Origin of the sequence: Pseudomonas sp. N40(2020) (assembly GCF_014472415.1) — a bacterium.
In the GTDB taxonomy this organism is placed as follows: Bacteria; Pseudomonadota; Gammaproteobacteria; order Pseudomonadales; family Pseudomonadaceae; genus Aquipseudomonas.
Genome location: NZ_JACSZV010000028.1, coordinates 1 through 84,853, shown reverse-complemented (window position 1 = coordinate 84,853; position 84,853 = coordinate 1). Strand labels below are relative to the sequence as shown.

The following is an 84,853-nucleotide window of genomic DNA, read 5'->3' as shown; positions in this document are numbered from 1 at the left end:
CACTCCTACAGTTGACCGCGTTTTGTCAGTAGACATGCGGTCAACTGTAGGAGTGAGCCTGCTCGCGATAGCGTCATATCTGGCGCTATTGATCTGAAGGCTTCGCCGCCGGCTGCCACAAAATCTCCGCAACCCCCTGCCGCCGCGCAATCACTCGCGCCGCCACAAACAACAGATCCGACAACCGATTGATGTACGCCAAACCAACCCCGGCCAACGGCTCGATCGCATTCAAATGCTGACAGCACCGCTCGGCAGTCCTCGCCAGACTCCGGCACACATGGGCCTGAGCAATCAGCATCGAGCCCCCCGGCAGAATGAAATTCTCCAGCGGCCCCAGCTCCTCATTCCACACATCGATCGCCGCTTCCAGGCGTTCGATTTCCGCCTCGTTCAGTGCCTGATATTCCGGCATTGCCAACTCGCCACCCAGATCGAACAGCCGATGCTGACACGGTGCCAACACCTCAATCAGCTCATTCAAGCCAGGCGTAGCTTCACGTTCGGCAAGCAGTCCGGCCAGCAACACGCCGACCTGACTGTTTAGCGTATCGACTTCACCAATCGCCTCGATACGCGGGTGATCCTTGGGCACACGGCGGCCATCGCCCAGGCCGGTTTCGCCTTTGTCGCCGGTGCGTGTGTAGATTTTCGACAGGCGAAAGCCCATGGGTTACCTCGATAATTGATTGGTTTCTGGAGCGATGGCAGTGGGTTGGGCCAGCGGCAGGCGCAAGGTGAAACATGTGCCTTGCCCGGGCGCTGATTGCACTTCCATCTGCCCTTTGTGGTTGTTGGTGATAATGAAGTACGACACTGACAAGCCAAGTCCTGTGCCCTGACCTATTTCCTTGGTGGTGAAGAACGGCTCGAAAGTGCGTTTGCGCACGTTCTCGCTCATGCCGATGCCGTTGTCCTCGACCTGAATCTCGGCCCACGGCGGATTGAGTCGGGTACGCAGGATGATCCGCCCCGGTTCGCTGTCGTCTTCGCGCTGATGAATGGCCTGTGCGGCGTTTTTCAATAGATTGAGCAGCACTTGTTCCAGCTCGTTGGCGGTGCCCGGCACCGGACCCAGCGCCGGGTCGAATTGGCGGATGATCGCCTGACCCTTGAAGTCGAAGCCGATGGCCAGATCGAAGTCGTTGCCGGCGATTTCAACCGCTTGATCAATCAGTGCCGGCAAATCGCACGGGGCCATTTGCCGGGTGCTGCGGCGGCTGAAACTGAGCATGTGAGTGACGATTTTTGCTGCCCGCGCTCCGGCCTGTTGAATGCCATCGAGCAATTTCGGGACTTCCCGGCCTTGCAGATAACGGTTGACCGTGTCCAGTTCGATGCCCAGTTGCTCGGCGGTTTCGAGGTTCTTCGGCAGATCCGCTGACAGGCGCCGGCGGATGTTCTGCACGTTATGCAGGATCGCGCCCAGCGGGTTGTTGATTTCGTGGGCCATGCCCGCCGCGAGGCCGCCGACCGAGAGCATTTTTTCCGACTGCACCATCATCTCTTCCAGCGACAGACGCTGGGTGATGTCGTCGATGCGGATCACCACACCACGCCCGGCGCCGCCCATCAGCGGGTAGAACGTCAGGGCGTAATGCTTGGGCTCGTCGTCCTTGAACCAGGTCACGCGTTCGATTTTCGCCACGGTGTGTTGCTCGACGGTCTGCTTGAGTTGCGGCAGAAACGGCTTGAGCGGCTCGAAGGCGAGAAATATCGGCTGGTTCAGCGCTTCGTCGAGCCGGGTGCCGGAGAGGGCGCTGGCTTCCTGGTTCCATTGGGTGACGTAGAGCTGTTCATCAAGGGCGATCAGCGCCGACGGCATCGAGTCGATGATGCTGTTGAGGTAGTTCTGGAAACCGGTGAGTTTCTTCTCGATCTTGCTGCGTACCTGGACTTCCAGCTCCAGCTTGCGGTTGGTGTGGCGGGTTTCCTCGGCCAGGCCCTGGGCCTGATCGTAAGCCGCTTGTGAGTCGTCGCGGGCACGTTTGAGTTGCTGTTCGCGGGCTTCGATGCGCGACAGCATGGTGTTGAACGCCTCGGCGAGGCTGCCGATTTCGTCGTGGTTGCCGCGTGAAGCGCGCAGTGCGTAGTTCTCTTCACGGGTTACCTGACGCGACAACTCTTCAAGTTGATGAATCGGTCGGGTGATCAGCCGCTTGATCTGCCGGGCAATCACCAGCCACAGCAGCACGCTGAAAATAAGGATGCCAAGACTGGCCGTCAGCGTGCCGGTGTAGAACGCCATCGGCAATTCGCTACTGGCGACCAGTAATAGATGGCCCGGCGCGGTGCCGGGGCGGGGCAGGGTGATCAACTGGTTGCTGCGAAACTCGGTGAGTTGCCAAGCCTCAATGTGCCGGTAACGTTCCGGCAGGTCGAGTTTGTCACCGTGCTGCACTTGCGCGAGCCTTTCGCCCTTGCCGTCATACAGGGCGGCAGCGCGCAGTGGAGAATAGCTGTCGAGCTCCTTGAGCAGACGTTCGGCACTCTGCGGTGATTGCAGGGCTTCGCTGACAAGACTTGGGTTGGAGATCAGTCGGCCAATGGTCTGCAAGGCCTGAGGGGCCATGCTTTCCTGGGAGATGTAATAGGCGGCGCTGATAAAGGTCAGGTTGGCGACCAGCAAGACAGTGGTCAACAGCACCAGCAGGGCGGCCAGCAGTTTCTGGCCGACCGGCAGGTTTTCGAGGCGCTGGCGCAATGGCATCAGGTTTATCGCAGCAAAGGAACAAGTGGCCAGCGTAGCCGCTGCTCAGTCGCTGGGCAATCCGAGGCTGTGCAGATGAGCGACCAGTCGTTGCTGCAATTGACTGAGGTGCGGCAGGTTCAACTGGTGGCGCGCAGCGACTTTGCAGGCGTGGCCCAATAAATAGCTGATCTCGGTGCGGCGCTGGTTGGCCACGTCCTGATACATCGATGAGAAATTGGCAGCGGTGGCCTGGATCACTCGCTCGACTTCCTGTTGCAGATTGTCGGCGGCTGACGGTTGGCCGCAGCGCTGCAGCAATTCGGTCAGTTCGACGCACAGCGTGGCGACTTCGCAATGATGCTCCTGCAATCCGCCGTTGCGGCAGTTATGCAGCACGGTCAGCGGATTGATCGCGCAGTTGAGCGCCAGTTTGCGCCACAGCCGGGTGAGGATGTCGGTGCTCCATTCGTGGGGGATTTTTGCGGCTTGCAGATCATCCAGCCAGATTGGCGCGACCGGATGCGCGACATCGCCGAGCCAGGTGTAACCGTGACCGGCAAACACCACGCGCCAGTCACCGTCGCGGAAGGCGCCTTCGGTACTGGAGGCGCTGATGCAGCGCGCCTGGGGCAGTTGCGCGGCGACAGCGTCCTGACTGCCGAGGCCGTTTTGCAGCAGGATCAGTTCGGCATCGGACGCCAAGCGTGGGGCGAGGCGGGCGACCGCGCTTTCGGCGTCGTAGGCTTTGCAGGCCACCAGCAGGCGTCGGATCGGTTCGGGGTTGTCCGGGGTTTCGCCGGGAACTGCATAGGTGCGGGCTTGTCCCTGTTCCACAAGGGTCAGTCCACCTGCCGCTTCATAGCTATGCAAGCGCTCGGTATCGCGCACGATCAGCCTGACCGGTAATCCGGCCCGGGCCAGCCGCGTAGCCCAGAGTGTGCCGAGACTGCCGGCGCCGAGAACATGCCAAAGGGTGGACATCAGTTTTTTGCTCGAATGGGTGCAGGCATGTGCGGCTCGCCGTGTCGTCAGGAAAAGACCCGTTATAATGAGCCCGATTTTAACCGCAAGCCAAGCGCGCTCCATCCTCATCGAGCGCGCCTTTTTTATTGGAGAGATTACATGCCGTCGTTCGACGTGGTATCCGAACTGGACAAACACGAACTCACCAACGCGGTCGAGAACGCCGTGAAGGAACTCGATCGTCGTTATGACCTGAAAGGTAAAGGCAGCTTCGAGTTCAAGGAAAAAGACCTGACCGTCAACCTGACCGCTGAAGCCGATTTCCAGCTGGAAGCGATGATCGAGATCCTCAAGCTCGCCCTGGTCAAGCGCAAGATCGACGTGCAGTGCCTTGAAGTCAAAGACGCTTATGCATCGGGCAAGCTGATGAAGCAGGACGCCGTGCTCAAGGAAGGGATCGACAAGGAGCTGGCGAAGAAGATCGTCGGCCATATCAAGGATGCCAAGCTCAAGGTGCAGGCCGCCATTCAGGGCGAGCAGGTACGTGTCACCGGCAAGAAGCGAGACGACCTGCAAGAAGCCATCGCGGCCCTGCGTGCCAAGGAATTCGGCATGCCACTGCAGTTCAACAACTTCCGCGACTAAGCTTTCTCATGCGGAACCTGTGGGAGCGGGCTTGCTCGCGAAAGCGGTGTGTCAGTCAACTTCATTATTGAATGGCACACCATTTTCGCGAGCAAGCTCGCTCCCACTTTTTATTTGTTTATAGCCCGGGTAGCCGGAAATCAGGAGATAGAACATGGATTTGAATGCTGAGGTGGACCACCTGGTCAAGGCATCCCAGGCGTGGATACCGATGATCATGGAATACGGCAGCCGTGTGCTGCTGGCAGTGATTACCCTGGCCATCGGCTGGTGGCTGATCAACAAGGTCACGCAAAAACTCGGCGGTCTGCTGGCCCTGCGTAACGCTGACCTGGCGCTGCAAGGCTTCATCAGCAGTCTCGCCAACATCATTCTCAAGGTGCTGCTGATTGTCAGCGTCGCTTCGATGATCGGTGTTGAAACCACTTCGTTCGTTGCGGCGATCGGTGCTGCCGGCCTGGCCATCGGTCTGGCCTTGCAGGGTAGCCTGGCGAACTTCGCCGGCGGCGTGCTTATTCTGCTGTTCCGTCCGTTCCGTATCGGTGACTGGATCGAGGCCCAGGGTGTGTCGGGTACCGTCGATAGCATCCAGATTTTCCACACCGTGCTGCGTACCGGCGATAACAAGACCATCATCGTGCCGAACGGTAATCTGTCGAACGGCATCATCACCAACACCAACCGTCAGCCAACCCGTAAGGTTGTCTTCGATGTGGGCGTGGATTACGAAGCGGATCTGCAAAAGGCCCGTCAGGTGCTGCTGGATCTGGCCAAGGATGAGCGTGTTTTACAGGACCCGGCACCGCAAGCCGTAATCTCGACACTGGGCGACAGTTCGATCACTGTTTCCCTGCGTGTGTGGGTTAAAACTGCAGACTATTGGGATGTGATGTTCATGTTTAACGAACAGTCCCGCGATCGTTTAAAGACTGCAGGCATTGATATCCCGTTTCCGCAGCGAGTTATTCGTGTGGTTCAAGAATCAGCAGCACAATGATAGGTTGCTAATTAATTGTCTGACTTGTCGGTCAGGCAATTACGACAAGTGACAGGCAATAAAAAAGGCCCATCGGAAGATGGGCCTTTTTTTATGCTTCCAAACTAACCACTGACGATTACAAGATGTTCAGTGGGTATTCGGTGATCAGGCGGAACTCTTTGATATCGCCTTCGCCTTGGTCGGCGTTGGCAGAGTGCCAAGCTTGACGAATGCGGAAGGACAGATCTTTCGCCGGGCCAGACTGAACAACATACTTGGCTTCGAAGTTGGTTTCGTGGTGTTTGCCATCTTCACCGTACAGACCAGCGTAAGCGCTGCCAGTTGGGGTGTTGGTACCGTCGATGTCCCAACCTTTAACGTAACGAACCATGAAGCTCAGGCCAGGAACGCCATACTCGGCCATTTTCAGGTCGTAACGGGCTTGAACCGATTTCTCGCCAGGACCGTTGAAGTCAGAGTACTGGATGGAGTTGGCGAGGAAGATCGAGTCGCCACCACGGTTGTTCTTGCCCACACCGATGTAGTCGAACGGGGTATCGCCGTTGACCTTCTGGAAGCCCAGGGTGAAGGTGTGCGCTTTCAGGAACGACAGCGCGGTTGCCAGGGAGAAGGCAGTGTTGCTGATGTCGCCCGCTTCGGCGCTGCCGGAGTCAGTGGTGCGGTAGATGTTGAAGTCAGTGTTCAGCGAAGTGTCACCACTGAATGGAGTGGTGAGGTTCACGTTCGCGTAGTACTGGTTCCAGATATCTTCCAGCTTGGCGCCGTAGAGCGATGCGCTCAGGTTTTCGGTGATGCTGTATTTGCCGCCGAAGTAGTCGATCGTGTTGGCTTCTACACCAGCGTAGTTGGCGTACAGACCGCCGTTACGGGCGTTTTTGTCCTGGCTGCTCGCCGAGTAGAAGTGACCGGCTTCGAGGTCAAGGTCTTTGACTTCGCTGCTCTGCAACTGGAAGCCAGTGGCCGTTTGCGGAATGATACGGGAACCGCCAACAGCGAACACTGGAGCAGTGCTTGGCTGCATGTCGCCGAACTTCAGCTCGGTTTTCGAAACGCGGAATTTGACCGACGCGCCGGCTTTGCCCTGGCTGTCGTTAACGTCGCGAGCACCGTTGTTCGGGTTGACTGTGTCGCTGCGGCTCATGTTGCCCGAACCTGAAGTACCGTCACCGCCATCCAGTTTCAAGGCCAGGTAGCCGTATGCATCAATACCTACACCAACAGTACCTTGGGTATAACCGGAGGTGAAGTTGCCGAGGAAACCCTGGGTCCAGTCTTTCTGGTCGCGGCTGCCGTTCTTGTTGTCGCGGTTGAAGTAGTAGTTCTTCAACGTCTCGGTGAGTTTCGCGTCTTCAACAAAACCTTTGGCTTCTGCCTGGTCACTAACAAACGGGGCGGCCGTAGCCAACTGAGAACTGGCTGCTGTAACGGCCAGTGCGATCATGCTCCACTTCATCACGCGCATCGTGATTTGCTCCTTTGGTTTTAGAAGAGTACTGCCGTCCCACCTGTTTTATTATCTGGGCGGCTCTTTCTTTTTGTGTCGGCGCAAACTTATATCACGCCGACAATGTTGGCGATACTTGCGAATTCAACCTTTCAGCTTCTTTACGACGTTGTCGCAAATGGCGTGGTGGATGTCGCAAATTCACAGTACCGACGCAGCCGGACTGACAACTATCTCGCTGTTTACGGGCCTTTTCGCATCGGTAAAAAAGAGTCCCTGGCAAAACACTTGAATCTCCATCGGGCAACCCTGCCACTGTTCTTATCGGCCTGTAGACCCCACTTTCCCGTGGGGCGCTTATAGACCATGGATGTCTGAATGCAACAAGCGTGCACAAATCGAAATATCGGTGCGGTTATTTTTCTGAACACCCGCCTGTGTCTGTAAAAGCCTCGTAAATACTGGACTCCAAGCCCTTTTTTATCAGGGGCTTGACGCAACTCCTTGCATGGTGTTGTCACTTGCGTACAGGCGCGAGACAACCGAAAACGTTACCGGTTCACCCCATCAGTGAGTATTCGGCGGATGCCCGACGCACTGAGCGTAGACCCACTGTGCGGTTTTGGTGCAAAAAAATTTACGGGCTGTACTGAATTCATACAGTTCGGGCTTGGCCTGATGTTGAGCGCAGCCGGTTTTTTCAGTCACTTTTCCGTATTCGATGGCAGCTCTCGTTCCGTTATGGTGCGTTGCGTCGATATATGTCACATGTCGGGGCGCAAGGGCGAAGAGGGTATTGTCATCGTGAGGCTCGGCGCATTCGCAGGTATGCTGCCTGCCTGTTGCTTGGTGCGCTGCCCGTCTGGATGGCCGCTAAGCTTGATTGTGTAGATCAGCCGGGAGTGCGCGTAGTGTTTGCTTTAGATTCACGACTTCAACAGGACACGCTGCCCATTGGTGACTTCCCGCTCTGCCGTCTGCTGCTGTCCAACGACGCCAACTACCCGTGGTTCATCCTGGTGCCACGTCGGGACGATATCAGCGAGTTGTTTCAGTTGGATGTCGCTGATCAGCAGCAACTGTGGCTGGAAACCACCGCGCTGGCGGAGTTGCTCAAGGACTTGTTCGATGCTGACAAGATGAACGTTGCGACCTTGGGTAATGTTGTCAGCCAGATGCACATGCATGTGATTGTGCGTAAACGCGATGATGCAGCGTGGCCGGCGCCGGTATGGGGCAAGCACGCGGCCAAACCTTATAGCGACGAACAGGTGGCCGCCATTCGCGAGCAATTGCGCGTGGTGCTGACCGAAGATTTCACATTTGTGGAGCTCTGAATCATGAGCCTTGAAGATCGCGTTACCGATCTGGAAAGCCGTCTGGCGTTTCAGGATGACACCATTCAGGCGTTGAACGACGTGCTGGTGGCGCAGCAGCGAGTGGTTGAGCGCCTGCAATTGCAGATGGCCGCACTGCTCAAGCGCCAGGAAGAAATGGTCGGGCAGTTCGAGTCCTTTGAAGAAGAAGCACCGCCACCGCACTATTGAGGCGAGCGCTTTTCTTCGGGCATAAAAAAAACCGCGAACAGCACGCTGCTCGCGGTTTTTTTTGGCCTTGGATCAGCGACGCGGCAGAGCGGCGATCACGTCCTCGGCTTGCAAACCCTTGTCCCGGTTCATCACCGAGAACTCGACGCGCTGGCCTTCGACCAGAACACGGTGGCCTTCGCCACGGATCGCACGAAAGTGCACGAAAATATCATCGCCGGAATCCCGGGAGATAAAGCCGAAGCCTTTGGAAGTGTTGAACCACTTGACGGTGCCGGTATCGCGGTTGGTCATGTCGTAGTTGGTCGGTGCGGCAGCCGGTGAAGATCGATAGAAGCTGACGGCCAGGTGCAGGATCACCGCAACCAGGGCAATCACCAGACTGAACAACACGGCGGGCTGGCCGGCGATGACAGGCATCGGTGCGACCAGGGTCAAGGTTTGCAGGACGACAGTCAGCACCAGAAGAGCGCTGACAAGGTTTTGCAGATGCTGGCGCGGGCCTTTGTTCCAGTAAGGAATCACTGGAGCGATCACCAGGTTCAGCAGGCCGAAAAAGGCCAGGTAAAGTGCATCGGGTTGTTGCAGGTAGGGAACGGCTTCGGATTTCAAACTAGGTATGAACGACAGCAGCAAGGCCGCTGCGCCCATTAGCAGGTGGACGATTTTCAACATTTTGATTGGCTCACGTTATGACGGCTCACAAGGAAGAGCTGGAGGTGCACGGTTCGCTTCGGAACAAAATAAGAGGCGGTGGACACGTACACGGCATCAGCCTATGCGCAACACCCCGGAAAATGGGGCATGGCGACACACTGCCTATTTAACAGCAAAGCCTGCAGCTACTCAAATCAGCCCGGCCAGTGGCAGCGGTACGGGCGATTTGTCGCAGCCTGTTCAGGTTTTCGGGGCTGCGGGGTGCCGGCAGCCTTGCTAGAGTGGGATTGCACCTGTTGGATGAATTCAATCGCCGCTAGGAGGTAAACATGGCAATCGATATCGGTATCAGTGAAGAAGATCGCAAGTCCATCGTCGAAGGGTTGTCGCGGCTGCTGTCGGACACCTACGTGCTGTATCTGAAAACCCATAACTTCCACTGGAACGTCACAGGCCCGATGTTTCGTACGTTGCACTTGATGTTCGAAGAGCAATACAACGAACTGGCGCTGGCCGTGGACTCGATTGCCGAGCGCATTCGCGCGCTGGGCTTTCCGGCGCCGGGCGCTTATGCGACTTACGCACGTCTGTCTTCTATTAAAGAGGAGGTGGGCGTACCGAGCGCCGAGGACATGATCAAGCAATTGGTCGCCGGTCAGGAAGCGGTGACCCGCACCGCACGCGGTATTTTCCCGCTGCTCGACAAGGTCAGTGATGAGCCGACGGCCGACCTGCTGACCCAGCGTATGCAGGTTCATGAGAAAACCGCGTGGATGTTGCGCGCTTTGCTGGAAGCGTAACCCGTAAGCGCGGGCTTGCCTGAGGCCGGCTCGCGCGCTGTCCGCAATCTTACCGCTATCGTTGGCTTATCCTACGGTGATGGTCAAAAAGTCATCTGGATATAACTTTGCGTCTGCGCTTTTATGAAGTCACAGCTTGTGGCTTCCAAAACAGGCAGAGATGACAAAGGAGTGTCACCGATATGGTAGAGGGAGACAGGCGAGGCGACAGGATTGTCGGCTTGCAGCATGAATTGAAATTCGATCCGTTCGTCAACGATTTCGACATGTCATTGGTCCAGCCGCTGTCGCGATCCGTGCGTTTGAACGGATTCGCGACCTGCCTGCGACTGGAACAGGTTTATTGGAACATCCTTGGCAACATGGCAGCAGACAATTGTTGTTCGGTCAGTTCGTTATTGTCCCACGTCGACCGTGAAGTGCATCTGCGTCACGGCGGGGTGAAGAATTTCAGCGCGCTGGTGCGGGTAGTGTGCGTCATGAACAGCACCAAGGAAGCACTCCCATTGAAACAGCGGTTGTAAACGAGGTCGCGGCCTGTGCAGTCTTACGGCTGCACAGGCCGCATTTAATGGATATAATCCCGCTCTTTCGCCGCAAAGCCCTGCGCGCGGTGGCAATCTGATCGCCGAGACACCCCAATGCCGATGTACGATTACCAATGTGCTTCCTGTGGTCATCAGTTGGAAGCCATTCAAAAGATCAGCGAAGCACCGTTGGTCGACTGCCCTGCCTGCCAGGCGCCAGAGCTCAAGAAACAGCTGTCCATGCCGGGCTTTCGCCTCAGCGGCAGCGGTTGGTACGAAACCGATTTCAAGACCGGAACCAAGAAGAATCTGGCCGGTGGCGACAAATCTGACTAGGGTTCAAACCCAGGTCTAACGACACGCGTGAGTTTTCCGCACTGCTTCAGTGCGCCGGGATCTCCACCGAATTTCGAATTACGAGAAGCGAACCACTACCATGATGCGCAGCCACTATTGCGGCCAACTGAACGAAAGCCTGGAAGGCCAGGAAATTACCCTTTGCGGATGGGTTCACCGTCGCCGCGACCACGGCGGGGTGATTTTCCTCGATATCCGTGATCGTGATGGTCTGGCTCAGGTAGTGTTCGATCCGGATCGCGCCGAGAGCTTCGCCGCCGCGGATCGCGTGCGCAGCGAATACGTCGTGAAGATCACCGGCAAGGTTCGCCTGCGTCCGGCCGGTGCCACCAACGCCAACATGGCGTCGGGCATGATCGAAGTGCTGGGCTACGAACTGGAAGTGCTGAACGAGTCGGAAACCCCGCCGTTCCCGCTGAACGAGTTCTCCGACGTCGGCGAAGAAACCCGCCTGCGCTATCGCTTCCTCGACCTGCGTCGTCCGGAAATGGCCGAGAAGCTGCGTCTGCGTTCGCGCATGACCACCAGCATCCGTCGCTTCCTCGACGAGAACGGCTTCCTCGACGTCGAAACGCCGATCCTGACCCGCGCGACCCCGGAAGGTGCCCGTGACTACCTGGTGCCAAGCCGTACCCACGCCGGTTCGTTCTTTGCCTTGCCGCAATCGCCGCAGCTGTTCAAGCAACTGCTGATGGTCGCTGGCTTCGACCGTTACTACCAGATCGCCAAGTGCTTCCGTGACGAAGACCTGCGTGCCGACCGTCAGCCGGAATTTACCCAGATCGACATCGAGACCAGCTTCCTCGATGAAAAAGAGATCATGGGTTTGACCGAGCAAATGATCCGCAACCTGTTCAAGGAAGTGCTGGGTCTGGAATTCGGCGACTTCCCGCACATGACTTTCGAAGAAGCCATGCGCCGCTACGGTTCCGACAAGCCAGACCTGCGTAACCCGCTGGAACTGGTAGACGTTGCCGATCAACTGAAAGAAGTCGACTTCAAGGTGTTCAGCGGCCCGGCCAACGACCCGAAATGCCGCATCGCCGCACTGCGCGTTCCAGGCGGGGCGAGCATGCCGCGCAAGCAGATCGACGACTACACCAAGTTCGTCGGCATCTACGGTGCCAAGGGCCTGGCGTACATCAAGGTCAACGAGCGTGCTGCCGGTGTTGAAGGTCTGCAATCGCCGATCGTGAAAAACATCCCGGAAGCCAACCTGAACGTGATCCTTGATCGCGTCGGCGCGGTTGATGGCGACATCGTGTTCTTCGGCGCCGACAAGGCCAAGATCGTCAGCGAAGCTTTGGGCGCACTGCGCATCAAGCTCGGTCATGACCTGAGCCTGCTGACTTGCGAATGGGCACCGATGTGGGTTGTCGACTTCCCGATGTTCGAAGAGAACGATGACGGCAGCTTCTCTGCGCTGCACCACCCGTTCACCGCGCCGAAGTGCACGCCGCAAGAGCTCGAAGCCAACCCGGCTGGCGCCCTGTCTCGCGCGTACGACATGGTGCTGAACGGCACCGAGCTGGGTGGCGGTTCGATCCGTATCCATCGCAAGGAAATGCAACAGTCGGTGTTCCGTCTGCTGGGTATCAACGAAGCGGAACAGGAAGAGAAATTCGGCTTCCTGCTCGACGCGCTGAAGTACGGTGCTCCGCCGCACGGTGGTCTGGCCTTCGGTCTGGATCGTCTGGTGATGCTGATGACCGGCGCCCAGTCGATCCGTGAAGTGATCGCCTTCCCGAAAACCCAGAGTGCTGCCGACGTGATGACGCAAGCACCGGGTGTGGTGGACGCCAAGGCACTGCGCGAGCTGCACATTCGTTTGCGCGAAACGCCAAAGGCTGAGTAAGACGGGCCTGAAGGCGCATCTTCGGATGCGCCTTTTTTCTTTCTATAGAGAAGAGAGCAGGTCGAGATTTTTTGGTTGCTGGCCGATGCATGAGCAGGCGGGCAACGTTTCAAAGAGAATTCGGAGCGAGTTATGGCAGGTCATTCCAAGTGGGCGAACATCAAGCACCGCAAAGAACGTCAGGATGCCAAGAGAGGCAAGATCTTCACCAAGTGGATCCGTGAACTGACCGTTGCGGCCCGTCAGGGCGGCGGTGATCCGGGCTCCAATCCGCGTCTGCGTCTGGCCCTGGACAAGGCGCTGAGCGCGAACATGAGTCGCGACATCATCGACCGTGCAGTGGCGCGCGGCGCCGGTGCGACAGAAGCGGACAACGTCGAAGAACTGACCTACGAAGGTTACGGCCCGGGCGGCGTGGCGGTAATGGTCGAGTGCATGACCGACAACCGCAACCGTACCGCAGCCGCTGTGCGCCATGCGTTCAGCAAGTGTGGCGGCAACCTTGGCACCGACGGTTCGGTCGCGTACCTGTTCGAGCGCAAGGGCCAGATCAGCTTCGCACCGGGCATCGACGAGGACGCTCTGACCGAGGCGGCGCTGGAAGCCGATGCCGATGACGTGGTTACCCACGAAGACGGTTCGATCGATGTGTTCACCTCGTTCACCAGTTTCTACGCCGTGCGTAACGCCCTCGAAGCTGCTGGTTTCAAGGGTGATGATGCTGAGATCGTGATGCAGCCGACCACCAGCGCCGAGCTGGACCTGGAAGGCGCGGAGAAAGTCCTGAAGCTGATCGACATGCTTGAAGACCTGGATGACGTGCAGAACGTCTATTCCAACGCAGACATTCCGGAAGACGTGGCCGCTCAGCTCGGTTAAGAGCGACTACGATTCAATGTGGGAGCTGGCTTGCCAGCGATGGCGTCGGCACATCTGTTGAAGATGTTGCCTGACACACCGTCATCGCTGGCAAGCCAGCTCCCACATTTGTTATTCGTTGTATTGAATTTCGTGCTTTTTCCGAATCCGCAGGCGTTATGACTTTAATTCTTGGTATCGACCCCGGTTCGCGTATCACCGGTTACGGCATTGTTCGCGATACCGGCCGCGGTGGCTGTATCTACGTGGCCTCCGGTTGTATTCGCACTGGCGCGGGCGAGCTTCATGAGCGTCTGCAAATCGTCTATCGCGGCGTACGCGAAATCATTCAGACCTACGGCCCGGTCACCATGGGCATCGAAAAGGTGTTCATGGCGAAAAACGCCGATTCTGCGCTGAAACTGGGGCAGGCCCGCGGAGCCGCCATCGTCGCTGGCGCCGAAGAGAGTCTTGAAATCGCCGAATACACCGCGACCCAGGTCAAGCAGGCCGTGGTCGGTACCGGCGCAGCGAATAAGGAGCAAGTGCAGATGATGGTCATGCACATGCTCAAGCTGACCAGCAAACCGCAAATCGATGCTTCGGACGCTCTGGCGATTGCCATTTGTCACGCGCACACCCGTTCCAGCCTGCTGCCGCATGGCTTGGGAACGGCACGCAGTCGTGGCGGGCGCCTGCGTCTCTGATAGCATCAGCAATCAAATTTCCCGGAAGGTGGGTTTTGCGCCTGTGTCGTCGGCCTGAAGCTCGCCTTCCGTCAGTCGCCAGCCCACGGCTGGCCAACGCTCAAGGATCTGAAACGTGATTGGACGCTTGCGCGGCACCCTGGCTGAGAAACAGCCGCCGCACCTGATTCTGGATGTAAACGGCCTCGGATATGAGCTGGAAGTGCCCATGACCACTCTCTATCGGTTGCCGTCGGTCGGTGAGCCGCTGACCCTGCACACCCATTTGGTCGTACGCGAAGACGCGCAATTGCTCTATGGTTTTGCCGGCAAGCGTGAGCGAGACTTTTTTCGCGAGTTGATCCGTCTCAATGGTGTGGGGCCGAAACTGGCTCTGGCATTGATGTCGAGTCTGGAAGTCGACGAGTTGATCCGCTGCGTGCAATCCCAGGACACCTCGGCCCTGACCAAGGTGCCGGGCGTTGGCAAGAAAACTGCCGAGCGTTTACTGGTCGAACTGAAAGATCGCTTCAAGGCCTGGGAAACCTCGCCGGCCATGTTTGCCCTGGTGCCGAACCAGCCGGACGGTCCGGCGCCGGTCAACACCGCCGAGAACGATGCGGTCAGCGCGCTGATTTCCCTGGGTTACAAGCCGCAGGAAGCGAGCAAGGCGATTTCCGCGATCAAGGACAAGAATTTGAGCAGTGAAGACATGATCCGCCGCGCCCTGAAGGGAATGATTTAAGTGATTGAAGCTGATCGTCTGATCGCCGCTGCGCACAGCCCGCGCGAGCGCGAAGAAGTCCAGGACCGGGCCATTCGCCCGGTCAGTCTGGCCGACTATATCGGCCAGCCGACCGTGCGCGAGCAGATGGAACTGTTCATCCAGGCCGCTCGTGGCCGTAGTGAATCCCTCGACCACACGCTGATCTTCGGCCCGCCCGGGCTGGGTAAAACCACGTTGGCCAACATCATCGCTCAGGAAATGGGTGTATCGATCAAGAGCACCTCGGGGCCGGTCCTCGAACGTCCGGGTGATCTGGCGGCGTTGCTGACCAATCTTGAGCCGCACGATGTGTTGTTCATCGACGAAATCCATCGTCTGTCGCCGATCGTTGAAGAAGTGCTGTACCCGGCGATGGAAGATTTCCAACTCGACATCATGATCGGCGAAGGGCCGGCAGCGCGTTCGATCAAGCTCGATCTGCCGCCGTTCACGCTGGTCGGCGCGACCACTCGCGCCGGCATGCTGACCAATCCGTTGCGTGACCGCTTCGGTATCGTCCAGCGTCTTGAGTTCTACAGCACCGCTGACCTGTCGACGATTGTCAGTCGTTCGGCGAATATCCTCGGTCTGCCGCTGGATCCGGAAGGCGCCTTCGAAATCGCTCGCCGCGCCCGTGGTACGCCGCGGATCGCCAACCGTCTGCTGCGCCGGGTGCGCGATTTCGCCGAAGTTCGCGCCAAGGGGCACATCACCAAGTCGGTTGCCGATCTGGCGTTGAACCTGCTGGACGTCGACGAACACGGCTTCGATCATCAAGATCGGCGTTTGCTGCTGACCATGATCGAGAAGTTCGATGGCGGCCCGGTGGGGATCGACAGCCTCGCCGCTGCGATCAGCGAAGAGCGTCACACCATTGAAGATGTGCTTGAGCCATACCTGATTCAACAGGGCTACATCATGCGCACACCACGGGGCAGGGTGGTGACGCGGCATGCGTATCTGCATTTCGGTTTAAACATTCCGTCACGAATGGGTGAAATGCCCGTGGCAGACGAGTTTCTCGATGCTGTGGACGATTAATACACATTTGTTGTCGATTTATTCAGGGTTTGTACTGTCTGAGGACGGTACTTTTGCGGTAAAGCCTTTGAACAATGAAAAACAGTTGCCTGGCCGGATTGGCAACCTGAGGAGTAAGCACTAGAGTATGCGCGCGCAAAACGGGCTTGAGCCGTTCGCACATCGTTGTCGCGTTTATTACGAGGACACCGATGCGGGCGGCATCGTGTATTACGTTAATTACCTCAAGTTTATGGAACGGGCTCGAACCGAGCGGCTCCGCGAGCTGGGCTTTGCCCAATCGCAGCTGGCAGGGGAGGATCTGTTGTTTGTCGTGCATTCCAGCGAAGCGCGCTATCACGCGCCGGCGCGACTGGACGACGAGCTGCTGGTAAGCGCTGAAGTAATCGAATTGAACCGTGCCAGCCTGCGCTTTAAACAGCAGGTCAGGCGGGCTACGGATAATGTGCTGCTCTGCGAAGGGCAGTTTTTGGTGGCCTGTGTGCGCACTAACAGTTTGAAACCCCGGGCCCTTCCCGAAGACCTGCGTGCGGCCTTCGCCGACGCGGGCGGCCCGGGTACACACTCAAAGCAGGAGATAAAGCGTGGAAGCTAACGTCGTCGACCATTCCTCCATGTGGAGCCTGGTCAGCAATGCCAGCATCGTGGTGCAGTTGGTAATGTTGACTCTGGTGGCCGCATCGGTGACCTCATGGATCATGATCTTTCAGCGCAGCAACCTGCTGCGTGCCGGTCGACGCGCCCTGGAGAGCTTCGAGGAGCGCTTCTGGTCGGGTATCGATCTGTCCAAGCTGTACCGTCAGGCGGGTAGCAACCCGGATCCGGATTCGGGCGTCGAGCAAATCTTCCGCGCCGGTTTCAAAGAGTTCTCCCGTCTGCGTCAGCAGCCAGGCGTCGATCCTGAGGCGGTGATGGAAGGCGTGGCCCGTGCCATGCGTGTGGCCATCTCCCGCGAAGAAGAGAAGCTGGAGCAGAGCCTGCCGTTCCTCGCCACCGTTGGTTCGGTCAGCCCGTACATCGGCCTGTTCGGTACCGTGTGGGGCATCATGAACTCCTTCCGCGGTCTGGCCAGCGCCCAGCAAGCCACCCTGGCCACCGTGGCCCCGGGTATTGCCGAAGCACTTATCGCCACGGCGATCGGCCTGTTCGCGGCAATTCCTGCAGTAATCGCTTACAACCGTTTTGCAGCCCGCAGCGAAACCCTGCTGGGCCGTTACTACACCTTCGCCGATGAATTCCAGGCGATCCTGCACCGCAAAGTGCACACCAGCGAAGAATAAGCAGGTAATTTCCAATGGCTTTAATCGCTCGAGCTCGCAAAAAGCGCAAGCCGGTCGCCGAGATGAACGTGGTGCCTTACATCGACGTGATGTTGGTGCTGCTGGTCATCTTCATGGTAACCGCGCCGATGCTCAATCAGGGCGTGAAAGTTGATCTGCCCAAGGTTTCCAGCGAAGCCTTGCCGCAGGACAACAACACCCAGGTCCTGACCATTTCGATCAAGGCTGACAAGACCTATTACTGGAACCTTGGCAGCGAAGTCGACACCGAAAAGCAACAGGACAGGGCCATGACCCTTCCGCAGATGACCGATGCGGTGACCAAAATCATCGCGGCCGGCAACGGTAACGGCAAGCGTACCCAGGTCTTCATTCGTGGCGACAAGACTGTCGATTACGGTTCCGTCATGGGCGCCATGGGCGGGTTGCAGAAAGCCGGGGTCGGGAATGTTGGCTTGATTACCGAGGCCCCCTGATGCAGCCACTGCGAGAGCCGTCTGCCTCGGAAAGCTTCTTCTGGCCTAGTGTCTGGGCGATTGTCTTGCACGTGCTGGTGTTCGGCATGCTGTTCGTCAGTTTCGCTTTTACACCTGAGCTGCCGCCGGCCAAGCCGATTGTCCAGGCGACCTTGTATCAACTGAAATCGAAAAGTCAGGCGACCACCCAGACCAATCAGAAGATTGCGGGTGAGGCGAAGAAATCCGCCGCGCGTCAGACCGAAGTCGAGCAGATGGAACAGAAAAAGGTCGAGCAGGAAGAGATCAAGGCCGCTGCGGAACAAAAGAAAGAAGAAGCGGCTCAAAAAGCCGAGGAAGCCAAGAAGGCCGACGAGTCTAAAAAAGCGGACGAGGCGAAAAAGGCTGATGAAGCCAAAAAAGCCGATGAAGCGAAGAAGACCGCCGAAGCCAAGAAGGCAGAAGAGAAACAATTGGCTGATATAGCCAAGAAGAAATCTGAAGAAGAAGCCAAAAAGGCTGCTGAAGAAGAGGCCAAGAAAGCGGCCGCTGAAGAAGCCAAGAAGAAGATTGTCGAAGACGCGAAGAAGAAAGCCGCCGAAGACGCCAAGAAGAAAGCTGAAGCTGAAGAGGCGAAGAAGAAAATCGCCGACGAAGCGAAGAAGAAAGCTGCTGCCGATGCTGCGAAGAAGAAAGCGCAGGATGCGGCACGTAAATCTACCGAAGACAAAAAGGCCCAGGCCCTGGCAGATTTGCTTTCCGACACGCCACAGCGTCAGCAGGCCTTGGCCGATGAGCAGGGTGACGAAGTCGCGGGCAGTTTCGATGACCTGATTCGTGCGCGAGCAGCAGAAGGCTGGGCTCGCCCACCTTCAGCACGCAAAGGCATGACGGTGGTGCTGCAAATCGGCATGTTGCCGGACGGTACGGTGACTTCGGTCAGCGTGGCCAAATCCAGTGGCGACGGTCCGTTCGATGCTTCGGCAGTCGCAGCGGTCAAGAATATTGGACGTTTGACAGAAATGCAGGGAATGAAGCCGAGCGATTTCGCTCCGTATCGTTCATTCAAGATGACATTCACACCTGAGGATCTAGCCTTGTGAGAAACCTTCTTCGAGGAATGCTGGTCGTGATCTGCTGCATGGCAGGGATCGCGATGGCTGATGAAAAGAACATTCTGGTCACCAGCGGCAGCGATCGGGCTACTCCGATCGCCGTTGTACCGTTCGGCATGCAGGGCGGTGCCGTGCTGCCGGACGACATGGCTGAAATCATTGGTAACGATTTGCGCAACTCGGGCTATTACTCGCCGATTCCAAAGCAAAACATGATCAGCCAGCCAAGCCAGCCGAGCGAAATCATCTTCCGTGACTGGAAGGCGGTGGGTGCTCAATACATGATGGTCGGCAGCATCGTTCCAGCGGGCGGTCGCCTGCAGGTGCAGTGGGCGCTGTTCAACGTTGCCACCGAACAGAAAGTGGCTGACGGCAGTGTTTCCGGCACTACCGAGCAATTGCGCGATATGGCGCACTTCATCTCGGACCAGTCGTTCGAAAAACTCACCGGTATTCAAGGTGCGTTTTCGACTCGTCTGTTGTACGTAACGGCTGAACGCTTCTCCGAGAAGAACACCCGTTACACCCTGCAGCGTTCGGACTATGACGGTGCGCGCGCCGTGACTCTGTTGCAATCGCGTGAGCCGATCCTGTCGCCGCGTTTCGCGCCGGATGGCAAGCGCATCGCCTACGTGTCGTTTGAACAGAAGCGTCCGCGGATCTTCATGCAGAACATCGACACCGGTCGCCGTGAGCAAATCACCAACTTCGAAGGCCTGAATGGCGCACCCGCCTGGTCCCCGAATGGCGATCGTCTGGCGTTCGTGCTGTCGAAAGACGGTAACCCGGACATCTACGTGATGAACCTGGCTTCGCGTCAGATCAATCGTGTCACTGCGGGCCCGGGCATCAACACCGAACCGTACTGGGGCAAGGATGGTTCGACCATCTACTTCACCTCGGACCGTGGCGGCAAACCACAGATCTACAAAACCAGCGCCAGTGGCGGCGGTGCGGAGCGAGTGACCTTCATCGGTAACTACAACGCCAACCCGAAACTGTCGGCTGATGAAAAGACTTTGGTGATGATCCATCGTCAGGATGGTTTCACCAATTTCAAGGTGGCGGCCCAGGATTTGCAGCGAGGTAGTGTAAAGATCCTCACTGATAGCACTCTGGACGAGTCACCCACTGTTGCGCCCAACGGCACCATGGTAATCTACGCCACCCGCCAACAGGGCCGGGGAGTCTTGATGCTCGTGTCCATTAATGGACGCGTTAGGCTCCCGCTTCCTACCGCTCAAGGCGAAGTCAGAGAACCGTCCTGGTCCCCTTACCTGAAGTGAGCGGGCGCTACACGTTTTACTTAACACACTGGGGTTCATTAGGAGTTTCACGATGGAAATGCTGAAGTTTGGTAAATTTGCTGCGCTGGCTCTGGCCATGGCTGTAGCTGTAGGTTGCTCGTCCAAAGGCGGCGACAACGCCGGTGAAGGCGCTGTTGATCCAAACGCTGGTTACGGCGCAAACACTGGTGCCGTTGACGGTTCCCTGAGCGAAGAAGCTGCTCTGCGCGCAATCACCACCTTCTACTTCGAATACGACAGCTCGGACCTGAAGCCAGAAGCCATGCGCGCTCTGGACGTTCACGCCAAAGACCTGAAAGCAAACGGCGCTCGCGTTGTTCTGGAAGGCAACACCGACGAACGTGGTACTCGTGAGTACAACATGGCACTGGGCGAGCGTCGTGCGAAAGCCGTTCAACGCTACCTGGTACTGCAAGGTGTTTCCCCAGCTCAGCTGGAACTGGTTTCCTACGGCGAAGAGCGTCCAGTTGCTACCGGCAACGACGAGCAGTCCTGGGCTCAAAACCGTCGCGTCGAACTGCGTAAGTAATTCGATATGCGAACGTGCCGTCGTGCTGTAACTGTTCTGGCTCTCAGCCTCGCGCCGCTTGCGGCGTGGGCTGCGGTTCCTGTGGTCGATGACAACTCCGGTTATAACAATAGCGGGAGTAGTTATCCGCCTGCGGGTTACGGTACGAACGGCGCCTATGCCGGGGGAGCGGCTTCGGCCCCTGCCTCGGCACAAGGCATGCTGTTCAACCAACTGCAACAAATGCAGGATCAGATTTCGCGCCAGCAAGGTGTGATTGAAGAACTGCAGAATCAGGTTGCGCGCATGAAGCAAGAATCCCTGGAGCGATACCAGGATCTTGATCGGCGCATAGGATCCGGTGTTGCACCTGCCGCGACTCCTGAGAATTCTTCTACCGGTGGCGATGCAAGTGCTGCTGCCGGTGCTGCCGCTGGCGCCGGGGCTGCTGCCCAGGCACCTGCTGCGAGTAGCGAACCGGGTGATCCGGCCAAGGAAAAGCTGTATTACGATGCCGCTTTCGACCTGATCAAAGCCAAGGATTTCGACAAGGCCAGCCAGGCTTTCGCCGCTTTCCTGCGCAAATACCCGAACAGCCAATATGCGGGCAACGCCCAGTATTGGTTGGGTGAAGTGAACCTGGCCAAAGGCGATCTGCAAGGTGCAGGTCAAGCATTTGCCAAGGTTTCGCAGCTGTATCCCAAGCACGCCAAAGTGCCGGACTCGCTGTACAAGCTGGCTGATGTAGAGCGCCGCCTCGGTCATAACGACAAGGTAAAAGGCATTCTGCAGCAGGTTGTTGCCCAATATCCGGGCACTTCTGCCGCTCAGTTGGCCCAACGCGATCTGCAACGCATGTAAGTTGCTTGACCCTTTGGAAGAAACCCGCGCCTGTCGCGGGTTTCTTCGTTAGAATTCACGCCCTTTTTCTGAAACACGCTTCTTGTGGTCTGCGCGTTGGCGGGATTGCCTGAAGTGCCTGACGGAGGCGGACAGCCTGTTTAGCTGTTACGCCCGTGGCGACTATGCAAGACACATTGAGAATCACCGAAGTTTTCTACTCTTTGCAGGGGGAAACGCGGACTGCCGGGCTGCCCACTGTTTTTGTGCGTCTGACCGGTTGCCCTTTGCGTTGCCAATACTGCGACAGTGCCTATGCGTTCAGTGGCGGCACCGTCCGCACCCTCGACGATATCCTCGAGCAAGTAGCCGGATTCCGTCCGCGCTATGTATGCGTCACCGGCGGTGAGCCGCTGGCACAGCCTAATGCCATTCCTTTACTCAAGCAGTTGTGTGATGCCGGTTACGAGGTGTCGCTGGAAACCAGCGGTGCTCTTGACGTTTCCGCTGTCGATCCGCGCGTCAGTCGCGTAGTCGACCTGAAAACACCGGGCTCGAAAGAAGCGCATCGCAACCGTTACGAGAATATCGAACTGCTGACTCCCAACGATCAGGTGAAGTTTGTCATCTGCTCGCGGGAAGACTACGACTGGGCCGTTTCCAAGTTGATCCAGTACGGACTCGACCGACGTGCCGGTGAAGTCCTGTTCTCGCCAAGTCACCACGACTTGAATGCGCGGGATCTGGCAGATTGGGTCGTAGCGGATAACCTGCCGGTACGCCTGCAATTGCAGCTGCATAAATATCTTTGGAATGACGAGCCGGGGCGCTGATATGACTGAGCAACTTAACACCACCGAAAAACGCGCAGTCATTTTGCTGTCTGGCGGCCTCGACTCTGCGACTGTCGTAGCCATGGCTCGCGCCGAGGGCTATAGCTGCTACACGATGAGCTTCGATTACGGTCAGCGTTCGCACGCCGAATTGCACGCTGCTGCACGTGTTGCCCGCGACCTAGGTGTGATCGAGCACAAGGTGATCGGTCTGAATCTGAACGGCATGGGCGGTTCGGCCCTGACGGACACCAGCATCGAGATTCCTGAAGAGCTGGGCGAGGGCATCCCGGTGACTTACGTGCCGGCGCGCAATACCGTTTTCCTGTCGCTGGCACTGGGTTGGGCTGAAGTGCTTGGCGCCCGTGACATCTTTATTGGTGTGAATGCGGTGGATTATTCCGGTTATCCGGATTGCCGTCCCGAGTTTATCGAATCCTTCGAGCGCATGGCCAATCTGGCGACCAAGGCGGGGGTTGAAGGCAATGGCTTTCGCATTCAGGCGCCATTGCAGAGCCTGAGCAAGGCGCAGATCGTCCAGGCGGGCGTGAAGCTCGGCGTCGATTATGGCCTCACCGTTTCCTGCTATCAGGCCGATGATAATGGCCGTGCTTGCGGTAAATGCGACAGCTGCCGCCTGCGTGCGGAAGGCTTTGCGGCGGCCGGCGTGAGCGATCCAACACCTTATTTTTGATTATTTTCAAAAAGGTGTTGAATAGTCCTTAAAAATCAGTATTATACGCGCCACCACACAGCGGGTCGTTAGCTCAGTTGGTAGAGCAGTTGGCTTTTAACCAATTGGTCGTAGGTTCGAATCCCACACGACCCACCATATTTGGCGGTTTAGAAAATCCGGAAGGCCCACGAAAGTGAGGATTTCCGGGTTTTTTTTTGCCTGCGATTCGGGTGCGCGTTCTATCGGTGCTGCCGGCGCTGACACAGGTCAGAATCATCTTTTGTATCAACCGGATATTCTGTAGCCTTGCGCAGCTTCAACGCTGTCCGTGCCTGATAAAACTCACTCTCCCGGCGGTACCCACAAGGGGTCCGGAGCCGGGTGTATACTCGACTTTCGCGCGAAAGCGCCTGCAGGTCTTGCGAACATGACGCAGATTTCCGAACGCCTTCTGGTTCAAGCTCACCTCGACGCGAAACAGCCCAAACCGCTGACCGCCGAGGAAGAGGCTTATTACCGTTCTGCCATCGCCGCCGAGCTCAAGGCTCAGGACGCGGTGCTGGTGGCCCACTTTTATTGCGATCCGGTGATTCAGGCTTTGGCCGAAGAAACCGGCGGCTGTGTCTCCGACTCCCTGGAAATGGCCCGCTTTGGCAACGCTCATCCGGCCAAGACCGTGGTGGTCGCCGGCGTGAAGTTCATGGGTGAGACCGCGAAGATTCTCAATCCGGAAAAACGTGTGCTGATGCCGACCCTGGAAGCGACGTGCTCTCTGGATCTGGGTTGTCCGGTAGACGAGTTCTCGGCGTTCTGCGATCAGCATCCGGAACGCACGGTGGTGGTTTACGCCAACACCTCTGCCGCCGTGAAAGCCCGGGCCGACTGGGTGGTGACGTCGAGTTGCGCACTGGAGATTGTCGAAAGCCTGATGGACAACGGCGAAACCATCATCTGGGGGCCGGACAAACACCTGGGCACCTACATTCAGCGCAAGACCGGCGCCGACATGCTGCTCTGGGACGGTGCCTGCATCGTCCACGAAGAGTTCAAATCCAAACAGCTCGAAGACATGAAGGCGTTGTACCCGGATGCAGCGATTCTGGTGCACCCAGAGTCGCCGACGGCGGTGATCGAACTGGCGGATGCCGTCGGTTCCACCAGTCAATTGATCGCTGCTGCCCAGAGTCTGCCGAACAAGACCCTGATCGTCGCCACCGACCGTGGCATCTTCTACAAGATGCAGCAGCTGTGCCCGGACAAGGTCTTCATCGAGGCGCCAACCGCCGGTAACGGCGCTGCGTGCCGCAGTTGCGCACATTGCCCGTGGATGGCCATGAACACCCTTGAGCGCACGCTCAAGAGCTTGAAGGAAGGGACGAACGAGATCTTTGTTGATCCGGCGTTGATTCCGCAGGCGATTCGGCCGTTGAAGCGCATGCTGGATTTCACCCAGGCTGCGCGGATGAAGCTGGCCGGTAACGCTTAAGCGCAAAAGCAAAAGATCGCAGCCTGCGGCAGGTCCTACAGAAATCGTTGTAGGCGCTGCCGCAGGCTGCGATCTTTTTTATGGGCGCTACTTTTGTTTCTTCGGAATCCTCACCACGCGAGTATCGGAATAGATGTCTTGCCACGTGCGCTTCTGCTTGTCATAGAGCGACCAGAAGAATCCCAGGCCGACGCACAGCCATGAAGCAATCGATACCATAAACCGCAACAGCGCCTGCCACAGGCTGATCGCCGTGCCGTTGGCGTTCTGCACACGAATGCCCCACACCTGCATGCCCAGCGTCTGACCGCCATGGGTCCAGAATTTGGCGAAGAAGGCAAACAGCACCAAGAGCAATACGGTGGAATACAGCGGATCGCCGTCCAGTTGCCCGGCATCGGTCATCGCGCGCAGACGTTCTTCGCCGATGATCGCCGCCTGGATGAGCTTGTAAATGAAGCCGGTCACGATCAGCAGGGCGGTGCACAACAGAAAGTCATAGAACATCGCAGCCAGACGACGGCCAAGGCCAGCGGGAGGAAAGTCGCCTTGGGGCGTGAGCAGGTGTTTCGACATGGCGGCCTCTGGACGCGAAATGAAGCGCCATTTTACGGATTCGCGCGCACAAAAAAGCCCCTGATATCAATATCAGGGGCTTTTTCGTTACAGAAGGATCAAGCTTCTGCTTGTACTTCGTCAGCCTGCATGCCTTTCTGGCCTTGCACAGCAACGAAAGTCACTTTCTGGCCTTCTTTCAGGCTTTTGAAGCCGTTGCCCTGAATGGCGCGGAAATGCACGAACAGATCCGGACCGCTTTCTGGAGTGATAAAACCAAAACCTTTCTCGTCGTTAAACCACTTGACGGTACCGCTCTGACGTGTGGACATTTCTTATTTCCTTTGACGCATAAATTGATGACAGTCTCTTTCTCATGAAAGAGTACTGGGGCTGGTTGCAGGAGAGTAAGAAGACGTCGAACGGGATGTAGCTAACTTGTAGGCTACTGCCCAGGTCACGATTCCAAGCTGACCCATGCAAACACAGTGGATAAACTCTACGCCAACTACGTGAGAAAAAACAAGCCCCGTGAGGGCCCCGGTTTTGTTGCGCTTGCTGGCAGTTAGTCAGTTCACTAGTGCGGCTTAGACGATTAGCTTTTTCAAAAGTTTTCGAACGTTATAAGCAAAGTTCATATTCGAATCAGTTGTTAGAAAATGCACTTTTTTGTGGCGATTGCGTTACACATTAGTGCACGCATAACGCAATCGCGTTACTTATAGAAACAGCCAATCAACCACGATAGTAGCGTTGCGGAACAAATGGCATTTTGCTTACAAGCATTTGCACCTTTTTCCCACGGACGATGGCCCAGACGGGCGTTTCGAGAGTGACATAAGCGCTGTCGAGGTAACCCATCGCCAATGGGCCGCCCAGTGTCGGGCCGAAGCCGCCGCTGCACACGCTGCCGATGATCTCGTCGGCTTCGTTGACGATTTCTGCGCCTTCACGCACCGGCGTGCGTTCCTGCGGCAGCAGGCCGACACGTTTGCGCGCGACGCCGTTCTGTTGTTGAGCAAAAACCTGCTCCGCCCCAGGGAAACCGCCGGCCCGCGCGCCGTCTGCACGGCGCGGCTTGGAAATCGCCCACAGCAGGCTGGCTTCGATTGGCGTGGTCTCGGTGTTCATGTCGTGGCCGTAGAGGCACAGGCCGGCTTCCAGACGCAGCGAGTCGCGCGCGCCGAGGCCGATGGCCTGGACTTCCGGTTCGGCCAACAGGGCGCGAGCGAGTTTTTCCGCATCGGCGGCCGGCACCGAGATTTCGAAACCGTCTTCACCGGTGTAGCCAGAACGGCTGACAAAGCAGTCCACGCCCAACAGGTTCACGCGGTTGAACTGCATGAAGGTCATCTTCGCCACGTCAGGAGCAAGGCGCGCCAGCACGGTCACTGCGGCCGGACCTTGCAGGGCGAGCAGGGCGCGCTCTTCGAACAGCGCCGTAATGGTGCACTGATCGCCGATGTGTTTTCGCAAGTGAGCCAGATCCTGATCCTTGCACGCAGCGTTCACTACGAGGAACAGCTCATCGTTACCGAGGTTGGCGACCATCAGGTCATCGAGGATGCCACCGCTCTCGTTGGTGAACATCGCGTAACGCTGCATGCCCACTGGCAGGTCGATGATGTCCACCGGCACCAGGGTTTCCAGGGCTTTGGCGGCGTTGGCGCCGGTCAGACGGATCTGGCCCATGTGCGAAACATCAAACAGCCCGGCTTGCTCACGGGTGTGCTGGTGCTCCTTCATCACGCCGAGTGGGTATTGCACCGGCATGTCGTAGCCGGCGAACGGCACCATGCGGGCGCCGAGTTCGATGTGCAGAGCGTGCAGCGGGGTTTTCGACAGTTGTTCGGTGGACATGCGGAACTCCTTGATTCACACCAACCCTCTCCCGGAGGGAGAAGGGGCTAATTAGCATTCGATAATGTTGACCGCCAGACCGCCGCGAGCGGTCTCTTTGTATTTGCTTTTCATGTCGGCGCCGGTCTGGCGCATGGTGCGGATAACTTTGTCGAGGGAGACGAAATGTTGACCGTCGCCACGCATGGCCATGCGCACCGCGTTTATCGCTTTCACCGAGCCCATGGCATTGCGCTCGATGCACGGCACTTGCACCAACCCGCCAATCGGGTCGCAGGTCAGGCCGAGGTTGTGTTCCATGCCGATTTCCGCCGCGTTCTCGACTTGCTGCACGCTGCCGCCGAGCACTTCGCACAACGCCCCGGCGGCCATTGAACACGCCACACCGACCTCGCCCTGACAGCCGACTTCAGCACCGGAAATCGAAGCGTTTTCCTTGTACAGAATGCCTATGGCGGCGGCGGTCAGCAGAAATCGCACGACACCGTCATCGGTGGAACCGGGGATAAAGCGCATGTAGTAATGCAGCACGGCCGGAATGATCCCGGCCGCGCCGTTGGTTGGCGCGGTGACCACGCGTCCGCCATTGGCGTTTTCTTCGTTGACCGCCAGCGCGTAGAGATTGACCCAGTCGAGCACCGACAGCGGATCACGCAACGCCGACTCCGGGTTCTTGCACAGTTGCCGATGCAGCGCTGCCGCGCGACGTTTGACTTTCAAACCGCCCGGCAAGATGCCTTCGTTACGACAACCAGCAGCCACGCAGTCCTGCATCACTTGCCAGATCTTCAGCAGACCGGCACGGGTTTCAGCTTCCGGGCGCCAGGCGCTTTCGTTGGTCAGCATCACCTGGCTGATCGACAGACCGTAAGTGCTGCAATGCGTGAGCAAGTCCTTGGCGCTTTTGAACGGAAAAGTCAGCGGCGTGGCGTCTTCGACGATGCGGTCGGCACCGGCCGCGTCCTCATCGACAACAAAACCACCGCCGACCGAGTAGTACTCGCGGCTGCGGATCTGAATGCCCGCCGCGTCGAACGCGCGGAAAATCATGCCGTTGGGGTGATAGGCCAGCGGCTTGCGGATCATCGCCAGATGTTCTTTTTCGTTGAACGCGATGCTGTGTTCACCGAGCAGATTCAAGCGGCCGCTGCCGCGAATGTCTTGCAGACGGGCAGCGACGGTTTCGGTGTCGACGGTGTCCGGGTGTTCGCCTTCAAGGCCGAGCAACACGGCTTTGTCGCTGCCGTGCCCCTTGCCGGTGGCCCCGAGCGAGCCGTACAGCTCGACTCGAACGCTGGCGGTGGTGGTCAGCAGGTTTTCACGACGCAAGCCTTCGGCGAAGCGCGCGGCTGCGCGCATCGGGCCGACGGTGTGGGAACTGGAGGGGCCGATGCCAATCTTGAACAGGTCGAACACGCTTAACGACATGAGTGGTTCTCCGGTTTCTTTTTATAGGAATTGGCGGATTTTGCAGCTGACCGCATTCCCTTGTAGGAGTGAGCCTGCTCGCGATAGCGGTGTGTCAGATAACAGTAATGTCGACTAATACACCACTATCGCGAGCAGGCTCACTCCTACAGGGGATCTGCGGTGTGTGCGGGATCAGCAAAACTGATCCCGCACTGTTTTAAGCGTAGCTTTCGATCGACGGGCAGGCGCAGACCAGATTGCGGTCGCCGAACACGTTGTCGACGCGACCGACCGGCGGCCAGTACTTGCCTTCGATCAACGAGGCCACCGGGTACACGGCTTGCTCGCGGCTGTACGGGTGAGTCCACTCGCCAACCAGTTCGGCTGCGGTGTGTGGCGCGTTTTTCAGCGGGTTGTCGTCCTTGTCCAAGGTGCCGTTTTCCACTGCGCGGATTTCTTCGCGGATGCGGATCATGGCGTCGCAGAAGCGGTCCAGTTCTTCCTTGGATTCGCTTTCGGTCGGCTCGATCATCAGCGTGCCGGCGACCGGGAACGACATGGTCGGGGCGTGGAAGCCAAAGTCGATCAGGCGCTTGGCAACGTCATCAACGCTGATGCCGCTGCTGTCTTTCAGTGGACGCAGATCGAGGATGCACTCGTGCGCCACCAGACCGTTGCTGCCGGTGTACAGCACTGGATAGTGCTCTTCGAGGCGACGGGAAATGTAGTTGGCATTGAGGATCGCCAACTGCGAAGCACGCTTGAGACCAGCGCCGCCCATCATGCGGATGTACATCCAGGTGATTGGCAGAATGCTCGCGCTGCCGAACGGTGCCGCGCAGACCGCGCCTTCTTTACGCTCCATGGTGCCGTGACCCGGCAGGAACGGCGTCAGGTGCGACTTGACGCCGATCGGGCCGACGCCCGGGCCGCCACCGCCGTGGGGGATGCAGAAGGTTTTGTGCAGGTTCAGGTGCGAGACGTCGCCACCGAACTTGCCCGGGGCGCAGAGACCGACCATCGCGTTCATGTTGGCGCCATCGATGTAAACCTGGCCGCCGTTGTCATGGATGATCCCGCAGATTTCACGGATGCCTTCTTCGAACACGCCGTGAGTCGACGGGTAGGTGATCATCAGCGCAGCGAGGTGTTCGCGGTGCTCGATGGCTTTGGCGCGCAGGTCTTCGATGTCGACGTTGCCGCGAGCGTCGCACGCGGTCACGACCACACGCATGCCAGCCATGTTGGCGGTGGCCGGGTTGGTGCCGTGGGCGGACGACGGGATCAGGCAAATGTCGCGACGGTCATCGCCACGGCTCTGGTGATAGGCGCGGATGGCCAGCAGGCCAGCGTATTCACCTTGCGAACCGGCGTTCGGTTGCAGCGAGATCGAGTCGTAACCGGTGGCGGCGCAGAGCATCGCTTCCAGTTCATCGGTCAGTTGCTGATAACCGGCGCTTTGTGCGGCCGGGGCGAACGGGTGCAGGGCACCGAATTCAGCCCAAGTCACCGGGATCATTTCGCTGGCAGCGTTGAGTTTCATGGTGCACGAACCCAGCGGGATCATGGTGCGATCCAGTGCCAGATCTTTGTCCGCCAGTTTGCGCAGGTAGCGCATCAGCTCGGTTTCCGAGTGATAACGGTTGAACACCGGGTGGCTGAGGATCGGCGACTGACGAACCAGCGCAGCTGGGATGGTGCTCTGCACCGAAGCGGCGAGGGCGGCGAAGTCCGGCAGGGTCTTGCCGTCGGCAAACACGCTCCACAGAGTTTCGATGTCAGCCTGCGTGGTGGTTTCGTCGACCGACAGACCGACACGCTGAGCATCGACGACGCGCAGGTTGATCTGCTGGGCGTGAGCCTTGTCGTGCAGCGCAGCGGTTTGCGCGCCGGTGGTCAGCGTCAGGGTGTCGAAGAAGCTTTCCTGCTCGACGTTCAAGCCCAGCGCGGTCAGGCCCTTGGCCAGAATCGCGGTCAGGTGATGCACGCGGTTGGCGATCTGGGTCAGGCCTTTCGGGCCGTGGTAGACGGCGTACATGCTGGCGATGTTGGCCAGCAGCACTTGCGCGGTGCAGATGTTCGACGTGGCCTTCTCGCGGCGGATGTGTTGCTCGCGGGTCTGCATCGCCAGACGCAGGGCCGGCTTGCCGAAACGGTCAACCGACACACCGACCAGACGGCCCGGCATGTCGCGCTTGAACGCATCTTTAGTCGAGAAGTAAGCCGCGTGCGGGCCACCGAAGCCCAGCGGCACACCGAAGCGTTGTGCGCTGCCGATGGCGACGTCCGCGCCGAACTCGCCCGGAGCGGTCAGCAGGGTCAGAGCCAGGAGGTCGGCAGCCACGGCCACCAGAGCGTTGGCGGCGTGGAAGCGTTCGGTCAGTTCGCGGTAGTCGAACACATCACCGTTGCTCGCCGGGTATTGCAGCAGGGCGCCGAAGAACGGGGTGACGTCGGTCAGTTCACGCTCATCGCCGACAACCACGTCGATGCCCAGCGGCTCGGCACGGGTGCGCAGCACGTCGAGGGTTTGCGGGTGGCTGTGGATCGAGGCGAAGAACTGGTGGCTGCCCTTGTTCTTGCTCAGGCGTTTGCAGAAGGTCATGGCTTCGGCAGCGGCGGTGGCTTCGTCGAGCAAGGATGCGTTGGCGATCGGCAGGCCGGTGAGGTCGCTGATCAGGGTCTGGAAGTTCAGCAGCGCTTCGAGACGGCCCTGGGAGATTTCTGGCTGGTACGGCGTGTAAGCGGTGTACCAGGCCGGGTTTTCCAGGAGGTTGCGCAGGATCGGCGACGGCGTGTGGCAGTTGTAGTAGCCCTGGCCGATGTAGGTCTTGAACAGTTGGTTCTTGCCAGCGATGGATTTGATCATCGCCAGTGCATCGGCTTCGCTCAGGCCGTCGTCCATGCCGAGTACGCTGGTGCCCTTGATGCTTTCCGGGATGACGCTGGCGCTCAGGGCTTCGAGTGAGTCGAAGCCGAGGCTGTTGAGCATGGCTTGCTCGTCACCGGCGCGCGGGCCGATGTGACGGGCGATGAATTCGTTGGCGGTGCCGAGATTTACTTGGGTCATGTCGCTACTCCTCAGGCTTCGGCTTGGGCTTTGATCAGACGGTCGTAAGCGTCTTGATCCAGCAGTTTGCCGACAGCGGCGGCGTCGGATGGCTGGAAGCGGAAGAACCAGCCTTCGCCCAGTGGATCTTCGTTGACCAGTTCAGGGCTGTCTTCAAGCGCCGGGTTCACTTCCAGCACTTCGCCGTCGAGGGGCATGTACACGCCGCTGGCGGCTTTTACCGATTCCACGGTGGCGGCTTCGGCGCCTTTGTCGTAGGACTGCAGCTCAGGCAGTTGCACGAATACCACGTCGCCCAGGGCGTTCTGCGCAAAAGCGGTGATGCCGACAGTAACGCTGCCGTCAGCTTCAGTGCGCAGCCATTCGTGATCTTCAGTAAAACGCAACTCGCTCATGGAAACTCCTCAGGGGCCGGACTCGTCCGGTGGACGCGGTGGAAGGCTTGGGCAATAAAGCCCTTATTTATGAGCGGTTGATTAGCAAGAACGCGGCCAAGGTTTATTTATTGTTTTAAATCAATGGCTTGAGTGTTTATTTGGAAAGGGTGATTGATGCGTGCGTAGCGAAATCGCTACAGCATAGGGCGAGGAAAAAAGCTGAAGCGGATCAAAGCCTTGCACAGCGGTGGCTGGAGGAGGGTGTATCGATATCGTTCCGCTGTAGCGCTTTCAGTACAGATGGAGGTCGCTTTTGAACGGATTTCGAATCCGTTACATAACCGTGTTCAGGGTTTGTTGGGAATGCCGTATTTGCGCAGTCGATGGGCGATGGCGGTGTGCGAGGTCTGCAGGCGGCTGGCCAGTTGGCGGGTCGAGGGGTAGCTGACGTAGAGTTTTTCCAGCAGCGATCTTTCGAAGGACTCGACGGCTTGTTCGAGGCTGTCGACATCGCTGTCGGTCTGCCGGGCCACCGAGGTGCCGGCGATGTCGAGGTCGCCGATGTCGACGAGGCTGCTTTCGCAGATCGCAGCGGCGCGGAAGATCACGTTCTGCAATTGCCGTACGTTGCCCGGCCAGCGGTTGCCGAGCAGCGCCGGATAGGTGCCGGGGGCGAGGCGGCAGACCGGGCGCTGGATCTGCGCGCAGGCCTGCTGCATGAAATAACGCGCCAACAACAGAATGTCCTGACCCCGTTCACGCAGCGGCGGCACTTCGACGTTAAGCACGTTGAGGCGGTAGAACAGGTCTTCGCGGAACAGGCCTTCGCTGACCATTTTTTCCAGGTCGCGGTGGGTCGCGCTGAGAATGCGCACGTTGACCTTCACCTCGCGATCACCGCCGACCCGACGGAAACTGCCGTCATTCAAAAAACGCAGCAACTTGGCCTGCAAGTACGGCGACATCTCGCCGATCTCGTCGAGGAACACCGTGCCCTGGTTGGCCAGTTCCATCAGCCCCGGTTTGCCACCGCGCGCGGCACCTGTGAAGGCGCCGGGGGCGTAGCCGAACAGTTCGCTCTCGGCGAGGTTCTCCGGCAGGGCCGCGCAGTTCAGGGCCAGAAACGGCGCACTGTGCCGCGTACTGATGGCGTGGCAGGCGCGGGCGACCAGTTCTTTACCGGTGCCGGTTTCGCCTTGAATCAGCAGCGGTGCATCGAGTGCGGCAACGCGTTGCGCGCGGGCCTTGAGGGTGCGGATCGCCGGGGATTCGCCGAGCAACGCATCGAAACCTTCGGCGTGGTCATGATGCAGCGCCGAGAGTTGTTCGCCGATGCGGTTTGGTTGATACAGGGTGAGCAGGGCGCCGGCGTCGGTAATCGGCGTGGCATCGAGCAGCAGGGTCTGGCCGTTGACGGTGATCTCGCGCAGCGGCAGGCGGAAGCCTTGCTCGAGCAAGGTGTCGAGCAGGCCGGGGTCATTGAACAGTTCCGCGACACTTTCGCCCGCCGGTTCGCGACCGTATAGCGCGATCAATGCCGGGTTGGCCAATAGCACCTTGCCGGCGCTGTCGAGAGCGAGCACCGGGTCAGTCATCGCCGCGAGCAAGGCGTCGAGCTGCAAGTGCCGACGCTGGCCGGGGAGAATGTCGACCACCGTCACCGCTTCCACGCCGAGCACACGAAACAGCGCATCCTTGAGTTCTTCGAGCACTTGCGGGCTGAGCGTTGGCGCGTCGATGTAGACGTTCGGCGGGATCATTTCCACCGCATCCAGATTGAGGTTGCGCCCACCGAGGATAGCCAGGACTTCCTGGGTGATGCCGACGCGGTCGATGAAGCTGACGTGGATACGCATGGGGCGGTTCAGTGTTCTGCAGTGCGGAGGGTGGCAAGTATGCCTTAAATCAAAAGCACCCTCACCCCAGCCCTCTCCCAAGGGGAGAGGGAGCTGACCGAGGTGTCTCGGGTTTGACATCGACCTGGAAGAGACAGTCGATTATGGATTCGGTAAAGCAGGATCAGGTCGGCGTAACTCTGCAGCATCCCCCAATCAATCCCCTCTCCCTTTGGGAGAGGGCTAGGGTGAGGGGCTTTTGAGGGTTATTCGAAGTGCTCAAGATTGACCGGGTCGCCGGATTTCATGTCCAGCTGCTTACGGATGTCTTCAAACATCATGTCGTAATGCTTGTGCACCGAACCGATCTGACTGTGAGTCTTGGGAATGCCGTACTGCTCGGCGATTTTCGTCACGTTGTTGGCAAAGTTGTAGGCCTCCTCCTTGGGCAGGAAGAAGGTCTCTTTCATGTCCTTTTCCTGAAGTGTGCCATGCATCGTGAACTGGATGCCTTTGCCTTTTTGCGGATCGGTGAACACTTCATAGTCGAGGCACACGTTGTAGCTGACATCATCCGGGGTCAACGCATGTCGCTCAATGTGCAAATGACCAGGTTCAAACTGGGCCATGGGTTTCTCCTTTCAAGGCATGGGAGAAGGGCAGACCCTGCATCTGCCCTCGGAGTTTCTAATTATCGATAGGTGATACCAGGCTTGGCAGTACTGACCCGTGTGCCGGCAGTACCCTGGACAATCGCTTCGATGTCCGCCAGCGAGCCGATCACCGCGACCTTGCCAGTATGGCGCGCGAATTCACAAGCTGCCTGCACCTTCGGTCCCATGGAGCCGGCGGCGAAACCGAGGCGTTCGAGTTCGTCCGGGTGCGCCTCTGCGATGGCTTTCTGTGTGGGTTTGCCGAAGTCGATGAAGGCAGCGTTGACGTCGGTGGCAATCACCAGCAACTCCGCTTCCAGTTGTTCAGCCAGCAGCGAGGAGCACAGATCCTTGTCGATCACCGCCTCGATGCCCTTGAGGTGGCGGTTCTCGTCGTACATGGTCGGAATGCCGCCGCCACCGGCGCAGATGACGATGCTGCCCTTGTCCAGCAGCCACTTGATCGGGCGGATCTCGAAGATGCGCTTCGGCCTCGGGCTGGCTACTACACGGCGGTACTTGTCGCCGTCAGGAGCGATGGCCCAGCCTTTTTCAGCGGCGAGTTTTTCCGCTTCAGCCTTGTCGTAGACCGGGCCGATGGGTTTGGTCGGGTTCTTGAAGGCCGGGTCGTTGGCGTCGACTTCGACCTGGGTCAGCAGGGTGGCGAACGGCACTTCGAAGTCCAGCAGGTTGCCCAGCTCCTGTTCGATGATGTAGCCGATCATGCCTTCGGTTTCGGCACCGAGCACGTCCAGCGGGTAAGGGGTGACGGAGGTGTAGGCTGCCGCTTGCAGCGACAGCAGGCCGACTTGCGGGCCATTGCCGTGGGCGATGACCAGTTGATTGCCGGGATGGATCTTGGCGATTTGCTCGGTGGCGATGCGGATGTTGGCGCGCTGATTGTCAGCGGTCATCGGTTCACCACGGCGGAGCAGGGCGTTACCGCCCAACGCTACGACGATACGCATGGTGCATGTCCTTCTGGAAAACAGTGATTTGTTGATCGTTCCCACGCGCTGCGTGGGAATGCCGCCACTGACGCTCCGCGTCCGCTGTGACGCAGAGCGTCACGGGATGCATTCCCACGCGGGAGCGTGGGAACGATCACGGGTCAGCAGTGGTTAAAGATCAGCCAGCGCCGACACCAGAATTGCCTTGATGGTGTGCATGCGGTTTTCCGCTTGCTCGAAGGCAATGTTGGCCGGGGATTCGAACACGTCTTCTGTCACTTCGACGCCATTGGCCAAGTTTGGATAGCGTGCGGCAATGTCTTTGCCGACCTTGGTTTCGCTGTTATGGAACGCCGGCAGGCAGTGCATGAATTTCACGCGTGGGTTGCCGGAGGCTTTCATCATTTTGCTGTTGACCTGGTACGGCAGCAGTTGCTCGATACGCTCGTCCCACGCTTCGACCGGCTCGCCCATCGATACCCAGATGTCGGTGTGAATGAAGTCGACGCCTTTGACCGCTTCTTTCGGATCTTCGGTAATGGTGATGCGCGCGCCGCTTTCTTCGGCGAATTCTTTGCATTGCGCGATGAAGTCAGCGTGCGGCCACAGTGCTTTCGGTGCAGCGATGCGCACGTCCATGCCGAGTTTGGCGCCGATCATCAGCAGCGAGTTGCCCATGTTGTAGCGGGCGTCGCCGAGGTAGGCGTAGCTGATCTCGTGCATCGGTTTGTCGCTGTGTTCGCGCATGGTCAGCACGTCGGCGATCATTTGCGTCGGATGGAATTCGGCGGTCAGACCGTTGAACACCGGCACTCCGGCGAACTTGGCCAGCTCTTCGACGATTTCCTGTTCGAAGCCACGGTACTCGATGGCATCAAACATCCGGCCGAGTACGCGGGCGGTGTCTTTCATGCTTTCTTTGTGGCCGATCTGCGACGACACGGGGTCAATGTAGGTGACGTGAGCGCCTTGGTCGTGCGCCGCGACTTCGAAGGCGCAACGGGTGCGGGTCGAGGTTTTTTCGAAGATCAGCGCGATGTTCTTGCCTTGCAGGTGTGGACGCTCGGTGCCGGTGTATTTGGCGCGTTTGAGGTCGCGGGACAGGTCGATCAGGTAGTTGATCTCGCGAGTGGTGTGGTGCATCAAACTCAGCAAGCTGCGGTTGCGCATATTAAAAGCCATGATGGATCTCCTTGCCCGACACTGTGAAAGCTACTGCAGGCTGTGCGCCTTCGGCGCTACGCTTTCACAGCGTCGGGTCGTCATTAGTCAAAAAATCAATAGTCGATCGGATCGCGGATGATCGGGCAGGTCATGCAGTGGCCGCCGCCACGGCCACGGCCCAGTTCCCCGGCGCTGATGGTGATGACCTCTACGCCAGCCTTGCGCAGCAGGGTGTTGGTGTAGGTGTTGCGGTCGTAACCGATGACCACGCCCGGCTCCACGGCGACGACGTTGTTACCGTCGTCCCATTGCTCGCGTTCGGCGGCGAAGCTGTTGCCGCCGGTTTCCACCACGCGCAGCTTCGGCAGGTTGAGGGCGGCAGCCACGGTGTCGAGGAAGCTCGATTCTTCGCGGCGGATGTCGATGCCGCCCTGTTTGCTTTCGTCAGGTCGCAGGGTGAAGGCGACGATCTGGTTGACCACTTCCGGGAAAATCGTCACCAGGTCGCGGTCGCAGAAGCTGAACACGGTGTCCAGGTGCATCGCCGCGCGAGACTTTGGCAGACCGGCAACGATGACTTTTTCCACGGCTTTGTTCTTGAACAGGTTCAGCGCCAGTTGGCCGATGGCCTGACGGGATGAGCGCTCGCCCATGCCGATCAACACCACACCGTTGCCGATCGGCATCACGTCGCCGCCTTCAAGTGTGGAGTTGCCGTGATCCTTGTCCGGGTCGCCGTACCAGATCTCGAAATCGGCGTTGGTGAACTGCGGGTGGAATTTGTAGATGGCCGTGGCCAGCAGGGTTTCCTGACGACGCGCCGGCCAGTACATCGGGTTCAGCGTCACGCCGCCGTAGATCCAGCACGTGGTGTCGCGGGTGAACTGAGTGTTCGGCAGCGGTGGCAGGATGAAGCTGGAGTGGCCGAGGAAGTCGCGGAACATCTGGATGGTCTTGCCGCCGAAGCTGTCCGGCAGGTCATCGGCGGAGACGCCGCCAATCAGAAACTCGGCGATGTGCCGTGGTTCAAGGCTTTTCAGCCAGGATTTCACCTCGCTGATCAGGCCCAGGCCCACCGAATCGGCGGTGACCTTGCGATCGAGAATCCAGTCCAGTGCTTCGGGGATGGCGACGATGTCGGTCAGCAGGTTGTGCATTTCCAGCACATCGATCCCGCGTTCACGCATCTTGGTGACGAAGTCGAAGTGGTCGCGCTTGGCCTGGGCGACCCACAGCACATCGTCGAACAGCAGTTCATCGCAGTTGTTCGGGGTCAGGCGCTGATGGGCCAGACCAGGGGAGCAGACCATGACTTTGCGCAGTTTGCCGGCTTCGGAATGTACGCCGTACTTAACTTTTTCCGTGGTCATTGCAGTGATCCTCCAGATAACTAATCAATCAGGTGTTACAGAGTCAGGAAGCCGTCATACAGTCCGTAGGCCGCGACCAGCGCGCCCACAACCACTGCGGCGAAAATCAGCTTCTCGACGTTGGTGAAAACCGCTTGCTTGAGTTCGAGCTTGGCCTTGGCGAACAGGAACGCGCCGGGGGCATAGAGCAGGGCCGAGAGCAGCAGGTATTTGATGCCGCCGGCGTACAGCAGCCAGATCGCGTAGATCAGGGCGATCCCGCCGATGATCAGATCCTTGCGCCGCTCGGCCGCGAAGCCTTCGTAGGTTTCGCCGCGCACCGCCAGCAGTACGGCATAGGCCGCCGACCACAGGTACGGCACCAGAATCATCGAGGTGGCGAGGTAGATCAGCGACAGGTAAGTGCTGGCCGAGAACAGGGTGATGATCAGGAAAATCTGCACCATCGCGTTGGTCAGCCAGAGGGCGTTGACCGGCACGTGGTTGGCGTTCTCCTTGCGCAGGAACTCCGGCATGGTGTGGTCTTTGGCGGCGGCAAACATGATCTCCGCACACAGCAACACCCACGACAACAGCGCCCCCAGCAGCGAGATGATCAGACCGACGCTGATCAGCACCGCGCCCCAGTGACCGACCACATGCTCAAGCACGGCGGCCATCGACGGGTTCTGCAGTTTGGCCAGCTCTGGCTGAGTCATGATGCCCAGCGACAGCACGTTCACCAGCACCAGAAACAGCAGCACGGTGATGAAGCCGATCACGGTGGCCTTGCCCACGTCGGAGCGTTTTTCCGCCCGGGCCGAGAAGATGCTCGCGCCTTCGATGCCGATGAACACCCACACGGTGACCAGCATCATGTTGCGCACCTGATTCATCACACTGCCCAGATCAGGGTTTTTCACACCCCAGATGTCAGCGGTGAAGATATCCAGTTTGAACGCGAAGAACGCGATCATCACGAACAGCAGCAGTGGCACCACCTTGGCGACCGTGGTCACCAGGTTGATGAATGCCGCTTCCTTGATCCCGCGCAGCACCAGGAAATGCACGGCCCACAGCAGCACGGAGGCGCCAATCACCGCAGCGACGGTGTTGCCTTCGCCGAAAGCCGGAAAGAAATAACCGAGGGTGCTGAATAACAGAACGAAGTAACCGACGTTGCCCAGCCAGGCACTGATCCAGTAACCCCAGGCCGAGGAAAAACCCATGTAATCGCCGAACCCGGCCTTGGCGTAGGCGTACACGCCGCCGTCCAGGTCAGGCTTGCGATTGGCGAGGGTTTGAAAGACAAAAGCGAGGGTGAGCATGCCGACGGCGGTGATGGCCCAACCGATCAGTACCGCGCCGACGTCGGCGCTGGCGGCCATGTTTTGTGGCAAAGAGAATATCCCGCCACCGATCATTGATCCGACGACCAAGGCAACCAGTGCACCTAATCGTAGTTTTCCGGGAGCTTCAGACATTGCATGACTCCATTGCAGGAGAGAAGAGTTCACAGCGTAGTTCTGTTGACTGATCAAACTACTGACTTAGATCAGTGCATAGGCACATTCCATTGTTAATGAATGACTTATGAAGCGCCTGATGGCATAAAGCGACTGCCTGAAAGGCCCATTCCAGAGGCTTTCGGCGATGGATTTTGGAATTGCTCCTATAACTTTCGAACTATCACCCTAGTTCTTTTTCAGGTTTTGGCAAATTTCCTCATCTGTTTTCAGTACAGAATCGAATAATCAGAATCAGCAAATAAAGCGACTATCCGTGTTAAGCATTAGCGTCATTGGCTATATATAACAGGCGTTAATTGGCGTTATTCAATAAACGTACTTACGCTTTATCCGTTTAGTTAAAAGCAACATCTTGTGAGGCGTGCCAGAGTTGGAAAGGGAGACTGGAATGTCGCAACCTGCGCAAAAGCTGCAACTGGGTGCGTTGATCGCCCTGGTAGTGGGGTCGATGATTGGCGGGGGGATTTTCTCCCTGCCGCAAAACATGGCGGCACGGGCCGATGCCGGGGCGATTTTGATCGGTTGGGGCATCACCGCGATCGGCATGTTGACCCTTGCTTTCGTGTTCCAGACCCTGGCCAATCGCAAGCCCGAACTGGACTCGGGGGTGTACGCCTACGCCAAGGCCGGGTTTGGCGACTACATGGGGTTCTCGTCGGCGTGGGGTTACTGGATCAGCGCCTGGCTGGGCAACGTCGGCTATTTCGTCCTGCTCTTCAGCACCCTCGGCTACTTCTTTCCGGTGTTCGGCCAGGGCAACACACCGGTTGCCATTGGCTGCGCCTCGTTGTTGCTGTGGGCCGTGCATTTTCTGGTGATGCGCGGGATTAAGGAGGCGACGTTTATCAACCAGGTGACCACCGTGGCCAAGATCGTGCCGCTGATCATGTTCATCGTCATCGCTGCCGTGGCGTTCAAGGCTGACGTTTTTACCCGCGATATCTGGGGCCGCAGCAACCCGAGTTTCGGCGGGGTGATGGATCAGGTGCGCAACATGATGCTGGTGACAGTGTTTGTGTTCATCGGCATCGAAGGCGCCAGCGTGTACTCGGCGCGGGCGCAGAAGCGCAGTGACGTCGGCCGTGCCACGGTGATCGGATTTATCGGCGTGCTGGCGTTGCTGGTGCTGGTCAACGTGCTGTCGCTGGGGATCATGAGCCAGCCGGAACTGGCCAACCTGCAGAACCCCTCGCTGGCGGCGGTGCTGGAACATATCGTCGGGCCGTGGGGCGCGCTGCTGATCAGCCTCGGGCTGGCGGTTTCACTGCTCGGGGCGTTGTTGTCGTGGGCGTTGTTGTGCGCCGAAATCCTTTTCGCCACGGCCCGGGACAACACCATGCCGGCGTTCCTGAAAAAGGAAAACGCCAATCATGTGCCGGTCAATGCGTTGTGGCTGACCAACGTGATGATCCAGATTTTTCTGCTGATCACGCTGTTCTCGGCAGGCACTTACACCAGCCTGATCTACCTCGCCTCTTCGATGATTCTGGTGCCGTATCTGTGGTCGGCTGCCTACGCCGTGCTGTTGAGTGGGCGCGGCGAAACCTACGAACACGCCTCGGCCGAACGCACCAAGGATCTGCTGATCGGTGGCATCGCCCTGTGTTATGCGGTTTGGTTGTTGTACGCCGGCGGGGTGAAGTATTTGCTGTTGTCGGCGTTGCTGTATGCACCGGGGGTGATCCTGTTTGCCAAGGCCAAGCATGAGCAGGGTCAGCCGTTGTTCACCACGGTCGAGAAGGGGATTTTTACCTGCGTGATCATTGGGGCAGGGCTGGCGGCTTATGGGTTGTACAGCGGGGTGTTGTCGTTGTGAGGTTTCAAGCGGCGCGGCATTGGTCGGCATCGACGGCGAATCTGGTGGCGCAGGTGTTGTGGGCATCTTTGAGCCGGGCTGATTGATCAGGTTTTTGTGCCGGCCGAACTGCCCTCTTCGCGAGCAGGCTCGCTGCCACATTTGAAATGCGTCCCTCCTGTGGGAGAGAGCTTGCTCGCGAAAGCGGTCAGAAGGTCACCACCGTGGTCGATGTGAACCCAATTCAGTGGCCGGCAACGCCCACCGTACCGGCGTCCCGCTGATCTTCACCGGCACCTGCAACCGGTGCGCAGGCCCCCACGGTGTCTGCTCAATCTCCAAGCTCTGATCCTGCTCATTCTCCGCTCGTAACGCCTCACTCGTCCCCGGCCCGTGCTCGATCAACAGTTTCGCGGTACGCGCCAGCGACAATCGTGCCGATCTGCCTCGACCACTGCGCAAACGCTCGGTCAGCAACTTGATCGCACTCGCCGCCATCAGATACCCGGTGGCAAGATCGAGCGCCTGCACCGGCAACGGCGTCGGCTTGTCAGCCTGCTTCCAGCGCTGTCCGGCCTCGGCGATGCCGCTGCTCATCTGCACCAGACTGTCGAAGCCGCGACGGTTCTGCCACGGCCCGCTCCAGCCATAGGCATTGAGGCAGACGTCGATCAGCCCCGGCGCCAGTTGCCGGCGACGTTCGACACCGAAGCCAAGGTGTTCCAGCGCATCGGCGCGGTAGCCGTGGAGCAGAATGTCGGCGTCCTTCAACAAGTTTTCGAACACCGCGCGATCCGCCGGATCATGCAGATCCAGTCGCGCGCAGCGTTTGCCCAGGGTGACTTCCGGCACCACGCCCGGTTCGTTCCAGGTCGGCGGATCGATGCGCAATACGTCAGCGCCAAACCCTGCAAGAAAACGGCTGGCGGTGGGCCCGGCGAGTACCCGCGTCAAGTCCAGCACCTTGATCCCGGCCAGCGGTTGCGCCACCGAGCCTTGCCACGGTTTGCGCTGTTCGTCCGCCTGATCAATGAGGTGCACCAGCGGCTCGGCATTCACCGCCAGCCCTTGCGGATGCTCTTGCCACTGCGCCCAACTGCGCATCTGGGCAGCGCAGCCCTTCGCGTCGACCACCGCTTGCTCCAGATCCTTGCTCGCCCATTGCGCGACTTTCGCCGCCATCGCTGCGCGGTCGGCACAGGCGCCGAGCACGCTTTCAGCGGCGGCGCGGTGATGAGGGGCGTTGGTGTGCAGGCGGATCCAGCCGTCGCGGGTCGCGTAGTCGCCAGCCACCGGATCCCACAACGGCGGCACCTCCCAGCCCATCGGGCGCAACGAGGTGGCGAACCAGAACGAGGCCAGACGCCGGTCGACTTCAACGCTTGGCAGGTGAGCGGTTTGTTGCTGGATCAGTTCGCTGATCGCTTGCCCGGCAGCGGCAATACTCGCGCAGGCCAGATCGGTGACGGCGAACGCCGAGGGGAGGGCGCCGCTGGCGGTGAACGGAACAGGCGTGTGCGACAAGCCGAGTGCGGCTTGAATGGACGTGAGTAAATCAGTCATCGAAGGCCCTCCGGAGCGAGAGGGCGATGATAGTGCAAAAACTCGTCGGGTCAGATGAAATCCCCGGTTGACTGGACGCTGCCCCCTGTGGGAGCTGGCTTGCCAGCGATTGCGGTGTGTCAGTCAATTCATGTATCGACTGATCCACCGACATCGCTGGCAAGCCAGCTCCCACAGGTTTTTGTGGTGTGGCGGTCAGACGCGGAACTGATCCATGAGCTTCATCTGCTGACTCGCCAAGGCATTGAGCTGGCTGCTGATCGCTGCCGATTCCGTGGCTTGCTCGGTCAAGGTTTCAGTCACGGTACGAATCGCCGAAACGTTGCGATTGACCTCTTCAGCCACCGCGCTCTGCTGTTCGGCGGCGCTGGCGATTTGCAGGTTCATGTCGCTGATCACCGTGACCGCATCGCTGATCTTGCCCAGCGCATCCACGGCCTGACGGATCTGCCCGGCGTTGTTGTGCGCCTGGGTCTGGCTCGAATGCATGGTCGCGACCACGCCGCGAGTACCGGTCTGGATCCGCTCGATGACCACGCGAATTTCCTCCACCGAGTCCTGCGTGCGCTTGGCCAGGTTGCGCACTTCGTCGGCGACCACGGCAAACCCGCGACCGCTTTCACCGGCACGGGCTGCTTCAATGGCGGCGTTGAGAGCGAGCAAATTGGTCTGTTCGGCGATGCTGCGGATCACTTCCAGCACCGAGCCTATCTGCTCGCTGTTGACTGCCAGCGCTTCGACTTCGGTCACCGCTTTGCTGACTTCATCGGCCAGTTGATTGATGTCGCGGGTGCTGCGCTCGATGATCGACATGCCGTCCTTGGCCGACTGGTCGGCACCTTTGGCGGCATTGGCTGCGTTCGACGCGCTGTTGGCAACGTCGTGGGCAGTGGCGCTCATTTCGTTGGAGGCGGTGGCAACCTGGTCGATTTCGCGGAACTGCACCTGCATGCCTTCGCTGGTCTGGCGGGCGATTTCCGAAGACTGGTCGGCGGTGCCGCGCGCCTCGGTGATGCTCTGTTTGATCTGCGCGATGGTCGGTTGCAGCTTGTCGAGGAAACGGTTGAACCAGTTCACCAGTTCGCCCAATTCATCTTGCTTGCTGTAGTTCAAGCGCTGAGTCAGATCGCCTTCACCGCTGGCGATGTTCTTCAGCATATCGGCGACGCTGTTGATCGGACGCGTGACGCCGGAAGCCGTGAGCCAGATCAGCAACAAGCCAATCAGCCCGGCAACAACAGCCACCGCCAGTGCGGTAAACACGCCGGTTTCCTGTGCATCGTCGAGCACCGCTTGCAGTTTGACCGAGTCGGCCAGCAGCACCTGTTTCGGCAGGTCGATGACCACGCCCCAGGCCCGCGAATTGCCAATCGGATCGACCGGGTACACGGCGCGGATCAGGTCGCCCTGTTCAAGAATCTTCGGCGTGCCGCTGCCGAGCAGTTGCAGCACGTCCTTGCCATCGGCGCCGAGGGTGTCGCCGATCTTTTTACCGACCTTGGCAGCATCCGAACTGTCCGCAGCCAACACGCCGCTGCCCGAGACGATCAGCATGTGCCCGGCGTTGTTGAACAGGTTGCGCTGTGAGTCCACAGCCGCCGCTTGCAGGGCGTCGAGGGCGATATCAACGCCGGCCACGCCGATGGCTTTACCATCGACGATCAACGGCACGGAAATGGTCGTCATGAGCATTTCCTTGCCACCGACGGTATCGGCATACGGGTCGAGCAGGCAGGTGCGCTTGTTGTCGCGAGGGCAGGTGTACCAACTGTTGTACGGCGTGCCGCTGACGCTTAGGGTGGTCTTGGTCAGGTCATCTTCGACCATGATCGTGTTCAGCGAGGCACCGCCGGCGCGGCTCCAGTAGGTGGAAAAACGTCCGGTTTCGTTGGACTGGCGGGCCGCGTCGTTGGCGAATTCGCTGTCCTTGCCGTCCAGCCCATTGGGTTCGAAGGCGAGCCAGATGCCGAGCACTTTGTCGTTGCGCTCGAACGCGGTTTTCAGGCTCAGGTTCAACTCTTCACGCAGAGCGCCAGCGTCCAGCGAACGCTTGGCCGCCATGACGCGCATGTCCTTGATCTGATCGGCCACTGCGGTGATGACCGTCAGGCTTTCGCCGAAGGTCTTCTGCACCCGCACCGCTTGTTCGGCGGCTTTGGCTTGCAGCAGGTTCTGCACACTGGCGGTGAGCATCTTGCTGCTGGAGTTGCTGACCAGTTCGTCGTTCTGGTTGGTCTGGTAAATGTTCATGCCGACGATCAGCGCAACCACACCGAGCAGGCACAGACCGGAGAGCAGAACGATTTTCAGGCGAATGGAGAGAGAGTCGAACATGGGCGTTCTCGCGAATGAATAAACGGGTGGCTGTCGGGCATGAACTACCCGGTTCGCCAAATCCATTCAGCGCCATGCAATGCTCATCGGCGCGGAGCGAGGGCGCATGAGCGGCTTGCCGACGAACGGTCAGTGCTAAACGTTTGCGCAGGGGAATGTGCTGAAAAGGCGATTAATTACAGGGAAGTTTCAGTGTTGTTGCGCGGATTCAGGAAGGGGTGGGCAAGGTTTCCGGTCGCGACCAGATCCACAGATTACCCAGGCTCATCCCGGCAATCGCCAGATAGACCGGCCAGCCGTGATCGAGCATCACCAGCATCAGCGTCGCACACAGCAGCATGCTCACTGTGGCGCTGATTTTGGCTTTGCGCGCGATGATCTTGCCGTTGCGCCAGTTGCTCAGGATCGGCCCGAACAGGCGATGGTTTTCCAGCCAGGCACTCAGACGCGGCGAACTGCGGGTCGCGGCCCAGGCGGCGAGCAGGATGAACTCGGTGGTCGGCAGGCCGGGCACGACGATGGCAATCAGGCCAATGCCGAGGCTGAGGTAGGCCAGCAGGCCGAACAGCAGACGGGCGAGTTTGGAGGAGGCGGGTTGCGGCATGGGCTCAGCGGTGGCTTCTGAAGCGGAATGGAGATCTTACAGGTTGTTGCAGTTCCCATGTGGGAGCGAGCCTGCTCGCGAAAGCGGTGGATCAGTCACATTAATGTTGAATGTGCTGCCGTCTTCGCGAGCAGGCTCGCTCCCACAAGGAATAGATGTTGCTTCAGGCCAGTTCTGCTTCGGTGGCATAAGCCTGTTCCAGCAACACGGTGAAGCGGTTGAACGCGTCAATCGCGCCTTGCTCCACTTCAGCTTCTTCCTCGGCGCTGAACTCCAGCGAGTCGAGAGTTTTGACAAAGCGCTTCCAACCCTCGGCGCGTCCACCTTCAGGTTCACCCAAATGACGCGCACCAAAGGTTTCGCTCAGCTCCAGCGCCACGGCGCGTTTGATCAGGAACGCAGCACCGAGCTTCGAACCTTCAGAGACGAAGATCCAGCCCAGTGCCCGGGCCGTGCTCGGGTTTTTCACTGCGCCGGCAACCGGCGCCGGGACCTCAGTGTCCAGATCCGCCAGGTCGGCCTTCGCGGCTTCAGCGCGGCAGCGAGCCGGCAAGTCCGCGACGATCTCTGTCAGCTCGGCATCGTTGTACAGACCGACCAGTTCCGACTGAAACAGGTATTGCGCCACCACAAACCGGGCGAAGTTGGCGCGTGTCTCGAATGGCGCGTGGGCTTTGACCAGGGCGTCGAGCTTGCTGTGCGGCTCGTGGGTGATCTGGTTCAGACGTTGCGAACGCAGGGCTTTTTGCGAAGTGGTCATGACATGTCCTTGATAAAAGAGGCGCTTGATAACGAGACGAACGGGATAGCGCCGGACAGTAAAAAAAGCCTCACTGCGCGGCGTATCAACACGCGCAGTGAGTTCGACGGGATCAGATGTCCCAGATCAGATTGATCGCGAAGTTGCGACCCGGTTGGGTCAGGCGATCGAGGTTGGCCGGTTGCGTCACCGAGGCTTCGCCGACGCTGTCGTAACCGCGCACGTCATCCCACAGCCAGTATTTCTTGTCGGTCAGGTTGTAAATGCCGCCGCTGACGGTGATGTCGTCGGTGACTTTGTAGAACCCGGTCAGATCAAGAAGGCCGAAGCCCGGCGACTTGAACTGGCTGCTGACGCCATCCGGCGACTTGAAGTTGGTGTCGTCGACGCGATCCTTCTTCTTCACCAACGTCCAGCTCAGCAGGCCACCGTAGTTGTCCTGGTCGTAACCCAGGCCGAACACGCCGGTCAGCGGATTAACGCTGTTGAGCGGCTCGCCGGTGTCGTCGTTGCGACCGTAGGCGTAGGCGATCGAGCCTTGGGTGTACAGGCCTTGCGGCGCGCCGAACGAGTCCAGGTTCAGACGTCCTTTGACTTCGGCACCCTTGATGGTCGCGTGCTTGATGTTGTTGCTCTGGAAGGTCAGTTCGTCATCGCCCGGCTTCACCGCGTCTTCATTAATGAAGTCGCGATACTTGTTGTAGAACACCGCCACATCGAACGAGCCCGACTCGAAATTGCCGCGCAGACCGGTTTCATAGCTTTTGCTTTTTTCCGGCTCCAGATCCGGGTTCGGCGCCACGGTATAACCGGTGGTGTTGTTCTCGAAGCGACCGTACAGCGCTTTCGCGGTCGGGGTGCGGAAGCCTTCGGCGTACTGACCGTACCAGGTGTAGTTGTCGTTAAAGGCGTAGGTCAGGCCGAATTTCGGCGAGACTTTGTGCCAGGTCTTGTTCTTCTCGCTGACCGTGTCCGTGCCGTCAGCGTTCACGGTGTTGAGGAATTCCTGAGTGATGTGCGGCTTGAGCTGGGTGTAGTCGTAGCGCAGGCCCGGCAGGAAGGTCCAGTTGTTCCAGCTGATCTGATCCTGGGCGAACAGGCTGTAGGTGTTGATGGTCGGGTCCGGGAAGTCAGTGGCCTTGGCCAATACGTCAGCGGTACTGGTTGCACCAATCGCCGTGCAGCCACGACCGACCGCCAGGCACGTGCCGTCGCCGCTGCGCGAGCCGGTGACTTTCTGCTGCTTGATGGTGGTGCCGTAAGTCAGCACGTGATCGGTGTCAGCGATGGCGAACGCCTTGTCCAGTTGCGCATCGAATACCCACTGCTTTTCCTCGTAAATCGTGTCGCGGGTGCGCAGCACTTTTCGGGTGATCGGGTAGTAATACTCTTCGGTGCTCTGGTCGGTTTTGGCGATCTGATGGTTGAGGCTCCACTTCACGTTGTCGACCAGCAGGCTGTCGAGGGCGAAGCTGTGTTCAATGCCAAAACGCTCACGGGTGATGGTGTCGTTACCGGTGCGCCACTGGTACATGCCGCCGGGCAGCACGCTGTTCGGAATGGTCGGGGCGCCATTGAAGTACGGGCCGCCGTAGGCACTTTTCTGATCGGTGTCGCGATCATCCTTGTACTTTTCGTAGGTCAGGCCAAGGCGCGAATCGTCGCTGTAGTTCCAGCCGATCTTGGCCAGCACGTTGGTTGCCTTGACGTCTTCCGGGTTGGCGGCGGTGCGCTCAAGGCCTGTGCCGTTGTTGCTGCCATAGGAGTCGGTTTCGTGGCCGTCGCGCTGGCTGTAGTGGAGCAAACCGTCGAACTGATCGGCTCGGCCGGCGACGGTGGCGGATTTCAGCCAGCTGTCATCGGCCGAGCTGTAACCGGTTTTCAGGCGGGCGCCGACGTCTTTGCCGGGTTTGATGATGTCGTCCGGATCGAGTGTGTAATAGCTGACGGCGCCGCCGATGGCGTTGCTGCCGTACAGCACCGAGGCCGGGCCACGGAGAATTTCCACGCGTTTGACGATTTCCGGGTCAACGTAATTGCGCTGGGTCTTGGCGTACGGGCCGTTGAAGAAACCGTCCGGTACTTCGACGCCGTCAACCTGCGTGAGGATGCGGTCGCCGTCGATGCCACGGATGTTGTAGCCGCTGATGCCGCCACGCTGGCCGGCGCCGCCGACGGAAACACCTGGCTCGTAGCGCACCAGATCCTTGATCGTGTTGACGTTGTTGCGATCCAGTTCTTCACGGGTGTGCACGGTGACGGTACTTGGCACGCTGTTCACCGACTGTTCCTGTCGGGTGGCGCTGATGGTCACCTGATCCAGATTCAGTGCGCCGCTGCTACTGCGTTTTTCCAGCACGACGTTGTTGTTGCTCAGTTTGCGGAAGCTCAAGTTGGTCCCCACCAACAGGCGCTCAAGGGCTTTTTCCGGTGGCAGCGAGCCGCGCACGCCCGGCGACGATACGCCCTGACCCAGTTCTGCCGGCAAGCCGACTTGCCAGCCAGTGACGGTGGTGAAGGCATTGAGTGCCGACACCAGCGGTTGCTGGCCGATGGCGAACGAGTAATCGCCCATGTTGCGCGCCGGTTGCTCGGTGGCGGCCAGCAGCGGCGCCGTACCGGCCATGAGGATGGCAGCGGTCAGCAGCGACAATACGCGGGAAGGGGAAGAGGTCTGGCGGGTAAGGCGTGAGGACATCGATAGCGCTCCGTGTCGCACGAATCTTTATAGGTGCTGATTAGCGTCCGAAGATGCGAATCAATTGCATTGGCTATAACTAGACGTACGTGCTTCGGCTATCGAGTAAAAATAATTCTCATTTAGTTCAGGATCACCAGCGCGGGGAATTCCTGCAGCCGCGCCGAGGTGATGTGAGCGAGGGAGCGCACCACGTCGAGGGGTTGATCGAGGCGGTAGTTACCCGTGACGTTGACGTCGGCCAACTGCTCGTTGGTGTTAATGATCCAACCCGGATAGTAGCGGCGCAGCTCGGCCAGCACCTGATTCAGCGGGCAGTTCTCGAACACCAGTCGACCTTGCACCCAGGCCAGATCGGTATTTGCGTCGAGCTTGGCCGGGCGGTCGAAACCGTTGGGGCCGATGCGGATGCTTTCCCCGGCGGAGAGACGCACCCGGGCATCGTTATGGGCGGCGCGCAAATCGACATCGCCGCGCTGCACATTGACCTGCGCCACGCCGTCCAGATAGCGCACGGCAAATGCAGTGTCATGCACGCTGGCTTTGACCGGGCCGGCATCGATTTCCAGCGGTTGGTTGCGGCTGCCGGCGATCTCGAAAAACGCCTCGCCCTGATACAGCCGTGCGACGCGTTGCTGATCATTGATGGTGCTGGAGAATGCCGAGTTGGTGTTGAGCAGGACTTTCGAGCCGTCCTCCAGTTGCAGGCGCTGGCGTTCGCCGACCATGGTCAGGTGATCGGCCTGCAAGCGCATCGGCAAATTACTGAAGCTGAACAACCCGAGCAGCAGCACCGCAGCGGTGGCCAGCGGTTTCCAGTGCGGACGCAGACGCTTGAGGACGGTAACTTTCGCAGGTCGCAAAGCCAGGGTTTGCGCGCATTGGGCGATTTGCGGGCCATCCCAGATCGCCTGTGCCTTGGCAAACGCCTCGGCATTCAACGGATCAGCCGACAGCCACGCGTGAAACTGCCGGGTCTGCTCTTCATTCGGACTGCCGAGTACGATGAGCCAGTCCAGTGCCTGGTCCATTGCAAGTGCAGCATCCTGCGCCGATTCGGGCGAAGGCGAGCGGTGGGTGTCCGTCACGGTGTTTCCTCGGCAGTGTCTGTGCACGGCTGTTTTTTTTAGTGAAGCGTAAAAGTCGGGCAAGGGTAACAAAGCCCGATGATCAGTGCAGTCGAACCTGGCACTTACAGAAAGAGCCTACAGTCTCAGTCGCCATTCAAGCGCTCGGCGACGCCTATGCAAATGGTCATGATCAGTTTCAGTTCTTTCTGCACGGTGCTGAGCGAGACATTCAATTCGTCGGCGATTTCCTGGTAGCTGTGCCCGTGCAAACGGCTGAGGATGAAAATCTGCTGCTGACGCGGGCTGAGTTCACTGAGGCTCACGTTCAGGCGCTCCAGCAATTGTTCGGCGTGGGCGGCGTCTTCGGCGCTGCTGGCGGGGGCGGCGATGCTGTGCACCACGTCCTGCGGCACGTCATCGACCATGGTGCGCGAATGGATCTTGCGCGCACGCAAATGATCCAGCGCCAGATTTCGTGCGGTCTGGAAGACAAAGGGTTCCAGATGATCGATGGCCCGCTCGCTAAGCGCCCGCGTCACGCGCAGGTAGGTTTCCTGCAACAAGTCTTCAGCGGTGCTGTGATTGTTGACCATCCGTTCCAGCGTACGCAGCAGCGAGAGGCGCTGGGTGAGGAAGACGTGGTTGAAGTGTGATTGACTCACGGGGTGACCTGATCGATTTCAAGCGAATGATAATGCTTATCATCCGCCCGTATGGTCAAGCCTTGATTTCAAATTGAAATTGAAACCTGTGGGAGCGAGCCTGCTCGCGAAAGCGGTGTATCTACCAACATAAATGTTGAATGACACATCGTATTCGCGAGCAGGCTCGCTCCCACAGGGATAGGGGATTCTTTGGATTACTCGGCGTTACACAGCGCCAGGCAGTTATCCAGCATACGGTTGGAGAACCCCCACTCGTTGTCATACCAGGCCAGCACTTTCAGCAGTTTGCCGCTGGATTTGGTGTGGTTGGCGTCGAAGATCGACGACAGCGGGTTGTGGTTGAAGTCACTGGAGACCAGCGGCAACGTGTTGTAACCCAAAATTTTCGAATGCTGGCTCGCTGCTTTGAGCAGTGCATTCACTTCCTCGGCAGTGGCTTCTTTCTTCAGTTGAACGGTCAGATCCACCAGCGACACATTGATCACCGGCACCCGCACGGCCATGCCGGTCAGTTTGCCTGCCAGTTCCGGCAGCACCAGACCCACCGCTTCAGCGGCGCCGGTCTTGCTCGGGATCATGTTCTGCGTGGCCGAACGCGCGCGGTACGGGTCGGTGTGATAGACGTCGGTCAGGTTCTGGTCGTTGGTGTAGGCGTGGATGGTGGTCATCAGACCGCTTTCGATCCCCAGTTCGCGGTGCAACACCTGCGCCACAGGCGCCAGGCAGTTGGTGGTGCACGAAGCGTTGGAGATGATCTGGTGCGACTGGCGCAGAATGTCGTGGTTCACACCATAGACCACGGTGGCGTCTGCACCTTTGGCCGGGGCCGAGATGATCACTTTGCGTGCGCCGGCAGTAATATGCGCGGCGGCTTTGGCACGGTCGGTAAAAAGACCGGTGCATTCGAATACCACATCAATCTTTTCGGCAGCCCATGGCAGTTCGGCCGGGTTACGAATGGCGCTGACCGCAATGCGGTCGCCGTTGACAGTCAGGCTCTCGTTGTCATGCTCGACCTGTGCATCGAAAGTGCCGTGAACGGTGTCGTATTTGAGCAGATGCGCGTTGATCGAGCTGTCGCCCAGATCGTTGATGGCGACAATCTGCAAATCCTGTCGATAGCCTTGGGTATACAGTGCGCGCAGGACATTACGGCCGATGCGGCCAAAACCATTGATTGCGATTCGAAGAGTCATGAAACAGCGCCGCCGTCGTTTTGTTGTTGGAATTACAAGATTATTCGCATAAAAATAGAAAACAAGCCTTTTTAGTGGCAATATTTTGTTTTATCTACAACGAGTGACCTGAATCAACTGGTCCGAATGGTCAAAAAAGCCGTCTGTCATTCCAACGACAACGGCGTTTGATCAGCATAGACAATCAGGTCGCCACATCCGTTAGCCTGGAGTTCTACACATGCATCCCCGCGTTCTTGAGGTCACCGAACGGCTTATCGCCCGCAGCCGCGCTACGCGTCAGGCTTACCTTGCACTGATTCGCGGCGCCGCTACTGACGGCCCGATGCGCGGCAAGCTGCAATGCGCCAACTTCGCCCACGGCGTGGCCGGGTGTGGCAGCGAAGACAAGCACAGCCTGCGGATGATGAATTCGGCGAACATCGCCATTGTTTCTTCCTATAACGACATGCTCTCGGCGCATCAGCCGTACGAAGTCTTTCCTGAACAAATCAAAAACGCCCTGCGCGAAATCGGCTCGGTCGGCCAGTTTGCCGGCGGCACTCCGGCGATGTGCGACGGCGTGACCCAAGGCGAGCCGGGCATGGAACTGAGCCTGCCGAGCCGCGAAGTGATCGCGATGTCCACGGCGGTGGCGCTTTCCCACAACATGTTCGACGGCGCGCTGATGCTTGGCATATGCGACAAGATCGTGCCGGGCCTGATGATGGGCTCCCTGCGTTTCGGTCATCTGCCGACGATTTTCGTCCCGGGCGGGCCAATGGTCTCCGGTATTTCCAACAAGGAAAAAGCCGACGTGCGGCAGAAGTACGCCGAAGGCAAGGCGACCCGCGAAGAGCTGCTGGAATCGGAGATGAAGTCCTACCACAGCCCGGGCACCTGCACCTTCTACGGCACCGCCAACACCAACCAGTTGCTGATGGAAGTCATGGGCCTGCACTTGCCTGGCGCATCCTTCGTCAATCCGAACACTCCGCTGCGTGATGCCCTGACCCGCGAAGCCGCGCATCAAGTCACGCGCCTGACCAAACAGAACGGCAACTTCATGCCGATCGGCGAAATCGTCGACGAGAAGTCGCTGGTCAACTCGATTGTTGCGCTGCACGCCACCGGCGGCTCGACCAACCACACCCTGCACATGCCGGCCATCGCCATGGCCGCAGGCATTCAACTGACCTGGCAGGACATGGCCGACCTCTCTGAAGTCGTGCCGACCCTGAGCCACGTCTACCCGAACGGCAAAGCCGACATCAACCACTTCCAGGCCGCTGGCGGCATGTCGTTCCTGATCCGCGAACTGCTCGCGGCGGGCCTGCTGCACGAAGACGTCAACACCGTGCTCGGCCACGGCTTGAGCCAATACACCAAAGAGCCGTTCCTCGATAACGGTCAACTGGTTTGGCGCGAAGGCCCGATCGACAGCCTCGACGAAAACATCCTGCGTCCAGTCGCTCGCGCATTCTCGGCGGAGGGTGGCTTGCGGGTGATGGAAGGCAACCTTGGTCGCGGTGTGATGAAGGTGTCCGCCGTGGCGCTGGAAAACCAGATCGTCGAAGCGCCGGCCATGGTGTTCCAGGATCAGCAGGATCTGGCCGATGCGTTCAAAGCCGGTTTGCTGGAGAAGGATTTCGTCGCCGTGATGCGCTTCCAGGGCCCGCGCTCCAACGGCATGCCGGAGCTGCACAAGATGACGCCGTTCCTCGGCGTGCTGCAGGATCGCGGCTTCAAAGTCGCGCTGGTGACCGACGGGCGCATGTCCGGCGCGTCGGGGAAAATCCCGGCGGCGATCCACGTCAGTCCTGAAGCTTATGTCGGTGGGGCTTTGGCGCGGGTGCAAGAGGGCGATATCATCCGCGTCGATGGCGTCAAAGGCACTTTGGAACTCAAAGTGGACGCCGAAGAATTTGCCGCGCGCGAACCTGCCAAAGGCCTGTTGGGCAATAACATTGGCAGCGGTCGCGAACTGTTCGGCTTCATGCGTTTGGCCTTCAGCTCGGCGGAGCAGGGCGCCAGCGCCTTCACTTCTGCCCTGGAGACGCTTAATTGAAACTGGCTTTGGTCGGTGACATCGGAGGCACCAACGCGCGGTTTGCGTTGTGGAAAAATCAGCAACTCGAATCGATTCAAGTGCTGGCCACGGCCGACCACGCCAGCCCGGAGGAGGCGATCAGCCTCTATCTGAGCGGGCTCGGTCTGGCGCCCGGTTCGATCGGTTCGGTGTGCCTGTCAGTGGCTGGCCCCGTCAGCGGCGATGAATTCAAGTTCACCAACAACCACTGGCGCCTGAGCCGCACGGCGTTCTGCAAAACCTTGCAGGTCGAGCAGTTGTTGCTGGTCAACGACTTCTCGGCGATGGCGCTGGGCATGACTCGTTTGCAGCCCGATGAGTTTCGCGTGGTTTGCGAGGGCACGCCGGAGCCGTTGCGTCCGGCGGTGGTGATTGGGCCGGGTACTGGCCTTGGCGTCGGTACTTTGCTCGACTTGGGTGAAGGCCGTTTTGCCGCGTTGCCGGGCGAGGGCGGTCACGTCGATCTGCCGTTGAGCAGCCCGCGTGAAACTCAGTTGTGGCAGCACATCCATAACGAGATCGGCCATGTCAGCGCGGAAACCGCGTTGAGCGGCGGCGGCTTGCCACGGGTTTACCGGGCGATCTGCGCAGTGGATGGCCATGAGCCGACACTGGATACCCCGGAATCGATCACCGCTGCGGGTCTGGCCGGTGATCCGATTGCCCTGGAAGTGCTGGAGCAGTTCTGCTGCTGGCTCGGGCGAGTGGCCGGCAACAACGTGCTGACCACCGGCGGGCGAGGGGGGGTGTACATCGTCGGTGGCGTGATTCCGCGCTTTGCCGATTTCTTCCTTGAGAGCGGTTTCGCCCGCAGCTTTGCCGACAAGGGCTGCATGAGCGATTACTTCACGGGCATTCCGGTGTGGCTGGTGACGGCACCGTATTCCGGCCTCGTGGGTGCCGGTGTTGCGCTCGAACAGGCTTGATACCGAGTCGCCTTCATCGCTGGCAAGCCAGCTCCCACAGGATTGAATACATTCTCAAGATGTGTGCAGGACCTTGTGGGAGCTGGCTTGCCAGCGATGAGGTTAGAACAGGCAACAAATTTCCAAGGTTCATCAGGCATAATCCGCCCCAATTCCAACAACAAGGATGCCTTCGAAGTGAGCTCAGTCAACAAGTCGATATTGTTGGTCGATGACGACCAGGAAATACGCGAGTTGCTGGAAACCTACCTGACCCGCGCCGGGTTTCAGGTGCGGGCCACAGCCGATGGCGCCAGTTTCCGTCAGGCGCTTAACGAGGCGCCGAGCGATCTGGTGATCCTCGATGTCATGCTCCCCGACGAAGACGGCTTCAGCCTCTGCCGTTGGGTGCGTCAGCATCCGCGTCAGGCGCAGGTGCCGATCATCATGCTCACCGCCAGTTCCGACGAAGCCGACCGGGTGATCGGTCTGGAGCTCGGCGCCGACGACTACCTCGGCAAACCCTTCAGCCCCCGCGAACTGCAAGCGCGCATCAAAGCGCTGCTGCGCCGTGCGCAATTCGGTCAGGAACGCAGCGGCAGCGATGTGCTGGCGTTCGATGAATGGCGGCTGGACATGGTCAGCCATCGGCTGTTCCACACCGACGGCGAGGAAGTGATTCTCTCCGGCGCCGACTTCGCCCTGCTGAAACTGTTTCTCGACCACCCGCAGGAAATCCTCGACCGCGACACCATCGGCAACGCCACCCGTGGCCGTGATCTGATGCCGCTGGATCGCATCGTCGACATGGCCGTCAGCCGCTTGCGCCAACGCCTGCGCGACACGGAAAAACCGCCACGGCTGATCCGTACCGTGCGCGGCAGCGGCTACCAACTGGCAGCCAACGTGGTTGCCGGCAATGGTCACTGAGTCGCTGCGCAAACTCGCCGCCAAAGTACCGGTGCCACGTTCGCTGCTAGGGCGGATGTTGCTGCTGACCTTGCTCGCGGTGTTGTTCGCGCAAACCTTGTCGAGCGTGATCTGGGTTTCGCAACTGCGCGCCACCCAGCTCGAAGGGCTGGTCACCAGCGCCCGCAGCCTCGCCCATTCGATGACCGCCAGCGTCAGTTACTTTCGTTCGCTGCCGGTAGCGTATCGGCCGCTGGTACTCGACCAGTTGCGCAGCATGGGCGGCACCCGGTTTGTCGTGACCCTCAACGACAAACCGTTGGGCATGGACGTGCTGCCGGTCACACCGCGCAAAGCGGCAGTGATGAAAGCGGTCGACGAAGTGCTGCGTCAATCCCTCGGCCATGACACTGATATCTCGGTGACCTTCGTCAGCCCGGAGGACCTGCGGATCTTCAACGCCGGCTTGAAGCTCGATGAGCTACCGCGTTCCTGGGCGCACTATGCGCTCACTCTTGAGCCGGTGAATCCACCGGTGCTGGTCACGCAGATTCAGATGGCGCCGGGCGAATGGCTGTACATCGCCTCGCTGTTGCCCGAGCCCTACACCAGCCTTGAAGAGCAGGGCCTGCCGTCGCAGCAGGTGTGGTTTATCGTCCTCACCAGCGGTTTTCTGCTGCTGTTTATCGGCTTGCTGGTGCATTGGCAGAGCCGACCGCTCAAGCGTCTGGCGCGGGCGGCGCGGGATCTGTCGCTGGGGGCCGACGTCGAGCCGGTGGCCGAGGGCGGCGGCAGTGAAGTGGTCGAAGTGGGCCGTGCGTTCAACACCATGCGCGAGCGCATCAGCCGTTACCTGACCGAACGCAGCCAGTTGTTCAGCGCGATTTCCCATGACCTGCGCACGCCGATCACTCGATTGCGTTTGCGTGTCGAACTGCTGGAAGACGAACAACTGCAAGCCAAGTTCGGCCGCGATCTGGACGAACTGGAGTTGCTGGTCAAAGGCGCGCTGCAATGCGTGAAAGACACTGACATCCACGAGAACATCGAACCGGTTGACCTCAACCATGTGCTCGATTGTCTGGTGGAGCCTTATCTGGCGCCGAACGGCAATGGCCGCGTGACTCAGCACGGGCGGGCACTGGCGGCCTATTCAGGCAAGCCTTTGGCGTTGAAGCGTTGCATCGGCAACCTGATCGACAACGCCTTGAAGTACGGGCAGAACGCACATCTGCACATCGATGACGATGAGAGTGCGTTTGTTCTGCATGTCGACGATGAAGGGCCGGGCGTGCCGGAGCAGCGGTTGGAACAGGTGTTTGAACCGCACTTCAGGTTGGCGGGGCAGCAGCAGGGGTATGGGCTCGGCCTCGGGATTGCGCGCAACATTGCTCATAGCCATGGCGGTGAGGTGACGTTGCAGAATTTGCGCGAGGGTGGTTTGCGGGTCACGTTGCAACTACCCCGTTCGATGGACTGAAAATCAAAAGGCTTTGCTTTTAAATGTCACTGACTCGTGACAAACCCCGTCCCCTTCGTTACAAGCCCATCCCGGCCCGTTGTTTAGACTCCCCGCAGTCATAACAACAAAAAAGGCCACCCATGGATCTCTTCAACCCAGGCTTCAGCAGTTGGCTGAACGCCCCTGCCCACCAGCAATGGCTCGCCGCCGAAGGCCTGCGTCTGCTGGATTTCGCCAAGGCTTCAAAACTGCCTCAAGGCTTCGGCAACCTCGACGAACACGGCCAGTTGCCAGCGAGCGCGCAGGCCGAAACCATGAACACCGCGCGCATGACTCACAGCTTCGCCATGGCCCATATTCAGGGCCTGCCGGGGTTTGCCGAGTTGATCGATCACGGTATCGCCGCGCTGCGCGGGCCGTTGCGGGATGCCTTGCACGGTGGCTGGTTTGCGGTGGCCGAACATCGCGACGACAACACCGGCAAGAACGCCTATCTGCACGCCTTCGTTGCACTGGCGGCGAGTTCTGCCGTTGTCGCGCAACGTCCCGGCGCCCAGGCTTTGCTGGATGACGCGATCGACATCATCGACACGTATTTCTGGAGCGAAGAAGAGGGCGCCATGCGCGAATTCTTCAACCGCGACTGGAGCGAAGAAGAAGCCTATCGCGGCGCCAACAGCAACATGCACGCCACCGAAGCCTTCCTCGCGCTGGCCGATGTCACTGAAGACCCGCGCTGGCTGGTACGCGCGCAACGCATCGTCGAGCGCGTAATCCACGGTCACGCCGCCGCCAATGATTACCTGGTCATCGAACACTTCGATCGCAACTGGCAGCCACTGCGTGAATACAACCAGGACAATCCCGCCGACGGTTTCCGCCCTTACGGCACCACGCCGGGCCATGGTTTCGAGTGGGCGCGGCTGTTGCTGCACCTCGAAGCCGCGCGGGTCCAGGCCGGCATGCTTACGCCGGGTTGGCTGGCGACCGACGCGCAAAAGCTTTTCGACAACAACTGCCGTCATGGCTGGAACGTCGATGGCGCGCCGGGCATTGTTTACACCCTCGACTGGGACAACAAAGCGGTGGTTCGCCATCGCCTGCACTGGACTCATGCCGAAGCCAGCGCCGCTGCCAGTGCCTTGCTCAAGCGTACTGGCGATCAGCAATACGAAACCTGGTACCGACTGTTCTGGGAATTCTGCGAAGTGAATTTCATCGACCGCTGCAATGGCAGCTGGCACCACGAACTCGATCCGCAGAATCGCCCAAGTACCGATATCTGGGCGGGTAAACCCGATCTGTATCACGCCTGGCAAGCGGTGCTGATTCCGCGCCTACCCTTGTCACCCAGTATGGCAACGGCTCTGGCGCAATTATCCCGGGCCTTTCCTGTGTAACCATGTGGTGACATTCGCGCGTCCCTTCGTTACCTGCGAAGGCAAACGTCCTGTTTAAACTCCTGTGCAGCGCAAGCACCAGACTTGCAATGCATAACAACAAGAAAGGTACATCTCAGATGAATGCGATTTCTCGCCTCGCTACTGTCATTTCTGTCGCCTCCCTGTTCCCGCTCGCAATTCTGCCTCTCAGTGTTTCCGCTGCCGAATCCAAAGGTTCGGTCGAAGTCGTGCACTGGTGGACGTCCGGTGGCGAAAAAGCTGCCGTTGATGTGCTCAAGGCTCAAGTCGAAAAAGACGGTTTCACCTGGAAAGACGGTGCTGTCGCCGGTGGTGGCGGTGCAACTGCCATGACCGTGCTGAAAAGCCGTGCCGTTGCAGGCAACCCACCGGGCGTTGCCCAGATCAAAGGCCCGGACATCCAGGAATGGGCGTCGACCGGTCTGCTCGACACCGACGTTCTGAAAGACGTCGCCAAAGCAGAGAAGTGGGACAGCCTGCTCGACAAGAAAGTCTCCGACACCGTGAAGTACGACGGTGATTACGTGGCCGTGCCGGTGAACATTCACCGCGTGAACTGGCTGTGGATCAACCCGGAAGTCTTCAAGAAAGCCGGCATCGAAAAAGCGCCAACCACCCTCGAAGAATTCTACGCCGCTGGCGACAAGCTCAAGGCTGCGGGCTTTATTCCGTTGGCCCACGGCGGTCAGCCTTGGCAGGACAGCACCGTGTTCGAAGCCGTTGTGCTGTCGGTCATGGGTGTTGATGGCTACAAGAAAGCCCTGGTCGATCTGGACAACAAAGCGCTGACCGGCCCGGAAATGGTCAAGGCCCTGACCGAGCTGAAGAAAGTCGCGACCTACATGGACGCTGACGGCAAAGGTCAGGACTGGAACCTGGAGGCGGCCAAAGTCATCAACGGCAAGGCCGGCATGCAGATCATGGGTGACTGGGCCAAGTCCGAATGGACTGCCGCGAAGAAAATCGCCGGCAAGGATTACCAGTGCGTAGCTTTCCCAGGCACCGACAAGGCGTTCACCTACAACATCGACTCCCTCGCTGTGTTCAAGCAGAAAGACGCCGGCACAGCCGCGGGTCAGAAGGACATTGCCAAAGTCGTGCTGGGTGAAAACTTCCAGAAGGTCTTCAGCATCAACAAAGGCTCGATCCCGGTTCGTATCGACATGTTGAACGACATGGAGAAACTCGGTTTCGACTCCTGCGCGCAGACGGCTGCCAAGGACTTCCTGGCAGACGCCAAGTCCGGTGGTTTGCAACCGAGCATGGCGCACAACATGGCGACCACGCTGGCGGTGCAGGGCGCGTTCTTTGACGTAGTGACCAACTACATCAACGACCCGAAAGCTGACCCGGCCGATGCGGCCAAGAAACTCGGCGCGGCGATTCAGTCGGCCAAGTAATGCTTGGCCCCTGTAGGAGTGAGCCTGCTCGCGATAGCAGTTTGTCAGGTAACAGATTCATCAACTGACACACCGCAATCGCGAGCAGGCTCACCCCTACAAGGGGGCGAGTTGCCCAAGTAGTCCTTTTCTCTCGTACTGGATTCCCCCATGAGTTCTGTTGCTGTGTTCAGCAAGGCCTCGCCGTTCGATGCATTGCAACGCTGGCTGCCAAAACTGGTGCTGGCTCCGAGCATGTTCATCGTGCTGGTGGGCTTCTATGGCTACATCCTGTGGACGTTCATTCTGTCGTTCACCACTTCTACGTTCCTGCCCAACTACAAGTGGGCCGGTCTGGCGCAGTATCAGCGGCTGTTCGACAACGATCGCTGGTGGGTCGCGAGCAAGAACCTCGCCCTGTTCGGCGGGATGTTCATCGGCATCACCCTGGTGATCGGCGTGCTGCTGGCGGTGTTCCTCGACCAGCGTATCCGCCGCGAAGGTTTCATCCGCACCATTTACCTGTACCCGATGGCGCTCTCGATGATCGTCACCGGTACCGCGTGGAAATGGCTGCTCAACCCGGGCATGGGCCTGGACAAATTGTTGCGTGACTGGGGCTGGGAAGGCTTCCGTCTCGACTGGCTGATCGACCCTGATCGCGTGGTCTATTGCCTGGTGATCGCCGCTGTCTGGCAAGCCTCGGGCTTCATCATGGCGATGTTCCTCGCCGGCCTGCGTGGGGTTGATCAGTCGATCATCCGTGCCGCGCAGATCGACGGCGCGAGCATGCCGACGATCTACTGGAAAGTGGTGCTGCCAAGTCTGCGTCCGGTGTTCTTCAGTGCGGTAATGATTCTGGCGCACATCGCGATCAAGAGCTTCGACCTGGTTGCCGCGATGACTGCCGGTGGTCCGGGTTACTCCTCTGATCTGCCGGCGATGTTCATGTACTCGTTCACGTTCAGTCGCGGCCAGATGGGCATGGGTTCGGCCAGTGCGATTCTGATGCTCGGTGCGATTCTCGCGATCATCGTGCCTTACCTGTATTCCGAGCTGAGGACCAAGCGCAATGACTAGTCTCGCTGCCAAACCTGCGATCAGCCTGAGTCGCATCGCGATTTACGCGGTGCTGATCTTCGCCGTGTTCCTTTATCTGGTGCCGCTGGTGGTCATGTTGCTGACCAGCTTCAAGACCCCGGAAGACATCAGCACCGGCAACCTGCTGAGCTGGCCGACCGTGGTCAGCGGCATCGGCTGGGTCAAGGCCTGGGCAACGGTTGATGGCTACTTCTGGAACTCGATCAAGATCACCGTCCCTGCCGTAATCATCTCCACCGCCATCGGTGCATTGAACGGTTACGTGCTGTCGATGTGGCGCTTCCGTGGCTCGCAACTGTTTTTCGGTCTGTTGTTGTTCGGCTGCTTCCTGCCGTTCCAGACCGTGCTGCTGCCAGCCTCGTTCACCCTCGGCAAGATGGGTCTGGCCAGCACCACCACCGGTCTGGTGTTTATCCATGTGGTTTACGGTCTGGCGTTCACCACGCTGTTCTTCCGTAACTACTACGTGAGCATTCCCGATGCGCTGGTGAAAGCCGCACGTCTGGATGGCGCGGGTTTCTTCACCATTTTCCGGCGGATCATTCTGCCGATGTCGACGCCGATCATCATGGTCTGCCTGATCTGGCAGTTCACTCAGATCTGGAACGACTTCCTGTTCGGTGTGGTGTTCTCCAGCGGTGATTCGCAGCCGATTACGGTGGCGCTGAACAACCTGGTCAACACCAGCACCGGCGCCAAGGAATACAACGTGGACATGGCAGCGGCGATGATCGCCGGCCTGCCGACCCTGCTGGTCTATGTGGTCGCAGGCAAGTATTTCGTGCGCGGGCTGACGGCCGGCGCAGTCAAGGGGTAATCATGGCTACGCTCGAACTTCGCAACGTAAACAAGACCTATGGTGCCGGCCTGCCGGACACCCTGAAGAACATCGAACTGTCGATCAAGGACGGTGAGTTCCTGATCCTCGTCGGCCCGTCGGGCTGCGGCAAGTCGACCCTGATGAACTGCATCGCCGGCCTGGAAACCATCACCGGCGGCGCGATCATGATCGGCGACCAGGACGTCAGCGGCATGAGCCCCAAGGATCGCGACATCGCCATGGTGTTCCAGTCCTACGCGCTGTACCCGACCATGAGCGTGCGCGAGAACATCGAGTTCGGTCTGAAGATTCGCAAGATGCCGCAGTCGGCGATCGACGAAGAAGTCGCCCGCGTGGCCAAGCTGTTGCAGATCGAACACCTGCTCAACCGCAAGCCGGGCCAGCTCTCCGGTGGTCAGCAACAGCGTGTGGCGATGGGCCGTGCGTTGGCGCGTCGGCCGAAGATCTATCTGTTCGACGAACCGCTGTCCAACCTCGACGCCAAGCTGCGCGTCGAGATGCGCACCGAAATGAAACTGATGCACCAGCGCCTGAAAACCACCACGGTCTACGTGACCCACGACCAGATCGAAGCGATGACCCTGGGCGACAAAGTGGCGGTGATGAAGGACGGCATCATCCAGCAGTTCGGTACGCCAAAAGAGATCTACAACGACCCGGCCAACCTGTTCGTGGCGAGTTTCATTGGTTCGCCGCCGATGAACTTCATCCCGTTGCGTCTGCAACGCAAGGACGGTCGTCTGCTGGCGCTGCTCGACAGCGGCCAGGCACGTTGCGAGTTGCCAATGGGTATGCAGGACGCCGGTCTCGAAGATCGCGAAGTGATCCTCGGCCTGCGCCCGGAACAGATCGTACTGGCGAACGGCGAGGGCAATGGCCTGCCGAGCATTCGCGCTGAAGTGCAGGTCACTGAACCGACCGGTCCGGACACCTTGGTGTTCGTCAACCTGAACGACACCAAGGTCTGCTGCCGACTGGCACCGGACGTGGCGCCGCAGGTGGGCGAGAGCCTGACGCTGCAATTCGATCCGTCGAAAGTTTTGTTGTTCGATGCCAAGACTGGCGAGCGTCTGGGCGTTGCGGCCCAGCCTGAGACAGAAGCGCACGGCGCCAACGTCGCCCAGTTCAAAGGTCGCTGAAGAACAACATCTGGGAGCACGCGGTGAATGGCCTGTCATTCGCCGCACTTTATGTAAACCGCGTTAGATAAAAACAGTTAATAACAATAAAGACGAGGATGTAGGGATGAAAAAGAAACACGTCAATGCCCGGTTGATCTGCCAAGTGTCAGCTGCGGCGGCATTGGTGCTGGCCGGTAATGCGATGGCAGCGGATGCCTTCAGTTCCGATTCGAAATGGATGACCGGCGACTGGGGTGGCGAGCGGACCAAGCTGATCGAGCAGGGTATCGACATCAAGGCGGACTACGTCGGTGAAATGGGCGCCAACCTGAACGGCGGCTACAACGACGACAAGACCGGCCGTTACAGCGACCAGTTCGGTCTGGGCGTGGCACTTGATCTGCAAAAGCTGTGGGGCTGGGACAACACCCAGGCCAAGATCCAACTGACCAACCGTAACGGTCAAAACATCTCCAACGACCGCGTGGGCGATCCGCGTGCCGGTACCTTGAGTTCGTCTCAAGAAGTTTACGGCCGTGGCCACATGGTACGTCTGACCCAGTTGTGGATTCAGCACCAGTTCTTCGATAACAAGCTCGACGTCAAGGCCGGTTACTTCGGTGAAGGCGAAGACTTCAACACCTTCCCGTGCGAATTCCAGAACCTGGCGTTCTGCGGTTCCCAGGTCGGTAACTGGGCCACCAACATCTGGTACAACTGGCCCGTCAGCCAGGCCGCGATCCGCGTGAAGTACAACATCAACGACGAGCTCTACGCGCAGATCGGCGCGTACAACCAGAACCCGTCGCAGCTGGAACACGGCAACGGCTTCAAACTCAGCGGCAGCGGCACCAAAGGCACCGTGTTGCCGGTCGAGCTGGTCTGGTCGCCGAAGGTCAACAGCCTGCCGGGCGAATACCGCGTCGGTTACTACAAGAGCACGGCGGATGCTGATGATGTTCGTGAAGACATCAATGGTTTCGACGCTGCCACTACTGGCAACGCCTACAAGACCCACAGCAGCAAAAGCGGCTACTGGTTCGTGGCGCAACAGCAACTCACCAGCCACAACGGTGATGCGACACGCGGTCTGAACATCGCCGCCAACGCCACGTTCCACGACAAGGACACCAACTTCATCGACAACTACCAGTCGGTGATGTTTGTCTACAAAGGCCCGTTCGACGCCCGTCCCAAGGATGACATCGGTATCGGCGCCGCCCGTATCCACGTCAATGATGACGTGAAGAAAAACGCCGAGCTGCTCAACGTGTCTAACGGTGTTTCGGACTACGACAATCCGGTGTTCTCGCCGATTCGTGAAACCGAATACAACTACGAGCTCAACTACGGCATCCATGTCACCAACTGGCTGACCGTACGTCCTAACCTGCAATACATCACCCATCCGGGCGGTGTGGATGCCGTGGACAACGCTTTGGTCGCGGGTCTGAAAATTCAGACCGTGTTCTAACGCGTCTGCGGTAAGCTCCTCTCTATGTGCGCATATTTGCGGACAGCCAAGGCTGTCCGCTTTTTTTTGCGAGGGGCGCTGTTGCCCATGACAGATAAATTCGGAACCGTGGCCAATGCATGAGCATCCGCTACAACGCTTCTTCAAATCCCTGCGCGAACAACCTGTGTTCGCCTGGGAGCGCTATCAGATGCGCGACGTGTTGGTGATTGATCACCCGCTGTGTCAGGCGGTTTTCAGTCGTCAAGGCGCGCAGTTGCTGCACTTTCAGCCTCGCGGGCAAAAACCGTGGTTGTGGTGTGCGGCGAAGTGGCCGCATGTCGGCGCCATTCGTGGTGGTGTGCCGGTCTGCTGGCCGTGGTATGGCCGTCATCCGAGCGAAAATGCCTGGCCGTCCCATGGCTGGGCACGATTGCTCGACTGGAAACTGCTCGACAGCAGCAGCGCCGAGGATGGCGTGCGACTGCACTGGCAATTGCAGTTATGCGACTGGCAGGTCGACCTGCACGCTCACCTCGGTGAGCGCATGGAATTACGTCTGAGCACCGAGCATCAGGACGACATGCCTTGCCAGTTAAGCCAGGCTTTGCACGCTTACTGGCGTATTGGCGATGTGGGTGAGATAGCGCTGTCTGGCCTCGAAGGTGCGCAGGGGTATGACCAGTTGAACCGCCAGGCTTGCCATCAGGAAGGTGAGTTGCGGGTCGATGGCGGCTGTCAGCGGGTGTTCCAGCATGACGGCGAATTGCAGCTCAAGGATCACGCCTGGCAGCGCGAGTTGTGCATTGATACTGGCGACAGTGGCGATACGGTGGTGTGGCATCCCGGGTCGCGGCCGTTGTTGGGCGTGAGCTGGGATGAGGTGACGGAGTTTGTCTGTGTTGAGGCAGCGGCGGGTGGGACCGATAGCCTGCATCTGGCGCCGGGGGAGAAGGCGCATTTGAGTTTGCAGGCGTGGGCTGCGGCTTAGTGATCGTTCCCACGCTCTGCGTGGGAATGCAGACCGTGACGCTCCGCGTCACTGGACGCAGAGCGTCCCTTTAGGCGTTCCCACGCAGAGCGTGGGAACGATCAGTCGCCAGAGATCAGTTGAACTCATCACCCACCGGATACCGGCTCGCATTCAAGCTCTCTTTGATCTTGCGCAAATGCGGCTGGAAATCCACCCCGCGACGCAACGTCATCCCCGTCGCCAGCACATCCAGCACCGTCAACTGAATGATCCGCGAAGTCATCGGCATATAGATGTCGGTGTCTTCCGGCAGAGGAATGTTCAGGCTCAAGGTACTCGCCTTGGCCAACGGCGAATTCTCCGCCGTCAGGCCGAGCACCGAAGCACCGTTCTCCCGAGCAATGCGCGCCACTTCCACCAGCTCACGGGTGCGGCCGGTGTAGGAAATGATCACGAACAGCTCGCCGGTGTGTGCCACCGAAGCAATCATCCGCTGCATCAGCACATCGGCATGCGCCGTCACCGCCAGGTTGAAACGGAAGAACTTGTGCTGCGCGTCGAGAGCCACTGGAGCTGACGCCCCGAGGCCGAAGAAGTGGATCTGCCGGGCCTGAATCAACAGGTCGACGGCGCGGCTGATCAGGTTCGGATCGAGTGCCTGGCAAGCGCTGTCGAGCGAAGCGATGGCGCTGCCGAAAATTTTCTGTGTATAGGCTTCGGGATTGTCATCGGCCTCGACTGCGCGGCTGACGTACGCCGCGCCGCTGGCCAGGCTCTGGGCCAGTTGCAGCTTGAGCTCAGGGTAACCACTGACGCCGAACGAACGGCAGAAACGGTTGACCGTCGGTTCGCTCACCGAGGCTGCCTGGGCGAGGGCGGCGATGCTGAAGCGGGTGGCCTGCTGCGGGTTGAGCAGGATCACTTCGGCGACTTTGCGTTCGGCCTTGTTCAGGTCTTCAAGGCGACTCTGGATCTGTTCCAGTAAATTTCGCACGCGGTCCATATGGAATTCCTAATTCACCTGCGCAAAGTGCGCCGGGCTATGCAAATTGGGCCTTTGATATGGCCGGTAACGGTGGCCTATCCTACTGATGGCTCCGACCGACCACCACTCGGAATCTGTATTTTGCGAAAATGTTGTGGTTATTACTACATTTTCCCTTGAGTGATGCCTTGAAAAAAGGTATTTGTAGCTTAACTTGATAAAAGAACAAACATCATGCCTTCGATTACGGTTGAACCGTGCACCTTTGCCTTGTTCGGCGCTCTTGGCGATCTCGCCCTGCGCAAGTTGTTTCCTGCCCTTTATCACCTTGACGGCGCCGACCTGCTGCACGAGGACACGCGCATCATCGCGTTGGCCCGTGAAGCGGGTTCCGAGCAAGAGCACATGGCGTTCATCGCCGCCGAACTGCGCCGCTACGTCGGCAAAGAACTGAACGAAGCCGTTGCCGAGCGCTTTCTCGCTCGCCTGACTTACCTGCACGTCGACTTCCTCAAGGCTGATGATTACGTCGCACTGGCCGAAATGGCCGGCAGCGCGCAACGCATGATTGCCTACTTCGCCACTCCGGCGGCGGTATACGGCGCGATCTGCGAGAACCTGGCGAAAGTCGGTCTGGCAGAAAACACCCGCGTAGTGCTGGAAAAACCGATCGGCTCCGATCTCGAATCCTCGCGCAAAGTGAATGATGCCGTGGCGCAGTTCTTCCCGGAGAACCGCACCTACCGTATCGACCACTACCTGGGCAAAGAGACCGTTCAAAACCTGATCGCCCTGCGTTTCGCCAACAGCCTGTTCGAAACCCAGTGGAACCAGAATTACATCTCCCACGTGGAAATCACCGTGGCCGAGAAGGTCGGCATCGAAGGCCGTTGGGGCTACTTCGACAAGGCCGGCCAGCTGCGCGACATGATTCAGAATCACCTGCTGCAACTACTCTGCCTGATCGCCATGGATCCGCCGGCCGACTTGTCTGCCGACAGTATCCGTGACGAAAAAGTAAAAGTGCTCAAGGCCCTGGCGCCGATCAGTCCGGAAGGTCTGACCACCCAAGTGGTGCGCGGTCAGTACATCGCTGGCCACAGCGAAGGCAAATCCGTACCGGGCTACCTCGAAGAACCGAACTCCAACACCCAGAGCGACACCGAAACCTTCGTCGCCCTGCGTGCCGACATCCGCAACTGGCGTTGGGCCGGTGTGCCGTTCTACCTGCGGACCGGCAAGCGCATGCCGCAGAAACTGTCGCAGATCGTCATCCACTTCAAGGAACCGTCGCACTACATCTTCGCCCCCGAGCAGCGCCTGCAGATCAGCAACAAACTGATCATCCGCCTGCAACCGGACGAAGGTATTTCCTTGCGCGTGATGACCAAAGAGCAGGGCCTGGATAAAGGCATGCAACTGCGCAGCGGCCCGCTGCAACTGAATTTCTCCGACACCTGGCGTAGCGCGCGGATCCCCGATGCCTACGAGCGGTTGTTGCTGGAAGTGATGAACGGCAATCAGAACCTGTTTGTCCGTAAAGATGAAATCGAAGCCGCGTGGAAGTGGTGTGACCAGCTGATCGCCGGGTGGAAAAAATCCGGTGACGCGCCCAAGCCCTATGCGGCCGGGTCGTGGGGGCCGATGAGCTCCATTGCATTGATCACGCGGGACGGGAGGTCGTGGTATGGCGATATCTGATGTGAAACTGCCCGCGGGCGTGAACGCTCACGAATTCAAGAGCCCGGTGTTGTTGGCCGAAGGTCTGGCGCTGAACGTTGCCAAGCAGCTCGGCGATGCCATTGCGGCACGCGGCAACGCAGTGCTGGTGGTGTCCGGCGGGCGCAGCCCGGTGGCGTTTTTCCAGCACTTGGCCAAACAGGAACTGGACTGGTCGAAGGTCGTCGTGACCCTCGCCGATGAGCGCTGGGTACCGGTCGAACACGCCGACAGCAATGCCGGTTTGCTCAAGCAGTATCTGCTCAAAGGTCCGGCAGCCAAGGCACAGTTCCTCAGCCTCTACAGCGCTGCGACGAATGTGGAACAGGCAGCGGAAAACGCCGACCGCTTGCTCGCGGAATTGCCAGCGATTGACGTACTGGTGCTGGGCATGGGCGACGACGGTCATACCGCTTCGCTGTTCCCTGACAGCCCGAACCTCGCTGAAGCGCTGCAAGCCGACGGCACGCGCCGTTGCTGGCCGATGCTGGCACCGAGCGTGCCGCGTCAGCGCCTGACCATGAGCCGTGCGCTACTGGCTTCGGCCAAGCACAAGATTCTGTCGATTTCCGGTCAATCGAAACTGACCACCCTGAATGCCGCGCTGGCGTCCGACGACGTCGCTGCCATGCCGGTTCGCGCGTTTCTGCAACCCACGTTAGAGATTTACTGGTGCCCATGAGCCAAGGAACAGCCGCTATGACAACCCCATCCCCGACCGTTTCCATGGCGGACAAAGTTGCCCTGATCGACAGCCTCTGTGCCAAGGCGCGGATCCTGCCGGTGATCACCATCGCTCGCGAACAGGACGTGCTGCCACTGGCCGACGCCCTGGCCGCCGGTGGCCTGACTGCACTGGAAGTGACTCTGCGTTCGCAATTCGGCCTCAAGGCGATCCAGATCCTGCGCGACCAGCGCCCGGAACTGATGACCGGTGCCGGCACCGTGCTCGATCGCAACATGCTCGCAGCGGCCGAAGCGGCGGGTTCGCAATTCATCGTTACCCCTGGCATCACCCGTGACCTGCTCGAAGCCAGCGTCGACAGCCCGATTCCGCTGTTGCCGGGTATCAGCAACGCCTCCGGCATCATGGAAGGCTATGGTCTGGGTTATCGCCGCTTCAAGCTGTTCCCGGCTGAAGTCAGCGGCGGCGTCGCGGCCATCAAGGCCCTCGGCGGCCCGTTCGGCGAAGTGAAATTCTGCCCGACCGGTGGCGTTGGCCCGGCCAATATCAAAAGCTACATGGCGCTGAAAAACGTCATGTGCGTGGGCGGTAGCTGGATGCTGGATCCGGAGTGGATCAAGAACGGCGATTGGGCCCGCATTCAGGAATGCACCGCCGAGGCGTTGGCGCTGCTGGACTGATCAATACCTGACACTTCGTTGTGTGTTCTACGGCTTTACGGTGCGCTTGGTCGGTGCACCGTTTTTTTTTGCCCTGAAAAAGTTGCGGATACATTGCTCGATACATAGTTACCGCACGCTGACTTTTCCTCGCCGCTAATCTGCGCTCTTCTTATGGAAGAGAGCATGTGTCATGGATCGAGATCCCGCTTCACCCTCAACGCAATCGGTGTACCAACTGGCCCCCGAGCAAATTCCCGGGCCGTATTTTCGCAATCCAAAACTGTTGCGTCGCAACATCAGCGAAGGAGCCGAAGGCTTGCCGCTGATCCTGCGCCTGACCATTATCGATGCCATGACGGGTGAGCCGGTGAGTGGCGCCCTGGTGGACATCTGGCACTGCAACGCGCGAGGCGCTTATTCGGGTTGGAGTCGGATCAATCCGGATCTGGAAGCCGATGCCGAAACAATCGGTTCGATCCCGCGCACCGACGATGACACTTACCTGCGCGGCAGTCAGTTCTGTGACCATCGAGGGCAGGCGCGATTTACCACGATTTATCCGGGGTTCTATGCCGGTCGTGCGCTGCACGTTCATGTCGCGGTGCGCATCGCGGCCGGTAGCGAATACCTGGAAGAGCGCAATGTGGCCTGGGTCGGTCAGCTGTACTTTCCCGAGGTCGTCTCTCGCTCGGTGCTCAATGCCAAAGCCTATCGCGGCCGCGCTTCGTTGCCACGCAACAACGCCGAGGACGACCTGTATGCCCGCATGAACGGTGAAGCGTCGACACTGACTGTTTGGCCCATTGGTCGCGATTCTTACGATGATGGGTTCTTCGGCCACCTCACCATTGGCATCGATACCTTTGCGGCTTCGTCGCAGATCAAACCCGAGGATTTCGACAAATACACCGTATAAGCGGCTCAGCGCAGTGCGTTGAGCGCACGGGTCAGCAACTGCATGTCGTCGGCTGTGGTCGTCAGTCCCGGCGTGATGCGGATGCATGGGCCGCACGCTGCACCGTTGCGCACTACGGTGAACAGGTTGTAGTCGTTGAGCAAACGTTCTGCCATCGCCTGTTGATTGTCGTGGCGGGTGAAACGCATTGACGTGATCCCGCAGTACAGCCGCGGATCGTCCGGGGTCATGACTTCGATGCCCGGCAAGTGCCGCACGGCGCTGACCCACAGATTGCGCAGGTAATTGAGCCGCGCACCTTTGGCTGCGGCGCCGCCCAGGGAGCGGTGTTCCTCGAATACCAGCGGCAAGGTCATCAGGGCTGGAATGTTCGGCGTGCTGTAAGACGTACGCGCACGGATGTCATTGGCTGGATAGTGCATCTCGCCCATGTCCGGATCGATATCGGCCAGACGTTGCGGGGCGATATAGAGAAAGCCGAGAGTCAGCGGTGCACCAATCCATTTGTGCAGGTTGTAGCCGGCGAAGGTAATGCCCAGCGCTTCGAGATTGAACTCCATCTGGCCGAGGGCGTGGGCGCCGTCAAGGATGATGTCCACGCCGTGTTCCTTGGCCAGTGTTGCGATTGCCTGCACCGGCATCACCAGGCCGGTGCGATGGGTGACATGGGTCAGCGCCATCAACTTCAGTTTCGGATGGCGGATGAATGTCTCGCGATACGTCTCCAGCAGGCTGTCGAAACTGGCCGGGTGCGTGTGGCTGATCTCGATCACCTCGACGCCGCGCTGCCTTGCCAGCCAGCGCATGGCGCCCTTGACCGTATCGTATTCGAGATCGCAGATCAGCACCTGGTCGCCCGGCTGCAAGCGGTTGTAGTTGCGGATCAGCGATTGCAGGCCTTCGGTGGCGTTGCGGGTAAAGGCGACGCTTTGCGCGCGCACACCGATCAGTTCGGCCAGTTGCGCGCGAATGTCGAGGTTGTCGTGTTGTTCGAAGCGTTGGCGCACATACACCGAGTTGCTGTTGTTGATCAGTTCGATGTTGCGCTGGTACTCCTCGATCACCGTGCGCGACATGCGGCCGAAGTAACCGTTTTCCAGGTTCACTGGGCCGGGATGAACGTCGTAACGATCGGTGAACGTCTGCCAGAAGGCTTCGTCACGGGCGCGGCGGGTGTTATCGGGCATGATCGGGCTGAACTCTATAGAGGAGGGCGCTTCAGTGGCGCGGAGCAGGTTTGCCGTGTTTGGCGCGCAGCGGTTCAAGCAGATCAGACAAGCCGTTGTGGTCGATTTCCTGCATCAATGCCAGCAAGCCCCCGAGTTCACCGTGGGGAAATCCCTCGCGGGCGAACCAGTTCAGGTAAGGGCCTGGCAGGTCGGCAATGATCCGGCCCTTGTACTTGCCGAAGGGCATTTCGCGGGTGATCAGCAGTTCGAGTTTTTCAGGATTCATCGAGTTTCGGTCTGGATTCAATTCAAACTGGAAAATACAGGCATTCTGCATGCAGGCCAAATGACAGATCATGCAAATAACCGTGATACAGATAGTTCCTTTATATTTAAGTTATTGATAAATAACGAATTATTTCAAAATAAAAAGCTGGCACGCTCACTGCAATATCCCTTGCATCTTCCATCGATCGCAAGGAATTGAAAAATGACCGACATGAATAAAGAAGCCATCTCTGTACTCAATGACCTGATTGAAACCAGCAAGGACGGTCAGGAAGGGTTCAAGACTTGCGCTGAAGACATCAAGCATCCTGAGTTGAAACAAATTTTCGTGCAGCACGCTGCCGATTGCGCCGGTGCTGCAGCTGAACTGCAAGCCGAGGTGCGTAAACTGGGCGGCGACCCGGAAACTTCCACCAGCGTCAGCGGTGATCTGCACCGTCGTTGGGTAGACGTCAAAGCCATGTTCACCGGCAAAGACGAAGAAGCAGTGCTCAACGAAGCCGAGCGCGGTGAAGATCATGCGCTGAAGGCTTATAAAGAAGCGCTTGAGAAAATCGACAAGCACAACCTGGTGGGTATTCGTGACCTGGTTTCACGCCAGCTTGGCGGCGTTCAGCGCGCCCACGATCAGGTGAAAGCCCTGCGTAACCAGGCTCGCGCGCGCTCGTAAGCGTTCGTAGCCCACAAAAAACGCCAGCATGTCTGGCGTTTTTTATGTCTGGGCAGAAGCAAAATCAGCCAATGCTGATCGCCGGCAACGTCGGCAGCGTCACAGTCTGCTGCTTGCGTGGCGCCAGAATTTCCGCCTCGCCATCCACCACCAACTCATCACGCTGATTGAACACGCGAGTGGCAATGCGCACGCGAAATTTCGGCAGCTTCTCGAGAATTTCCAGACGCACCGTCAGCGTGTCGCCAATCTTCACCGGCTTCTGAAAACTCATCTGCTGACCGATATAAATAGTGCCCGGCCCAGGCAGTTCGCAAGCCACCGCAGCACTGATCAGCGCGCCGCTGAACATGCCGTGGGCGATGCGTTCCTTGAACATGCTGGCGGCGGCGAATTCGGCGTCCAGGTGCACCGGGTTGTGGTCGCCGGACATCGCGGCGAACAACTGAATGTCACGCTCTTCGACAGTCTTGCTGTAGCTGGCGGTCTGGCCGACTTCGAGGGCTTCGTAAGGGATGTTGGTAACCTGGGTCATCGGTCTTGATTCCTGTGATGGATCAAATGAATCCACAAAAAATTATTCGCTACGTTGAGGGCGCGGATGCCTCAGGGCCTGGTCGATCCAGGCCAGCACATCGGTGATCACTTCGTCGCGATTGGTTTCGTTGAACAATTCGTGCCGCGCCTGCGGGTAGATCTTCAGTTGCAGGTTCTGGCTGCCGGCGGTGCGCAAGGCATTGGCCAGATCTGTCAGACGCTTGCCCTCGCTCACCGGATCACATTCACCACCAATCACCAGCAGCGGCAGGCCCGGGGCTATCTGGGCGAGAGTGGACGCTTTGCTGATTTGCTGCAAGCCGCCGAGCAAGTCGATCCACAGTTGATTGGTGCAGCGAAAGCCGCACAGCGGGTCGGCAGCATACTGGTCGACTTCGGCCGGATCGCGGCTTAGCCAGTCAAACGGCGTACGCACCGGTTTGAATTTTTTGTTGAACGAGCCGAACGACAACCACTCGATCAGCGCGCTGCGGCCCTTGCCGCCCTGACGCATTTTTTCCAGGCGGGCGATCTGCCGCGCAGCGCCATAAAGCGCCACCGGTTGAAAGTTCGAACCACTGAGAATAGCCCCGTGCAGGCTGGCGCTGTGGTGCAACAAATAGCCTTGGGCGAGGTAGCTGCCCATGCTGTGCCCGAGCAGAATGATCGGCACGCCGGGGTGCTGTTGGCCTATGTATTGATTGAGGCTGGCCAGATCACCGACGACTTTGCACCAGCCGTCATCGTCAGCGAAATGCCCGAGGGTGCCGTTATCGGCAGTTCTGCCATGTCCACGCAGGTCCGGGGCGTACACGCCATAACCTTCGGCGCAGAACCGCTCTGCCAGCCGCTGGTATCGCGCGCTGTGCTCGGCCATGCCGTGGGCCAGCAGGATCACGGCCTTCAGCGGAGTGGCCGGCAACCACTGATTGACGAAGAGGCGACTGCGGTCACTCGCGTCCAGCCATAGGGTGTCGTGGATCATGGCGATTCCTTTGCTCATAGTCGAAACAGTGTATAGCGCATCTGTCGTCCGCCGTCTGATCAGCCCACGCCACGGCAGGAAGATTCACACGATCAATGACGGCTTTAGCCGTATTTGCCTGATTGGCCATAACTGCTAGTGTCCGTGAAGCTCCGCTTTTTGCTTTCTGTATTCAAGGGATGAACGAGAAATGACAGAAACGCGGCCCCGGATCGGCTCAGGTAAAGAGGACAAGAACAATGCAACCTGATTTCTGGAATGACAAACGCCCGGCCGGCGTACCGCTGGACATCGACATGGCTGAGTTCAAGTCGGTGATCGAGGTGTTCGAGCGTTCCTGCAAGAAGTTCGCGGATCGCCCGGCGTTCAGCAACATGGGCGTGACCCTGACTTACGCCGAACTCGAACGCCAGAGCGCCGCTTTCGCCGGTTATCTTCAAGCACATACCGATCTGGTGCCGGGGGATCGCATCGCGGTGCAGATGCCCAACATCCTGCATTACCCGATTGCCGTGTTCGGCGCCTTGCGCGCCGGGCTGATCGTTGTCAACACCAACCCGCTCTACACCGCGCGCGAGATGCGCCACCAGTTCAAGGATTCCGGCGCGCGGGCGTTGGTGTACCTGAACATGTTCGGGCAGAAAGTCCAGGAAGTGCTGGCCGACACCGATATTCAATACCTGATCGAAGCGAAGATGGGCGACCTGATGCCCACCGCCAAAGGCTGGCTGGTCAACACCGTCGTCAGCAAGGTGAAGAAGATGGTGCCGGCGTATTCGCTGCCGCAGGCGGTCTCTTTCAAAAGCGCGTTGCGTCTGGGTCGGGGGCAGGGCATCAAGCCATTGAAAGTCGGTCTCGACGACATCGCCGTGCTGCAATACACCGGCGGCACCACCGGGCTGGCCAAGGGCGCGATGCTCACGCATGGCAATCTCGTGGCGAACATGCAGCAAGTGCGCGCCTGTCTCGCGCAACTGGGGCCTGATGGCCAGCCATTGCTGCGTGAAGGCCAGGAAGTGATGGTCGCGCCACTGCCGCTGTACCACATCTATGCCTTCACCGCGAACTGCATGTGCATGATGGTTTCCGGCAACCACAACGTGCTGATCACCAATCCGCGAGACATTGCCGGGTTCATCAAGGAGCTGAAGAACTGGCGCTTCTCCGCATTACTCGGCTTGAACACGCTGTTTGTCGCGCTGATGGAGCACCCGGATTTCAAGACCCTGGATTTCTCCAGCCTGAAACTGACCAACTCCGGCGGCACTGCGCTGGTGAAAGCCACGGCCGAACGCTGGGAGCAAATCACCGGTTGCCGTATCACCGAAGGCTATGGTCTGACCGAAACATCGCCGGTTGCCTGCACCAACCCATACGGCGACCAGTCGCGTCTGGGCACGGTTGGCTTGCCAGTGCCGGGCACGCTGTTGAAAGTCATCAACGATGACGGCGTCGAGCAGCCACTGGGCGAGCGGGGCGAGTTGTGCATCAAGGGCCCGCAGATCATGAAAGGCTACTGGCACAAACCCGAAGCCACCGCCGAAGTGCTGGATGCCGAGGGCTGGTTCAAGTCCGGCGACATCGCGGTGATCGAACCGGACGGCTTTGTGCGCATCGTCGATCGCAAGAAGGACATGATCATCGTCTCCGGTTTCAACGTGTACCCCAACGAGATCGAAGACGTGGTGATGGCCCACCCGAAAGTCGCCAACTGTGCGGTGATCGGCGTGCCGGACGAACGTTCGGGGGAGGCCGTGAAGCTGTTTGTGGTGGCGCGGGAAAGCGGTGTCAGTCTTGAAGAGCTGAAGGCTTACTGCAAAGAGAATTTCACGGCGTACAAGGTGCCGAAACACATAGTGTTGCGTGAGTCGTTGCCGATGACGCCTGTAGGGAAAATTCTGCGGCGTGAGTTGCGCGATATCGCCTGAAGATCAGAAGCGAAAAGATCGCAGCCTTCGGCAGCTACATTGGAATGTGTTCCCTGTAGGAGCTGCCGAAGGCTGCGATCTTTTGCTTGGACGACCCGGAAAACCGGGGTTTCCAAGGTGATATAGGATTTTTGCTCTAAAATGACTGCTAGATAGTCTTGAGTCATCAATGTGACTGTAGGGGCCGCTTTTGGCTCTAGGCGACCCTCGGCAAAGCTGCTACTCTCGGCGCGCTTTGTGACTTCTCGGCCTCTGTAAAAGCCAGATTCACCAATACAAAACACACACCAATAATAATCGCATCAAATGCGGTGAAGAATTCGCGTTGCTGAGGAGTGGGCTTCCATGATCGAAGACTTTTGGAAGGATAAATACCCGGCTGGCATTGCTGCCGAGATCAATCCAGACGAGTATCCGAACATTCAGGCAGTGTTGAAGCAATCCTGCCAACGCTTCGCCAACAAACCGGCTTTCAGCAACCTGGGCAAGACAATCACCTACGGTGAGTTGTACGAATTGTCCGGTGCATTTGCCGCGTATCTGCAACAGCATACCGATTTGCAGCCCGGTGATCGAATCGCCGTGCAACTGCCCAACGTTCTGCAGTACCCGGTCGCTGTCTTCGGTGCGATACGCGCCGGGCTGATCGTGGTCAACACCAACCCGCTGTACACCGCGCGGGAAATGGAACACCAATTCAACGACTCCGGTGCCAAGGCGCTGGTGTGCCTGGCGAACATGGCGCACCTGGCCGAAGCCGTGGTGCCGAAAACCGGCGTCAAACACGTCATCGTCACCGAAGTCGCCGACTTGCTGCCGCCGATCAAGCGCTTGCTGATCAACAGCGTCATCAAGTACGTGAAGAAAATGGTGCCGGCCTATCACTTGCCAAAAGCCGTCAAGTTCAACGACGTGCTGAGCAAGGGCCAGGGTCAGCCTGTGGCTGAAGCCAACCCGGACAGCGGTGACGTCGCGGTGCTGCAATACACCGGCGGCACCACGGGCGTTGCCAAAGGTGCAATGCTGACCCACCGCAACCTCGTCGCCAACATGCTGCAGTGCAAGGCGCTGATGGGGTCCAACCTCAATGAAGGTTGCGAGATCCTGATCACGCCACTGCCGCTGTACCACATCTATGCGTTCACCTTTCATTGCATGGCGATGATGCTGATCGGCAACCACAACATCCTGATCAGCAACCCGCGCGATCTGCCGGCGATGGTCAAGGAACTGTCGAAGTGGAAGTTCAGCGGTTTCGTCGGCCTGAATACGCTGTTCGTGGCGCTGTGCAACAACGAAGGCTTCCGTAAGCTGGATTTCTCCGCGCTCAAGGTCACCTTGTCCGGCGGCATGGCCCTGCAACTGGCCGCTGCCGAGCGCTGGAAAGACGTGACCGGTTGCGCCATCTGCGAAGGTTACGGCATGACCGAAACCAGTCCGGTGGCCACGGTCAACCCGATCCAGCACATCCAGATCGGCACCATCGGCATTCCGGTGCCGTCGACCCTGTGCAAAGTCATAGACGATGCCGGTGTCGAGCAGCCGCTAGGTGAAATCGGCGAACTGTGCGTCAAGGGTCCGCAAGTGATGAAGGGCTACTGGCAGCGTCAGGAAGCCACCGATGAAATGCTCGACAGCGACGGCTGGCTGAAGACCGGTGACATTGCGCTGATCCAGCCGGACGGCTACATGCGCATTGTCGATCGCAAGAAAGACATGATTCTGGTCTCCGGTTTCAACGTCTATCCGAATGAACTGGAAGATGTACTGGCGACCCTGCCGGGCGTGTTGCAGTGCGCGGCCATTGGTGTGCCGGACGAGAAATCGGGTGAGGCAATCAAGATCTTTATCGTCGCTAAACCGGGCGTAACGCTGACCAAAGAGCAGGTGATGGATCACATGCGCGCCAACGTCACCGGCTACAAGGTGCCGCGCTCGGTGGAATTCCGCGATGCGCTGCCGACTACCAACGTCGGCAAGATCCTGCGTCGTGAGTTACGTGATGAAGAGTTGAAGAAGATCAAGGCGAAGAACGCCGCGTAAAACAAGAAGCCCCGCAGATGCGGGGCTTCTTATTGAAGATCTTTGATCGTTCCCACGCTCCGCGTGGTAACGCATCCCGGGACGCTCTGCGTCCCTGCAGTGGTGGTCGCGGAGCGCCCGAGGCGGCATTCCCACGCAGAGCGTGGGAACGATCAAGTCTCACTGACGAAACGGCGCGAAGTTCACGTTGGTCCCCGCCGGACGCATGTCCTGCAGATACGAATCCTTGTCCGCACTCAACTCCAGGCTCAGCGCGGCTTTGCGCTTGCCCTCGTTACGAATCACCAGACCCTCGAGCTTTTCACGCAGAAACACCGTCGGCACTTTCAAGTGCAGCAGTTCGTCGGTAGCCGGCGTGTGCATCAACAAGTGAATCCACTCGTACTGACCAACGGCCAGGCGCGTCACCGGCAGGTCGAACCACCAGATGTTGCGATTGCGGTTCAGTTCGGCGAAGTGGCAGTTGTTGCTGCCGAGCACAGCGCCGCCCAGTTCCTGGTTTCGACGGGCAATGGCCTGCTTTTTATCGAGTTTCATAACATTCCTGCGGGATCGGTTCTCTGGCGCATGGCGCCCATATGGAGCGCATTCTCAAGGCAACGCTCTCAAACATAAAGCCCAACCTGCACGCCGCGACGAAATGAGCCGCTGAAAATAAATGAAACTCGCCGCAAACCCCGCCGGTCAATCATTACGTACTGACTTTTCCCCCTAATTGCACCAAGGAGAAACACCATGAGTAGCACAGGCGATAAAGTAAAAGGCATGGCCAACGAAGCAGTCGGCAACGTCAAACAAGGCGTCGGTAAAGCCACCGACAACACCAAGCTGCAAGCTGAAGGCAAGATTCAAGAGAAAAAAGGCGAGGCCCAGCAAGCCGTTGGCAAAGCCAAAGATGCAGTGAAGAAAACCGTCGACAAGGCGTAATTGCGTTGTGAACGAAAAACAGAAGCGGCCATCCAAGGATGGCCGTTTTTGTGTCTAAGCCCTGCGCTGGCCCACCACTGGTCGCCAAGTAGGCTACCGTGATGTAAAAACGGCCCCTGAGTCGCCACGACTTCAACCTGTATTGCGGCGAAAGGAGACGCGAATGATATTTCCGGACATGAAAGGTCTGCCCCTGCACCGGGTGATGGTGCGCACGGTCACTGAGTTCGTCGACGACGAGATGTCGACGTACGCCTCGGCTCTGGCTTACCAGATGCTGTTCTCGCTGTTCCCGTTCATTTTGTTCCTGATCGCCCTGATCGGTTTCCTGCACCTGCCGGACTTTTTCTCCTGGCTGCGCCTGCAATCGGAGCTGGTGCTGCCACCGCAGGCGCTGGAGCAGGTCAACCCGGTAATCGATCAATTGCAGCAGTCCAAGGGTGGGTTGCTGTCAGTGGGTATTGTCATCGCCCTCTACACCGCTTCCGCCGGTGTGCGCCTGATGATGAGCGCAATGAACGCGGCCTACGATGTGGTCGAGGGGCGCCCGATCTGGAAGCGGTTTCCACTGTCGATTTTCTATACCGTCGGCATTGCCGGCATGCTCCTGGTGGCTGCCGCGCTGATGGTGCTTGGGCCGCAGGTGATGGGCTGGATCGCGGCGCAGGTGGGGCTGGAAGAATTTATCGTCACCCTATGGACCATCGCGCGCTGGCCGGTGATCGTGATTCTGATGATGGTTGCCGTGGCACTGATCTATTACGTGATGCCCGACGTCAAACAGGAATTCCGCTTCATCACACCCGGCTCGGTATTGGCCGTAGTGGTGTGGATCATCGCTTCGTTGGGTTTCGCGTTCTACGTGAAAACCTTCGCCAACTACAACGCAATGTATGGCAGCATCGGTGCAATCATCGTTCTGTTGCTGTACTTCTATATCTCCGCTGCGGTCCTGTTGCTCGGTGCCGAGATGAATGCGGTGATTGAGCACATGTCCAGCGAAGGCAAGGATTCGGGTGAGAAAGTCCCCGGCGAACTCGATGAACATCCCAAACAACACGTCTCGGGCCTGGGCCGCGATCACTCGCTCAAGCCGGACACTGACGAAGTCTGATCAATGATCCGTGAAATCCTCAAAATGGGCGACGAGCGCCTGTTGCGTATTGCCCCACCCGTGCCAGCCGAGATGTTCGACAGCCCTGAACTCTGGCAACTGATCGACGACATGTTCCAGACCATGGAAAGTGTCGGCGGCGTCGGCCTTGCCGCGCCGCAGATCGGTGTCGACCTGCAACTGGTGATCTTCGGTTTCGAGCACAGTGAGCGTTACCCGGACGCCGAAGCGGTGCCGCAGACGATTTTGATCAACCCGCTGATCACACCGTTGAATCCATTGACGGAAGAGGGCTTCGAAGGATGCCTGTCAGTGCCGGGATTGCGTGGTGCGGTGGAGCGTTATCAGCAAATTCGCTACGAAGGTTTTGATCCGAAAGGCCAGCCGATCGTGCGCGTGGCTGCAGGTTTTCACGCGAGGGTGGTGCAGCATGAGTGCGATCATTTGATCGGCAGGTTGTATCCGTCGCGGATTACCGACTTCAGCAAGTTCGGCTTTACCGAAGTGATGTTCCCGGATCTCGATCCAGCCGCAGACGACTAGCAACAATCAAAAGATCTTATAAACGCCCCATCGCAATCATCGGCTTGCTCCGCGCATACCGGCTCAAGCGCTCCGCCATCGCCTGGGGCAGGGCAGGGTCGATACTGAATCCGCGTCGCTCATAAAACCCACGCAAATCCGGATGACAGAACAGCCACACCGGTTCTGTCACATCCTTCACTGCCGCCGTGATCAACTGCGCGGCAAGCCCTTGCTCACGACACGTCGGATCGACAAACAACCCGGTCAACCAACGCCCACCCGCCACCGGCCGCAAGCACAACGCCGCAACAATGTCGCCACGTCGCGCCACCCACAATTGCGCCTCGCGCACGGCTTTCATCGAGGATTGGTGGCTGCGGTAAAACTTGTTCATCAACGGCCAAAGCGACTCGTCGAGCAGTGTGTATTGGGTATCGGGCATGGGATCGGACTGGCGGTGAGGGAAGCGGCGATTATAAAAGAACGCGCGCCTTGGGATAGGTGTATACCTGAGCCTACAGCCCTGTGAGTGGAGACCCATCATGTCCAAAGGTATGGATTCAAAGAAAGCCGCGAAGAAGAAACCGGCCAAGACTGCGATTGAAAAACGTGCGGAAAAGAAAGCCAAGAAAGTCGACATTTTCGGCCATTGATCACGCCCCTCAGGAGCTCGATTCTCGGGCTCCTGCCTGAATCTGAAAATAATCTGCAAGATTTACCGCTGCCGTTGCACAGAGGGAGAAGATTCCCGTTCCGAGCAACGACATGGCCCATTACTTCGACGCCACCCATCGCCAACACATAGAAACCCTGCGTCAACGCTTTACCGCCCGCACCGAATGGCCGACCTGGCTGTTGCTGATCGGCGTGTATGGCGGCTGGTTCGCCATCATCCTCAATAGCGAATGGCTCGGTCGCGGCTTGACCACGGTGTTGCTGATCCCGCTGCTGGTGTTGTGGCTGTCGGTGCAGCATGAGTTGCTCCACGGTCATCCGACCCGCTCGACCCTCTTCAATAAAATCCTCGGCTACGCGCCATTTGCGGTGTGGTATCCGTACACCTTGTATCGCGACAGCCATTTGTTGCATCACCGCGATGAGGATCTGACGGTTCCCGGTGTCGATCCGGAAAGTCGTTACCTGACGAGTGCAGGCTGGCAGGGCAGTTCTTTGTTCGAGCGCAGCCTGCACTGGTTGAACAAAACGGTGATCGGCCGTTTCGTGATTGGTGCACCGCTGGGACTTTTTGCACTGGCCGGCGAAGAACTGCAACGGTTGAAAAACGGCGAACGCCAAGCCTGGATAATGTGGCTGACCCATGGTGCCTGCACGCTGCTGATGCTCTGGCTCATCGCCCGTTACAGTGTGTTGCCGGTGTGGCATTACCTGTTGCTGATCAGTGTGCCGGCGCTGTCGATCGCAATGATTCGCTCCTACTATGAACACCGCCCGCACGCTCAACCGGAGCAACGCACGGTGCTCAACGAGGCCGGGTGGCCGTGGCGCTGGCTGTTTCTCAATCTCAACTTTCATTTGGTGCATCACGACTTGCCGGGGCTGGCGTGGTACGACTTGCCGCAGGTTTATCGGATGCATCGCGAGCAGTGGATCGCGCGCAGTGGCGGCTTTTTGGTGCAGGGGTATGGGCAGTTGTGGCGGCAGAACGGGTTGAGGCCGATCGACAGTCCCGAGCATCCGTTTCACTGATTTCAAAAGCACCACCGCTCCCACATTGGAATTTTGTTGTCCGGGAAGAATGTGCATGACCCAACACCACATCGAACTGCTGATGTACACCGCCCCGGAGCCAGTCCGGGCGGCCAATGACCGCTGGATCAAACGCATCCTCGACCATTTGGGCCACTCGCGTCTGAGCGCCGAAAGCCTGTCGCTGCCCGAACTGTGGTTATCACCGGATCTACTGCTGACCCAAACCTGCGGCTATCCCTTGATGACCTTGCTGCGCGGTCAGGTCCGCATCGTCGGTCGCCCACGCTACGAACTGCCCGACGCCAGCGCCGGCAACCATTGCAGCCTGATCCTCAGTCGCGCCGACGACTCACGCAAAACCCTGGCGGACTTTCGCCACAGCCGCGGGGTGATCAACAGCGCAGACTCCAACAGCGGCATGAACCTGCTGCGTCAGCGTCTGGCGCTATTGCAGCAGGACGGGCGTTTTTTCGCCTCGGTCGGCATCAGCGGCGGCCACCGCGAGAGCTTGCGCTGGTTGCGGTACAGTCGCGCCGATCTGGCGGCCATCGACAGCGTCACCTACGCCTGTCTCGCCCATTACGCACCCGAGGAGGTAAGCGGATTGCGCGTGGTGGCGCGCAGTGCGTTGAGTCCGACGTTGCCGTTCATTACCGTCGCCGCCGCGACAGACAAACAGGTTGAACGGTTGCGCCAGGTCATGAACCAGTCTCTGAGCGAACTTCCCGACGTCGCACAGACCCTGGGTCTTGCCGAGGTGCTGCCAGCCAGCGAAAGCGACTATCAGATCGTGCTCGATTACCAGCGAGAGGCCGAGGCACTGGGCTACGGCCAATTACGCTAATTCGATAATCGAATATAAAAATAATATTTAAATATTATTAATGCATAAGTCGCCTTGCTAGGATCGCGCCACCGGACGACCGGACATTCAGCGACCCCTAACCCAGGAGCCCCTATGTCCGGCGCCGACGTATCCCATCGCAATCACCTGGACGGCCTCTTTCGCAGCCATTACCACTGGCTTTGCACGTACCTGCGCCGTCATTTGCACGATGCGGCAAGCGTGGAAGACATCGCCGCCGAAACCTTCGTGCAACTGCTCGAAGCGACCGGCCTGACCGCGCTCCGTGAACCCCGAGCCTTGCTCACCACCATCGCGCAGCGTCTGCTTTATCAGCGCTGGCGCCGCGCGGATCTCGAGCGTCAGCACCGACAGCAGATTGATGTGGATTACGCCACCTCGCCCGAAGACATCGCGCAACTGACGCAAACCCTGAGCCGTCTCGACCGCAGCCTGCAACGGTTGCCGGGCAAAGTCCGCTCGACCTTCCTGCTCGCGCGCATCGACGGCCTGACCTACCCGCAAATCGCTGCCGAACTGGGCATCTCCCAGCGCTCGGTCAGCGTGTACATGACCCGTTCCCAGGCGCTGTGCGATCGCCACAGCGCCAACCAATTCCTACAAGACAAGAGGTCTGCATGAGATCGATCAAAACCCTGCTCGGCGGTTCAATACTGGCGTTGAGCCTGAGTGTCGGCGCGGTCTCGGCGGCGGAGAAAACCACGCCGATCCACTTCGGTGACATCACTTGGGAAAGTGGCAGTTTCATCACTGAAGTGCTGCGCCTGATTGTCGAGAAAGGCTATGGCTATTCGACCGATACGCTGCCGGGCAGCACCGTCAGCCTAGAAGCGGCGCTGGCAAAGAATGACATTCAGGTGATCGGCGAAGAGTGGGCGGGGCGCAGTCCTGCGTGGGTCAAAGCGGCCGCCGAAGGCAAAGTGTTTGGCCTCGGTGATACGGTCAAAGGTGCCACCGAAGGCTGGTGGGTGCCGGAATACGTGATCAAGGGTGATCCGGAACGCGGCATCAAACCTCTGGCGCCGGAACTGAAATCGGTAGCCGATCTGCCGCGCTACAAAGACGTGTTCCGCGATCCCGAAGACCCGAGCCGAGGGCGTTTTCTTAACAGCCCGACCGGCTGGACGTCAGAGATCGTCAACAGCCAGAAGCTCAAGGCGTATGCGCTGAATGACAGCTTCGTCAATTTTCGCACCGGCTCCGGCGCGGCGCTGGATGCCGAAGTGGCATCGTCGATTCGTCGGGGTAAGCCGGTGCTGTTCTACTACTGGTCGCCGACGCCGCTGCTCGGACGCTTCAAACTGGTGAAGCTCGAGGAGCCGCCGTTTGATGCCGAAGCCTGGAAGACCCTCGCCGATGCCAATAACCCGAATCCCAAGGGCACCCGCTCGATGCCGGCAAGCCTGGCGATTGGCGTGTCGGCGCCGTTCAAGGCGCAGTATCCGGAACTGGTGACGTTCTTTGAGAAAGTCGATTTGCCGATTGATCTGCTCAACCAGACGCTGGCGGGGATGAGTGAAAAACGCCAGCAACCGCGGGCGGTGGCCGAGGCGTTTTTGCGCGATCAGCCGCAGGTCTGGAAACTTTGGGTGCCCGCAGAAGTGGCTATCAAGGTGAGCTCCCACCTCTAATCCGTCTGCCAACCCCCTGTAGGCGCTGCCGCAGGCTGCGATCTTTTGACTTTGTTTTTCAAGAACGAGATCAAAAGATCGCAGCC

The 84,853-nt window shown here is 58.9% G+C and carries 79 protein-coding genes, 1 tRNA gene and 2 pseudogenes; 49 read left to right on the top strand and 33 right to left on the bottom strand.

Annotation, left to right across the window (positions count from 1 at the left end):
* Positions 1–85 precede the first annotated feature (85 nt).
* Genes IAI51_RS18450 through IAI51_RS18440 form a run of 3 tightly spaced genes read right to left on the bottom strand, consistent with a single transcriptional unit; the run spans position 86 to position 3,673 of the window.
* Complete coding sequence (locus IAI51_RS18450) at positions 86–670, bottom strand: cob(I)yrinic acid a,c-diamide adenosyltransferase (RefSeq protein WP_187679777.1); 585 nt, start codon at positions 668–670, stop codon at positions 86–88.
* Positions 671–673: 3 nt separating this feature from the next.
* Entirely contained in the window at positions 674–2,710 is a 2,037-nt protein-coding gene (locus IAI51_RS18445) for a HAMP domain-containing sensor histidine kinase (protein WP_187679776.1), read from the bottom strand.
* Positions 2,711–2,755: 45 nt separating this feature from the next.
* Positions 2,756–3,673 (bottom strand): putative 2-dehydropantoate 2-reductase, encoded by a 918-nt coding sequence (locus tag IAI51_RS18440; protein ID WP_187679775.1) that lies wholly within the window; start codon positions 3,671–3,673, stop codon positions 2,756–2,758.
* 141 nt (positions 3,674–3,814) lie between these two features.
* On the opposite strand from IAI51_RS18440, the gene IAI51_RS18435 reads away from it, so the two are divergent.
* Together IAI51_RS18435 and IAI51_RS18430 are read left to right on the top strand one after the other, a co-directional pair.
* Complete coding sequence (locus IAI51_RS18435) at positions 3,815–4,300, top strand: YajQ family cyclic di-GMP-binding protein (RefSeq protein WP_027619814.1); 486 nt, start codon at positions 3,815–3,817, stop codon at positions 4,298–4,300.
* 154 nt (positions 4,301–4,454) lie between these two features.
* Positions 4,455–5,297 (top strand): mechanosensitive ion channel family protein, encoded by an 843-nt coding sequence (locus IAI51_RS18430; protein ID WP_187679774.1) that lies wholly within the window; start codon positions 4,455–4,457, stop codon positions 5,295–5,297.
* 118 nt (positions 5,298–5,415) lie between these two features.
* Here IAI51_RS18430 and IAI51_RS18425 read toward each other — a convergent pair whose 3' ends face one another.
* Positions 5,416–6,762: an OprD family porin gene (locus IAI51_RS18425; RefSeq protein ID WP_187679773.1), complete on the bottom strand. Its 1,347-nt coding sequence runs from the start codon at positions 6,760–6,762 to the stop codon at positions 5,416–5,418.
* An 893-nt stretch (positions 6,763–7,655) separates the two neighbouring features.
* Here IAI51_RS18425 and IAI51_RS18420 point away from each other — a divergent pair.
* Both IAI51_RS18420 and IAI51_RS18415 read left to right on the top strand, forming a co-directional pair.
* A complete protein-coding gene (locus tag IAI51_RS18420; RefSeq protein WP_187679772.1) occupies positions 7,656–8,081 on the top strand; it encodes an HIT domain-containing protein in 426 nt (141 codons plus the stop codon).
* Between the two features lie 3 nt (positions 8,082–8,084).
* Complete coding sequence (locus tag IAI51_RS18415) at positions 8,085–8,291, top strand: SlyX family protein (RefSeq protein ID WP_095188019.1); 207 nt, start codon at positions 8,085–8,087, stop codon at positions 8,289–8,291.
* A 72-nt stretch (positions 8,292–8,363) separates the two neighbouring features.
* On the opposite strand, the gene IAI51_RS28075 is transcribed toward IAI51_RS18415, so the two are convergent.
* Positions 8,364–8,966 (bottom strand): cold-shock protein, encoded by a 603-nt coding sequence (locus IAI51_RS28075; protein ID WP_187679771.1) that lies wholly within the window; start codon positions 8,964–8,966, stop codon positions 8,364–8,366.
* A 311-nt stretch (positions 8,967–9,277) separates the two neighbouring features.
* On the opposite strand from IAI51_RS28075, the gene IAI51_RS18405 reads away from it, so the two are divergent.
* The 19 genes from IAI51_RS18405 (at position 9,278) to nadA (ending at position 24,338) form a co-directional block, all read left to right on the top strand.
* Complete coding sequence (locus IAI51_RS18405; RefSeq protein WP_187679770.1) at positions 9,278–9,748, top strand: Dps family protein; 471 nt, start codon at positions 9,278–9,280, stop codon at positions 9,746–9,748.
* Positions 9,749–9,930: 182 nt separating this feature from the next.
* Positions 9,931–10,272, top strand: a complete 342-nt coding sequence (locus IAI51_RS18400) for a ribbon-helix-helix domain-containing protein (RefSeq protein ID WP_187679769.1) — start codon at positions 9,931–9,933, stop codon at positions 10,270–10,272.
* A gap of 117 nt (positions 10,273–10,389) precedes the next feature.
* On the top strand, positions 10,390–10,611 hold the full coding sequence (locus IAI51_RS18395; RefSeq protein ID WP_064119106.1) for an FmdB family zinc ribbon protein: 222 nt from the start codon (positions 10,390–10,392) through the stop codon (positions 10,609–10,611).
* Positions 10,612–10,711: 100 nt separating this feature from the next.
* Positions 10,712–12,487, top strand: a complete 1,776-nt coding sequence (gene aspS, locus IAI51_RS18390; protein ID WP_187679768.1) for an aspartate--tRNA ligase — start codon at positions 10,712–10,714, stop codon at positions 12,485–12,487.
* Positions 12,488–12,619: 132 nt separating this feature from the next.
* Complete coding sequence (locus tag IAI51_RS18385; RefSeq protein WP_095188024.1) at positions 12,620–13,366, top strand: YebC/PmpR family DNA-binding transcriptional regulator; 747 nt, start codon at positions 12,620–12,622, stop codon at positions 13,364–13,366.
* Between the two features lie 158 nt (positions 13,367–13,524).
* Positions 13,525–14,052: a crossover junction endodeoxyribonuclease RuvC gene (gene ruvC / locus IAI51_RS18380; RefSeq protein ID WP_007951206.1), complete on the top strand. Its 528-nt coding sequence runs from the start codon at positions 13,525–13,527 to the stop codon at positions 14,050–14,052.
* Between the two features lie 115 nt (positions 14,053–14,167).
* Positions 14,168–14,776: a Holliday junction branch migration protein RuvA gene (gene ruvA / locus IAI51_RS18375; protein ID WP_123467207.1), complete on the top strand. Its 609-nt coding sequence runs from the start codon at positions 14,168–14,170 to the stop codon at positions 14,774–14,776.
* Positions 14,777–15,838, top strand: coding sequence for a Holliday junction branch migration DNA helicase RuvB (gene ruvB, locus IAI51_RS18370; protein WP_187679767.1), 1,062 nt, complete (start codon positions 14,777–14,779; stop codon positions 15,836–15,838). It abuts the gene before it with no gap.
* A gap of 127 nt (positions 15,839–15,965) precedes the next feature.
* Positions 15,966–16,433, top strand: coding sequence for a tol-pal system-associated acyl-CoA thioesterase (gene ybgC / locus IAI51_RS18365; RefSeq protein WP_123530109.1), 468 nt, complete (start codon positions 15,966–15,968; stop codon positions 16,431–16,433).
* Complete coding sequence (tolQ, locus tag IAI51_RS18360; protein ID WP_008080223.1) at positions 16,423–17,118, top strand: protein TolQ; 696 nt, start codon at positions 16,423–16,425, stop codon at positions 17,116–17,118. The genes ybgC and tolQ overlap by 11 nt, the downstream gene beginning before the upstream one ends.
* Positions 17,119–17,141: 23 nt before the next feature.
* Positions 17,142–17,594, top strand: a complete 453-nt coding sequence (tolR, locus tag IAI51_RS18355) for a protein TolR (protein WP_187679779.1) — start codon at positions 17,142–17,144, stop codon at positions 17,592–17,594.
* Positions 17,594–18,676: a cell envelope integrity protein TolA gene (tolA, locus tag IAI51_RS18350; protein WP_187679766.1), complete on the top strand. Its 1,083-nt coding sequence runs from the start codon at positions 17,594–17,596 to the stop codon at positions 18,674–18,676. Before tolR ends, tolA begins: the two co-directional genes overlap by 1 nt.
* Positions 18,677–18,693: 17 nt before the next feature.
* A complete protein-coding gene (tolB, locus tag IAI51_RS18345) occupies positions 18,694–19,974 on the top strand; it encodes a Tol-Pal system beta propeller repeat protein TolB (RefSeq protein WP_187679778.1) in 1,281 nt (426 codons plus the stop codon).
* A 52-nt stretch (positions 19,975–20,026) separates the two neighbouring features.
* A complete protein-coding gene (gene pal, locus IAI51_RS18340; RefSeq protein ID WP_003178634.1) occupies positions 20,027–20,524 on the top strand; it encodes a peptidoglycan-associated lipoprotein Pal in 498 nt (165 codons plus the stop codon).
* 6 nt (positions 20,525–20,530) lie between these two features.
* Positions 20,531–21,364, top strand: coding sequence for a tol-pal system protein YbgF (ybgF, locus tag IAI51_RS18335; RefSeq protein WP_187679765.1), 834 nt, complete (start codon positions 20,531–20,533; stop codon positions 21,362–21,364).
* Positions 21,365–21,528: 164 nt separating this feature from the next.
* A complete protein-coding gene (gene queE / locus IAI51_RS18330) occupies positions 21,529–22,176 on the top strand; it encodes a 7-carboxy-7-deazaguanine synthase QueE (protein WP_008080230.1) in 648 nt (215 codons plus the stop codon).
* A gap of 1 nt (position 22,177) precedes the next feature.
* A complete protein-coding gene (queC, locus tag IAI51_RS18325; RefSeq protein ID WP_187679764.1) occupies positions 22,178–22,870 on the top strand; it encodes a 7-cyano-7-deazaguanine synthase QueC in 693 nt (230 codons plus the stop codon).
* Positions 22,871–22,932: 62 nt separating this feature from the next.
* Positions 22,933–23,008, top strand: a tRNA-Lys gene (locus tag IAI51_RS18320).
* A 271-nt stretch (positions 23,009–23,279) separates the two neighbouring features.
* On the top strand, positions 23,280–24,338 hold the full coding sequence (nadA, locus tag IAI51_RS18315; protein WP_042560632.1) for a quinolinate synthase NadA: 1,059 nt from the start codon (positions 23,280–23,282) through the stop codon (positions 24,336–24,338).
* 87 nt (positions 24,339–24,425) lie between these two features.
* Here nadA and IAI51_RS18310 read toward each other — a convergent pair whose 3' ends face one another.
* The 12 genes from IAI51_RS18310 to arcD (IAI51_RS18255) form a co-directional block, all read right to left on the bottom strand.
* Positions 24,426–24,914, bottom strand: a complete 489-nt coding sequence (locus IAI51_RS18310) for an RDD family protein (protein ID WP_187679763.1) — start codon at positions 24,912–24,914, stop codon at positions 24,426–24,428.
* 98 nt (positions 24,915–25,012) lie between these two features.
* Positions 25,013–25,225 (bottom strand): cold-shock protein, encoded by a 213-nt coding sequence (locus IAI51_RS18305; RefSeq protein ID WP_003227496.1) that lies wholly within the window; start codon positions 25,223–25,225, stop codon positions 25,013–25,015.
* A gap of 403 nt (positions 25,226–25,628) precedes the next feature.
* The gene (gcvT, locus tag IAI51_RS18300) at positions 25,629–26,753 is read right to left on the bottom strand and encodes a glycine cleavage system aminomethyltransferase GcvT (protein WP_187679762.1); all 1,125 of its coding nucleotides are present in this window, start codon (positions 26,751–26,753) and stop codon (positions 25,629–25,631) included.
* Positions 26,754–26,804: 51 nt separating this feature from the next.
* A complete protein-coding gene (locus tag IAI51_RS18295) occupies positions 26,805–28,181 on the bottom strand; it encodes an L-serine ammonia-lyase (RefSeq protein ID WP_187679761.1) in 1,377 nt (458 codons plus the stop codon).
* A gap of 199 nt (positions 28,182–28,380) precedes the next feature.
* Positions 28,381–31,233 (bottom strand): aminomethyl-transferring glycine dehydrogenase, encoded by a 2,853-nt coding sequence (gcvP, locus tag IAI51_RS18290; protein WP_187679760.1) that lies wholly within the window; start codon positions 31,231–31,233, stop codon positions 28,381–28,383.
* Positions 31,234–31,244: 11 nt separating this feature from the next.
* On the bottom strand, positions 31,245–31,628 hold the full coding sequence (gene gcvH / locus IAI51_RS18285) for a glycine cleavage system protein GcvH (protein ID WP_187679759.1): 384 nt from the start codon (positions 31,626–31,628) through the stop codon (positions 31,245–31,247).
* 329 nt (positions 31,629–31,957) lie between these two features.
* Positions 31,958–33,466 carry a sigma-54-dependent transcriptional regulator gene (locus IAI51_RS18280; protein ID WP_187679758.1) on the bottom strand — a complete coding sequence of 503 codons (1,509 nt, stop codon included), beginning with the start codon at positions 33,464–33,466 and terminating at the stop codon, positions 31,958–31,960.
* Positions 33,467–33,711: 245 nt separating this feature from the next.
* A complete protein-coding gene (locus IAI51_RS18275) occupies positions 33,712–34,074 on the bottom strand; it encodes a DUF5064 family protein (RefSeq protein ID WP_187679757.1) in 363 nt (120 codons plus the stop codon).
* Positions 34,075–34,136: 62 nt separating this feature from the next.
* A complete protein-coding gene (arcC, locus tag IAI51_RS18270) occupies positions 34,137–35,066 on the bottom strand; it encodes a carbamate kinase (RefSeq protein WP_187679756.1) in 930 nt (309 codons plus the stop codon).
* A 153-nt stretch (positions 35,067–35,219) separates the two neighbouring features.
* Positions 35,220–36,230, bottom strand: coding sequence for an ornithine carbamoyltransferase (locus IAI51_RS18265; RefSeq protein ID WP_187679755.1), 1,011 nt, complete (start codon positions 36,228–36,230; stop codon positions 35,220–35,222).
* A 95-nt stretch (positions 36,231–36,325) separates the two neighbouring features.
* Complete coding sequence (gene arcA / locus IAI51_RS18260; protein WP_187679754.1) at positions 36,326–37,582, bottom strand: arginine deiminase; 1,257 nt, start codon at positions 37,580–37,582, stop codon at positions 36,326–36,328.
* 35 nt (positions 37,583–37,617) lie between these two features.
* Positions 37,618–39,045 carry an arginine-ornithine antiporter gene (arcD, locus tag IAI51_RS18255; protein WP_187679753.1) on the bottom strand — a complete coding sequence of 476 codons (1,428 nt, stop codon included), beginning with the start codon at positions 39,043–39,045 and terminating at the stop codon, positions 37,618–37,620.
* A 433-nt stretch (positions 39,046–39,478) separates the two neighbouring features.
* Here arcD (IAI51_RS18255) and arcD (IAI51_RS18250) point away from each other — a divergent pair, with 433 nt between their 5' ends.
* Positions 39,479–40,906, top strand: a complete 1,428-nt coding sequence (arcD, locus tag IAI51_RS18250; protein WP_187679752.1) for an arginine-ornithine antiporter — start codon at positions 39,479–39,481, stop codon at positions 40,904–40,906.
* A gap of 195 nt (positions 40,907–41,101) precedes the next feature.
* Here arcD (IAI51_RS18250) and IAI51_RS18245 read toward each other — a convergent pair whose 3' ends face one another.
* From IAI51_RS18245 to gap, 9 genes and pseudogenes are all read right to left on the bottom strand, one after another.
* Positions 41,102–42,448 carry a CoA transferase gene (locus IAI51_RS18245; protein WP_187679751.1) on the bottom strand — a complete coding sequence of 449 codons (1,347 nt, stop codon included), beginning with the start codon at positions 42,446–42,448 and terminating at the stop codon, positions 41,102–41,104.
* Positions 42,449–42,643: 195 nt separating this feature from the next.
* Positions 42,644–43,171: pseudogene (locus IAI51_RS28325) on the bottom strand (methyl-accepting chemotaxis protein); the annotation flags it as partial.
* Positions 43,172–43,549: 378 nt separating this feature from the next.
* Positions 43,550–44,509, bottom strand: a pseudogene (locus IAI51_RS28320) (cache domain-containing protein); the annotation flags it as partial.
* Positions 44,510–44,990: 481 nt separating this feature from the next.
* A complete protein-coding gene (locus IAI51_RS18235) occupies positions 44,991–45,386 on the bottom strand; it encodes a YbaN family protein (RefSeq protein ID WP_187679749.1) in 396 nt (131 codons plus the stop codon).
* A 163-nt stretch (positions 45,387–45,549) separates the two neighbouring features.
* Positions 45,550–46,146: a biliverdin-producing heme oxygenase gene (locus tag IAI51_RS18230; protein ID WP_187679748.1), complete on the bottom strand. Its 597-nt coding sequence runs from the start codon at positions 46,144–46,146 to the stop codon at positions 45,550–45,552.
* Positions 46,147–46,258: 112 nt separating this feature from the next.
* Positions 46,259–48,844, bottom strand: coding sequence for a TonB-dependent receptor (locus IAI51_RS18225; protein ID WP_187679747.1), 2,586 nt, complete (start codon positions 48,842–48,844; stop codon positions 46,259–46,261).
* 122 nt (positions 48,845–48,966) lie between these two features.
* Entirely contained in the window at positions 48,967–49,932 is a 966-nt protein-coding gene (locus tag IAI51_RS18220) for a FecR family protein (RefSeq protein WP_187679746.1), read from the bottom strand.
* A 125-nt stretch (positions 49,933–50,057) separates the two neighbouring features.
* Positions 50,058–50,576 (bottom strand): RNA polymerase sigma factor, encoded by a 519-nt coding sequence (locus tag IAI51_RS18215; protein ID WP_187679745.1) that lies wholly within the window; start codon positions 50,574–50,576, stop codon positions 50,058–50,060.
* A gap of 197 nt (positions 50,577–50,773) precedes the next feature.
* Positions 50,774–51,775 (bottom strand): type I glyceraldehyde-3-phosphate dehydrogenase, encoded by a 1,002-nt coding sequence (gene gap, locus IAI51_RS18210; RefSeq protein ID WP_187679744.1) that lies wholly within the window; start codon positions 51,773–51,775, stop codon positions 50,774–50,776.
* A gap of 220 nt (positions 51,776–51,995) precedes the next feature.
* Between gap and edd the strand changes: the two genes are divergently transcribed.
* The 11 genes from edd to IAI51_RS18155 all read left to right on the top strand — a co-directional run bounded on the left by edd (position 51,996) and on the right by IAI51_RS18155 (position 65,426).
* A complete protein-coding gene (edd, locus tag IAI51_RS18205) occupies positions 51,996–53,822 on the top strand; it encodes a phosphogluconate dehydratase (protein ID WP_187679743.1) in 1,827 nt (608 codons plus the stop codon).
* Positions 53,819–54,769: a glucokinase gene (locus tag IAI51_RS18200; RefSeq protein WP_187679742.1), complete on the top strand. Its 951-nt coding sequence runs from the start codon at positions 53,819–53,821 to the stop codon at positions 54,767–54,769. The genes edd and IAI51_RS18200 overlap by 4 nt, the downstream gene beginning before the upstream one ends.
* A 177-nt stretch (positions 54,770–54,946) precedes the next feature.
* Complete coding sequence (locus IAI51_RS18195) at positions 54,947–55,678, top strand: response regulator (protein WP_003227460.1); 732 nt, start codon at positions 54,947–54,949, stop codon at positions 55,676–55,678.
* Complete coding sequence (locus tag IAI51_RS18190) at positions 55,668–57,137, top strand: ATP-binding protein (RefSeq protein ID WP_187679741.1); 1,470 nt, start codon at positions 55,668–55,670, stop codon at positions 57,135–57,137. The genes IAI51_RS18195 and IAI51_RS18190 overlap by 11 nt, the downstream gene beginning before the upstream one ends.
* A gap of 122 nt (positions 57,138–57,259) precedes the next feature.
* On the top strand, positions 57,260–58,519 hold the full coding sequence (locus IAI51_RS18185; RefSeq protein WP_187679740.1) for an AGE family epimerase/isomerase: 1,260 nt from the start codon (positions 57,260–57,262) through the stop codon (positions 58,517–58,519).
* A gap of 119 nt (positions 58,520–58,638) precedes the next feature.
* On the top strand, positions 58,639–59,940 hold the full coding sequence (locus IAI51_RS18180) for an ABC transporter substrate-binding protein (RefSeq protein WP_187679739.1): 1,302 nt from the start codon (positions 58,639–58,641) through the stop codon (positions 59,938–59,940).
* Between the two features lie 150 nt (positions 59,941–60,090).
* A complete protein-coding gene (locus tag IAI51_RS18175; RefSeq protein ID WP_187679738.1) occupies positions 60,091–60,999 on the top strand; it encodes a carbohydrate ABC transporter permease in 909 nt (302 codons plus the stop codon).
* On the top strand, positions 60,992–61,837 hold the full coding sequence (locus IAI51_RS18170) for a carbohydrate ABC transporter permease (RefSeq protein ID WP_187679737.1): 846 nt from the start codon (positions 60,992–60,994) through the stop codon (positions 61,835–61,837). The genes IAI51_RS18175 and IAI51_RS18170 overlap by 8 nt, the downstream gene beginning before the upstream one ends.
* Before the next feature lie 2 nt (positions 61,838–61,839).
* Positions 61,840–63,000 carry an ABC transporter ATP-binding protein gene (locus IAI51_RS18165; protein WP_187679736.1) on the top strand — a complete coding sequence of 387 codons (1,161 nt, stop codon included), beginning with the start codon at positions 61,840–61,842 and terminating at the stop codon, positions 62,998–63,000.
* A 106-nt stretch (positions 63,001–63,106) separates the two neighbouring features.
* Positions 63,107–64,456 (top strand): carbohydrate porin, encoded by a 1,350-nt coding sequence (locus tag IAI51_RS18160; protein ID WP_187679735.1) that lies wholly within the window; start codon positions 63,107–63,109, stop codon positions 64,454–64,456.
* 115 nt (positions 64,457–64,571) lie between these two features.
* The gene (locus IAI51_RS18155) at positions 64,572–65,426 is read left to right on the top strand and encodes a D-hexose-6-phosphate mutarotase (protein WP_187679734.1); all 855 of its coding nucleotides are present in this window, start codon (positions 64,572–64,574) and stop codon (positions 65,424–65,426) included.
* Positions 65,427–65,541: 115 nt separating this feature from the next.
* Here IAI51_RS18155 and IAI51_RS18150 read toward each other — a convergent pair whose 3' ends face one another.
* On the bottom strand, positions 65,542–66,402 hold the full coding sequence (locus IAI51_RS18150; protein WP_171057240.1) for a MurR/RpiR family transcriptional regulator: 861 nt from the start codon (positions 66,400–66,402) through the stop codon (positions 65,542–65,544).
* A gap of 225 nt (positions 66,403–66,627) precedes the next feature.
* On the opposite strand from IAI51_RS18150, the gene zwf reads away from it, so the two are divergent.
* From zwf to IAI51_RS18130, 4 genes are all read left to right on the top strand, one after another.
* Positions 66,628–68,094 carry a glucose-6-phosphate dehydrogenase gene (gene zwf / locus IAI51_RS18145; protein WP_187679733.1) on the top strand — a complete coding sequence of 489 codons (1,467 nt, stop codon included), beginning with the start codon at positions 66,628–66,630 and terminating at the stop codon, positions 68,092–68,094.
* On the top strand, positions 68,081–68,794 hold the full coding sequence (gene pgl, locus IAI51_RS18140; protein ID WP_187679732.1) for a 6-phosphogluconolactonase: 714 nt from the start codon (positions 68,081–68,083) through the stop codon (positions 68,792–68,794). Before zwf ends, pgl begins: the two co-directional genes overlap by 14 nt.
* 17 nt (positions 68,795–68,811) lie before the next feature.
* Complete coding sequence (locus IAI51_RS18135; RefSeq protein WP_008082815.1) at positions 68,812–69,477, top strand: bifunctional 4-hydroxy-2-oxoglutarate aldolase/2-dehydro-3-deoxy-phosphogluconate aldolase; 666 nt, start codon at positions 68,812–68,814, stop codon at positions 69,475–69,477.
* 172 nt (positions 69,478–69,649) lie between these two features.
* On the top strand, positions 69,650–70,375 hold the full coding sequence (locus IAI51_RS18130) for an intradiol ring-cleavage dioxygenase (RefSeq protein ID WP_187679731.1): 726 nt from the start codon (positions 69,650–69,652) through the stop codon (positions 70,373–70,375).
* Positions 70,376–70,380: 5 nt separating this feature from the next.
* On the opposite strand, the gene IAI51_RS18125 is transcribed toward IAI51_RS18130, so the two are convergent.
* Both IAI51_RS18125 and IAI51_RS18120 read right to left on the bottom strand, forming a co-directional pair.
* Positions 70,381–71,562 carry an aminotransferase class V-fold PLP-dependent enzyme gene (locus IAI51_RS18125; RefSeq protein WP_187679730.1) on the bottom strand — a complete coding sequence of 394 codons (1,182 nt, stop codon included), beginning with the start codon at positions 71,560–71,562 and terminating at the stop codon, positions 70,381–70,383.
* A 31-nt stretch (positions 71,563–71,593) separates the two neighbouring features.
* Positions 71,594–71,830 (bottom strand): DUF3820 family protein, encoded by a 237-nt coding sequence (locus IAI51_RS18120; RefSeq protein WP_003227425.1) that lies wholly within the window; start codon positions 71,828–71,830, stop codon positions 71,594–71,596.
* Positions 71,831–72,034: 204 nt separating this feature from the next.
* On the opposite strand from IAI51_RS18120, the gene IAI51_RS18115 reads away from it, so the two are divergent.
* Positions 72,035–72,502: a ferritin-like domain-containing protein gene (locus IAI51_RS18115; RefSeq protein WP_187679729.1), complete on the top strand. Its 468-nt coding sequence runs from the start codon at positions 72,035–72,037 to the stop codon at positions 72,500–72,502.
* Between the two features lie 64 nt (positions 72,503–72,566).
* Here the strand turns inward: IAI51_RS18115 and IAI51_RS18110 are convergent, their stop codons facing one another.
* Both IAI51_RS18110 and IAI51_RS18105 read right to left on the bottom strand, forming a co-directional pair.
* Positions 72,567–73,037 (bottom strand): MaoC family dehydratase, encoded by a 471-nt coding sequence (locus IAI51_RS18110; RefSeq protein ID WP_003227420.1) that lies wholly within the window; start codon positions 73,035–73,037, stop codon positions 72,567–72,569.
* A 42-nt stretch (positions 73,038–73,079) separates the two neighbouring features.
* A complete protein-coding gene (locus IAI51_RS18105; RefSeq protein ID WP_187679728.1) occupies positions 73,080–74,024 on the bottom strand; it encodes an alpha/beta hydrolase in 945 nt (314 codons plus the stop codon).
* Between the two features lie 239 nt (positions 74,025–74,263).
* Between IAI51_RS18105 and fadD2 the strand changes: the two genes are divergently transcribed.
* Together fadD2 and fadD1 are read left to right on the top strand one after the other, a co-directional pair.
* Positions 74,264–75,952 (top strand): long-chain-fatty-acid--CoA ligase FadD2, encoded by a 1,689-nt coding sequence (gene fadD2, locus IAI51_RS18100; RefSeq protein ID WP_187679727.1) that lies wholly within the window; start codon positions 74,264–74,266, stop codon positions 75,950–75,952.
* A gap of 345 nt (positions 75,953–76,297) precedes the next feature.
* Positions 76,298–77,995 (top strand): long-chain-fatty-acid--CoA ligase FadD1, encoded by a 1,698-nt coding sequence (gene fadD1, locus IAI51_RS18095; protein ID WP_187679726.1) that lies wholly within the window; start codon positions 76,298–76,300, stop codon positions 77,993–77,995.
* A gap of 159 nt (positions 77,996–78,154) precedes the next feature.
* Here the strand turns inward: fadD1 and IAI51_RS18090 are convergent, their stop codons facing one another.
* Positions 78,155–78,532, bottom strand: a complete 378-nt coding sequence (locus tag IAI51_RS18090; RefSeq protein ID WP_095188066.1) for a hypothetical protein — start codon at positions 78,530–78,532, stop codon at positions 78,155–78,157.
* A 198-nt stretch (positions 78,533–78,730) separates the two neighbouring features.
* Between IAI51_RS18090 and IAI51_RS18085 the strand changes: the two genes are divergently transcribed.
* From IAI51_RS18085 to def, 3 genes are all read left to right on the top strand, one after another.
* Complete coding sequence (locus IAI51_RS18085; RefSeq protein WP_187679725.1) at positions 78,731–78,922, top strand: CsbD family protein; 192 nt, start codon at positions 78,731–78,733, stop codon at positions 78,920–78,922.
* 163 nt (positions 78,923–79,085) lie between these two features.
* Positions 79,086–80,036, top strand: coding sequence for a YihY/virulence factor BrkB family protein (locus IAI51_RS18080; RefSeq protein ID WP_187679724.1), 951 nt, complete (start codon positions 79,086–79,088; stop codon positions 80,034–80,036).
* Between the two features lie 3 nt (positions 80,037–80,039).
* Positions 80,040–80,579, top strand: a complete 540-nt coding sequence (gene def / locus IAI51_RS18075; protein ID WP_187679723.1) for a peptide deformylase — start codon at positions 80,040–80,042, stop codon at positions 80,577–80,579.
* Between the two features lie 16 nt (positions 80,580–80,595).
* Here the strand turns inward: def and IAI51_RS18070 are convergent, their stop codons facing one another.
* A complete protein-coding gene (locus IAI51_RS18070; protein ID WP_187679722.1) occupies positions 80,596–81,003 on the bottom strand; it encodes a GNAT family N-acetyltransferase in 408 nt (135 codons plus the stop codon).
* A gap of 323 nt (positions 81,004–81,326) precedes the next feature.
* On the opposite strand from IAI51_RS18070, the gene IAI51_RS18065 reads away from it, so the two are divergent.
* From IAI51_RS18065 to IAI51_RS18050, 4 genes are all read left to right on the top strand, one after another.
* Positions 81,327–82,268, top strand: coding sequence for a fatty acid desaturase (locus tag IAI51_RS18065; protein ID WP_187679721.1), 942 nt, complete (start codon positions 81,327–81,329; stop codon positions 82,266–82,268).
* Positions 82,269–82,323: 55 nt separating this feature from the next.
* The gene (locus IAI51_RS18060) at positions 82,324–83,115 is read left to right on the top strand and encodes a phosphate/phosphite/phosphonate ABC transporter substrate-binding protein (RefSeq protein WP_187679720.1); all 792 of its coding nucleotides are present in this window, start codon (positions 82,324–82,326) and stop codon (positions 83,113–83,115) included.
* A gap of 114 nt (positions 83,116–83,229) precedes the next feature.
* A complete protein-coding gene (locus tag IAI51_RS18055; protein ID WP_187679719.1) occupies positions 83,230–83,757 on the top strand; it encodes a sigma-70 family RNA polymerase sigma factor in 528 nt (175 codons plus the stop codon).
* Positions 83,754–84,767, top strand: a complete 1,014-nt coding sequence (locus tag IAI51_RS18050) for an ABC transporter substrate-binding protein (RefSeq protein WP_187679718.1) — start codon at positions 83,754–83,756, stop codon at positions 84,765–84,767. Before IAI51_RS18055 ends, IAI51_RS18050 begins: the two co-directional genes overlap by 4 nt.
* The last annotated feature ends 86 nt before the right edge of the window (positions 84,768–84,853 follow it).

Bases quoted from the DNA above. Each gene is read 5' to 3' on its own strand.
- IAI51_RS18450 (WP_187679777.1), bottom strand. From the start codon at position 670: ATGGGCTTTCGCCTGTCGAAAATCTACACACGCACCGGCGACAAAGGC.
- fadD2 (WP_187679727.1), top strand. From the start codon at position 74,264: ATGCAACCTGATTTCTGGAATGACAAACGCCCGGCCGGCGTACCGCTG.
- IAI51_RS18400 (WP_187679769.1), top strand. From the start codon at position 9,931: ATGGTAGAGGGAGACAGGCGAGGCGACAGGATTGTCGGCTTGCAGCAT.
- IAI51_RS18110 (WP_003227420.1), bottom strand. From the start codon at position 73,037: ATGACCCAGGTTACCAACATCCCTTACGAAGCCCTCGAAGTCGGCCAG.
- arcA (WP_187679754.1), bottom strand. From the start codon at position 37,582: ATGACCACGGAAAAAGTTAAGTACGGCGTACATTCCGAAGCCGGCAAA.
- arcD (WP_187679752.1), top strand. From the start codon at position 39,479: ATGTCGCAACCTGCGCAAAAGCTGCAACTGGGTGCGTTGATCGCCCTG.
- IAI51_RS18065 (WP_187679721.1), top strand. From the start codon at position 81,327: ATGGCCCATTACTTCGACGCCACCCATCGCCAACACATAGAAACCCTG.
- IAI51_RS18440 (WP_187679775.1), bottom strand. From the start codon at position 3,673: ATGTCCACCCTTTGGCATGTTCTCGGCGCCGGCAGTCTCGGCACACTC.
- IAI51_RS18185 (WP_187679740.1), top strand. From the start codon at position 57,260: ATGGATCTCTTCAACCCAGGCTTCAGCAGTTGGCTGAACGCCCCTGCC.
- queE (WP_008080230.1), top strand. From the start codon at position 21,529: ATGCAAGACACATTGAGAATCACCGAAGTTTTCTACTCTTTGCAGGGG.
- IAI51_RS18235 (WP_187679749.1), bottom strand. From the start codon at position 45,386: ATGCCGCAACCCGCCTCCTCCAAACTCGCCCGTCTGCTGTTCGGCCTG.
- gap (WP_187679744.1), bottom strand. From the start codon at position 51,775: ATGACTCTTCGAATCGCAATCAATGGTTTTGGCCGCATCGGCCGTAAT.
- arcC (WP_187679756.1), bottom strand. From the start codon at position 35,066: ATGCGTATCGTCGTAGCGTTGGGCGGTAACGCCCTGCTCCGCCGTGGT.
- IAI51_RS18120 (WP_003227425.1), bottom strand. From the start codon at position 71,830: ATGAATCCTGAAAAACTCGAACTGCTGATCACCCGCGAAATGCCCTTC.
- IAI51_RS18225 (WP_187679747.1), bottom strand. From the start codon at position 48,844: ATGTCCTCACGCCTTACCCGCCAGACCTCTTCCCCTTCCCGCGTATTG.
- IAI51_RS18310 (WP_187679763.1), bottom strand. From the start codon at position 24,914: ATGTCGAAACACCTGCTCACGCCCCAAGGCGACTTTCCTCCCGCTGGC.
- IAI51_RS18170 (WP_187679737.1), top strand. From the start codon at position 60,992: ATGACTAGTCTCGCTGCCAAACCTGCGATCAGCCTGAGTCGCATCGCG.
- nadA (WP_042560632.1), top strand. From the start codon at position 23,280: ATGACGCAGATTTCCGAACGCCTTCTGGTTCAAGCTCACCTCGACGCG.
- IAI51_RS18405 (WP_187679770.1), top strand. From the start codon at position 9,278: ATGGCAATCGATATCGGTATCAGTGAAGAAGATCGCAAGTCCATCGTC.
- queC (WP_187679764.1), top strand. From the start codon at position 22,178: ATGACTGAGCAACTTAACACCACCGAAAAACGCGCAGTCATTTTGCTG.
- IAI51_RS18090 (WP_095188066.1), bottom strand. From the start codon at position 78,532: ATGAAACTCGATAAAAAGCAGGCCATTGCCCGTCGAAACCAGGAACTG.
- IAI51_RS18055 (WP_187679719.1), top strand. From the start codon at position 83,230: ATGTCCGGCGCCGACGTATCCCATCGCAATCACCTGGACGGCCTCTTT.
- pal (WP_003178634.1), top strand. From the start codon at position 20,027: ATGGAAATGCTGAAGTTTGGTAAATTTGCTGCGCTGGCTCTGGCCATG.
- def (WP_187679723.1), top strand. From the start codon at position 80,040: ATGATCCGTGAAATCCTCAAAATGGGCGACGAGCGCCTGTTGCGTATT.
- IAI51_RS18080 (WP_187679724.1), top strand. From the start codon at position 79,086: ATGATATTTCCGGACATGAAAGGTCTGCCCCTGCACCGGGTGATGGTG.
- tolB (WP_187679778.1), top strand. From the start codon at position 18,694: ATGCTGGTCGTGATCTGCTGCATGGCAGGGATCGCGATGGCTGATGAA.
- IAI51_RS18070 (WP_187679722.1), bottom strand. From the start codon at position 81,003: ATGCCCGATACCCAATACACACTGCTCGACGAGTCGCTTTGGCCGTTG.
- IAI51_RS18190 (WP_187679741.1), top strand. From the start codon at position 55,668: ATGGTCACTGAGTCGCTGCGCAAACTCGCCGCCAAAGTACCGGTGCCA.
- IAI51_RS18125 (WP_187679730.1), bottom strand. From the start codon at position 71,562: ATGCCCGATAACACCCGCCGCGCCCGTGACGAAGCCTTCTGGCAGACG.
- edd (WP_187679743.1), top strand. From the start codon at position 51,996: ATGCATCCCCGCGTTCTTGAGGTCACCGAACGGCTTATCGCCCGCAGC.
- ybgF (WP_187679765.1), top strand. From the start codon at position 20,531: ATGCGAACGTGCCGTCGTGCTGTAACTGTTCTGGCTCTCAGCCTCGCG.
- IAI51_RS18060 (WP_187679720.1), top strand. From the start codon at position 82,324: ATGACCCAACACCACATCGAACTGCTGATGTACACCGCCCCGGAGCCA.
- IAI51_RS18295 (WP_187679761.1), bottom strand. From the start codon at position 28,181: ATGTCGTTAAGCGTGTTCGACCTGTTCAAGATTGGCATCGGCCCCTCC.
- IAI51_RS18280 (WP_187679758.1), bottom strand. From the start codon at position 33,466: ATGCGTATCCACGTCAGCTTCATCGACCGCGTCGGCATCACCCAGGAA.
- IAI51_RS18245 (WP_187679751.1), bottom strand. From the start codon at position 42,448: ATGACTGATTTACTCACGTCCATTCAAGCCGCACTCGGCTTGTCGCAC.
- IAI51_RS18050 (WP_187679718.1), top strand. From the start codon at position 83,754: ATGAGATCGATCAAAACCCTGCTCGGCGGTTCAATACTGGCGTTGAGC.
- IAI51_RS18160 (WP_187679735.1), top strand. From the start codon at position 63,107: ATGAAAAAGAAACACGTCAATGCCCGGTTGATCTGCCAAGTGTCAGCT.
- fadD1 (WP_187679726.1), top strand. From the start codon at position 76,298: ATGATCGAAGACTTTTGGAAGGATAAATACCCGGCTGGCATTGCTGCC.
- IAI51_RS18105 (WP_187679728.1), bottom strand. From the start codon at position 74,024: ATGATCCACGACACCCTATGGCTGGACGCGAGTGACCGCAGTCGCCTC.
- IAI51_RS18165 (WP_187679736.1), top strand. From the start codon at position 61,840: ATGGCTACGCTCGAACTTCGCAACGTAAACAAGACCTATGGTGCCGGC.
- aspS (WP_187679768.1), top strand. From the start codon at position 10,712: ATGATGCGCAGCCACTATTGCGGCCAACTGAACGAAAGCCTGGAAGGC.
- IAI51_RS18305 (WP_003227496.1), bottom strand. From the start codon at position 25,225: ATGTCCACACGTCAGAGCGGTACCGTCAAGTGGTTTAACGACGAGAAA.
- IAI51_RS18265 (WP_187679755.1), bottom strand. From the start codon at position 36,230: ATGGCTTTTAATATGCGCAACCGCAGCTTGCTGAGTTTGATGCACCAC.
- IAI51_RS18435 (WP_027619814.1), top strand. From the start codon at position 3,815: ATGCCGTCGTTCGACGTGGTATCCGAACTGGACAAACACGAACTCACC.
- IAI51_RS18430 (WP_187679774.1), top strand. From the start codon at position 4,455: ATGGATTTGAATGCTGAGGTGGACCACCTGGTCAAGGCATCCCAGGCG.
- IAI51_RS18385 (WP_095188024.1), top strand. From the start codon at position 12,620: ATGGCAGGTCATTCCAAGTGGGCGAACATCAAGCACCGCAAAGAACGT.
- arcD (WP_187679753.1), bottom strand. From the start codon at position 39,045: ATGTCTGAAGCTCCCGGAAAACTACGATTAGGTGCACTGGTTGCCTTG.
- IAI51_RS18180 (WP_187679739.1), top strand. From the start codon at position 58,639: ATGAATGCGATTTCTCGCCTCGCTACTGTCATTTCTGTCGCCTCCCTG.
- IAI51_RS18130 (WP_187679731.1), top strand. From the start codon at position 69,650: ATGGATCGAGATCCCGCTTCACCCTCAACGCAATCGGTGTACCAACTG.
- IAI51_RS18445 (WP_187679776.1), bottom strand. From the start codon at position 2,710: ATGCCATTGCGCCAGCGCCTCGAAAACCTGCCGGTCGGCCAGAAACTG.
- IAI51_RS18135 (WP_008082815.1), top strand. From the start codon at position 68,812: ATGACAACCCCATCCCCGACCGTTTCCATGGCGGACAAAGTTGCCCTG.
- pgl (WP_187679732.1), top strand. From the start codon at position 68,081: ATGGCGATATCTGATGTGAAACTGCCCGCGGGCGTGAACGCTCACGAA.
- IAI51_RS18395 (WP_064119106.1), top strand. From the start codon at position 10,390: ATGCCGATGTACGATTACCAATGTGCTTCCTGTGGTCATCAGTTGGAA.
- ruvC (WP_007951206.1), top strand. From the start codon at position 13,525: ATGACTTTAATTCTTGGTATCGACCCCGGTTCGCGTATCACCGGTTAC.
- IAI51_RS18155 (WP_187679734.1), top strand. From the start codon at position 64,572: ATGCATGAGCATCCGCTACAACGCTTCTTCAAATCCCTGCGCGAACAA.
- ybgC (WP_123530109.1), top strand. From the start codon at position 15,966: ATGCGCGCGCAAAACGGGCTTGAGCCGTTCGCACATCGTTGTCGCGTT.
- IAI51_RS18275 (WP_187679757.1), bottom strand. From the start codon at position 34,074: ATGGCCCAGTTTGAACCTGGTCATTTGCACATTGAGCGACATGCGTTG.
- IAI51_RS18415 (WP_095188019.1), top strand. From the start codon at position 8,085: ATGAGCCTTGAAGATCGCGTTACCGATCTGGAAAGCCGTCTGGCGTTT.
- gcvH (WP_187679759.1), bottom strand. From the start codon at position 31,628: ATGAGCGAGTTGCGTTTTACTGAAGATCACGAATGGCTGCGCACTGAA.
- IAI51_RS18230 (WP_187679748.1), bottom strand. From the start codon at position 46,146: ATGACCACTTCGCAAAAAGCCCTGCGTTCGCAACGTCTGAACCAGATC.
- gcvT (WP_187679762.1), bottom strand. From the start codon at position 26,753: ATGTCCACCGAACAACTGTCGAAAACCCCGCTGCACGCTCTGCACATC.
- zwf (WP_187679733.1), top strand. From the start codon at position 66,628: ATGCCTTCGATTACGGTTGAACCGTGCACCTTTGCCTTGTTCGGCGCT.
- IAI51_RS18085 (WP_187679725.1), top strand. From the start codon at position 78,731: ATGAGTAGCACAGGCGATAAAGTAAAAGGCATGGCCAACGAAGCAGTC.
- IAI51_RS18175 (WP_187679738.1), top strand. From the start codon at position 60,091: ATGAGTTCTGTTGCTGTGTTCAGCAAGGCCTCGCCGTTCGATGCATTG.
- IAI51_RS18425 (WP_187679773.1), bottom strand. From the start codon at position 6,762: ATGCGCGTGATGAAGTGGAGCATGATCGCACTGGCCGTTACAGCAGCC.
- tolA (WP_187679766.1), top strand. From the start codon at position 17,594: ATGCAGCCACTGCGAGAGCCGTCTGCCTCGGAAAGCTTCTTCTGGCCT.
- IAI51_RS28075 (WP_187679771.1), bottom strand. From the start codon at position 8,966: ATGTTGAAAATCGTCCACCTGCTAATGGGCGCAGCGGCCTTGCTGCTG.
- gcvP (WP_187679760.1), bottom strand. From the start codon at position 31,233: ATGACCCAAGTAAATCTCGGCACCGCCAACGAATTCATCGCCCGTCAC.
- IAI51_RS18115 (WP_187679729.1), top strand. From the start codon at position 72,035: ATGACCGACATGAATAAAGAAGCCATCTCTGTACTCAATGACCTGATT.